102 protein-coding genes and 2 pseudogenes (2 of these 104 cut by a window edge) are annotated in these 115343 nt (G+C 38.1%); 80 read left to right on the top strand and 24 right to left on the bottom strand.

All coding sequences use genetic code 11. From position 1 onward, the window contains the following. The 3 genes from purU (J7E81_RS09805) to argH all read left to right on the top strand — a co-directional run. On the top strand, nucleotides 1-129 hold the 3' portion of the coding sequence (gene purU, locus J7E81_RS09805) for a formyltetrahydrofolate deformylase (protein WP_215041997.1). The gene continues 741 nt to the left of window position 1, outside the view; the window shows 129 of its 870 coding nt (coding positions 742-870); the start codon falls outside the window, past its left edge; its stop codon occupies nucleotides 127-129. Nucleotides 130-160: 31 nt separating this feature from the next. Then, on the top strand, nucleotides 161-337 hold the full coding sequence (locus J7E81_RS09810) for a hypothetical protein (protein ID WP_215041999.1): 177 nt from the start codon (nucleotides 161-163) through the stop codon (nucleotides 335-337). A gap of 355 nt (nucleotides 338-692) precedes the next feature. Further along, nucleotides 693-2216: an argininosuccinate lyase gene (gene argH, locus J7E81_RS09815; RefSeq protein WP_215042001.1), complete on the top strand. Its 1524-nt coding sequence runs from the start codon at nucleotides 693-695 to the stop codon at nucleotides 2214-2216. A 122-nt stretch (nucleotides 2217-2338) separates the two neighbouring features. On the opposite strand, the gene J7E81_RS09820 is transcribed toward argH, so the two are convergent. Beyond that, the gene (locus J7E81_RS09820) at nucleotides 2339-3739 is read right to left on the bottom strand and encodes an amino acid permease (protein WP_215042003.1); all 1401 of its coding nucleotides are present in this window, start codon (nucleotides 3737-3739) and stop codon (nucleotides 2339-2341) included. 531 nt (nucleotides 3740-4270) lie between these two features. Here J7E81_RS09820 and J7E81_RS09825 point away from each other — a divergent pair. Beyond that, nucleotides 4271-4600, top strand: a complete 330-nt coding sequence (locus J7E81_RS09825) for a four-helix bundle copper-binding protein (RefSeq protein WP_215042005.1) — start codon at nucleotides 4271-4273, stop codon at nucleotides 4598-4600. A 225-nt stretch (nucleotides 4601-4825) separates the two neighbouring features. Here J7E81_RS09825 and J7E81_RS09830 read toward each other — a convergent pair whose 3' ends face one another. Then, nucleotides 4826-5866: an endo-1,4-beta-xylanase gene (locus J7E81_RS09830; RefSeq protein WP_251028565.1), complete on the bottom strand. Its 1041-nt coding sequence runs from the start codon at nucleotides 5864-5866 to the stop codon at nucleotides 4826-4828. Nucleotides 5867-5901: 35 nt separating this feature from the next. Then, complete coding sequence (locus tag J7E81_RS30510) at nucleotides 5902-6060, bottom strand: hypothetical protein (RefSeq protein WP_251028566.1); 159 nt, start codon at nucleotides 6058-6060, stop codon at nucleotides 5902-5904. Between the two features lie 352 nt (nucleotides 6061-6412). Between J7E81_RS30510 and J7E81_RS09835 the strand changes: the two genes are divergently transcribed. The 8 genes from J7E81_RS09835 to J7E81_RS09870 all read left to right on the top strand — a co-directional run bounded on the left by J7E81_RS09835 (nucleotide 6413) and on the right by J7E81_RS09870 (nucleotide 19042). Beyond that, the gene (locus J7E81_RS09835) at nucleotides 6413-7447 is read left to right on the top strand and encodes an autoinducer 2 ABC transporter substrate-binding protein (protein ID WP_215042006.1); all 1035 of its coding nucleotides are present in this window, start codon (nucleotides 6413-6415) and stop codon (nucleotides 7445-7447) included. Nucleotides 7448-7475: 28 nt separating this feature from the next. Next, on the top strand, nucleotides 7476-9263 hold the full coding sequence (locus tag J7E81_RS09840) for a sensor histidine kinase (protein WP_215042008.1): 1788 nt from the start codon (nucleotides 7476-7478) through the stop codon (nucleotides 9261-9263). After that, nucleotides 9253-10866 (top strand): response regulator transcription factor, encoded by a 1614-nt coding sequence (locus J7E81_RS09845; RefSeq protein WP_215042010.1) that lies wholly within the window; start codon nucleotides 9253-9255, stop codon nucleotides 10864-10866. The genes J7E81_RS09840 and J7E81_RS09845 overlap by 11 nt, the downstream gene beginning before the upstream one ends. Before the next feature lie 198 nt (nucleotides 10867-11064). Beyond that, nucleotides 11065-12576, top strand: coding sequence for a sugar ABC transporter ATP-binding protein (locus tag J7E81_RS09850; RefSeq protein ID WP_215042012.1), 1512 nt, complete (start codon nucleotides 11065-11067; stop codon nucleotides 12574-12576). A gap of 29 nt (nucleotides 12577-12605) precedes the next feature. Further along, nucleotides 12606-13643 (top strand): ABC transporter permease, encoded by a 1038-nt coding sequence (locus J7E81_RS09855; protein ID WP_215042014.1) that lies wholly within the window; start codon nucleotides 12606-12608, stop codon nucleotides 13641-13643. A gap of 4 nt (nucleotides 13644-13647) precedes the next feature. Next, entirely contained in the window at nucleotides 13648-14682 is a 1035-nt protein-coding gene (locus J7E81_RS09860) for an ABC transporter permease (RefSeq protein WP_215042016.1), read from the top strand. A 63-nt stretch (nucleotides 14683-14745) separates the two neighbouring features. Next, nucleotides 14746-15804, top strand: coding sequence for a rhamnose ABC transporter substrate-binding protein (gene rhaS / locus J7E81_RS09865; protein ID WP_215042018.1), 1059 nt, complete (start codon nucleotides 14746-14748; stop codon nucleotides 15802-15804). 112 nt (nucleotides 15805-15916) lie between these two features. Then, nucleotides 15917-19042, top strand: coding sequence for a family 78 glycoside hydrolase catalytic domain (locus tag J7E81_RS09870; RefSeq protein ID WP_251028568.1), 3126 nt, complete (start codon nucleotides 15917-15919; stop codon nucleotides 19040-19042). 210 nt (nucleotides 19043-19252) lie between these two features. Here the strand turns inward: J7E81_RS09870 and J7E81_RS09875 are convergent, their stop codons facing one another. Together J7E81_RS09875 and J7E81_RS09880 are read right to left on the bottom strand one after the other, a co-directional pair. After that, a complete protein-coding gene (locus tag J7E81_RS09875) occupies nucleotides 19253-19909 on the bottom strand; it encodes an NAD(P)H-binding protein (RefSeq protein ID WP_215042020.1) in 657 nt (218 codons plus the stop codon). A gap of 20 nt (nucleotides 19910-19929) precedes the next feature. Beyond that, nucleotides 19930-20346, bottom strand: a complete 417-nt coding sequence (locus J7E81_RS09880; protein ID WP_215042021.1) for a MerR family transcriptional regulator — start codon at nucleotides 20344-20346, stop codon at nucleotides 19930-19932. Nucleotides 20347-20654: 308 nt separating this feature from the next. On the opposite strand from J7E81_RS09880, the gene J7E81_RS09885 reads away from it, so the two are divergent. Together J7E81_RS09885 and J7E81_RS09890 are read left to right on the top strand one after the other, a co-directional pair. Next, nucleotides 20655-21695: an NAD(P)-dependent alcohol dehydrogenase gene (locus J7E81_RS09885; RefSeq protein WP_215042022.1), complete on the top strand. Its 1041-nt coding sequence runs from the start codon at nucleotides 20655-20657 to the stop codon at nucleotides 21693-21695. Between the two features lie 371 nt (nucleotides 21696-22066). Beyond that, nucleotides 22067-23090 (top strand): annotated as a pseudogene (locus tag J7E81_RS09890) (DUF3231 family protein). 242 nt (nucleotides 23091-23332) lie between these two features. Here the strand turns inward: J7E81_RS09890 and J7E81_RS09895 are convergent. Further along, the gene (locus J7E81_RS09895; RefSeq protein WP_215042023.1) at nucleotides 23333-24133 is read right to left on the bottom strand and encodes an FAD synthetase family protein; all 801 of its coding nucleotides are present in this window, start codon (nucleotides 24131-24133) and stop codon (nucleotides 23333-23335) included. A gap of 190 nt (nucleotides 24134-24323) precedes the next feature. Continuing rightward, nucleotides 24324-24797 (bottom strand): flavin reductase family protein, encoded by a 474-nt coding sequence (locus J7E81_RS09900; protein WP_215042024.1) that lies wholly within the window; start codon nucleotides 24795-24797, stop codon nucleotides 24324-24326. A gap of 541 nt (nucleotides 24798-25338) precedes the next feature. On the opposite strand from J7E81_RS09900, the gene J7E81_RS09905 reads away from it, so the two are divergent. Continuing rightward, entirely contained in the window at nucleotides 25339-26634 is a 1296-nt protein-coding gene (locus J7E81_RS09905) for an MFS transporter (RefSeq protein ID WP_215042025.1), read from the top strand. Between the two features lie 159 nt (nucleotides 26635-26793). Here J7E81_RS09905 and J7E81_RS09910 read toward each other — a convergent pair whose 3' ends face one another. Then, nucleotides 26794-28599 (bottom strand): V4R domain-containing protein, encoded by a 1806-nt coding sequence (locus J7E81_RS09910; protein ID WP_215042026.1) that lies wholly within the window; start codon nucleotides 28597-28599, stop codon nucleotides 26794-26796. 173 nt (nucleotides 28600-28772) lie between these two features. On the opposite strand from J7E81_RS09910, the gene J7E81_RS09915 reads away from it, so the two are divergent. From J7E81_RS09915 to J7E81_RS09930, 4 genes are all read left to right on the top strand, one after another. Further along, entirely contained in the window at nucleotides 28773-29669 is an 897-nt protein-coding gene (locus J7E81_RS09915; RefSeq protein ID WP_215042027.1) for an alpha/beta fold hydrolase, read from the top strand. Nucleotides 29670-29693: 24 nt separating this feature from the next. After that, complete coding sequence (locus J7E81_RS09920; protein WP_215042028.1) at nucleotides 29694-30863, top strand: acyl-CoA dehydrogenase family protein; 1170 nt, start codon at nucleotides 29694-29696, stop codon at nucleotides 30861-30863. 88 nt (nucleotides 30864-30951) lie between these two features. Then, the gene (locus J7E81_RS09925) at nucleotides 30952-31932 is read left to right on the top strand and encodes a VOC family protein (RefSeq protein WP_215042029.1); all 981 of its coding nucleotides are present in this window, start codon (nucleotides 30952-30954) and stop codon (nucleotides 31930-31932) included. Between the two features lie 100 nt (nucleotides 31933-32032). Then, entirely contained in the window at nucleotides 32033-33073 is a 1041-nt protein-coding gene (locus tag J7E81_RS09930; protein WP_251028588.1) for an AbrB family transcriptional regulator, read from the top strand. A 216-nt stretch (nucleotides 33074-33289) separates the two neighbouring features. Here J7E81_RS09930 and J7E81_RS09935 read toward each other — a convergent pair whose 3' ends face one another. Beyond that, nucleotides 33290-34252, bottom strand: a complete 963-nt coding sequence (locus J7E81_RS09935) for a helix-turn-helix transcriptional regulator (RefSeq protein ID WP_215042031.1) — start codon at nucleotides 34250-34252, stop codon at nucleotides 33290-33292. A gap of 110 nt (nucleotides 34253-34362) precedes the next feature. On the opposite strand from J7E81_RS09935, the gene J7E81_RS09940 reads away from it, so the two are divergent. Both J7E81_RS09940 and J7E81_RS09945 read left to right on the top strand, forming a co-directional pair. Continuing rightward, on the top strand, nucleotides 34363-34842 hold the full coding sequence (locus tag J7E81_RS09940) for a GyrI-like domain-containing protein (RefSeq protein WP_215042032.1): 480 nt from the start codon (nucleotides 34363-34365) through the stop codon (nucleotides 34840-34842). A gap of 19 nt (nucleotides 34843-34861) precedes the next feature. After that, nucleotides 34862-35326 carry a phage tail protein gene (locus J7E81_RS09945; RefSeq protein WP_215042033.1) on the top strand — a complete coding sequence of 155 codons (465 nt, stop codon included), beginning with the start codon at nucleotides 34862-34864 and terminating at the stop codon, nucleotides 35324-35326. A gap of 247 nt (nucleotides 35327-35573) precedes the next feature. Here J7E81_RS09945 and J7E81_RS09950 read toward each other — a convergent pair whose 3' ends face one another. Both J7E81_RS09950 and J7E81_RS09955 read right to left on the bottom strand, forming a co-directional pair. Then, nucleotides 35574-36296: a YwaF family protein gene (locus J7E81_RS09950; protein ID WP_215042034.1), complete on the bottom strand. Its 723-nt coding sequence runs from the start codon at nucleotides 36294-36296 to the stop codon at nucleotides 35574-35576. Nucleotides 36297-36602: 306 nt separating this feature from the next. Further along, nucleotides 36603-38045: a L,D-transpeptidase family protein gene (locus tag J7E81_RS09955; RefSeq protein WP_215042035.1), complete on the bottom strand. Its 1443-nt coding sequence runs from the start codon at nucleotides 38043-38045 to the stop codon at nucleotides 36603-36605. Nucleotides 38046-38410: 365 nt separating this feature from the next. Here J7E81_RS09955 and J7E81_RS09960 point away from each other — a divergent pair, with 365 nt between their 5' ends. From J7E81_RS09960 to J7E81_RS10000, 9 genes are all read left to right on the top strand, one after another. Continuing rightward, nucleotides 38411-40291, top strand: coding sequence for a XylR N-terminal domain-containing protein (locus J7E81_RS09960; RefSeq protein ID WP_215042036.1), 1881 nt, complete (start codon nucleotides 38411-38413; stop codon nucleotides 40289-40291). Between the two features lie 266 nt (nucleotides 40292-40557). Then, entirely contained in the window at nucleotides 40558-42072 is a 1515-nt protein-coding gene (locus tag J7E81_RS09965; RefSeq protein ID WP_215042037.1) for a 4-hydroxyphenylacetate 3-hydroxylase family protein, read from the top strand. A 39-nt stretch (nucleotides 42073-42111) separates the two neighbouring features. Then, nucleotides 42112-43107 carry a catechol 2,3-dioxygenase gene (locus J7E81_RS09970; RefSeq protein ID WP_215042038.1) on the top strand — a complete coding sequence of 332 codons (996 nt, stop codon included), beginning with the start codon at nucleotides 42112-42114 and terminating at the stop codon, nucleotides 43105-43107. Between the two features lie 34 nt (nucleotides 43108-43141). Further along, nucleotides 43142-44053, top strand: coding sequence for an acetaldehyde dehydrogenase (acetylating) (locus J7E81_RS09975; RefSeq protein WP_215042039.1), 912 nt, complete (start codon nucleotides 43142-43144; stop codon nucleotides 44051-44053). Then, complete coding sequence (gene dmpG, locus J7E81_RS09980) at nucleotides 44050-45063, top strand: 4-hydroxy-2-oxovalerate aldolase (RefSeq protein ID WP_215042040.1); 1014 nt, start codon at nucleotides 44050-44052, stop codon at nucleotides 45061-45063. Before J7E81_RS09975 ends, dmpG begins: the two co-directional genes overlap by 4 nt. 24 nt (nucleotides 45064-45087) lie before the next feature. After that, nucleotides 45088-45867, top strand: a complete 780-nt coding sequence (locus J7E81_RS09985) for a 2-keto-4-pentenoate hydratase (RefSeq protein ID WP_308162191.1) — start codon at nucleotides 45088-45090, stop codon at nucleotides 45865-45867. A gap of 73 nt (nucleotides 45868-45940) precedes the next feature. After that, nucleotides 45941-46732 carry a 2-keto-4-pentenoate hydratase gene (locus tag J7E81_RS09990; protein WP_215042041.1) on the top strand — a complete coding sequence of 264 codons (792 nt, stop codon included), beginning with the start codon at nucleotides 45941-45943 and terminating at the stop codon, nucleotides 46730-46732. Nucleotides 46733-46758: 26 nt separating this feature from the next. Then, entirely contained in the window at nucleotides 46759-46959 is a 201-nt protein-coding gene (locus J7E81_RS09995) for a 2-hydroxymuconate tautomerase (protein WP_215042042.1), read from the top strand. Then, the gene (locus J7E81_RS10000) at nucleotides 46956-48428 is read left to right on the top strand and encodes an aldehyde dehydrogenase (protein WP_215042043.1); all 1473 of its coding nucleotides are present in this window, start codon (nucleotides 46956-46958) and stop codon (nucleotides 48426-48428) included. Before J7E81_RS09995 ends, J7E81_RS10000 begins: the two co-directional genes overlap by 4 nt. Before the next feature lie 173 nt (nucleotides 48429-48601). On the opposite strand, the gene J7E81_RS10005 is transcribed toward J7E81_RS10000, so the two are convergent. After that, complete coding sequence (locus tag J7E81_RS10005) at nucleotides 48602-49489, bottom strand: AraC family transcriptional regulator (RefSeq protein ID WP_251028570.1); 888 nt, start codon at nucleotides 49487-49489, stop codon at nucleotides 48602-48604. A gap of 125 nt (nucleotides 49490-49614) precedes the next feature. Here J7E81_RS10005 and J7E81_RS10010 point away from each other — a divergent pair, with 125 nt between their 5' ends. Then, complete coding sequence (locus tag J7E81_RS10010; RefSeq protein ID WP_215042045.1) at nucleotides 49615-50544, top strand: EamA family transporter; 930 nt, start codon at nucleotides 49615-49617, stop codon at nucleotides 50542-50544. Nucleotides 50545-50596: 52 nt separating this feature from the next. Here the strand turns inward: J7E81_RS10010 and J7E81_RS10015 are convergent, their stop codons facing one another. After that, a complete protein-coding gene (locus tag J7E81_RS10015; protein WP_215042046.1) occupies nucleotides 50597-51040 on the bottom strand; it encodes an Rrf2 family transcriptional regulator in 444 nt (147 codons plus the stop codon). Between the two features lie 196 nt (nucleotides 51041-51236). On the opposite strand from J7E81_RS10015, the gene J7E81_RS10020 reads away from it, so the two are divergent. Beyond that, on the top strand, nucleotides 51237-52109 hold the full coding sequence (locus J7E81_RS10020) for an SDR family oxidoreductase (protein ID WP_215042047.1): 873 nt from the start codon (nucleotides 51237-51239) through the stop codon (nucleotides 52107-52109). 42 nt (nucleotides 52110-52151) lie between these two features. Here J7E81_RS10020 and trmL read toward each other — a convergent pair whose 3' ends face one another. Continuing rightward, the gene (gene trmL, locus J7E81_RS10025; RefSeq protein ID WP_215042048.1) at nucleotides 52152-52622 is read right to left on the bottom strand and encodes a tRNA (uridine(34)/cytosine(34)/5-carboxymethylaminomethyluridine(34)-2'-O)-methyltransferase TrmL; all 471 of its coding nucleotides are present in this window, start codon (nucleotides 52620-52622) and stop codon (nucleotides 52152-52154) included. A 105-nt stretch (nucleotides 52623-52727) separates the two neighbouring features. Next, on the bottom strand, nucleotides 52728-53642 hold the full coding sequence (locus J7E81_RS10030; RefSeq protein WP_215042049.1) for a LysR family transcriptional regulator: 915 nt from the start codon (nucleotides 53640-53642) through the stop codon (nucleotides 52728-52730). A gap of 124 nt (nucleotides 53643-53766) precedes the next feature. Between J7E81_RS10030 and garD the strand changes: the two genes are divergently transcribed. Then, complete coding sequence (gene garD, locus J7E81_RS10035; RefSeq protein ID WP_215042050.1) at nucleotides 53767-55281, top strand: galactarate dehydratase; 1515 nt, start codon at nucleotides 53767-53769, stop codon at nucleotides 55279-55281. 628 nt (nucleotides 55282-55909) lie between these two features. On the opposite strand, the gene J7E81_RS10040 is transcribed toward garD, so the two are convergent. Then, entirely contained in the window at nucleotides 55910-57142 is a 1233-nt protein-coding gene (locus J7E81_RS10040; RefSeq protein ID WP_215042051.1) for a cytochrome P450, read from the bottom strand. A 240-nt stretch (nucleotides 57143-57382) separates the two neighbouring features. Here J7E81_RS10040 and J7E81_RS10045 point away from each other — a divergent pair, with 240 nt between their 5' ends. Further along, complete coding sequence (locus J7E81_RS10045; protein ID WP_215042052.1) at nucleotides 57383-57931, top strand: PadR family transcriptional regulator; 549 nt, start codon at nucleotides 57383-57385, stop codon at nucleotides 57929-57931. A gap of 283 nt (nucleotides 57932-58214) precedes the next feature. Next, on the top strand, nucleotides 58215-59096 hold the full coding sequence (locus tag J7E81_RS10050; protein ID WP_215042053.1) for an IS3 family transposase: 882 nt from the start codon (nucleotides 58215-58217) through the stop codon (nucleotides 59094-59096). Between the two features lie 220 nt (nucleotides 59097-59316). On the opposite strand, the gene J7E81_RS10055 is transcribed toward J7E81_RS10050, so the two are convergent. Continuing rightward, entirely contained in the window at nucleotides 59317-60264 is a 948-nt protein-coding gene (locus tag J7E81_RS10055; RefSeq protein ID WP_215042054.1) for a DNA-directed RNA polymerase subunit alpha, read from the bottom strand. Nucleotides 60265-61778: 1514 nt separating this feature from the next. On the opposite strand from J7E81_RS10055, the gene J7E81_RS10060 reads away from it, so the two are divergent. From J7E81_RS10060 to J7E81_RS10085, 6 genes are read left to right on the top strand one after another with little or no spacing between them, the layout of a single operon-like run. Beyond that, nucleotides 61779-62882: an amidohydrolase/deacetylase family metallohydrolase gene (locus tag J7E81_RS10060; RefSeq protein ID WP_215042055.1), complete on the top strand. Its 1104-nt coding sequence runs from the start codon at nucleotides 61779-61781 to the stop codon at nucleotides 62880-62882. Beyond that, nucleotides 62860-63969 (top strand): DgaE family pyridoxal phosphate-dependent ammonia lyase, encoded by a 1110-nt coding sequence (locus J7E81_RS10065; protein ID WP_215042056.1) that lies wholly within the window; start codon nucleotides 62860-62862, stop codon nucleotides 63967-63969. Before J7E81_RS10060 ends, J7E81_RS10065 begins: the two co-directional genes overlap by 23 nt. Beyond that, nucleotides 63966-64721, top strand: coding sequence for a 2-dehydro-3-deoxy-phosphogluconate aldolase (gene dagF / locus J7E81_RS10070; RefSeq protein ID WP_215042057.1), 756 nt, complete (start codon nucleotides 63966-63968; stop codon nucleotides 64719-64721). Before J7E81_RS10065 ends, dagF begins: the two co-directional genes overlap by 4 nt. After that, the gene (locus J7E81_RS10075; protein WP_215042058.1) at nucleotides 64714-65727 is read left to right on the top strand and encodes a sugar kinase; all 1014 of its coding nucleotides are present in this window, start codon (nucleotides 64714-64716) and stop codon (nucleotides 65725-65727) included. The genes dagF and J7E81_RS10075 overlap by 8 nt, the downstream gene beginning before the upstream one ends. Nucleotides 65728-65749: 22 nt before the next feature. Next, on the top strand, nucleotides 65750-66472 hold the full coding sequence (locus tag J7E81_RS10080; protein ID WP_215042059.1) for a GntR family transcriptional regulator: 723 nt from the start codon (nucleotides 65750-65752) through the stop codon (nucleotides 66470-66472). A gap of 52 nt (nucleotides 66473-66524) precedes the next feature. Next, nucleotides 66525-67850: a GntT/GntP/DsdX family permease gene (locus J7E81_RS10085; RefSeq protein ID WP_215042060.1), complete on the top strand. Its 1326-nt coding sequence runs from the start codon at nucleotides 66525-66527 to the stop codon at nucleotides 67848-67850. A 718-nt stretch (nucleotides 67851-68568) separates the two neighbouring features. On the opposite strand, the gene pdxR (J7E81_RS10090) is transcribed toward J7E81_RS10085, so the two are convergent. Then, nucleotides 68569-69975 carry a MocR-like pyridoxine biosynthesis transcription factor PdxR gene (gene pdxR / locus J7E81_RS10090; RefSeq protein WP_215042061.1) on the bottom strand — a complete coding sequence of 469 codons (1407 nt, stop codon included), beginning with the start codon at nucleotides 69973-69975 and terminating at the stop codon, nucleotides 68569-68571. A gap of 105 nt (nucleotides 69976-70080) precedes the next feature. On the opposite strand from pdxR (J7E81_RS10090), the gene pdxS reads away from it, so the two are divergent. The 20 genes and pseudogenes from pdxS (at nucleotide 70081) to J7E81_RS10190 (ending at nucleotide 91736) form a co-directional block, all read left to right on the top strand. Continuing rightward, entirely contained in the window at nucleotides 70081-70965 is an 885-nt protein-coding gene (pdxS, locus tag J7E81_RS10095) for a pyridoxal 5'-phosphate synthase lyase subunit PdxS (RefSeq protein WP_215042062.1), read from the top strand. Nucleotide 70966: 1 nt separating this feature from the next. After that, complete coding sequence (gene pdxT / locus J7E81_RS10100) at nucleotides 70967-71542, top strand: pyridoxal 5'-phosphate synthase glutaminase subunit PdxT (RefSeq protein ID WP_215042063.1); 576 nt, start codon at nucleotides 70967-70969, stop codon at nucleotides 71540-71542. Between the two features lie 282 nt (nucleotides 71543-71824). Then, nucleotides 71825-72373 (top strand): DUF4240 domain-containing protein, encoded by a 549-nt coding sequence (locus J7E81_RS10105; protein ID WP_215042064.1) that lies wholly within the window; start codon nucleotides 71825-71827, stop codon nucleotides 72371-72373. Nucleotides 72374-72454: 81 nt separating this feature from the next. Then, entirely contained in the window at nucleotides 72455-72721 is a 267-nt protein-coding gene (locus J7E81_RS10110; RefSeq protein WP_215042065.1) for a XylR N-terminal domain-containing protein, read from the top strand. Nucleotides 72722-72741: 20 nt separating this feature from the next. After that, entirely contained in the window at nucleotides 72742-72942 is a 201-nt protein-coding gene (locus tag J7E81_RS10115) for a hypothetical protein (RefSeq protein WP_215042066.1), read from the top strand. Nucleotides 72943-73444: 502 nt separating this feature from the next. Next, a complete protein-coding gene (locus J7E81_RS10120; RefSeq protein ID WP_215042067.1) occupies nucleotides 73445-75076 on the top strand; it encodes an amidohydrolase in 1632 nt (543 codons plus the stop codon). A 27-nt stretch (nucleotides 75077-75103) separates the two neighbouring features. Beyond that, on the top strand, nucleotides 75104-76384 hold the full coding sequence (locus J7E81_RS10125; protein ID WP_215042068.1) for an MFS transporter: 1281 nt from the start codon (nucleotides 75104-75106) through the stop codon (nucleotides 76382-76384). Then, nucleotides 76381-77574, top strand: coding sequence for a M20 metallopeptidase family protein (locus J7E81_RS10130; protein WP_215042069.1), 1194 nt, complete (start codon nucleotides 76381-76383; stop codon nucleotides 77572-77574). Before J7E81_RS10125 ends, J7E81_RS10130 begins: the two co-directional genes overlap by 4 nt. A 209-nt stretch (nucleotides 77575-77783) precedes the next feature. Beyond that, nucleotides 77784-79154 (top strand): sigma-54 interaction domain-containing protein, encoded by a 1371-nt coding sequence (locus J7E81_RS10135; RefSeq protein WP_215042070.1) that lies wholly within the window; start codon nucleotides 77784-77786, stop codon nucleotides 79152-79154. A gap of 277 nt (nucleotides 79155-79431) precedes the next feature. Beyond that, nucleotides 79432-80223 (top strand): LuxR C-terminal-related transcriptional regulator, encoded by a 792-nt coding sequence (locus tag J7E81_RS10140; protein WP_251028571.1) that lies wholly within the window; start codon nucleotides 79432-79434, stop codon nucleotides 80221-80223. Between the two features lie 178 nt (nucleotides 80224-80401). After that, entirely contained in the window at nucleotides 80402-81754 is a 1353-nt protein-coding gene (locus tag J7E81_RS10145) for an APC family permease (RefSeq protein ID WP_215042071.1), read from the top strand. Between the two features lie 30 nt (nucleotides 81755-81784). Next, complete coding sequence (locus tag J7E81_RS10150; RefSeq protein WP_215042072.1) at nucleotides 81785-83422, top strand: amidohydrolase; 1638 nt, start codon at nucleotides 81785-81787, stop codon at nucleotides 83420-83422. A 54-nt stretch (nucleotides 83423-83476) separates the two neighbouring features. After that, complete coding sequence (locus J7E81_RS10155) at nucleotides 83477-83602, top strand: ATP-binding protein (RefSeq protein ID WP_308162199.1); 126 nt, start codon at nucleotides 83477-83479, stop codon at nucleotides 83600-83602. 352 nt (nucleotides 83603-83954) lie between these two features. Continuing rightward, on the top strand, nucleotides 83955-84725 hold the full coding sequence (locus J7E81_RS10160) for a transporter substrate-binding domain-containing protein (protein ID WP_215042073.1): 771 nt from the start codon (nucleotides 83955-83957) through the stop codon (nucleotides 84723-84725). A gap of 54 nt (nucleotides 84726-84779) precedes the next feature. Beyond that, nucleotides 84780-85424: an amino acid ABC transporter permease gene (locus J7E81_RS10165; RefSeq protein ID WP_215042074.1), complete on the top strand. Its 645-nt coding sequence runs from the start codon at nucleotides 84780-84782 to the stop codon at nucleotides 85422-85424. Next, nucleotides 85421-86149 carry an amino acid ABC transporter ATP-binding protein gene (locus tag J7E81_RS10170; protein WP_251028573.1) on the top strand — a complete coding sequence of 243 codons (729 nt, stop codon included), beginning with the start codon at nucleotides 85421-85423 and terminating at the stop codon, nucleotides 86147-86149. Before J7E81_RS10165 ends, J7E81_RS10170 begins: the two co-directional genes overlap by 4 nt. Before the next feature lie 415 nt (nucleotides 86150-86564). Beyond that, nucleotides 86565-87785, top strand: coding sequence for an SEC-C metal-binding domain-containing protein (locus J7E81_RS10175; protein ID WP_215042075.1), 1221 nt, complete (start codon nucleotides 86565-86567; stop codon nucleotides 87783-87785). A gap of 128 nt (nucleotides 87786-87913) precedes the next feature. Beyond that, a pseudogene (locus J7E81_RS10180) lies at nucleotides 87914-89575 on the top strand (LytS/YhcK type 5TM receptor domain-containing protein). Next, on the top strand, nucleotides 89572-90339 hold the full coding sequence (locus J7E81_RS10185; RefSeq protein WP_215042076.1) for a LytR/AlgR family response regulator transcription factor: 768 nt from the start codon (nucleotides 89572-89574) through the stop codon (nucleotides 90337-90339). The pseudogene J7E81_RS10180 and the gene J7E81_RS10185 overlap by 4 nt, the downstream one beginning before the upstream one ends. Nucleotides 90340-90488: 149 nt before the next feature. Continuing rightward, nucleotides 90489-91736: an L-lactate MFS transporter gene (locus J7E81_RS10190; protein WP_215042077.1), complete on the top strand. Its 1248-nt coding sequence runs from the start codon at nucleotides 90489-90491 to the stop codon at nucleotides 91734-91736. Between the two features lie 124 nt (nucleotides 91737-91860). On the opposite strand, the gene J7E81_RS10195 is transcribed toward J7E81_RS10190, so the two are convergent. Next, a complete protein-coding gene (locus tag J7E81_RS10195; RefSeq protein WP_215042078.1) occupies nucleotides 91861-92094 on the bottom strand; it encodes a DUF3892 domain-containing protein in 234 nt (77 codons plus the stop codon). 110 nt (nucleotides 92095-92204) lie between these two features. Beyond that, nucleotides 92205-92837 (bottom strand): MOSC domain-containing protein, encoded by a 633-nt coding sequence (locus J7E81_RS10200; RefSeq protein ID WP_215042079.1) that lies wholly within the window; start codon nucleotides 92835-92837, stop codon nucleotides 92205-92207. A 216-nt stretch (nucleotides 92838-93053) separates the two neighbouring features. Here J7E81_RS10200 and J7E81_RS10205 point away from each other — a divergent pair, with 216 nt between their 5' ends. Further along, entirely contained in the window at nucleotides 93054-94349 is a 1296-nt protein-coding gene (locus tag J7E81_RS10205; protein ID WP_215042080.1) for an MFS transporter, read from the top strand. 100 nt (nucleotides 94350-94449) lie between these two features. Here J7E81_RS10205 and J7E81_RS10210 read toward each other — a convergent pair whose 3' ends face one another. Beyond that, nucleotides 94450-94998 carry a TetR/AcrR family transcriptional regulator gene (locus tag J7E81_RS10210; protein WP_215042081.1) on the bottom strand — a complete coding sequence of 183 codons (549 nt, stop codon included), beginning with the start codon at nucleotides 94996-94998 and terminating at the stop codon, nucleotides 94450-94452. 296 nt (nucleotides 94999-95294) lie between these two features. Between J7E81_RS10210 and nagZ the strand changes: the two genes are divergently transcribed. From nagZ to fsa, 10 genes are all read left to right on the top strand, one after another. Next, the gene (gene nagZ, locus J7E81_RS10215; protein ID WP_215042082.1) at nucleotides 95295-97043 is read left to right on the top strand and encodes a beta-N-acetylhexosaminidase; all 1749 of its coding nucleotides are present in this window, start codon (nucleotides 95295-95297) and stop codon (nucleotides 97041-97043) included. A 257-nt stretch (nucleotides 97044-97300) separates the two neighbouring features. After that, nucleotides 97301-97696: a VOC family protein gene (locus J7E81_RS10220; protein ID WP_215042083.1), complete on the top strand. Its 396-nt coding sequence runs from the start codon at nucleotides 97301-97303 to the stop codon at nucleotides 97694-97696. A gap of 324 nt (nucleotides 97697-98020) precedes the next feature. Beyond that, complete coding sequence (locus tag J7E81_RS10225; RefSeq protein WP_215042084.1) at nucleotides 98021-98824, top strand: hypothetical protein; 804 nt, start codon at nucleotides 98021-98023, stop codon at nucleotides 98822-98824. Next, complete coding sequence (locus tag J7E81_RS10230; RefSeq protein ID WP_215042085.1) at nucleotides 98814-99371, top strand: class I SAM-dependent methyltransferase; 558 nt, start codon at nucleotides 98814-98816, stop codon at nucleotides 99369-99371. The genes J7E81_RS10225 and J7E81_RS10230 overlap by 11 nt, the downstream gene beginning before the upstream one ends. Before the next feature lie 237 nt (nucleotides 99372-99608). Beyond that, the gene (locus J7E81_RS10235) at nucleotides 99609-99743 is read left to right on the top strand and encodes a BA3454 family stress response protein (protein WP_215042086.1); all 135 of its coding nucleotides are present in this window, start codon (nucleotides 99609-99611) and stop codon (nucleotides 99741-99743) included. 48 nt (nucleotides 99744-99791) lie between these two features. Continuing rightward, on the top strand, nucleotides 99792-100463 hold the full coding sequence (rpiA, locus tag J7E81_RS10240) for a ribose-5-phosphate isomerase RpiA (protein WP_215042087.1): 672 nt from the start codon (nucleotides 99792-99794) through the stop codon (nucleotides 100461-100463). Nucleotides 100464-100540: 77 nt separating this feature from the next. Beyond that, complete coding sequence (gene zwf, locus J7E81_RS10245; RefSeq protein WP_215042088.1) at nucleotides 100541-102058, top strand: glucose-6-phosphate dehydrogenase; 1518 nt, start codon at nucleotides 100541-100543, stop codon at nucleotides 102056-102058. A gap of 22 nt (nucleotides 102059-102080) precedes the next feature. After that, complete coding sequence (gene tkt / locus J7E81_RS10250; RefSeq protein ID WP_215042089.1) at nucleotides 102081-104075, top strand: transketolase; 1995 nt, start codon at nucleotides 102081-102083, stop codon at nucleotides 104073-104075. An 18-nt stretch (nucleotides 104076-104093) separates the two neighbouring features. Beyond that, a complete protein-coding gene (gene gnd, locus J7E81_RS10255) occupies nucleotides 104094-104993 on the top strand; it encodes a phosphogluconate dehydrogenase (NAD(+)-dependent, decarboxylating) (protein ID WP_215042090.1) in 900 nt (299 codons plus the stop codon). A gap of 31 nt (nucleotides 104994-105024) precedes the next feature. Beyond that, a complete protein-coding gene (gene fsa / locus J7E81_RS10260) occupies nucleotides 105025-105687 on the top strand; it encodes a fructose-6-phosphate aldolase (RefSeq protein ID WP_215042091.1) in 663 nt (220 codons plus the stop codon). Nucleotides 105688-105840: 153 nt separating this feature from the next. Here the strand turns inward: fsa and J7E81_RS10265 are convergent, their stop codons facing one another. Together J7E81_RS10265 and J7E81_RS10270 are read right to left on the bottom strand one after the other, a co-directional pair. Further along, nucleotides 105841-106161 (bottom strand): winged helix-turn-helix transcriptional regulator, encoded by a 321-nt coding sequence (locus tag J7E81_RS10265; protein WP_215042283.1) that lies wholly within the window; start codon nucleotides 106159-106161, stop codon nucleotides 105841-105843. A 281-nt stretch (nucleotides 106162-106442) separates the two neighbouring features. After that, nucleotides 106443-106937: a hypothetical protein gene (locus J7E81_RS10270; RefSeq protein ID WP_215042092.1), complete on the bottom strand. Its 495-nt coding sequence runs from the start codon at nucleotides 106935-106937 to the stop codon at nucleotides 106443-106445. Nucleotides 106938-107100: 163 nt separating this feature from the next. On the opposite strand from J7E81_RS10270, the gene J7E81_RS10275 reads away from it, so the two are divergent. From J7E81_RS10275 to pdxR (J7E81_RS10310), 8 genes are all read left to right on the top strand, one after another. After that, nucleotides 107101-108174, top strand: coding sequence for an NAD(P)H-dependent flavin oxidoreductase (locus J7E81_RS10275; RefSeq protein WP_215042093.1), 1074 nt, complete (start codon nucleotides 107101-107103; stop codon nucleotides 108172-108174). A 203-nt stretch (nucleotides 108175-108377) separates the two neighbouring features. Then, complete coding sequence (locus tag J7E81_RS10280) at nucleotides 108378-109019, top strand: VC0807 family protein (protein ID WP_215042094.1); 642 nt, start codon at nucleotides 108378-108380, stop codon at nucleotides 109017-109019. A gap of 36 nt (nucleotides 109020-109055) precedes the next feature. Then, nucleotides 109056-109658 (top strand): TetR/AcrR family transcriptional regulator, encoded by a 603-nt coding sequence (locus J7E81_RS10285; protein ID WP_215042095.1) that lies wholly within the window; start codon nucleotides 109056-109058, stop codon nucleotides 109656-109658. A 72-nt stretch (nucleotides 109659-109730) separates the two neighbouring features. Then, nucleotides 109731-110243, top strand: a complete 513-nt coding sequence (locus tag J7E81_RS10290) for a GNAT family N-acetyltransferase (RefSeq protein ID WP_215042096.1) — start codon at nucleotides 109731-109733, stop codon at nucleotides 110241-110243. 1 nt (nucleotide 110244) lies between these two features. Next, a complete protein-coding gene (locus J7E81_RS10295) occupies nucleotides 110245-110898 on the top strand; it encodes a DUF2306 domain-containing protein (protein WP_215042097.1) in 654 nt (217 codons plus the stop codon). Between the two features lie 119 nt (nucleotides 110899-111017). After that, entirely contained in the window at nucleotides 111018-111917 is a 900-nt protein-coding gene (gene purU / locus J7E81_RS10300; protein ID WP_215042098.1) for a formyltetrahydrofolate deformylase, read from the top strand. Nucleotides 111918-112121: 204 nt separating this feature from the next. After that, a complete protein-coding gene (locus J7E81_RS10305) occupies nucleotides 112122-112640 on the top strand; it encodes a hypothetical protein (RefSeq protein WP_215042099.1) in 519 nt (172 codons plus the stop codon). A gap of 393 nt (nucleotides 112641-113033) precedes the next feature. Further along, complete coding sequence (gene pdxR / locus J7E81_RS10310; protein WP_215042100.1) at nucleotides 113034-114485, top strand: MocR-like pyridoxine biosynthesis transcription factor PdxR; 1452 nt, start codon at nucleotides 113034-113036, stop codon at nucleotides 114483-114485. 15 nt (nucleotides 114486-114500) lie between these two features. Here pdxR (J7E81_RS10310) and hemG read toward each other — a convergent pair whose 3' ends face one another. Next, nucleotides 114501-115343: the 3' portion of a protoporphyrinogen oxidase gene (hemG, locus tag J7E81_RS10315; RefSeq protein ID WP_215042101.1), read on the bottom strand. It continues 540 nt past the right edge of the window; the window shows 843 of its 1383 coding nt (coding positions 541-1383); its start codon lies off the right edge, out of view; it ends in the stop codon at nucleotides 114501-114503.

Consider the following 115343-nt stretch of genomic DNA (forward strand, 5'->3'; position numbering starts at 1 on the left):
CGTTATACAGTTGAGGATTTAAAGACCGCCGGACGTCATGTCGAGAAAAAGGTCCTTGCTGAAGCAGTTTCCTGGCATGTTGAAGATAAAGTACTTGTCCATGGCAATAAAACGATTGTTTTTACATAAGTTTAGCGGCAGATGATAGGAGATGGTTTTTTTGGCAGAAAATGAACATGTACTAGGCGTTATTCATTTCGTATTAGCTATTCTGTGGATCTGTTTTTTTATCAAAAGTAAACGAAATCATACCGTAAACTACATACATATCATGTTGCTGCTATTTGCCGTTGGTATTTTAATTAATACACTATTTAATGTGATGAATCGTTTGTAGTATTAGGATAGTAGAAAAAAAGTTTGCGGAAGATTTGTTATCTGCAAGCTTTTTTTTATCTCAGAAATTGGTATGAAATATCCTAGTTGCCGATTGAGGTACAGGACTCCAGTAGTTAGATTAATGAAAGAATTATAGTTTTAAGAAAATACCGAAGGATAAGTAAATAATGGTTATAATTGATTTCCAATAAGAATAATTGAATAGTAGAAGTCTTTCGGACAACCATTGTCATGAACATACATGTTCATGCTTTTTTTATAAAAGTAAAAGGCTGTAAAACAAAATAAACAAAAGAATGCGAACCACTTTCTCTTGTTTCATTTATGTTAGGGATTTTTTAGGGGGGATTGTATTGGATAGCAAAGAGAGCATTTTGAAAAAGGAAGGACGGAAGTTTCCTGGAGCGACATACTCAGAGGTAGTATTGGCACCTGCTTATGAGCACGCCAAACAAACTTTACTAGAGCCGATGCTGGAAATCCATAAAGCCCATCTAATTATGCTGGTGGAACAAGGATTGTTGGAGGTGAGTGGAGCATCCCAAATCCTGAATGGTATTAACGCACTGGATAAGAAGGCACTTCTTCAGTCCACCTATGATGGACAATATGAGGATCTCTTTTTCCTGGTAGAAAGCCAAATCATGAACGTTGCCGGCGAAATGGGTGGAAGTTTGCACCTTGCCAGGAGTCGCAACGATATGGGGGTTGCCATGTACAGGATGGTTCTTAGGGACAAGATTCTTCTCGCCATTGAGGCGCTGCTTTCCTTTCAAGAAACCCTTTTGAGTGTGATCGATATCTATAAGGAAACCATTGTCCTGGGGCATACTCATACGCAGCAGGCCCAGCCGATGACGTTTTCCCATTATTTACTGGGAATGTACGATGTCCTAGACCGTGACTTAAAAAGATTAAAGGCAGCCTATGATACATGCAATGCCAGTCCTCTCGGTGCAGCGGCCTTCACTACGACTGGATTTCCGATTGACCGAAAAAGGATTGCAGAGTTATTAGGATTCCCGAAAATCATCAAGAGTGCCTATGATTCAATTGGAGGAGCCGATTATTTAGGAGAAATTGCCACAGCGATCCAATTAACCTTTATCAATCTAGGCCGATTTTCGCAAGATCTTCTCTTATGGTCCAGTCAGGAATTTTCAGCGATCCGTGTGGCAGACCCCTATGTGCAAACGAGTTCGATTATGCCGCAAAAAAGAAATCCCGTTTCACTTGAGCATATTCGGGCATTAAGCTCAAGCGGAATTGGAAATGCCCAAACTGTACTTCAAATGTTACATAACACACCATACGGAGATATAAACGATACGGAAGATGACCTTCAGCAGTATTTATGGAAGGGCCTGCAGCTTATTGATCAAGTTTTTCGGCTAACAAAAGTGGTGGTTGGAACGATTGAAGTAAATGAAGCACTGTTAAAAAGAAGGGCCCAAGAGAGTTTTGCGACGATTACCGAATTAGCCGATACGCTGTTTAGGGAAGCAAACATCCCGTTCCGCACCGCTCATTCCATTGCCAGCGGGGTGTTGAAAATTGCCTTGGCCAGAGGCTTGAATGCAACTCATGTCACATCTCTACTCGTTGATGAGGCGGCAAAAGCAGTTGTCGGAGTTTCGTTGAATTTACCGGAGGAGGTCATTCGAACCGCAATGGACCCAGAACACTTTATTAAAATTCGGTCGCTGCCTGGCGGACCAGCACCGGAGGAAATGAAGCGGGCCATTGTGGAAAGGGAAGCTAGTCTACAACACCATCTTTCTTTACACCATATGGAGGTTAATCGAATGAAGGTTTGTATGGAAAAACTTGATCAACTGACAAGCAGGTGGGGTAAAAAGGGTGACATGGAACCTTAAAGGTTGACGAGTAATAAAACATAAAAAAGCTGATCTTATTACCGAAGGCTTCAGTAAGATGGAGCCCGTATAAGTCACCACCCACCAGAAACCAGCCCTGGTGGAGAGGTGAATATCTTAGATTAATTTCCTTTCCTTTTCCCTCCGAAGAAGCTGTATGCCAGAAATATAATGAGGATTATCCCTAGGCTGATAAATAAGCCGTAACGCTCATTCGGTCTAAAAAGCCCACCGCATAAAACAAAGACGATCAGAACAATTCCCGAATAGGAAGTAAATGGTGACCCCGACATTTTAAAAGACACCTTTGACTGATCCAAATAGGTTTTCCGATACTTAATTTGGGAGGCAAGAATGATACACCAGTTTAATATTAGTGTTACACCTGCTGCCGTTGTTAAATATTCGTATACGGTACTCGGAAGAAATAAGGAGACAATAATCGCTGCTGCTAGTCCTAAAAATCCTAGCAGCAAGGCATGTAAAGGAACACCTTTTTTCGTGGTTTTGGAAAAGGTCTTGGGTGCTTCTCCATCATTTGATAAGGATACCATGACCTTCGTGATCGAAAACAAGGACCCCACCATCGTAGAAAATGCCGCACTAATGATTATGATGTTAAAAATGGTGCCAAGATATGGGATGGGAAAGTTTGACAAGGCTGTAACAAACGGGCTTTCTCCTTCATCGATTTTTGTCCAGCTAACCATTGAAACCACCATAAACAAAGATAGTACATACAGGCACAAAAGGGTGATGATTAGGACGATACCCGATTTACTAACATCCTTTTTATGTTTTAGCTCGTTTGAAGTGACTCCGATTACCGCAATCCCCCCGAATGAAAATAGGGCAAAAATTAGGGAAGACCACCAGCCAGTAAAACCGTGCGGGAACAAGCTGGTCATATGGAACACCGTTCCCGGATGAATTCTGGTGGTTCCAGCTGAAATGACCCCAAACAGCAGCAATAACCCAAAAAGGATAAATATCACCAATGTGGATATTTTCACTACGGCAAATAATGTCTCGATTTTGCCGAAATTTCTCATCCCTAAAAGATTAATCCCAAGTCCAAGTACCGAATAAATAATCGCAAATATCCATAATGGCACATGATGAAACCAGTATTGGGTAAAAATGGATAATGCAGTCACTTCGCTTGACATGATAAGAACGCCTGATATCCAATACATCCATCCACTTACAAACCCAATCCGTTCCCCGAAGGCTAAGCGTGCATAAGTTCGGAACGACCCTGGCTGAGGGTCATGTACTGACATCTCTGCCAGTGCACTGAAGGCTAAAAACGCAATGATTCCACCCAGCAGGTAGGCAAATATCATTGAGGTCCCTGCAGTTTTAATGGATAGTCCGGTCCCCAATAAAAAGCCGGCCCCGATAATCGAACCAATACCAATCAGGGACAACTGCCACCATTGAATCCCCTTTGTATTCCCTTTTTCTCGTTCATGCTTCTTGCTATTATTTACCATCTGTTTGACAGTATGCTCATTTCGCATTTAATGTGTCCTCCTTAAATACTGACTTCTAACCTCTATTTAGACTAAATAAACAGCTTTAAACATTAAAAAATGATGAGAATGATAGGAAGTCGGAATTACTAGAAAACGATTAATATTTACCCACATTACTTCCCAAATACTTTTTGGGAAAAGGGAACTAGGGAGCGAATCTAGGCCAATATGGATTCATTTGGCCGTTTGGATGAACACCTGCTCTCTTGTGTTTTGAGGGTAAGTTTCATTGACCGATTCTTACAAAAAATGGTTCACTTGGGCAATGAGAGACGGTTCCATTTACCGTCTAAGGATAAAAAGCTGGCTTGCGGGCAATGAAACCAGGTTTGATTTACCGTTTTAGGTAATAAAACTGGCTCGCGGGCAATGAGAGATGGTTTCATTTATCGTCTTAGGCAAAAAAACTCCCTCGCGGGCAATGAAATCTGAAATTAGCCTTAAAAAATAAACCTTTTGTTTAACACAATGAAGAAAAGGTTATATGAATATAGAAAACTTGAAGGAGGTATAGAGATGTCACACGAACAATATCAATCTGTTATTGAATCTCTCCATGAATGTATGGTATCTTGTAACCACTGTTTCGATGCTTGTTTGGAAGAGGAGAATGTTGGAATGATGTCGAAATGTATCCGCTTAGACCGGGAGTGTGCGGATATTTGCTCCTATTTAGAACAGGCGATTGTCAGAGGAACACCATTCATTTCCGAATTAGCACAAGTGTGTGCAACAATTTGTGAAGAATGTGGAAAAGAGTGTCAAAACCACCAACATCAACATTGTCAAAATTGCGCAGAGGCATGCTTAAGGTGTGCAGAAGCTTGTAGAAAGTTAACTGCTTAAAACGATTGTTAAAACCATTAAACCGTTATAGAGAAAGAAGGTGTTTTCCTTTTGGAAAGCACCTTCTTCTCTACTATTGTTTAATCCTATCTATTGTTTAAAAAAGTTTTAAGGAAAAAGTAATTAAGCTAAATGAGGGCTAGATTTTAAAGGAAATAAGATTTTACCCATGTACAAACTTCCGGCCAAAATTTAGCCGGAAGCTTTACAACTATATAGACCTGATTAGATTACCAGTTGTAATGTATCAGAATCTTTATCTAATTTAAAGGCAACTTTCTTATCTCCACAAACAAGATCATAATCACCAAGATATCCTTCAAATGAAACCGTACCGTTTTCATCAGTCTGGCATGACATATTTGTATGCCAGTCATTTTTAATCAGTTTTTTTACTACTTCATAGGAAGGTTTTGGGCTATTATCTGTTCTGATAAATCCAGCAGGAGCACCTAACCATGCCCCATCATCACTGAAGGACCAGGCTGTAATAGCTTCAACCAGAGGATGTTTAAACAGAATAGAATACATTTCTTCTACTTCTTTTGCCTGGCGTTCTTCAAATTCAGGTGTGGATGGCCATTCGGGAATCTGATAATCATTAAGGTCTTCAATTTGAGATGGCATAGGATGACCAGATGTCAATGTGTTCTCTGTAAAGTGAAGGGGAAGTCCAAAGTGTGAGAAACGATCTAAGACTTCTTCTAATTTCTCACGTCCCCAATAACCCTGATGCTGATGTGATTGAATACCAATCGCATCAATTGAGACACCTGCATTTAAACATCCATCAATTAGAATCTCATAGTTAATAGATGTATTAAAGTCATTTAATAATAGAGTCGCACCAGGATTGAATTCACGTGTTTTGGCAAACATTTCTTTAATAATCCCAACTCGGCCAAGTTCTTTGCTAATTCTTGTAATACCATTGTCATACTTATCGAAGATAGGCATGATCACTACTTCATTGATCACATCCCACATATCGATTAATCCTTTAAAATCTGATACTTCCCGTTCAATTCTAGCAAACTGTGCTTTGAGGATTTCTTCATTGCTCATATCAAGAAGCCATGGAGCTGTTACGGTGTGCCAGCAAAGAGGATGTCCTTTCACGGTTACGTTTCTTTCTTTAAACCACTGAGCGGCGGCCTTTAATTCTTTCGTAAGTGGTTTTCCTTTTTCTGGCTCGAATGTTCCCCAATAGAAAGGTAATGTTGCAGAGTTAAATATGTCTAAGAACTTATCCAGTTTTTCTTCCAAAAAAGTAAGTCTGTCTGTTGGTACATTTTGATTGGCTACTTGGACTGCATCAAAAATGCCGCAGCCAAATAAGAACTTATATGGTTGGTCTGTTTAAGTGCTACTTCCTTTCCTGCAACAGGATTTCCTGATGTATCCACAAGTTTGATTGTCTTCCTTGACATACGGTGTGCAAATTCATTTGTTTGTCCCATTATATTGCCTCCGTTTCATAACCGTTTCGAATTGGTTCAACACAGAAAACGTTTTCACGTATCTTATCTAAATTCTACCAAACTTTGTTTGGTCAGACAACTAACTTTATAGCCTATAGTAAATTTTTTATAATTTTTTTCCTCTTAGTGCGAGGTCCTTTTTTAATAACTAGGGCAGCGAAAAGAAATATTATAATCAATACCCAATCTATTTTTATATTAATCTAGTGAAAAAATTGTGTTATGATAAAAATTGCATACAATAATATTCGGAATTTTCTTTTTACATATTTTCATGGGTTGGATTGTGTAATAAAAATAATCAAAAAAACTTTGGGGGAAACGGAATATCATGAAAAGAGACTATTGTTTTTTCATATTGGTATTTCTTATTTTTGCAAGCGGTTGCAGTAGAGGAGAAGAGTTTAAGATTGTATACTCCAATGGAAAAGTAAAGAATCCTCCATTGGAAAGTAATGAAAGTAAGCCAGTTATCATTGCAGTAGTTCCAAAACTGGTTAATATACCTTATTTCAATGCAGTGGAAGAAGGAGCTGCTGAAGCAGGAAAAGATCTTGGAATAAAGGTTATCTATAAAGGTCCTTCCGTTGCTGACGCTGACCAGCAAATAAGAGTAATCAACGAACTAATTGATCAAAAGGTGGATGTCATTGCCGTTTCCGCTAATGACCCAGATAAGTTAGTTCCAGTCTTAGAGAAGGCAAAAGGTCAGCATATTAAAGTCATTACATGGGATTCAGATACCCTCCCTAACTCAAGAGAGTTCTTTATCAACATGGTAAATCCGGAGACATTGGGAAGACATTTGATGGATACACTGGCTTGGAAACTAAATGAAGAAGGTGATTTTGCCATCATCACAGGAGCAAAATCGGCAGCAAATTTAAACAAATGGTTAAATTGGATACAAGTACAGCAAAGGGAGAATTATCCCAATATGCATCTAATCAAAATCGTCGCTTCAGATGATGACCCTCATAAAGCATATATACTCGCAAAGCAATTACTATCACAGTATCCACATTTAAAAGGCATTATTGGAAATTCTTCTGTTGGTCCGCCGGCCGCTGCTCAAGCTGTCAAAGAAGCAGGACAAGCCGGAAAAGTCGTTGTAGCAGGGTTATCCCCGCCAAATCCAATGAACCAATATTTAAAAGAAAATGATGCACAAATTGTGACTTTATGGAGTCCAAAAAAATTGGGTTATTTGACAGTGGCCCTAGCTTCCAACCTGATCAAGGGGCAACGGCCTTATGACGGTGAAAAAATTCCACAAGTCGGGAAAATTAACATGATAGATGATATGGTTATCATGGGGGAACCGATAGATTTTACAAAGGAAAATGTAGATCAGTATGATTTTTAACAGGATAAGATTAAGAAACTACCGTTTAATGAATAAACTGATTATTACGTATCTATTGATTACGGTAATCCCAGTTTCATTGATTGGCTATATTGGATATAACCAATATACAAAGTCAATCGAAGAGCAGGTCGGAGAGTATATTCCAAGAGTGTTGGATCAGGCGAATGAGCGAATCAATGACCATATCAGTGAATTAAGGGAGCTGCCAGACCTTCTCTATAATTCAGACCAAGTGATTGAAATCCTTAGAAAAGATGCATATCAAAACAATTCTTCCTTATTACGAGATAAGTTTCAGGTTAACAGCTACTTGACAAACACTTATATTAACGGTGGAAATTCGGATATCCTTGGGGTTTTCATTTTATCAAAAAACAGGCTGTTTGCCGCTTCGAGACTCCCATACACAGGTTTTGAAAGTATTGCTTTGCCATTTGGACAAGATCTGGATTTAAAAGGCAAACAACAAATCATCTTTCCCAATCAGATCACATTGAAATTTAAAAATAATCCCCCCTATATTCTGCTTCTGCAGCAAATAACGGACACAGAGAATCGAATGAAATTAGGAACTATTTTTATAGCAGTCGATTTAACCTTTGTTAAAAATATAGTAAATAATTTGGAAACCGTTAACAAAGCAGATATCACGCTTATGGATACTAATGGACAAATTGTTTACGATACAAATCCCAACGATATTGGAAAGACTAATGTGGATTTAAACCATTATCCAAAAATTAATGGAAGTTTTAAAACCACAAGGGAAAAGGAAAATAAATTGATAAGTATCAGCAGGATAGGTCCGAATCAATGGATTTTGACTCATAGTGTTTTATTGAAGAATTTGACTGAAAGGACGGATCTCGTCCGAAAAGCTACCATCATTGCATTTTTGGGAGTCATTCTAATAAGTACAGTCATCTCTATTATTCTTGCCTGGAGTGTATCGAGACCCATTAACCGATTAACAAAATTAATGAAACAAGTGGAAAAGGGAAACTTTAATGTCGATCTCCCAATCAATGGCAACGATGAAGTAGGAGTTCTTGCGAAAAGCTTTAATTCAATGGTTCATGAGATTAATAGTTTAATAAAACAGAATTTTCAAATTAAATTACAACAGAAGGAAGCCGAATTATATGCTCTGCAATCGCAAATAAATCCACACTTTATGTACAATACCCTTGAAACAGTTGGTATGGCGGTAGAAGAAGGGGAAGATGATGTGGTGGTAGAAATGGTTTCCCGTCTTGGCCGCATGCTTCGTTTTTCCATAAGTAATAAAGAAAAAATGGTTCCAATTGACCAGGAAGTCCAACATATCAAGGATTATTTAACGATTCAAAAATTTAGATTTGAAGATCGCATTGAATTTTCGATTCATGAAGAAATGGATCCTAAAAAATATTACACGCCAAAGTTTATATTGCAGCCGATTGTTGAGAATGCCATTAAACATGGACTGGATGAAGAACAGGATTTTAAAATCGACATTTTTATCTCAAGAGTTGGTAACGTTTCAACGAAAAATGAGGAAGTGATTTTTCGCGTGATCGATAACGGTCCTGGAATTCCTGAAAAAGTTGTTTCTGATCTCAAAAGCTACCTTGAATCGGACCCAATGGCAAGGCGCGACTCCCAATTTGGATTAATTAACGTTCATGGCCGGCTAATAATGATGTTTGGAAAGGGCTATGGGTTGCAAATAAATAGTCAAATGAAAAAAGGCACTGAAGTAATTATTTCTATTCCATTAATGATGCAGGACAATCTGGGAAAGGTTGAAGGAGGCGGGGAGAGTGAACACTAGAAAAATCAAAGCCATTGTGGTAGACGATGAAAATCGAATCAGACGGGGAATTGAAAGGTTAATCCTCTCTTGCGGGGAAGAATTTGAGATTGTTGGGAGCTATAACAGTGGAACTAAATTGATAAATGAATATGAAAAAGAAAACATTTGTTTCGATTTATTGATTACAGATATTAAAATGCCGGGGATGAATGGGCTGGAACTCATAAAAGAAATGAGAAACAGAGCATCTTTTGAAGCGGTAGTAATTAGCGGCTTTAACGACTTTCATTATGTGCAAACAGCCATTCGCGAACGAGCGCTCGATTATATGGTGAAACCGTTAATTCGAGATGAATTCCGAGAACAGCTTGGGAAAATAAAAGATAGGATTTTAGAAAATTGGGCAAATGAAAAAAAGGTTGAAATAATCGACACTCAACTCCGTCATGTTAAGCAGACCCAAATGCTAAGCGAACTAATAAGAGGAAATGAAATTGATCTTGCTGAATTGGAGTGGACAAAAGACTTTCCTATGGGGATATTCTACCTATTACATATTTCCATTGACTTTAATCAAAAGAGAGATTTATACGCACTCCAAAGTGGTGAGCTTGAAAAGAGGCTTCAGGATGTATTAAAAGGTCTTAATGAAGCAACTAAAAACTTATCTTGGATTTGGAAAGGCGATGAGTCTTCGTTTTGGATTTTAATCCACAACAAAGAAGCGGACCAATTCCAAGAAATGCTGGCAGCTGAAAGGCTGCAATCTGCCATAAAAGCAGGAACCAATCTGACTTCGACCATCGCACTTAGCAGAAGTTTTTATGATGTGGCTGTTATTCCCGCCTTAAGAGATCGCCTTTCAGCGCTGCTACAATTCCGCCTGATTTATGGCGGAAATCAAATTTATACCCTTTCATTGGTAGAAAATATTCTTAAGGAAAGGGGGAAGATAAAAGAGTCTAAGGAGTTAGAGATTACCATTACGAGAATGGTAGAATCACTTGATCCTTTAAAGAGGGAAGAACTTTTTCATCATTTAAATCATTACCTTACCGAACTGAAAAAGCTTCCTTCCCCGCGAGATATCGAAAAGAGTATCCAAGTGTTGGCCATCCAAACAATCAACCGGCTACTTACAAAGTCAGTAGCAAAAGACGAGCTTCATTTAATTCAGGAAGCACTTAAACTGACTAGGAAATCTCTGAACTTTCTCGAATTAAAGATAAATCTTACGACCTGGATGCATAAAGTACTTAAAATTTTTGAAGAAAAGAATATACATGAATCCATTAATCCTATTGATACGGCAAAAACATGGATTACTGAGAACTTAGGAAATAATATCACCATTGATAAGATTGCCAAAATTATTCATATGAACCCCACTTATTTCTGTGAATATTTTAAAAATCAAACCGGTGAGACGGTATTAGACTTTGTGACGAAAGCTAGAATTGAAAAATCAAAGGATCTGCTTTTATCCACCGATTTAAAGATATATGATATCTCACAACTAGTTGGTTACACGGATACGAAGTACTTCAGTAAATTGTTTAGAAAGCATTTTGGGGAAGTTCCGTCAAAATATAAGGAAAAAGCAAATATGAATTTGAAATAACCTCCGTTCAGGAGGTTATTTTAATTTTTGGAATATTGCCGAAAATCATCCCCCTAAACCGAAAGATGTCTCCTTTTCTAAGGATGACATATAAAGTACCCTATATGTAAGCGGATTCAATAGACGTTTTTCTTCAGCGTATTAATTAGAGGTTCATTGAACCATAAGGTACAAATAGACACACAAGGAGTTGAAAAAATGTCCGAATATGTACTCGAATTGAGAGGGATTACCAAAATATTTCCGGGTGTGAAAGCCTTGGAACATGTTCATTTTAAGTTAAAACCGGGGCAAATTCATGCATTAATGGGGGAAAATGGTGCAGGTAAATCCACCTTCATTAAAGTGATAACGGGAGTTCACAAACCGGAGGAAGGAGAAATTTTTTTAAATGGTGAAAAAGTCGTATTTAATAACCCAAAAGAGGCTCAGGACAAGGGGATTGCCGCTATTTATCAGCATGTGACTAATTATCCGGATTTAAGTGTGACGGAAAATATATTCATGGGACATGAAAAAATTGCAAAAAGGACAAAGCGATTGCTTTGGAAACAAATGCATGAGGAAGCGAAAGGATTATTAAGAAGTTTGGGTTCAACCATCGATCCAAAGATGGAAATGGGGGCTTTAAGTGTTGCTCAGCAGCAAATTGTGGAAATTGCCAAAGCCATCTCAACCGATGCAAAAATTATTATTATGGATGAACCAACAGCGGCCCTTACTGCGAGGGAAAGTGAGGAGTTATATAAGATTACGGAAGGATTAAGAGACCAAGGGGCTTCAATTATCTTTATATCTCATCGGTTTGAAGATATGTATCGACTAGCAAGCCAGGTCACGGTCTTTCGAGATTCCAGATATATCGGTTCATGGGGAGTAAATGAGATTACAAATGAAGACCTGATTGTGGCAATGGTGGGGCGAAAGATTACCCAGGTGTTTCCAGAAAAGAAATCGACCATTGGAAGTGAAGTACTTCGAGTTGAGGGACTGGGGAAAACTGGATATTTTGCTGATGTTTCATTCACTTTGCATAAAGGAGAGATACTTGGCTTAACAGGGCTGGTTGGAGCAGGAAGAAGTGAGGTTTGCCAGGCGATTTTTGGCATTAGCCCATTCGATAAAGGAAAAGTCTATTTTAACGGGAAACAGGTAAAACTTCAAAATCCTTTAAAAGCGATGGAAATGGGGATCGGCTATTTGCCTGAAGATCGTCAACTACAGGGATTAATACTTGATTGGGATATAGGCAGAAATATCTCATTACCGTCACTTAAAAGATTATCTAAAAAAGGGTGGCTAAACGTAAAAAGAGAGGCAGAGATAGCTAAGAACCTGGCCGAAAAAGTAAATGTAAAAGCAAATAGTATTTTTGATTTAGCTAGCTCTCTTTCAGGCGGCAATCAGCAAAAAGTGGCGGTTGCCAAATTATTACCGGCAGATTTGGATGTCATTATTCTCGATGAGCCGACGAAAGGGGTAGATGTGGGAGCAAAATCAGCGATTTATGAGATTATTAATGACCTAGCCGCACAAGGATATGGGATCATTATGATTTCTTCGGAAATGCCTGAAATTTTAGGGCTAAGTGACAATATTGTTGTGATGCGCGAAGGAAGGGTGACAAGAGTCCTAACTAAAATCCAGGCGACACAGGAGTCGATTCTTGAAGCAGCCATGATGGATTTGTCAAAGCAGATAATCATATAAAGGAAGATTAGAAGAAAGAGGTGAGCATCATGCCAGAAGGAGTTCTGGAAAAAGCAAGAAACCCGCGGCAGCAAGTAGAGAAAGTATCCTTTTCAGCTAAAATCTCTAAATTTAGGGAGCTCGGACTACTCCTATTTATACTCTTGCTTTCGGTTCTTATTCAATTCCGAAGTCCCAGATTTTTAACAATAGAAAATATTAATGATTTGGTTACCAATACGGCCATTCTAAGCATCCTTGCACTCGGTATGATGGTGGTACTAATTACAAGAGGAATTGATTTATCCATCGGAGCTGTTATCGCTATTTCAGGAATGATTACCGCTCAAACGATTAGTTCACACCCAAATTTAAGCCCTTTATTGGCGATCTTACTTGGAACTGTTATTGGAATCATTTGCGGAATTATTACTGGATTTTTGGTCGCAAAGATTGGCCTAATGCCCATTATCGCTTCCCTTGCCATGATGAATATCTTCAGGGGGTTAACGTATACGATTAGCGGTGGTAAATGGGTAAGTTCCTATCAAATGCCTAAAAGCTTTGTTGGAATTGCAACTGGGAAAATTTTAGGGATCAACACGCTTATCTTTATTGCCATTATCATCTACCTTGTTTTCTATTACTTTATTAATCACACCAGAACAGGAAGACAAATTTATGCCGTTGGAAGCAACCCTGATTCGGCAAAGGTCAGCGGAATTAACCAAAGGAAGATCTTAATGTTGGTATACACCATTATGGGAGGGCTTTCAGGCTTATCCGGTGTTTTGTGGGTTTCTAAATATGCTTCAGCACAAGGGGACACCGCGTCTGGATATGAGCTAACCGTGATTGCTGCCTGTATTCTTGGGGGAGTAAGCATTGCCGGGGGAGCAGGCAAAATTTCCGGTGTCATCCTTGGGTCGGTCCTGCTTGGAGTATTAAATAATGCCTTGCCTCTTTTGAATGTATCTCCGTTTTGGCAATCCAGCATCCAGGGTGCAATCATCCTCGTAGCTGTTGTCGTTAACACCTTAGTGAAGAGAGGCGTGGATCGAAATAATCTCTTAAGGAGGAAAATCTAAAACAATGGAGCAGAAAACGGTTATTCAAGAGGAACATTCCAACCGAAAAATAGTTTCGAAAAAAACATTCTCATTAAAAACTTTTTTTCTTCAGTGGGAATGGATGCTTGTTCTCATTTTATTAATCGTAATGTTTATCAATACAAGCTTATCACCATATTTCTTAGATTATTCTAATTTAAGGGACGGAACTATGACTTTTTTAGATAAGGCCTTCATGGTTTTCCCAATGGCCTTGGTTATGATCCTGGGTGACATCGATATATCGGTGGGGTCCACAGTGGCACTATCTTCCGTCATAATGGCTGTTTCTTATAATCATTTGGGCCTGCCGATGGGCCTTTCTATTGTGGTCTGTCTGGCTGTTGGATCGCTTTGCGGATTTATCAATGGGCTTTTAATCGTCAAGTTTAAAGAACTATCCGCTGTTATTGTTACTTTGGGTACGATGATTCTCTACCGGGGAATTGCTTATATTATCCTCCAGGATCAGGCCGCGGGGAATTTCCCGGATTGGTATAAACTGCTTGGATGGGGATATGTAAATGGCATACCAATTATTCTTATCGCTTTTATTACTTTCGCTGTTTTCTTTGTTGTATTACTTCATAAAACCACTTTTGGCAGACAAATCTATGCTATCGGAAACAACTCAACGGCCAGCAGATTTTCTGGGGTTCAAAACGATAAAATTAAACTGATTGTGTTTACGTTAATGGGGTTTACAGCCGCCGTTACGGCTTTATTTTTGGCTTCCAGGATGGGAAGTACGAGACCAAATATTGCAACAGGCTATGAATTAGATGTGATTGCCATGGCTGCATTAGGCGGGATCAGTACGGCTGGAGGAAAAGGAAAAATGATCGGTACGATGATCGCCATTTTTATTATTGGATATCTTCAATATGGTTTAGGATTGGTCAATCTATCGTCGCAAACTTTACTAATTATAGTGGGTCTGTTACTCATTTTTGCTGTTGCTGTTCCAAAAATAAAGATAAAACAATTTTTAAATGTTAAAAAGCAATCCGGTCATTAGGTTACATTACAGTATTAAAACTGTGTGTATATAAAACAAATAAAAATCAAGGGGAGAAAAGGAATGAAAAAATTTTGGGGATTATGTGTTTCTGTTGTCATGATTTTCTCGATTTTGGCTGCATGCAGCGCGACCACTTCAAAACCAGAATCAAAATCAGATTCAAAAGGTACTACTTCTGAGAAAAGCGGACCGAAGAAATATGCCTTTGTGTTTAAAAATACTGGTAACCCTTATGGTGAAAAGATGCAGGAGGGGTTTCAAAATGCGATCAAAGAAACAGGCGGTGAAGTCATTCTACGATCACCAGATCAACCGACGGCAGAGGGACAAATTCAAATCATTGAGCAATTAATTAATCAAAAGATAGATTCCATTACGATTGCAGGTAATGATAACGACGCCCTTCAGCCTGTGCTTGAGAAAGCAATGAATGCAGGAATTAAAGTTTCATCAGTGGATTCAGCCGTAAATGCAAAAAGCCGAATGGTCCATGTGAACCAGGCCAACCCTGACAGAATTGGCGGAGCGCTAATCGAGGGCGTTTCGCAAATGATTGGCGGCAAAGGGGAAATTGCCATCCTTAGTGCAACATCTCAAGCGACAAACCAAAATACATGGATTGAAGTGATGAAAAAAGAACTTCAAAAACCAGAATATAAAGATATTAAACTAGTAAAAGTAGCATACGGTGACGATTTAAGGGATAAAAGTGTATCTGAAACAGAGGGATTATTACAGTCTTATCCAAATCTGAAAGCGATTATTGCTCCAACAACCGTAGGTATAGCTGCTGCTGGAAAAGTTCTGACTGACAAGGGTCTTGTAGGAAAAGTAAAATTAACTGGTTTAGGGCTTCCTAGTGAAATGGCTACTTATATTGAAAACGGTGTATGTCCGTGGATGTATTTATGGAATCCAATTGATGTAGGATATGTGGCAGGGTTTACGGCAAATGCTTTAGTAGAGGGAAAAATTACTGGAAAAGTGGGCGATAAGTTTACAGCAGGAAACCAGGGTGACCAGACCATTGTAGAAGATGGTGATGGAACACAGGTGATGCTGGGTGATCCATTTAAGTTTGATAAGGATAATATCGCTCAATGGAAGAGTGTTTACTAATCAATAGAAACAGTTCGTCACGAAAGGAAAAGCTTATAGGGTCAGATTTCGTTTCACCTATAAGCTTTTCTAATGTATCAAACAGATAAAAGATTTTTAAGAGGAGGTACATATGGGCAAAAGTCAAATAAGATCAACAAAGCGGTTGGCTATTCATGTTTCCATGGCGATGACTCTGTTCATTCCAACTATCATAAGTACTAGTCTACCTATTCAAAAGGCTGAAGCAGCTGGCTCAAGTGTAGCCGCACAGGCCATAAATGAGACCAAAGTAGCTGATTTAAGAGTGGAGTATCGAAATAATCCAATCGGAATTGATTTACAAAAACCACGATTTAGTTGGGAAATGCTCTCAAACCTTCGGGGTCAAAAACAAACAGCCTATCAATTACTTGTTGCCACCAGCCCGAATAAGCTGACACCGGATTCTGTAGATATTTGGAATAGCGGCAAAGTAAATTCCAGTGAATCTAATGCGGTTGAATATGGAGGTAAAGCTTTTAAAGCTTCCACCCGTTATTATTGGACGGTTAATGTATGGGATAAGGAAGGAAAAAAATTTGAAACAGCTCCAGCCTATTTTGAAACCGGTCTATTAAGTACAGATGGAGTAGCAGGCTGGGACGGAGCCAAATGGATATCCTTAGACGACTCGGTGAAGAATGGAGCACCAATGTTACGGAAAGAAACTCCTCTTAAGGGTGAAGTAAAGAGCGCTCGTCTGTACATCTCGTCACTGGGCGTTTTTGATGCATTTATTAACGGGAAAAAATTAGGCATCGTGAATGGGGATGGAGGTACAGCTTACGAGCTGCTCGCACCCGGCTGGACCAGTTATGATAAAAACATTAATTATATGACCTATGATGTAACAGATTATCTCCAAGGCAAAAACAGTGTCACTTTAGCAGCAGTGCTTGGAAATGGCTGGTACAACAGTAGGATCTCTGATGGGGCTAACTATTACAATTCAAAGGGAAATGATCTTGGATTGCTGGCTAAAATGCAAGTAACCTACAAAGATGGATCCACCCAAACGATTGTTACCGATACGAACGGCTGGAAAGCTACCAATAATGGTCCATATTTGGCAGACGATATATATGACGGTCAGACTTATGATGCAACCAAGGAAATGACCGGATGGAATAACAATGGATTTGATGACGCAGAGTGGAAAGGCGTGAAGGAACACCAATACAAACAAGCATTCCCGGCTGCAACAATCACATCTTATAATGGCACACCTGCACAAATCGTAGACAGCTTTGACCAAACACCGATTTCAGTAACTACCGCTATCGGTGTCATAAATCAAGAATCAAGTAAAAACGGTAAAGGTGAAATCAAAATAGATACTTCTAGATCCGTAAATACTCGTTCCGAAGCGAAGGATTATAAGGTGAATTCAGCAACTGGCGATACAGTAATTTATGACCTTGGACAAAACATGGTGGGCATCCCACGCATCACAGTAAAGGGGAAAGCCGGAACTCAAATTAAATTGCGGTTCGGCGAAATCCTTAACGACAACAGTGCAGGAGCAGATGGTCCAAAAGGGTCCATCTATACAGCAAATCTTCGGTCTGCAAAAGCTTCCCTTTTCTACACACTAAAGGGCAGTGAAGAAGGAGAAACTTATCAGCCTTCCTTAACTTTCTTTGGATTTAGATATGTGGAAATTTCTGTTTTAACACCAGGAGCCACGGTCGAATTAGATAATGTGACTGGTAAGGTTGCGACATCGGCAGTGGATGTGACAGGTACACTCGAGACTTCCAATCAAGATGTCAACCAATTAATTAGCAACATCAAGTGGGGGCAACGCGGTAACTATTTATGGGTTCCAACGGATTGCCCACAAAGGGATGAACGTCTTGGCTGGATGGGGGATGCCCAATTATTTGCTAAGACTGGCATGTATAATATGGATTCCTCCAACTTCTTTGAGAATTTTACGGATAATATGGTTAACGCCCAATCTGCCAACGGTTCGTATCCAGTAACAGTACCGGCTAGTTCATTCGGTTTAAGGGCTCCCGCTACCTCGGGGTGGTCAGATGCTGGGATTATTATTCCGTGGACCCATTGGCAAATGACGGGAGATACGACGTTAATTAATAAGGCATACAACAGCATGGAGAAATACATGGATATGATGTATAACCAAACCGGAGAAACCTACCGGGGACCTGGCAGTATTTTCGGTGACTGGTTAGCGTTCCAGGGAACAAATAACATGTTAATGAGCGACGCCTACTACGCCTATGATGCCAAGTTAATGGCACAAATGGCTGCCGCCCTTGGCAAGGACAATGATGTAAAGAAATATGAGACACTGTTTAACAATATTAAGAAAGCCTTTATTAGAAACCATATTAATGTAGATGAAAATGGGAACTTAACAATTCAATCATCGCGTGAAGAAGGTTTTGGAATTGCCTTTTATCCAAGAGAAGATAATAGTCAAACTTCATTATTATGGGCTTTGAAGCTCGGATTCTATGACAATGAAAATCAAAAACAACAGATGATTAAGCTGCTAGTCGATAATATTCGTAATAATGATCAATATAAGGCTGCACATCCTGATAGTTCCCGAGTAAAGTATGCGGAGAATACATTATCTGTAGGATTTCTCGGAGTGAATGTACTTGCCCCTGTGCTGACGAACATCGGACAATCTGATTTGGCCTATACGCTGCTATTGCAGGATCAAATGCCATCTTGGCTTTATTCCGTAAAGAATGGTGCAACAACCATTTGGGAACGCTGGAATTCTTACTCGGTTAAAGATGGATTTGGCGATGTAAGCATGAACTCGTTCAATCACTATTCATACGGTGCTATTGGTGAATGGATGTATGATGAGATGGCAGGTATCTCCAATGATCCGGACCATCCTGGTTTCAAGCACACGATTCTTCAGCCTACCATTGATAATGATAAGCGAATCACCTGGGCGAAAGGCTCGTTCGATTCTGTTTATGGGAAGATTAAAAGTGAATGGGAAGTTAAAAATGGGACGTTGACCTATTATGCGACCGTACCGGCTAATACGACTGCGACCCTTTATATTCCTACAAATAATGTGAGTACTGTTAAGGAAAGCGGACAGCTAATTGCTAAGGCAAAGGGAGTTAAGTTTATCGAGTTTAAAGATGGTAAAGCGGTCTATGAACTTGAATCCGGAAGTTATGAATTCCGATCCATTATCGCTGGCTCTAAACCAGAATAGAAGAATCGATAAAAGTAGATAAAGCTTGCAGACGATTTGTTAACTGCAAGCTTTTTTCTTTATGATTTTTTATATGGTATAATGGCAAACTGTATATTGCTCAGTTACAAAGCTTAAACAAAAATAAACTAAAGCTTTATCCCTGCTTCTCTTGCAAAAGCCAGCCTTTATTTGGGGGCTGTTTGACATAAGATTTGTTCAATTGAATATTCATTTATTATTTGCTTGGGCACATTTCCAAATAGCTTTGCCCTTTATCCTGAAAATGCCGTTTTCCTTTGATTGGGAGGAATTGATCATAGCTTGAGCCAATATTTCTGTCGGCAAAGGTTTTTGCGACCGAAGAATTCCTATTTTATTAAAAAACTGTATGGCTTTCAATCCGGCAACTTCCATTGTTCTATCGCTATTTTTTCGGATCAACACAGGCGGGTTAAAGATAGACAACTTTGGAAACCCTAAATCCTTTGCGGCTTCTTCTAACTGACCTTTCATCCTTGTATAAAAGAAGAGAGAATTAGAAGAAGAAAAACCGGAAGATACCAATACAAAATGATTCACATGGTTTTCTTTGGCAAATTTAGCAAACTGGTATTGATAATCGTAGTCAACTTCCCATTGAGCTTCTTTACTTCCTGCCGCTTTAAGGGTAGTTCCCATACACGAAAACAAAACATCGCCTTTGACTAAATGCTTCCATTGATCTGGTTTAGTAAAGTCAATCACATGTATCCTTAATTTTTCATGCTGGACATCCAGATCACGCCTAACAAAAATATCTACCTGATGAAAAGAATCGTCTTTTAAGAGTAAATCCAGCAAGTCTTTACCTGTGGCTCCCGTTGCTCCTATTAATAATGCCTGCATTTTCTTCTCCTATCTTTCAGTTAATTAGAAATAGAGATTCCTATTTTAGTATTTTTATGAATATCTTCCGTTTTAGCATCTAATGCAGTCTTGTAATAGAAGCATTTATGATCGATGACTTCCATAGCTTTTTTTAGTTCTTCCATTTGTGCTTCAACATGGGCTTTGCGGTCTAAAAACATGTCATATCGTTGTTGCAGTGTGGAATCCCCATCAGAACACCAATCGATGAACGTTTTAATTTCCTTTATAGGCATCCCCGTAGCTTTCAGACATTCAATTACTTTTAAAGCGTCGATATCGGATTCTTTAAACACTCGTGTTCCGCTGGTTGTCCGTTCTACAAAAGGAATTAGACCTTCTTTGTCATAGTAACGCAAGGTATAAACGGTTAGATTTAATTCTTTTGCAACTTCGCTAATAGAATATGTCTTCATTATTTTTCCCCTATTCTCAATGATAGACTTAGAGTTAACTCTATGTTTCTGGAGATTTTATCATGGTATTCGCCTAATGTCAAAGTCACCTTACAGGGAGAGTATAACTTGGCTTTGTTTTATGGTCAGAGATCTTAAAAGAAATCTAAACAAATCTCTTGACCTAGAGTTAACTATAAGGATTAACATGGTTTTGCAAGAGAAAAAGTAAGAATAGTAGGGAATCAATCGGAATTTTAACCTGATTCTTCATTCATACACTGACAAGCCATTCTCTTGAAACTATAAATTATCGGAGGTTTTTTATTATGATAACTGCTAAAGCACGGGCTGTAGACGGCCCAGACAAACCGTTTCGAGCTGCTGAAATTAAAAGACGAGACCTTGATTTGCATGATGTTCTGATTGAAATTAAATATGCAGGTATATGCCATTCTGACATCCATACTGCTCATGGCGAATGGGGTCCCGTGAACTATCCACTCGTGCCTGGACATGAGATTGCGGGTATTGTCACAGCTGTAGGCGCAGAGGTCACAAAGTACAAGGTCGGTGACCGGGCAGGGGTCGGATGTATGGTTGACTCCTGTGGTGAATGTGAGAATTGCCGTAAGGGAGAAGAACAATACTGTCTAAATGGAAATATTCCTACCTACGCTGGAGTTGACAAATACGGCGAACCAACCCAAGGTGGCTATTCAACCCACATTGTGGTAACGGAAGACTTCGCAGTCCGGATTCCTGATAGTATTGAGCTTGATGCTGCAGCACCGTTACTTTGCGCAGGGATTACGACCTATTCTCCATTAAACCATTGGGGAGCTGGTCCAGGTAAGAAAGTAGCGGTTGTTGGTTTAGGCGGTCTTGGTCATATGGCTGTCCAAATTGCACATGCCATGGGTGCCGAGGTTACCGTTCTGTCACAATCATTGAAGAAAAAAGACGATGGCTTACAATTAGGAGCCGACCATTACTATGCAACAAGCGATCCAGAGACGTTTAAGAAACTGGCGGGTACGTTTGATCTTATCATTAATACAGTAAGCGCTAAGATTGATATTAGTGCCTACCTTTCGTTACTGGCACTGGATGGTGCATTGGTCAACGTCGGAGCGCCAGCAGAACCGCTGTCACTAAATGTGTTCTCTCTCATCGGTCATCGCCGCTCATTTGCAGGTTCAATGATTGGAGGCATCCGAGAGACTCAGGAAATGTTAAATTTCTGTGCAGAACATAACATAGTTCCTAAGATTGAAGTCATTTCAGCTGACCAAATTGACGAAGCCTATGAACGTGTATTAGCTTCGGATGTGAAGTACCGATTTGTGATTGACATCAGTACAATGTAAGTATGATTCATTTTAATGTTAAATGGAGTGTGTAAAATCCAAGTAAAGTCACAAGTGCTTGGTATCAAAAATATCTCCCCATATTGTTAACGATTCTATCATTTTGCAGTTTTGAGGCATGAGCCAGGTATCTAATGGACTCATGCCTTTTAATTTTGTTCCTTCTCAAGTTTGTTTTGTTAAAAATTTTTTATTGTCATATATTTGGTGAAGTTGGAGAGATTAACTCGTAAGATTGCATTAATTTTACATAAATAAAATGGGTTTAAAAGGTGAATTAGATTAATTAATTTTAAGGAGGAATCTAAATTGTTTCTTCCTGAAGATACAAAGGGAGATAAATGATGACCACCGAAAAAGATCTAAATCCAATGAACGTTATAAAGCCACTAAATATAAGCCCCAAAGATTTAGATGAGTCCCAACCTTTAACTACTTTTGAAATGGGTAAACTTTGGGCTACCTATATGGGAAACAGTATGTCCATTCAAATCTTAAGTTATTTTCTTCAACACTGCGAGGATGAAGCGATTAAGGCGCTGTTGGAAAATGGTTTAGCATTATCAAAGGATTTCATTGAGAGGATAGAAGAATTTTTTAATAAAGATCATTTCCCTATACCGAATGGATTTACGAAAGATGATGTGAACCTGGGGGCTCCCCGCTTATACGCAGATGAATTTTACGCTCACTATTTAAAATATGCTGCAAAAGCTGGTATTAGCCTTTATGCAGTCGCAGTCCCATTAATGATGAGAGAAGACATAAGGGAGTTTTTTGTTTATTGTAATCAATGTACAACCGTTCTTTTAGGGCAAATTAATAATGTTTTAATGGATAAAAAATTAATTGCAAAACCTCCAATAATTCCTACACCAGAAGGAATTATCAAGATACAAAAACAAAGTTTCTTAAATGGATTTATGGGAGATGTCCGGCATTTACAGGCATTAGAAATCATACATCTTTATGATAACATTGAAAATAACACAACTAGTAAGGCATTATTATTGGGATTTTATCAAATTGTTCAAGATGAGAAGATTAAGACCTTGTTTAAGAGAGGTTTGGACATGACTGATAAAGCTGTGAAACAGTATATGGAGAAACTTCACCATGAACATATGCAAGCACCATCGTACCTAGACCATTTGGTTACAAACAATACCTACCCTCCTTTTTCGGATCGAATCATGCTATTTTCATAAAGTAGACATGTTCGCAATGAAGATTAGGGCATTTGGAAACTCTTTAGCGGTAACGGCAAGAAGGGATATAGACATGCTTTATGCAAGAACTCTTATGAACATCGGCTTATTTGTTGACGACGGTACGAATCTCTTAATTGAAAAAGGTTGGTTGGAATCACCGCCAATTGCGTGCGACAGAGTATAAATATACAAGGACTTTTTTAGTAATTAACGTGATGCTACGAGTATAGAGGTAAACACCTTTAAAAAAGCTAAAAAACGTCTTCAAAATATTCTATTTGAAGGCGTTTTTGACGTCCAGCGTTAAAATGCCCTCTAGGCAGGATTACTGATGAATACCGTGGTTCAACCTGAAAGCTAGGAAAAGTACACATCATAAAGAATTAATGCGAAGAAGGGTGGAGTTAAACCGAGCGTTTTGATTAATTACTTAACGCTGATCGCTGGTATTGTTTCAAATTGATCAACCCATTGTATTGTTAATAAATTGGGCAGGGTGGACATTTCATGATGAATCTGAATATATTTTTTACACTTTACAGTCGCAACACACTCAATATAAGAATGTTGATCTTCAATCAACACTTTATAACTACCTATATTCGGTAACGAATAATTCGGTAGAATACCATTCTTTTGACAATATTTAATTTTATAAAAGCCCCCCAATAAATGGGGGAATTCACTAAGCTTTCGTTCTGATAAGTGTTTCCGAATCAAAGTCGAACTAATTTTTTGATTATTCCACTTTAGCTCATCGACAACCGTTAAGCCTACTTGCTGTGTATCCGCATAAACTGCCAGTGTTTTAACAGTACCTCTTGCTTTTGCTCCATAGGTGTAGTCGAAACCGCAAATAATTTCCTTAGCATTCAACCCAATAATATAATCATCTAAAAAATCGTTCGCTTCTACTTTAGCTAATTCCTTTGTAAATTCTACGATATAAAAAATATCCACATCAAGCCTTTCTAACTTTTCAATTTTTTGTTCTAATGGCTCTAGATATAAGATTTCTATTTCTGGAAATAACACACTTTTTGGATGCGGAAAAAAAGAGAGAACCGCTAGTGATAAATTTTGTGCCCTTGCTTTTTCTTTAGCTGTTTGAATAACTTTTTGATGTCCTAAATGCACACCATCAAAATAACCGAGCGCCATTGCTGCTTTAGGAGATAATTGTCTAATCTCTTGTAAGTTATTAGCATTCACATAGATTACCTTCATTGCGATTTTCTCCTTTTTCCTTTATCTTGCTAAATTTTGTGCTACTTCACTACTTCCTTCAACGGTAGCGTTTATCTTTTTTGTAATAGTGATGTTCAAATTCCTGTTTCAAAGGTAACAGCTTTTGAAAGTGCTTCTGATAAAACAAACATGCCTGGCTTGATAGAAATACCATAGGCAATTTCTCTTTTTATAACTTAACTGCTTCCACCTCAGTCAATTGACGATATTTACCACTGAAGAACAATAACGGATCCTTATCCGCAAGACGTAAATCTACTACTTTACCAATGAATAAGGTATGGTCTCCTTCTACATGTTCTGATACGACTTCACAAGCGATTTGAGTAATAGCGCCTTTTAATACCGGCAGATCAGCTAACGTTTCAAATTCTACTAATTCACCAGGCCTCCCAGCGAAATGACGTGAATAATGCTCTTGATCTTCCGCTAGAATATTTACTGTATATTTTTTTGATTGTGAAACTTTCTCTAAAAATTTTGCTTTATGTCCTATAGAAATTAAAACAAGCTTCGGATCCAATGATACTGACATGAAACCGTTTGCTGTCATTCCATGTGTTTCTCCTTCGTTTTCCGTTAAAAGAACTGTCACGCCTGTAGTAAACTTCCCCATTGCATCTCTAAATAAACGATCATCCATCCCAATTCCTCCAATTCTTAATCGAATGATTTAATCATAATTGAGTCTTTGTAAAATTATCATGTTATTTTTTATTGAAAATTCAGATAAAAACAATAAATTATACTTGAAATTACAATTAAATTTATTTTCCAGAATTTTAACGAAAATTCAGATTTATCAATATATCAAAATGTAAAACTTTCACTTTTTGGAATTTGAATTTTCTTTTGTCCTTGTTCAATCACAAATTTCTTTCAATCTTTTTTTTCTTGTCAATCTCTTTTTTTTCAAATAGAATTCTTTTCATGGAAGATTCGTAGTCCGAATTTTCCCATCAAAAGCTATTATTTTTTTTATGAAAGGAAAAGTAATAGTGAGATTCATGCGTTTCTTACAAAGAAAATGGAGGTGAGAAATTACCCTAACAATTTATTGAAAACGCTAACAACACATTAGAGAAAAACGAGACGTGAAATTACCTGGAAATATTTGGGGGAAATTAACAGTAAAATCGTCAAATGATCGGATGGGAAAATACGGGAATACAAGGGGGATTTGCATGCGTTGGGTTGTATTAGGATTTCTATTCTTGATATCTGTTTTAAACTATACGGATAAATCGGTTTTAGGATTAGCCGCAGAACCTATCATGACTGAACTAAATTTATCTTACGATCAGTTTGGTTTAGTGGGAAGCAGCTTCTTCGCCGCATACGCTGTCGGAAGTATTATTTTAGGTACATTGACGTATCGCTTCAACTCAAAATATTTATTAATGATGATTGCGATTGGATGGACACTCTCATTAGCAAGCGCTTATTTTGTAGAAACGTTTACACACTTAATTTTACTACGTGTTGTCTTAGGTTTCTTTGAGGGTGGGACGCTCGGTTTTTGCCTAGTACACCTTGCACGATGGTTCACTAGTGCCCAACGTGGTACAGCTACAGCTATTATGACTTCTGGTACAACCGTGGGTACGTATTTAGCGGCACCACTTATCGTTATGGGAATTACAAACTTAGGTTGGCAGCATGCATTCGCTATGTTAGGGGTAGCAAGCTTTGCATGGGCACTCTTCTTTTTCTTTATGAGAGACGAGCCAAAGCAGCCACTGGTCGAAGATGTAAAATCATTAGATTCTAACAAGGAAGTACCGTTTAAGAATATTGTAAAAATATTAATCAACCCGTATGTATTATCCATTTATGTGGTAGGTTTCGTATCAATGTGGATTACCACTTGGGTTCTTACATGGGCACCAACTTACTTAACAAAAATCGTGGGTCTTCAACCACAAAGTATGAGCTTAATATTCGCTGGAATGGGAATCACAGGTACTCTATTTGCAATTTGTGCAGGTAAATTTACAGACGTCTTATTCAAGAAAAATAAAAGCCTTATTAAATCTTATGACCGTGTATTAGTTACAGTATTACTTGTTGGTACCGCCTCATACGCAATGACCACCATTGTATCTTCACCAGTTTTAGCATGTATTTTCTTAGGGTTAGGCTTGGTCATGAACACAAGCTTATTACCGCTAAATGCCGCGATGACAACGATCGTCATTCCGAAAAAATTTGTAGGCAGTGTAACAGGTATTTCATTATCTGTTTCAAGTATGGCTGGTATAATTGGTCCATGGATTACTGGTTACTTAATTACACTTGCGGGTGATGACGTTCGCTCTGGCTTTAACTCAGGGGTGTTAATTATCGTTAGTTTATATGTTGTCACCGCAATCGTGATATTAGCTACACGTAAATTAAAAATTACTAGAACTGAAAAAGAAGATGCGATTCGTACTGCTGAAGAAGAGCAAATGAACTTAGAGGTTGCTATTGAGCAATAAAATTCAACGTGGGTTTAGTCCATAACAAAATAGATCCGACTGTAGACAAACTCAGGAATAGGGAGTTTGTCCACAGTCTTTTTTGTTTCATAAAAATATCTTCTAAGAAATCGCTTCCGTTTGGATGAAAGAACCAAACATTTAATTATATTTTGTTTTTTATCGCGCAAAATCTTCAAAGTTTAAGCTATCTGACAATATTAGCGCCTGTATAACTAATAGAGTGTACGCTGCAGTTGATGCGTTTTTTAGTGAAATTTGCAGCTGCTCCTCAATTTGCTTTATCCGATATTGGATACCGCCGATTGATAACGTCAACTCATCCATCGTTTCTTTTAAACGCTGGCTATTTAATAAATAGACGTAAAGAGTGTGCAACAATTCCTTTTTACGCGGATCATTGAAATTGTATAAGTCTTTTAACGTCTTTTTCGCCATTTCATGCAGCTGTTCATTACTCATGTTCTTTACGATATCCCCAAGCATTCCTAAATCTTCGTAATCTGTTAGCAGCTTTTGGTTAGGGAAGCGCTGTGCGACACGCGCCTCTTGAAGAGATTGTTCGAAATCTTTAAAGTTGCTAAACGTCCCGCTAAGTCCTACTGAATATTTATAATGGCTATTTTGCTTCTCCATTTTTTGGAAAATTTTCGTAATTTTCTTTTGCCAACCTTGTTTATCACTATTTAGTGAGTTGAGGAGAGCAATTTCTTCCCCGAGTACGGCAAAAATACAAGGTAAATCCCACTCTCTGGCTAACTTAGACAGCTCTGTTAGCTGGTCATGAATGTCAATAATTTCGTGATTTTTCTTTTTCTTTTTCACACTAATAATACCTGTAGAAAACGGCGGCTGAAACTTAAAAGGTAAAAATTTATAGTAAGATTCGATATCTTTAATATTTCGACTATGAATTAAGCGCTCTAATAGCGAGCTGCGCATACGTTGTTGCTCCTCAAACTGTGCCTCCTCGTATAAAATACATAACGCCACGACTGTCGAAATACGCTCTAAAAATAAGTGGTCGTTTTCATCCATATGCTTTTCATCAAAGTAAAAAAACGAACAAGTGGCGTAACTTTTTTTATTAATAAGAGCAGGTGCCGTCAGCTTCCAATAATTATCGCCTTTATAATGCGAAACGTTGTGTTTATCAACAAAATGAGATAATTTTGCCTTATCTTTTGTTATGACTAGCTGCTGTTCATCTGATAAACCAATTTGACTTAACGAATTGCCGTGAATATCCTCAATCAAAATCGGGATATTCAACAGCTCATACGCAGCCTGCACAATTTCATCCAGCGAATGCTTATCTGTTACTTTTTTCGTAAGTTGACCTTGAAATATTGAAATTTTTTCGAGCATTTGCTTATGACGCAAAAGGGAATCATATGTCATTTCAAGCTCGGATAGAATGTTATCATTTTGATAGAGGTTAATAAGATCCTCCTTTTCTTCGAGCCAATCGCGCTCCAAACGCACTCTAAACTCGCAGCATGGATCACCTTTCGCAACACACTTATACTCAACGGCAATAATAGACTCGCCAAACTCATATGTCAATGCACCACTCGCAAAGCCGCATAACATATGACAAACACATTCATTTGCTAAACCGTAATTTTTAAGGTGTAATGCTGCTTCAAATGATTCTACCCATTGTCCCCACGTATCGATACATTCAATTGTACCGTCCGGATGGCGTACAATTTCCCCCATGAAAATTACATCTTTTACGTGACCTAAACGCGAATGTCTTTTACCGACAGGATTGATTGAGTTTTTATTTTGGAGCAAATTTTTTGCTGATTCCATCCCAAACTCTTTACCAAATCGGAATAAAAAGCCTTTCGTTTTATGAGAGCCAATGTTGTTAAATAAATTGTTTTTTAATGTGTGGAAGGCATTTGCCGACATTAAAATATTGTTCGTTTCACTAGAATCAAATGCAATTTCACTCATTAAAGTCACATCCCCTTTGAGTTTCTATTTCCCATATTACAAAAACAAAACTAACTTTTCAATAAATTTTAAAGAATATTACTATTCTTTCAATAAAAATTGCTATGATGTTTAACATTTTAAACAGTTATACTCAAAACAGAAAATAACAACCAATACAAGGGGGCATATCGATGACAATTTTTGAAGGGTTTTATAATAGTTACGTATTAGCAAACGGAGTACGTACACATTATTCCTGGGCCGGAACAGAGGGACCAGCTGTGATTTTACTACATGGTGCAGGACCTGGAGCATGCGGCGCAGCGGGTTGGCGTTTTATGTTACCTGCACTAGCAAAAGCTGGTTTCCGCGCTTACGCAGTAGACCAATTATCAATGGGCTTCACAGATGCACGCCCTCACGCATGGCCAGTAAATGGTCATCAAAGCTTAGTGGATCATGTACATGATTTTATTGAAGCATTATGCCTTGATGAAGTATCACTTGTCGGCAACTCACAAGGTGCATACATTGCAGCTAAATATGCAATTGACCATCCTGAAAAAGTGAATAAGGTGGTTTATATCGGCAGTAATACCATATATCAAGCAATGCAAGAAGTACCCGAAAGAAAGATGCGTTCTTTCTTAGAAGTGATTGGTTACGACTATACTGAAGAATCATTACGTAAATTTATGTATCGCAATTCAAGTGAAGACACAGTCATTCCTGAAGAACTAATTCAACTACGTCATCAAGCAGCAACTCGCCCAGGTATAAAAGAATCCAATCAAGCTTTCGATGCTTACTTAGCAAGAATGAATGAAGAACCAAAGCTTTGGGATCGTTACTGCATTAAAAATGCTTTCCCAAAATTAAAAATACCAGGCTTATTTATTTGGGGTAACCAAGATACTGTTGCACCAGTTGAGACAGGTTATAAGCTTGAGAAGTTATTACCGAATATTCATTTTAAATATATCGAAAACTGCGGTCACCAAGCACAAACTGACCAACCAGAAATTGTGAACAAACTTGTCGCCGATTTTTTAGCAGTGGAAAAAGATCAAGCCGTTACAGCACAATAAACTATTTTTGAAAGGAATGATCAAATGGTAACAGTACTTGAAAATAAAGCGACTTATGAAGAAATTATCCAAAAAGCAAAGCGTATCGGTGAAGCTGCAGAATCAGAAGCAATCCAAGCGGATCTAAACTCGACCATTTCCCCACGCATCGCGGATATTATCCGCGAGGAGGGAATTCATCGTTTAATTTTACCGAAAGAGTTTGGCTATCCACAACTTGATTGGCGCACGTTCGTTGATATGGTAAGTACAGTTGGTTACCACAATTTATCGGCTTCATGGTTAACATACTTCTTCTCCGTGCACAATTCTTGGGTATGCTACTATCCAAGGCACATTCGCGATGAAGTCATTAATCAAGGCGGCTTCGTAGCTGACGTATTTGCACCAATCGGCAAAGTAGAAGCAGTTGAAGACGGCTATATCGTATCAGGTAAGTACAACTTTGTAAGCGGTATCAATTACTGCGATTGGGTTGGCGTTGGCGCAATGATGAAATTCGAAGACAGCGACCGACCTGAGCGTGTAGGTATTTTATTAAAAGTATCTGACTTAGAAGTTATGAAAACTTGGAATTCGCTTGGTCTTCGTGGATCAGGCAGTAATACCTTAATCGTCGATAAAGTTTTCGTTAAACCTGATGCCATATTACGCTTTAACAAAATTATTGAAAAGAGCCAACCACCGTATGAAGAGTTTGACCAAGACTACTTATACTACAACACACCATATTACCCTGGCTTCTATGTAGGATTCGCAGCAATGGCTGTTGGTGGTGCAGAACGTGTACTTGACGAATTTGAAAAGCATACAGCAGGTCGCGTACGCTTCTCAGGTATAAACGAAAAAGATTCTCCTACGAGCCAGCGCGTGCTTTCGGAGTTAAAGCTTGAAATGCTTTCTGCTAAAAGCTTATTAAATGAATATATCGCAATGATGGAAGCAGATAAAGGCGGTCCATACGAAGGGGCAAAATATAAAGCAATCCGTGCAATGATTATCGATAAGTGTACACAAATCGGCGTAAAATCACTTCTTACTTTGGGTGGACACGCATTATTAAAAGGTCACCCAGTAGAGTTATTCACTCGTGACTTAATGGCAATTGCAACACACATTACTTCTTTATATGAAGATGGCATTTTAGGTTACGGTAGACATTTATTCGGCGTTAATACAAACATTCAAGGGTAATAGTGGTATTTGAAAATGCTACCAATAAAAGAGTGGATTTCATATGTCCTCTTATATAAAAAAGTAACTAAATATGGGGTGAATATAAATGGAAAAATTTCTTTACGCACCGGAAATTGCAAAATTAGGACACGTAGCTTTAGTGTCAGCAGATCTTGAAAAATCTTTATGGTTCTTCCACGATACAATCGGCTTAGAAGAAACAGAAGTTGTAGAGGGTGTACACTACTTACGAGCTTGGGGTGACTTCGAACACCATACTTTATCCATTACAGCTGGTGAAACTTCTTACATCGATCACATCGGCTGGCGCACAAAACGGCCGGAGGATATCGTAACTTTCGCAAAATTATTAGAAGATGCAGGTACAGAAGTTCGTTGGATAGAAGCAGGGGAAGAATTAGCGCAAGGAGAAGCGATTCGCTTCGAATTACCAAGTGGTCACCGCTTCGAACTTTACTACGATATGGAAAAAACACCCGCTGAAGAATCTCGTAAATCAGTCCTTAAAAACCAAACTTATAAATCTTGGGCGAAAGGTGTATCTCCACGCCGTATCGATCATGTAAACTTACAAACTTCTCACGACAACGCTGAGATTGTAAAGTTTTTAAAAGAAGCATTAGGCTTCAAGCTACGCGAATATTTCGTAAATCCAGACGATGTACAAGTAGCAAGCTGGTTATCTGTAACAAACCTAGTACATGACGTAGCAATCATGTCTACATCACGTTCAAAAGAGCCAAACGAAATGCACCATATCGCTTACTGGTTAGACAACTCACAAGACTTACTGCGTGCTGCGGATATTTTATGCGAAGCAGATGTACAATTCGTTGGTCCTGGTAAACATGGTATTTCTCAAGCAATGTACATTTACGTAAAAGATCCAGGAAGCGGATTACGTCTTGAAATCTTTACAAACGGCTACTTAATTTTCGAGCCAGACTGGGAACCAGTGAAATGGACGTATGAAGAATATTTAAAAAATGGTTCCGCTTATTGGGGTGATCGTCGACGCGATGACGTAGACCGTGAAGCACAAGTAAAAGAATTAGCGAAGTCATAATAACTAGACCACCAGTATTCATGACAATGAACGCTGGTGGTTTCTTAAGTAATAAATGTTGTTAAAATTATGATAGGAAGGGGTGTTCCTGTTGAAGGCAATGTTAAAGGTGTTCGTTTTATCTTTAATTGGCGGTTATATTTTTAGCCTGCTGCACATCCCTATTCCTTGGATGCTCGGCCCAATTGTTGTCATCATGTTAGCCCAATTTGTTTATAAAGGACCGCTCAAATGGTCCGGCCAAATGCGTGATTTAGGTGTCGTCATGGTCGGTACCGTGATAGGTGTACAATTTAACATCGATTTATTCGGCATGATGGGCTCAATTTTATTTTATATGATAACACTAAACGTGATATTAATTGGTGGCTCAATCGTTATCGCTTACTTAACTAGTAAATGGGCAAAAATCCCAATGAAAGCGGCGGTACTAGGTGCTATCCCAGGCGGCTTAGGTCAAATTGTCGTATTTGCTGAAGAAGAAAAAGTTGAAGAAATTGGCGTTATTTCTTATTTTCAAGTTATTCGGCTGTTACTAGTCGTTGTATTCGTACCGTTTATCGTCGCTGGACAAGTAATAAGTAAGCAGCCAACGGACGCGAAGTTAACGATTAATTTAGTATTATTAATTGCACTTGCATGGGGATGCTCACATTTAATGCAGCGCATCCATTTGCCTGTCGCATTTTTCATCACACCCATTATTTTGTTAATTACGTTGCATCTCACAACACCAATTACAATGCCACAAGTACCTGGCTTTTTCATGGCTATCGCTCAACTGCTAATCGGCGCCCATATTGGCTTAATGCTCAAGCCACATATGATTAAGCTTCCAATACGTGTACTTCTAGGCGGCATTTTCAGCGCATTTGCACTGATCGCGCTAACATTCGGCTCAAGCATCCTAATGTCGTTTGCAATGGACACAACATTCGCTACAAGTTTTCTTAGCACAGCCCCAGGTGGCTTAGATCAAATGGTATTATTAGCTGATGCAGTTAAAGCAGAAGTCTCGCTTGTTTCAATGTTCCAAACGTTTAGGCTATTGTTCATCTTTATAATAATTATGCCTTTGATGAAAATGTTTTACCGTTGGCGAGAAAAAAAGAGATTGTCTACAATCAAGCAAGCAGTATAGTAAGTATTATATATAAAAGCGTATGTTAGAAATCTTTATTGATGATCTATAAGTATGAGAAACGCCCTGATGATTGAATTTATATCAGTGGCGTTTTTTTGATTGATATTAATGGGTGAAAGTAGTCCATATATAATAGAAGGAATGCAGTATTTTTAATCAAATGAAGAGACTTAGAATATACATTGATAGGTTTGGACTTAAACTGGCCACAGCTTATGGGCAGTATAGGGATAATCGCTCTTGTACTACTTCTAAGACTTCTTCTGGTACTTCCCTAATCTTGATATCCCCACCCAGGAAAAGCAGCCAATTGGTTAATTCGGTCAATTCATCGGAGTTATTTACATTGATAAAAGTCTTTAATACGGCGGTGGTTTGGTAAGGATTCGTAAAGGAAATCGATACTTTCAAAGGATGGTATTTTTTGAATTGGGCTATCGCTTTTGGACCAAGTTCAAGGACTAGATTAATTTCTTCTTCCTGCTTACTTAGTTTTTCTAAAATCTTTTTCTTACCTACTCTTTTTTCCGTCGGGCAGGGTTCGATATTGGTGAGAAGGTCGACAGGAAAAATCCGCTTCTTTTCTTCTTTTAGGTCAAAGCCTTCAATCAGCCAAAGACCTTTTTCATGGTAAAGGTGCAAGAGATAGATAGAATAAGTAGTTATTCCCTTCGCATCATTTATGGTTAACCATAAATAGCGATCCAAAAGAAGGTTTTGGATAAGTTTCTCTAACATTGGATCAGGGAGGTCTGTAAGATCAAGCAGGTCGGGATTATGAGGGTTGGTCCCTTCAAAAAGCAAGATTTGATTTAAAAGAACAAGTTCTTCTTGCTGGCTTTCGGAGATGAGGCCTAGTAATTTTTCAGCTAAAGACTGACGGCTCCTTAGATAAGGAAGTTGTTGATTTCTTGTTGCCATAAAGGCAATAAAAAGAGCTTTGACCTCATTATCGGTAAAGCGAACAACGGGCAGGACAGAATTGCGCATGACAAAATAACCACCATCCCTTCCAACTTCAGCGACAAGTGGCATCCCCATGGCCTCAATTTCTCGGATATCTCTAATAGCTGTCGAACGAGAGATGTTGAATTCTCGCATGATTTCAGATATGGTGAAGTGAGTGCGATTGTTGATATACCGCATGATGATATTAATCCGTTCAACTTTTTTCATCGGGGCTCCTAAACAGTATCATTTTTTGACATGATTTAAGGTTATCATATACACATCAGGTGAAGAAAACAAATCATTTGATTAATTTTAAATAGAGGAAGGTATTGAATATGGCAGATTATACCCTAGAAGAAAAAGACAGCTTTACCGTTATCGGGATTGGAACAGAGCTTAAGAGCCATTATACAGACTTTGCTGGCTTAAACAAGGAAAAGTCAGACTTTTGGCAGGCCATCAGCCAGGATGGAACGCTTGACACTTTAAAAGCAACAGCCACAAATGACTACGTTTTTGCTGTGAACGAAGCGGTGAATAATAAGTTGATGCATTATGCTGGCGTCATGACAGAGGCATCGGCACCAGAAGAAGCCAGAGTGATCCAGTTTCCAAAGGGTGAATACCTCGTTGTAAAAGGGGAAGAGAAGACGGCCGTAGAATTGAATAATAAGCTAGCTGGTATTGCCTTTGGTCAAGTCTTGCCAGAGGCAAAGGATTTTGCCTATGTTGGCGGGCCCAATACAATGGTTGAGATGGGGCAGCGAAACGGCTTAGTTTTTGGTGAGTTCTGGATTCCTATTGTTAGAAAATAAAGATAAAAGGAGAATGGAAATGTCTTATAACGTTGATTTTAAAGATGTGTCTACGCTGGGCTTAGAGTCTTCGCCGGTAGCAGAAGCGCTAGCTGGTTTACGTGCTCATGAAGCTCGTTACTTTATGAACAAATACAAGCATGAATTTACGGTTGTACCAGCTATCGAAAGCAAGGAGACCCTTGATTATGTGAACACGATTTTGAAAGAAGAACGTGGTATTGAGTTTGCGGCCAAACCATTAGAAACGTCGCGTTTTCAAGTGGAAAATATCAATTGGGCCTACGTCTTTTATGAGGATGGACTTGAGGTCAATGTTTTGTATACAGTTGATGACCCTAAGAAGCGTGCCGTTGGTTTTAAGCTTTCTGAGGGGATGGAGGTACCAGAGGAGTTAGAAGGAAAGTTTAAGTTTGCTAGGCAAAAGTCTAAACTAGCTGGAACAATCCGGGGCTCGTATTTTGTAATCAAAGGTGAATATTAAAGTAAGCAAAAGTGCAAGTGGAGGAATCGAGTCATATTTGGATTTGGTCATTCTTTTTCTTATTGAAAATTAGTGAAATCTGGTTGCTCTCTATGTAAAAATATAGCTTATCTTAAAATTAAGGGGTTTCCTTACCTATCTAAACATTAATAATGCAACTTGAAATGAGTGCCAATTGTCTTTGAATTTGGCACTCATTTTTTTATGTAAAGTGATTTGTTTTTTTGTTGGTTCTTTGAATCAACGGTTAGTGGTTGTATTTTCTTTTTATCCAAAACGGACTATACAAAATATAAAAACTTAAAATCATCGCCATCTCCATGGAGAGAAGATACCAGGGCCACTGTCCGAGGTAATCTAATAGAGAACTCGATTTAGGTTTCTTCATGATATATAGATAATTCGCTCCCAGCCATTTATTGAGAAAAAAGACAATGACGGAATAAAGGTTTACAATCAAAATGGTTACCCACATTCCTTGGTGAGTCGGATAGTAATTGTAGACCAAAACCATGAATAGACAAGCAAGCACCACCACTCCATGTGACACAAAGAACTCAAAATATTCAAAGTGCGGGAACGAATATCTTCCAAGGTCAGGAGTCAAAATAGCTTGAATCGAACTGCCTAACCCTGCAAAGTAGAGGAATTGAAAAAGTTTTTTACTCCAGGTAAATAACATCACAACAGCGAGAATAACAGAAAGATCACTTAGCTGAAGCGGTAAAGATTCTTTCAATGACCATGCATGTTCATAGAGAAGCCAAATTTGCTCCAAAGCGGTAGATAAAAGAAGGAGAAAGGCTAACAAGAAACTTAAATATCTTCTTTTCCTCTTTTCTTTTAGCTTGCTTCTGTAAATAAACAGGAAAGTGCATAGAACTAAAATGATACAAAAAGGTAAAACGTGTTCCACTGAAAAAAGACGAAACGAAGGAAGGCTAGAATGAAATTGAAAAGGTGCATGCATTTTTTTACCCCACTATTTTGATGATTTCTCATTTCTATTTTAATTATCAACGTAGCTGTTCTAAACAGGAGGGTGGGTATATTTTTCCATGAAATTAAATCATGGTTTTTGATAGTTTGGGGATTTTGTCCATTTTTCAACCAAAAAATAATATTTAAATAATTAAATATCATCAAAAAACCTTAATATTAAAATAAAAATGGCATGCGTCAATTTGCATGCCATTTCATGTGCTCATTAGTTCATGTGATTTATTAAATATTAACGGATACATATCTTAAATAAATTAATTCGAATAGCTTCTATTTAATAAATAACAACCGGCTCATAGGTGCTGAGATTACTATATACAGTTTTCATAACGCTTGGCGGAGTGTTGACACAGCCGTGTGACCCTGCCGAAAGATAGGCTTTACTGCCCCAATTGCCTCGCCAGCTGGCATCGTGGAAACCTTGGCCATCATTTGTAAAAGGAGCCCAATAATTAACATCTACCTGATAAGTGATTTTCCCGTTTTCTCTGCCGGTTAGTACGGCAGGTGTCTGCTTATAAAGGATATACCAAACTCCTGGTGATGTATCATGATTGGTACTATGTGTGCCAGTAACGACATTCGTTGTGACCACTAATTTCCCGTTTTTATAGATCCAAATTCGCTGCTCAGCAATGGAAACTTCAGCATACGAATTGCCAATCCCATTGTTTGTAATAGCATCATATCCGTAGCCTTCACCCTTCCAGCCATTTCCATAAATATTAGAGGCGGAAACCGATTTTTCTCCATTTTCAAGTGCTTGCTTAATACGCGGTACTTCTTTATCAACATTTATGGCCCAGCCATAGCCTTTCCCTTTAACCGATATCATCGAACCCGAATGGGTCTTGAAGGTAAAATCTTTATTTAATGTAGATTGGGAATGGTTAATCTCAGTAAGCTTATTTTTAATATCACCATCATCATTTAGCGTAATCTTTAAATCTTTATTAATAGAGGCATTTTTAATTAAGTCCCGTGCGGTTAATGAGAAAATTTTATCCTGCACCTTATAATCAACGGTCTGAGCAAGGAATTCCTCCAGCTTTTTTTTCTCATTTATTACAAACTCGCTGTCTTCTTTAATGGGCTGTATATATATTGGACTTAAATGAATCTCACTAATATATTTGTGCTTATCGTAGTCATTCAAAAGACTGCTGACATCATACTGCTCTCCGCTGATGCTTTTAGATACAACAATTTTGCCTTGTTCCAAACGAACCACCGCATCTTGCGGAGCTTTTAAATTTTGATTCATGGCAAGCAGCTTTTCTTCCACCTGTTTTTTCAATGTCTGGTATCGAAACTGATCCTTACTGACCGGCAGCAATGAATAATTTTTTGCTTTTGAGGAAGGAAAGAATGTCCACTGGCTTTTTAACAATTTTTTGAAGCTGGGCAGATCTTTAGCTGTAAACCTCATCTTTGAATCTTTCCCATCTAATATCTGTTGATCACCAATATATACTATATTTGTTAAGGTGGTTGTTTTTAATTTATTTAGTGCCTGCTCAGTCGTCATGCCACCAACATCGATGCTATTTATCTTGATTTCTGAATTGAAGTGGTTTGCCTGGTAGTAGCTTCCTGCTGCGATGATGAGGGCGATAATAAAGATAATACTAAATGCAATAAGTTTCCATCCTCCAAACCACTTAGTTAAGTTTACGCGTTGGTTCTCTAGTTCTTGAATATTTGCTGTGCTTCCCATTATGAATTCCTCCACTCCAGTACCTAATCATCCTGCTAAAAATATCAATGGCTTTAACAATTGATTACGAGTCTTATGTAAACGATCTTTTATAAAAAGTGGTAAATATATACTATTAGTCTACAGAATATCAGAATCGAACATTGTCGTTTTTTGTGTTCTAAAATATTAAATTTTTTTTGCTGGTAAAGGCTATCTAAAATAAGTCTATATTCAATTATGAAAGCCTTTTCATCTTTTAAAACCTTCAGTATAATGGAAACTACTAATCATCTAAAATTATAAGTCAATAATCATTCTTTCATTCACTCATACGTAAGATTTACCTAGTTCTTAAGTAAATTAGAAATTTAGGGAGCAATGGAATGAAAACTTTAAAACTGAATGAATTATTACATATTCGTCAAGAGAATGAATTATGGTTTGCCAACAATGAAAGATCTATTTTTGTTTCGAGCCAGGCTTTTGGGACAATGCAGCGTGATTTAATTGAGAATATTGGGATTAATCGGATGAAAACCTTTTTCTTTAAGTATGGCTATCAATTGGGGGTAGAAGATGCAAAAGAGGTGGCAAAAAAAGACTCATTGAGTTTGCTTGAAATGATTGAATATGGTCCGATTATTCATGCTTTAAAAGGACATGCGAAATCTCGCATCACCGAGAAAGATTTTGAATTGGAAGGAAATGAAATTAAATCGTTTCGCTTTAAAGGAGTGTGGGAAAATTCATATGAAGCGGAACAACATCTTCAAAATTTTGGCATTAGCCAGAGCCCTGTTTGTTATACGTTAACTGGGTATGCCACAGGATATATTACAGGTGTGTTGGGAATGGACGTTTTTTTCAAAGAATTGCAATGCCAGGGACAAGGGGCACCGTGTTGCATCTGGGAAGGGCGTCTTGTTTCAGAATGGAAGGAAGAGGCGGAGGAATTCTTTTCTTATAGTAAAGAACTGCCGATATTAAAGGAATTGGAACAAACAAACGTAAAACTTATGCTGGAAAGAAATAATCTCGCACTTGTGTCAAAAACGTATAATGAGATGACCAATGAGCTAATTAAGGGAAATAGCATCGATTCCATCCTCGATATTTTACATAAACAACATTATGTTCCCATTATCGTGGAGGATGGTCGTCAAAATGTCATTGCCTGTAAAGGCATCACTCTTGAAGACTATGATTTCATTAGAGAAAAGTTTTCTGAGATGGCAGACAAAAAGCAATGCCATTCCAAAGTACGTGTTTTCTCGATGGAAAATGGGACTCGACTGATGTCTCCAATTTTTCTATTAGGTAAGGTTGTCGGTTATTGTTCTTTTCTGTATGAACGAGAAAGAACCCCTAATTATGAGATCGACTCGATGATTCTTGATCGCTTAGCGTCGATTTGCTCGCTGCTGTTTTTAAAGGAAAAAACGGAAGTGGAATCGTTGGAACAAGTGAAAGGTCATTTTCTTGAAGAAATTATTAGCGGAAAATATACACAACAAGAAATTATGAGGAAAGCGGATTTTATTCAGTTAGATCTATCCGATCACTATCATATTGTAGTGTTGACCTACAAGTATTTGAATTCATGTGACGAAAAGGAATTGACGCTTCATAAAAAAACGTTTGAAAGGGTCTCTGCTTACTTTCGAGAAGAAAAAAACCTCAATGTGTTAATCGGTCAGCAACCTGACAGCTTAATTCTCCTGATGACAGAGAAACAAGTGCGTCAGCAAAACATGGAGAAAACAATTCGGACTTTAGTCTCCTATTTAAAAAAGAAAATAAAAAATGCTTTGTTCTTAGCGGGAATAAGCTCCCACTACAGTAACATTCTAGAAGCAGGAGTTGCAATGGAAGAAGCACGTTCAGCAGTGCGACTTTCTTCAAGGAGTGAACCGATCACGCTTTTTAGTGAGTTAGGCATACTTGGTATCTTAATCAATGACCAAAACGAACAAGTGATCAAGAAAATGATCCGAGATCAACTTGGGGTTCTCTACGAGAATCTAGATAAGCATAAATTAGAATTGATAGAAACGCTCTACCATTTTCTAGAGCAAGGGGGGAACTTGGATCAAACAGCAGAATCCCTCGTTCTATCTAAAAGCGGACTTCGTTATCGTCTCAATAAAATTACCGACCTCCTTGATTGTGACTTGCGTGATCCCCAAAGACAATTTCAGTTGATGATGGCGTTAAAAGCATTGAAAATTATTGAGCATGAAAGAATTAAAAAAATTCAAGAATAGTGATGAATTTAATCTACTACAAGAAATCCAGGATATCATGAATTATGAAACCTATTCATCGATCAATTTGCCAGACAGCCCACAGACACTCTGTTAGTGGGCTGTCTGGCTTTTTTTCGAACAACTGACACAAAGTAGTTGTATTTATAGAGTTTTCTATCATCTTGTGTTATTGTTTATAATTTTCAGATAATTTAAGATGAAACTAGTGATGGACTAATAGATTTACACTTCAATTAAAAGAGATTAGGAATGGAGTTGAAGGAATGTACACAGGTAAAGAATATTTGGAAAGTCTCAATGACGGCAGGGCAGTGTATTTAAACGGAGAAAAAATTAAAGATGTTACAACCCATCCAGCTTATCGGAATGCTGCTCGTTCGTATGCGAGAATGTATGATGCTCTTCATGATCCAGCTACACGTGATATTTTAACGACAACAAGTGAATTCGGCGACAGAACACATAAATTTTTCAAAACTCCTACTAGTTCTAAGGATTTGTTAGAGGCAAGAGATGCAATTGCTCAGTGGGCAAAGCTAAGCTATGGTTTTATGGGAAGAACCCCTGATTATAAAGCATCCTTCACTGGGCACCTAAATGCGTTTGGTCATTTTTATGAGGGGTTTGAAGACAACGCAAAGGCATGGTACAAAAAAGCAACAAAGGAAGTACCATTTATTAATCATACAATTATTAATCCGCAAGTGGATCGTTCAAAACCGTTACATGAGAATAAAGATTCTTTTGTTCGTGCGGTTGCAGAACGCGATGACGGCATAATTGTAAGCGGTGCCAAAATGGTTGGGACAGCTTCTGCGTTAACACATTATAATTTTGTTGCTAACTATGGGCCGAAAGATTTAGGTGGGGGTGATGATAGTCACGCATTGATCTTCTTCGTGCCAATGAATGCTGAAGGAGTTCGTATGATAAGCCGCCAATCCTACGAATTAAACGCATTTAAAACTGGAACGCCATTTGATTATCCATTATCGAGCCGCTTTGATGAAAATGATGCAGTGATTGTCCTTGATAATGTGTTCATACCTTGGGAAGATGTGCTGGCTTACCGAAATATTGAAGTATCAAATAATTTCGCAAAAGTAAGCGGTTTCATCCCGCGCTTTACGTTTCATGGCTGTACACGTCTCGCCGTAAAATTGGATTTTATGACTGGGCTGTTATTGAAAGCAACGGAAGGAGCTGGAACAAAAGATTTCCGTGGAGTTCAGGCGAAGATTGGAGAGGTCATTGCATTACGAAATATGTTCTGGGGTCTATCAACCGCAATGGCAACGGATCCTGAAAAAGGGCCCAATGGGTTAGCGATTCCAAACTCTTACTCAAGTGCCGCTTATCGTGCGTTAGCTCCATTGGCTTGGGTGAAAGTGAAAAATATTTTCGAGCAAGTCGTGGCTGGTGGGTTAATTCAATTACCTTCAAGTTCAAAAGATTTTCTCAATGAAGATTTAAAACCTTACCTGGACACATATTATCGCGGAACAGGAATTGGTGCCGAAGAACGTGTGAAATTATTGAAAATGGTTTGGGATACGATTGGCACAGAGTTCGGAGGCCGTCATGAATTATATGAAGTAAACTATGCAGGAAACCATGAAAATATCAATATGGAAGCGTTATTCCATTTTGAGGCAACAGGTGCAGCGGATCAGCAAAAAGCATTCGTCGAATCTGCATTAAACGATTATGACCTTAAGGGTTGGACAAACAAAACATGGGCAGAGGCTGCGGAAATAGAAGCGGTTATCAAATCATAAAGCCTTTATTGGAAATCCAAAAATATTAGGAGGATTCATATGACTTCATACCAAGAACCCATTTTTGATGTAGCACAATTAGCACACGTGGAGCTTTTTTCTCCAAAACTAGAACAATCGGTTGAATTTTTTACAAGATTCCTAGGAATGGAAGTGACAGCTCGTTCCGGAGGTTCCGTGTATCTTCGTGCTTATGAGGACTTTTACCATAATACATTAAAAATCACGGAGGCAAACCATGCAGGAGTAGGGCATGTTGCGTGGAGGGCAACGTCCCCGCAGGCATTAGAGCGACGCGCAGCAGAGATCGAAAAAACAGGATTAGGGAAAGGCTGGATTGAAGGAGATATCGGCCATGGGAAAGCTTATCAATTTACGACACCGGAAGGTCATTTAATGGAAATCCTGTGGGACGTCGAATATTACAAAGTTCAAGAAAAGCAGCGCTCCAAATTACTAAACCGTCCCTCCAAACGCCCAGACCGCGGTGTGCCGGTTCGCCGATTGGATCATATCAATTTAATGACCTCCAATCCAGGGGCAGATTCGGACTTTTTAATAGATAAACTTGGTTTCCGATTAAGAGAGCAAATTCAAGATAATGGTCATGTACTTGGAAGCTGGATGAGCGTGTCCAATCTTGTTCATGAGATTGCCTATATGCAAGAGCCAAATGGCGTCAAGGGCAAGCTGCATCATCTTTGCTACTGGTATGGCATTCCGCAAAACCTTTATGATGTGGCCGATTTACTTAAAGATCATGATATCAAGATTGAAGTTCCGCCTAATAAACATGGAGTTTCTCAAGCTTTCTGTATGTATGTAATAGAACCAGGCGGCAACCGGATTGAATTGTTCGGAGATGCAGGCTATATCATTACAGATCCAGCTTGGAAACCAGTGGTTTGGGAAATGAAGGACGTTCCAGGCAATGGTGATACTTGGATAGGAACCGAATTCCCTGTATCTTGGTGGACGCAAGGGACCCCACTTACAGTTATTGAGGCTGCTGAAGTAGAAGTTGTAAAACCTTAATTCGTTAAATACTAGAATAGCGGGGTGGAAAGTCTTGACGAAAATAAAAACAGCGATACTAGGATCGGGAAATATTGGAACAGATCTGATGTATAAAATAGAAAAAAATGATGGAAATATGGACTTAGCCATCGTGACGGGAATTGATCCAAATTCCGAAGGACTAGCGCGAGCAAGGGAGATAGGAATCGCCACAAGCCATCATGGAATCGATGCAATTTTGGAGGATCCAGAGATTAAGATTGTATTTGATGCAACAAGTGCAAAAGCCCATAAGCAGAACGCCCCAGCACTAAGAGAACGAGGGAAATTAGCCGTTGATATGACTCCAGCTGCGATTGGACCGTTTGTCGTCCCAACTGTAAATTTGCATGACCAACTGGAAGCGATGAATGTCAACTTGATTTCTTGCGGCGGACAAGCGACAACCCCACTTGTTCACGCCGTTAATCGAATAGTTCCTGTTCATTATGCAGAAGTCATTGCGACAGCGGCCAGTCTATCGATTGGACCAGGAACAAGACAAAATGTCGATGAGTTTGTTCGCACAACAGCAAATGCAGTCCAGCAAATTGGCGGAGCGAAAATAGCAAGAGCAATTCCTATTTTTAATCCAGCAGTGCCGCCGATTAATATGACGAATTCCGTTTATGCCGTGATAAAGGAAGAATTTGATGAAGCAGCTGTTATTGAATCGGTTCAATCAATTGCAGCTGAAATTACTAGTTATGTGCCAGGCTATCGATTAAAAGGTACGCCATTTGTCGATTATCGTGAAACTCCTTGGGGCCGTTTGCCAACGGTAGTCATAATGAACGAAGTAATCGGAGCAGGAGATTTCTTCCCTACTTATGCCGGGAATTTAGATATCATGACTGCTTCTGCTTACCGAGTTGGAGATGTATACGCCGCCCATTTTCTAAGTGGAAAGGAGGTAACACGATGAAGATTCCTAGACTGACAGATACAACACTACGAGATGGTGATCATGCCGTTAGCCACAGTTATACGCCTGAACAGGTCCGAGCTATTGTTCAAGATTTAGATGAAGCCGGTGTTCCTGTTATTGAAGTGAGTCATGGTTCTGGTTTAAATGGCTCGACGATTCAGCAAGGGTTCTCCATTCACTCAGAATTTAATTTGATTAAAGTAGCGGTGGAAACCGCAAAAAACGCTAAAATTGCTTCGTTATTCGTGCCGGGGATTGGGACGGGTAAAGAGCTAAGAGATGCAGCGGAACTGGGCATTTCTGTAATCCGGATTGCCGTTCATTGTACGGAAGCGGATGTTACTGAGCAATACTTCCGTTTAGCAAAAGAATTAGGCCTTGAGGCTGTTGGTTTCTTGATGATGTCTCATACTCAGCCTGCCAGCGTTCTTGCGGAGCAGGCGAAGCTGATGGAATCATATGGTGCTGATTGTGTATATGTAGTAGATTCTGCAGGGGCTCTTGTTCAAAGTGGTGTTCGCGAAAGAGTGATGGCCATAAAAAAAGCATTGTCTATTCAAGTCGGTTTCCACGCTCATAATAACCTTGGCTTGGCAATTGGAAATACGATCACGGCGCTTGAAGCTGGTGCGGATCAAATTGACGGAACGCTAAGAGGGCTGGGAGCGGGAGCTGGAAATGCGCAAACGGAAGTTCTGGTTGCGGTTCTTAATAAAATGAACATTAAAACCGGAATCAATCTAGCCATCCTAATGGATGCTGCCGAAGAAAAAGTAGCTCCGCTTATGCAATCTCCGATCGTGATTGATCGTGGTAACTTATCAAGCGGTTATGCCGGAGTCTATAACAGCTTTTTATTACATGTTAAACACGCAGCGGAAAAGTTTGGTGTCGGGGTATCTGAAATTATGGAAGAGCTTGGCAAAAGACAAACAGTTGCTGGCCAGGAGGACTGGATTTTAGATGTCGCGCTTGAACTAGCGGAGAAAAAAGGGTTAAAAGTATAGTACTTGTGTAAGGAGGGAACAGTTGTGTCAATTATTCAAGAAGCGGCCACTTATCTTTTGGAAGCAGAGGAAACCAAGACTGTAATCAAGCCGTTAACGGTTGCCTATCCGGGAATAACCGTTGATGAGGCTTATTACACGCAGTTAGAAATTATCCGCAGAAAAGTCGCAAATGGCGGAGTCATCGTTGGAAAGAAAATTGGCGCGACAAGCAAAGCGATTCAAAACATGTTCGGTGTCGACCAGCCGGATTATGGTCATTTATTGGCTGATATGATGTATTTTGAAGGTGAAGATATTTCACTAGCAGACTATATCCAACCGAAAGTAGAATTTGAGATTGCCTTTATTTTAAATAAGGATTTAAAAGGCCCGAATGTTTCCATCCTAGATGTTATTGATGCGACAGATTACATTGTTCCGGCCATTGAAGTGATTGATAGTCGGATTGAAGACTGGAAGATTAAGTTTGAAGACACAGTTGCAGACAATGGATCCTCAGCTTGTGCGATTATTGGCGGAAAACCGACAAAGTTAGCTGGCTTGGATCTTACTCAAATAGGTATGGTTGCATATCAAAATGGAGAAATGATTGATTCTGGAGCAGGGGCAGCTGTCCTTGGCAATCCACTGCGGTCCGTGGCTTGGCTGGCTAATTCATTAGGAAAGTACGATGTCTCCCTGAAATCAGGAGAAATCATTCTGTCAGGTGCCTTAACGAGAGCTGTAGAAGTGAAAGAAAATGATACATTTACGGCGGAGTTTGCCCATATTGGTACGGTTACCGCCAAGTTTAAAAGATAATGTAAAATCTCGAATAGCTTGGGGCATTCCCCAATAGTGATTGATGGAAGATTAAAGGAAACTAGGTGATAACATGATTAAAACGGATGTAATCGATCAAATTTCTGTTGAACTTTTTGAGGCGGAAAAGAAGAAAAAAGCGGTTGGTAAGTTTGTTGACACCTATCCCGAACTGGACGAAGCATTAGCCTATCAAGTACAGGAACGCTTAATCGCAATGAAATGCAAAGAAGAGAATACGAAAAGAATTGGCCGAAAACTAGGTTTAACGAGCAAAGCAAAACAAGAGATGATGGGCGTTCATGAGCCATCTTATGGGGTTTTGCTTGAAAGCATGCAGCTGTTTGAAGGGGAAAAAATTTCGATTGCCCCTTTCATCCATGCAAAGTTGGAACCAGAGATTGCCTTTATTTTTAATCGAGAATTGAAGGGTCCCCATGTTTCGGTTGCGGACGTGCTCGATGCAACAGAATATATTGCTCCTGCAGTAGAAATTATAGATAGCCGCTTCCATGGGTTCAGCTTTACCTTACCTGATGCGGTAGCGGATAACTCATCCTCCTCTCGTTTTATCATTGGTGAAAAATTCTCTTCTCCGAAGGATTTCGATCTGAAATTGATGGGAATGGTCTTTAAACAAAACGGAGAAGTCGTGGCGACTGGTGCGGGTGCAGCTGTAATGGGGCATCCAGCGAGAGCGATTGCTTGGTTAGCCAATCGGTTGTATAAGGCAGGTCAAAGTATTCAACCTGAAGAAGTCGTGTTAAGCGGCTCCTTATCCGCGGCGATAAAAATTGAAGCAGGTGACCATTTCTCAGCGGGTTTTGATGGTCTTGGTGTGGTGGAGGCTGTATTCACAGAATAAACTTCAAGACGAGGGGTGACCTGTTTATGCCATTTATTCAGATTAATATTCTTAAAGGAAGATCACCGGAAAAGAAAGAACGATTGATTCGTGAAGTTACAGATGTCGTTTCGGCGGTACTAGAAGCACCTGTTCAAAATGTTCGCATTATGATTAATGAACTAGAGCCAGAACATTGGGGGATTGCAGGCGAATCAGTGAAAAAGCGAAAGGAGGTCTCAAAATGACAAATGTCCAAACGGTAGTCAGAGAAGTGGGCCTTTATATAAACGGAGAATATGTAAAAGCAAGCGATGGGGCTAGTTTTGAGGTGAAAAACCCTGCTACACAGGAGGTGATTGCGAGAGTCAGTGAAGCTACACAAGAGGATGTGGATCGTGCCTGCCATGTCGCACGTAATGCATTTGAAAATGGTCCGTGGAGAACAATGACAGTAGCCGAGCGTTGTGCAAAGCTTCGCCGTATGGCTGAGATTATCCTTGAGCGAAAAGAGGAAATAGCGCGTTTAGATGCGACCGATGTAGGGAAGCCGTTTCAATCGGCCGTACAGCATGAAGTTCCACGCGCTGCCAATAACATCAAATTTTTTGCGGATTTTATGGAGCAGCTAGGCGGTGAAGTGTATCCAATGGAAGAAGCGTATTTAAACTACACGCGTTACGAACCAGTTGGAGTAGCTTTACTCATTACCCCTTGGAATGTTCCTTTTATGTTGACCACTTGGAAGCTTGGTCCTTGTCTTGCTGCAGGCAATACAGCTGTTATTAAACCAGCTGAAATGACTCCGCTTTCTGTTTCGCTCCTTGGAGAAATTGCCAAAGAAGCAGGAATACCAGATGGCGTTGTGAATGTTGTTCATGGTCAAGGTGGAGTCGTTGGGACGGCTTTGACCACCCATCCTGAAGTAGATCTTGTTTCCTTCACGGGTTCCACGGCTACCGGAAAGCGAATTTTGAAAAACGGCGCTGATACGTTAAAAAAGGTTTCTTTTGAATTAGGTGGAAAAGCTGCCAATATCGTGTTCGAAGATGCCAATCTTGATAAAGCGATACCTGTTTCGATTCAGGCGGCGTTCATGAATTCCGGGCAAATTTGTCTTGCAGGATCAAGAATCTTGGTGCATCGGCCGATATTGGATGAATTTCTTGACCGATTTAAGAAAGCGGCAATGGAACTAAAAGTCGGCGATCCACAAGATGTGGAAACAAAAATGGGACCGGTTGTGAGTGAAGAGCATTATAAAAAGGTAACAAGCTATCTTGAAATTGCCAAAGAAGAAAATGCTACGTTAATTTGTGGTGGAAAACGACCGGATTTACCGGGATATTTACAAACTGGCTTCTACTTAGAGCCTACGGTTTATATTCAAGAAAATCCTAAGTCAAGAATATGCCAAGAAGAGATCTTTGGTCCAATTGTGACAATTATCCCATTTGATACCGAAGAGGAAGCCCTTTGTATTGCCAATGATACGGAATATGGATTAAATAGTGTTGTTTGGACAGAAAACCTCCAACGCGCTCACCGAATTTCTCATTCAGTTAGAGCCGGTACGATTTGGGTGAACTGCTGGTTTGTACGTGATCTCCGTGCGCCATTCGGCGGCTTTAAAAAGAGTGGCATCGGACGTGAAGGTGGCCATCACAGTATGGAATTTTTCACAGAAGCAAAAAATATATGTATTGCCCTAAAATAGTAATGAAAAGATCGAAATACCTATGTAAAATTAAGGTCCTTTACACAGACAAGCTTCGTATTTAAATAAAAACATGACACTAACTGCAGACTCTTCAATGAGAGGATCTGCAGTTAATGTCAATGCTCTAGCTGTGGATCTAAATAAGCTTTATCAGAAGTGGAAGTGCACTGCTAAACAAGTGAACTGGAATTCTGTTTTTTGTAAGCCAATGGGGTCATGTTCATTGACTTTCGGAATTTATCTATGAAATAGCTTGTACTGTTAAATCCTACTTGATAAGCAACATCTGTGACATTTGATTCCGGTTGTTGTAGTAAAGTTAAACTTCTTTGAATTCGATAATCTGTTACATAATTCAGGGGTGTTTTCTTTAAAACTCGTTTGAAATATCGGCAGCACTCGGAACGACTTAATTGACCAGCTCGTGCTAGATCGTCTAAAAGGATTTTCTCCGCATAATGTAGGTGGATCCAATTTAACATCTGTTTCATTCGATGACTTTTGACCACTTCCATCTGTTCGTACTCCAATTCAATCCCATTCATAATTAGGTTCTTCCAAATTAAGGTTAAATGCAGGCTGATGTCGATTTCAAAGTATGGTGGATTTTGTTTGATTAGCTGATTGATTCTCTCCATTGAACTTAAAATGTTATGTGCCCAAGGCTCCTCTGGAACCAAGCGCAAATAAGGAATATTAGTCGCCTGAATATAAGGGCTTACATGGGTTGTATAAAGTTCTTGGGATAAAACGAAATGAGGGGATACATTTAAACAAATATAGGCACAGCCTGAATTATTTTTATCTTTTGCCATGTGGAGGCAGCCACTATTTATAAATAACCCCTCACCAGTTTTTATCATGATTGTTTCTTCATTTATTTGAAAAAAGGCTTCTCCTTTTATAACGAGAACAAACTGAAATTCATCATGCCAGTGAAGTGGTATATATCCATTTATATTTTGATTAATGGTGGTTTCGTAACATGCAAGCGGTAATACAACTGTTCGATGTACTGTTAGTTCTTTTAAACTTTGATCCACTTTAAAATCTTTCATTTGCATTTTACCACCTCAATATACTTATATTTTTTTATTCAATTTGGGTATTATTTCAACGGTTTTCCCCTTATTATTTAACATATTATATCACTATTTTTATATTTAAAGGTGGAGAATCAAACATGAATAGACAGAAGGGAATTGTTCTTGTTATTACTGGAGCTGTATTTTGGGGGATTGGTGGAACTGTTGCAAAAAGGCTTTTTCAACAGTATCAAATCGATGTTGATTGGCTGGTTACCACCCGATTGCTCATAGCTGGTTTTTTACTCTTAACCGTTCAATTTTTCAGAAAAGACCGTTCCCAAATACTTGGTGTTTGGAAAACTAGAAAGACCGCTATTCCATTACTAATTTTCGGATTACTCGGTATGCTTGCGGTTCAATACACGTATATGGCTTCCATTAAACATGGGAATGCAGCGGTTGCCACTCTATTACAATATTTAGCACCTGTGATCATTATCGTTTACTTAATTATCCGCAAACAAACGGTTGTATCACGAAATGATTTGTTGACGGTTTCACTAGCTTTAGTGGGATGTTTTTTCTTATTAACAAACGGCTCCATTTCTCAATTATCTGTACCTACACCTGCCATCGTTTGGGGTGTTCTATCTGGATTCGCTTTAGCCTTTTATACGTTATATGCCATTCCATTACTGAAACAATACGATTCGCTTGTTATTGTTGGTTGGGCTATGTTGATCGGTGGTCTTGCCTTAAGTTTTATTCATCCACCTTGGCAATTAGACACTAGTAACTTAACACTAGAAGCTTATTTATATCTGTTCTTCGTTATCATTTTTGGTACGATGATTGCCTTCTGGTTTTATATAGAAAGTTTGCAAAGTCTAGCACCTAAAGAATCAAGCCTGCTCGGAAGCATAGAGCCACTAGCGGCAGTTTTAACAACAGTCTTTTGGTTAAAAGAATCGTTTGGAATTTTCCAATGGATTGGGACAGCTTGTATCATAGGAATGATTGTATTGTTGGCTTTGAATAAAGAGTCCGCTTCAAAGTCTAGGAGTAAAGTGAGTATTTCTTATTAAAATAGTACAGATAGTTAAAAACGACACTCACGGAGGAATGTCGTTTTTTTAATTACTTTATAGTTTTGATTTCCTCTTTTTCAATAATATCTTTCACTACATCCTCAATGGTTACATTCCCAAGCGCCTTTTCCAAAGCGGTTTGGGCTAATGTAAACAAAGGTTCAATGGTGCATTGAATATTTCTTCCAACAGGACAATCAGGATTTGGATTTTCATGAATGCTAAACAACTCTTTCTCTTGTACAACATTAACTGCTTTATATACGTCCAGTAATGTAATTTCAGATAAATCCTTAGCTAAATCTGCCCCTGCAATACCTGGCCGCACGGTTATCAACCCTGCTTTTTTAAGCATTCCCATTATTTTTCTGATCACTGCTGGATTTGTATTTACACTTCCTGCTAAAAATTCAGATGAGCTGACCCCATCTTTATTAATTTCAATAAGAGATAATATATGAATTCCGACAGCGAATCGGCTGCTGATAGACATGTTTCGTCACCATCCTATTAACGATTCTATTATTTAATTTATCTTTTTATCATGTAATTAAATTGATTACAAGTTTATTATACCAAATTAACAACAAAATATAAATAACCTTACCTGTTGACAAAACGAATACAGGTAATTAAAATGAAAACATGTAATCAATATTGTTACAACTAAAAATCTGGAGGGAATATAAATGAAACTATTAGTTACAGGAGCAACAGGGAAATTAGGTACAAAAGTAGTCGATTCATTGTTGAAAGCTATACCTGCAAGTGAGCTGGCAGTGAGTGTTCGAAATCCAGAGAAAGCGGAAGGACTTCGTGCTCGGGGAGTAGAGGTTCGGCAAGGAGACTTTGACCGACCAGAGACATTAGATCAGGCTTTTACAGGGATTGACCGTTTATTAATTATTTCTGCGGATGGTGACAATGAAACAAGAATCCGTCAACATACTGACGCTGTTCAAGCAGCGGAGCGTGCAGGGGTAAAATTTATCGCTTACACAAGCTTGGCAAATGCAACAGATAGTAAAAATTTAATGGCTCCGCCTCATGTTGCAACAGAAGCAGCCATCATTAAGACGGGGATCCCATATTCTTTCTTACGGAACAATTGGTATTTGGAGAACGAAATTGGAAGCATTCAAGGTGCGCTCGCAGGAGCTCCGTGGGTAACTTCCGCTGGGGAAGGTAAAGTAGGCTGGGCACTGCAACAAGATTATGCTGATGCAGCAGCAGCGGTTCTTCTTGGAAACGGTCATGAGAATACAGTGTATGAACTTTCTGGCCCCCTTTTGACTCAAGAAGAGTTGGCATCTGCTCTTGGTGCGGTATTGGGTAAAGAAATACCTGTACAACATGTTAGTGACGAAAAATATGCAGAGATTATGAAAGGTTTAGGTTTACCTGATTTTGTAATTCCTATTGTAGTAGGAATTCAAGAAAGCATTCGGAATGGTTCACTTGATGTTGAAAGTAATGATTTTGAGAAAGTTCTTGGTCGTCCAGTTACTCCAATCAAAGAAGCACTGATTCAACTTGTTAATGCAGTTTCACAAGAAAAATAAAATATTTATGCAAAATAAAAAATCTTCCAGAGGGAAGATTTTTTATTTTATATTAGGGAATCCTTGCTGACGCAAAGCCTCATACACCAATATAGCTGCAGTATTCGATAGGTTCAGTGATCGAATATGATCATTCATTGGTATTCTTAAAAAATGATCTTTATTATTTCTAAGTAAATCCTTTGGTAAACCAGTTGTTTCTTTTCCGAACATAAAATAATGTTCTTTTGATCCATCACTGAAATCAAAAGATGAATGTGGTTTTTCACCAAACGTTTCAATATAGTAAAACTCACCTTGATTTTTTGAAAAAAAGTCATCTAATGAGTCATAGTACGTTATGTTTACAAGCTCCCAGAAATCTAAACCAGCTTGTTTTATCATTTTTTCATCTGTTGAAAAGCCAAGTGGCCGGATTAAATGCAGTGCTGTTTCGGTTGCGGCACAAGTACGTGCAATATTTTCAGTGTTAGCGGGAATTTCTGGTTGATATAGTACAACATGTATTGCCAAAACTGGTCACCTCTATCTTAATTTTACCCTCCAAATTATAGCATACAGTTTGTAAAGAGTTGTACGTTAACTCCCACAGGTTAATAGGAAAACCTGTTTTTTTCTTTATGGCTTTAATTTTTTGGACCAATAAGACCTGGCGATCTCTATAAGATCTTTAGCAGGATTACTTAGATAAGCACCTTTCTTATATGATGCACATACTTCCCAAACAGGTTTTTGCTTGATGAAGAAATATGAGACGTTCGAGTTTGGTTTAGCATACGCCATTGGGATGATGGAACAGCATATTCCTTCCGCCACCATTTGATACAACGTATGACAGCTCCTAGTTTCTAACAAGATATAGGGGTTAAAATCTTCGTCGGCAGTAAGATGATCATAAATTTCTCGAAGAGTGGATCCTTTTTGCATAAGAGCAAAAGTATCGTTTTTAAAAAGCTCTAAGCTTATTTCAGGTAATTTATCACCGAGTTTTCCTCCTAAATGGGCAAGGGGATGCGCATTGGGAACAGCTAAAATAATATCTTCCGAACAGATATAGATATATTTATCATTTGTCTTTTGAGAATTTTGCAATGTTAAAAATCCAATATCGAGATTCCCCATTGATAGTTCATGTTGTTGTTGTTTCACCGGCAGTTCAATTGGTTCCACTTTTAGATTGGGATACTTTTTGTAAAAAGCAGGGTAGATTGTTGCAAACATTTCAGGACCGCGTTCAGGAGTTAGGCCAATACTAAGCTTTCCTTTTTTTATATCGATTAAATCATTAATTTGGTTGTAGGTATCTCTTTTAATACGTAGCATTTTTTGGGCATTCTCAATATAAATTTCCCCTGCTTGTGTGGGATGCCAATTGGTTCTTGAACGAACAAAAAGTTGCGTTCCCAGTTCTTTTTCTAATTTTAAGAGTTGCTGATTTAAGGCTGATTGAGTGATAAATAGTTTTTCAGCTGCTTTTGTAATATTGTTTTCCTCAGCGATTTTAATCATATATTCCAACTGTTTTAGATCCATTTGAAATTCTCCCCAGTACTCTTAGTTTTTCTAATAGAATTCTAAAAATAATCACTTTTACTTTAAATATAACCTAAGCGTACAATGGCTTTAAGAATAGAACAAGAGTTTAGGAGGAAGCAAAGTGGAAAATCGTTATATTAAAATCAATGAGAATGATAACGTTGCCATTACAGTAAATGCCATTCCAGCAGGTACCATTATCATGGATGCAATTCTAGTAAACCAGGATATTCCACAAGGGCATAAAATTGCCTTATGCCATATCGAAGAAGGCGAACCAATCGTCCGATATGGCGTTATTTTAGGATATGCCTTACATTCTATTAAAAAGGGCGACTGGATCAATGAACATATGATGAAACTTCCAATACCTCCAGCATTGGATGAGATGGAGTTTGCAACCAATTTGATTACAAATCTGCCAGAACCACCAGTTAGAACGTTTATGGGTTATCCTAACAAAAACGGAGGATATGCTGGAACAAGAAATATATTAGGAATTGTTACAACTGTTCAATGCGTAACAGGTGTTTTAAATAACGCAGTAAAGAGAATAAAACAAGAACTTCTTCCCAAGTATCCAAATATAGATGATGTGGTCGTGATCAATCATGCTTATGGATGCGGTGTCGCCATCAATGCCCCAGAAGCAAAAATCCCGATTCGAATGTTGAAAAACATGGTCAAACACCCGAATTTCGGTGGAGAGACAATGATTATCTCACTGGGATGCGAAAAACTAACATTAGAAATGCTATTGGATGCGGAATATAACACTTCAGACAATGTAGTAACGTTTCAAAACGAAAAGGGTCATAAGGCAATTATGGCAGAAATAATGAAAATGGCTGAAAACAAATTAAAAATTTTGAATGAAAGAGTTCGTGTTGAGCTGCCACTTTCTCAATTATCGATTGGTTTACAATGCGGAGGAAGTGATGCTTTCTCTGGGGTAACAGCCAATCCTTCCGCCGGTTATGCTGCCGATCTGTTAGTCAATGCCGGTGCAACAGTTATGTTTTCTGAAGTAACCGAGGTTCGTGATGGTGTTCATATCATTGCCGAGCGTTGTGTGAACGAAGAGGTTGGAAAAAAATTAGCTGACGAGATGAGATGGTATGATCAATACTTGAATAATGGTCAAGTCGACCGTTCAGCAAATCCTACTCCTGGAAATAAAAAGGGGGGGTTATCGAATATTGTTGAAAAAGCAATGGGTTCGATCGCTAAATCGGGTACTTCTCCGATTGTAGAGGTTCTTTCACCAGGCGAAAGACCAACGAAAAAGGGGCTGATTTTTGCAGCCACTCCAGCCAGTGACTTTGTATGTGGCTCGTGTCAGTTATCTAGTGGAATCACGCTCCAAGTGTTTATGACAGGACGAGGAACCCCATATGGATTAGCAACTGCACCAGTCATTAAAGTATGTTCAAGAAATGATATGAAGGATATGTGGCAAGATTTAATTGATGTAAATGCAGGGCCAATTGCCACAGGTGATGCAACCATTCAAGATATTGGAACCCAGCTATTCCATGAAATTATCGATGTTGCCAGCGGACGTAAACAGAGTCTTGCAGAAGAATTTGAAATCTATAATGATTTTACTCTATTTAATCCAGCCCCAATCACCTGATTTAAGGATGTATACATTTTGTAATGCGGAGAATCAATGCTTTTTCCTTTGAAAAGAGGTATTGAAATGGAGAAATTGTTAAGAGGTATAAATATCCCAAGAATGATTAAAGTCAGACAGCGGTTCCCAAGAAGTTGTTCAGATTGGGGTCTCTAAAAATGGACTCTCGGTCAATATCGAAAACTTGCCTATACGAAAGCAGATGTGATAATTTACTTCGGAAATAATTAAGAGATTTCTAGCTTGAGCTGTCCGAACTTGGCTTAATTTCGGGCAGCCCCGCATGATTTCCCGTTTGCGGTTGTCAATAAGAGCCTTTGTTTAACTGTCCGATAGAACCTTCCCATAGGACAAAATCATCGGTTCTCCTAGTTAAACTGTCTAATAGAACCTTTCTAATAGACAAAATCATCGAATTTCATAGTTAAACTGTCTAATAGAACCTTTCTATTGTACAAAATCATCGGATCTCTTGGCTAAACTGTCCTTTAGAGCTTCTCTATATGACAATTCTAAAAGATCCAAGAGAATTTTGTCCGTTAGGCTTCCTTTAAGAACAACCCAGAGCAAGAAAGCAAACAAAAAAGGGAACAACCCGGAGTGATCAGATGTTCCCGAACTCAAATCTTTACTTATAAACCTTCATTGGTAGGTTAGTTAAAGACTGCCCCGTAGCAGAAGCAGTTAAATTCTCTTCTAATTGAAACCCTTCTACAGGTTCAATACGAGAAAACTTCTGTAAGAATGCCTCTAGTACAATCTTCATTTCTAATCGTGCAAGAGGGGCACCCAAACAGATATGTGGACCATTTCCGAAGGTCAAATGCCTTTTATTATTGGAACGATGAATGTTTAAAGAAAATGGGTCATCAAACATATCTTCATCCATATTACAAGCACTCATCCACGCAATGACTACATCACCTTTTTTTAATTCAGTGCCTAATAAATTATTGTCTTGTTTAACAGTGCGATCTCTCCTTGACATTTGAAAACGATATCGGAGCATTTCTTCGACCGCGTTTGGTACTAATTCTATATGATCTCTTAGTTCCCCATATAAAGACTGGTTATCATAAAGTAAGGAATAGAAAGAATTGGCAATCGCATGACTTGTTGTTTCAACCCCGGCCCCTAAAAGCAGCATGGTGGTTTGTACAATCTGCTCATCCGTAAATCTTTCGCCATCTACCTCGGCACGGATTAAATCGGAGATAATATCTTCAGAAAGGTTCGAACGTTTTTGAACGACAATCGGATAAAGGTATTGAAAATATTCTTTTGCAGCCTTTTGTTTTGCCAGTTCAATATCTTCCAGCCTTTCTTTGTCGTAAGGTTGGAAAAGAATATCAACCCATTTTTTGAATTGATGCTGGTCTTGTACCGGTACGCCAAATAAATCGGTTATGACCATACTAGGCAGCGGCGCAGCCAAGGCTTCAACAATGTTAACCGTCGAGTTTTCTTGTATGGCCTCCACAAGTTCAGTTGCAATCTGTTGAATACGCGGCTCCCAGTTCTTTAAACTGCGCGGAGTAAAAGCAGCTGCTAACAAGGAACGTGCTTTGCGGTGTTGAGGAGGGTCTTGAAGGGTAATATTCATTATAGGTGAAGATTTTTCTTGTTTGTCTTTCGCTCCAACAAAGATGGTGGTTCTAGGTCCTTCACTTGAAAAATATTCATAGTTACTTAGCACCTGTTTAACATGTTCATATTTAAACACATTCCATGTATTTGTTTTTTCATGATAATAAACAGGGTGATTGTAAAGCATTTTTTTGTACCAATTAATAGGAAAAAATTCTTCTGAACGTGACTGGAAATTTGTGATTTCATTCATTGGAATGACTTCTTGACTCATAATTTCTTCCTCCTTAATAAATGAATCTTACTTAATTTAAATTACTCTAATCAGAGTAGTTTTTGTAGAGTAAATGGTACTAAATTGTTTATTTTAAATCTTCTGAGAAAACTAGATAAATGGGCTTTATTGCACTTGTATGATAAAAAAGGATTCAGAGGATGGGGGGATGGTGGATAATGGCTATTATGATAAAATTAAAATTAGGTTAAGAACTAATTAAGAAAGGGGGATTTCTTTATGTCTCTTTCGTTATTTATACTCGGGAGTTTGGCTAATGAAAATAGCAACCCCTATCAACTAAAGAAAGCATTGCTAGATGTCATTCCCATAACAATAAGCGAAGGGAAATTTTACTATAATTTTGAATCATTACAAAAAAGGGGACTCATCGAAACAGTTGAAACCATTCAGATAGTCAATCGTCCCAACAAAACCCTGTACGGGATTACTCCGGATGGAAGACGCTTTCTTGAGCAAGAGATTTATAACAGCTTTAAAAAAGTCTCAAAGATAGAAGATTTATATATATCCATCTACCTATTAAAATTCATTGATCCAGTCAAGGCCGCTTTGTTCCTTGAGGAAACGATAAAAAAAGAAAAGATTCAATGGGATGAATTTAAACGGGCTAAAGATAAAGAAGAATTCAAAGAACGAATGGAATTACTTGATGAAAAACAAATGAGGGCGGTTCAATTTATTAGTGAACATGCATTTAGCCAATCAGAACATAATATTTATTGGATGGAAAAACTCTTAGCCTTTTTAAAGCGAATTGAAAAATGAAATAAGAAAAGCAAGCGATAAAAAAATAACTTTTTTAGGAAGATGGCTCTGATTAAATGATATGCTCCCGATAAAGTAGACAGATGAAATAATAAAAATCTGTTTTACTTTATTGGGGGTTTTTTTATGGCCAAAAGTGCTTATTCTGCACAAGAAAAACATGAGTTAATTAAATACAGAGAGAAATGAAGCGATTGGAGCGCGACAATGAACGTCTTCGTGCAGAAAATGCATTCTTAAAAAAGTTGCAGGAACTAGAAAGGAGGCGTTTAAAGAGGCATCAATGAGCCACATTCGGTTAACAGACAAATATTTAGCTATCCAAGAGCTTCATGAAACAGAGAATTTATCCATTGTACTCTTATGTGAGATTGCGAGAATCTCACGTTCAGCTTATTATAAGTGGATTAACCGTTCCCCTTCAGAAAATGAGCGTTTTAATGAAGAAATCCTTAAGGAGATAAAGCTTCTATATAAAAAGGTAGACGGCATATATGGTTATCGTCGAATAACATTGAACCTCAGACGTACCTTATCAAAGGATATTAACCATAAGCGGGTGTATAGACTAATGAGGGCTGCAGGCATTCAATCGGTTATCCGACGTAAAAGGAAAAAATATAAGCCGAGCACGCCACAACATGTAGCCGAGAATATATTGAATAGAGAATTCACCGCTGAGAAGCCAAATGAGAAATGGTTAACTGATGTGACTGAAATGAAATATGGGGTCTCGCAGAAGGCTTATTTGAGTGCAATATTAGATTTGTACGACGGATCGATTGTTAGTTATGTATTAGGCACTTCTAATAATAATCCGTTGGTATTTAAAACCTTCGATTTAGCGTTGGAGGCTAACCCAGGAGCTAAACCCCTTCTTCACAGTGATCGAGGGTTTCAATACACTTCTCCTACTTTTAAAAAGAAAATTGATAAAGCAGAGATGGTTCAAAGTATGTCAAGGATCGGAAGATGTATCGATAATGGACCAATGGAGGCTTTTTGGGGAACATTGAAAAGTGAAAAGTATTATCTGAACAGGTACAACACCTTTGAAGAGTTGAAGAAAGACATTGAGGAGTACATAAAATTTTATAATTATGAACGATTACAAAAAAGACTAAACGGCCTTAGTCCCTTAGAATACAGGGCTAACGCCGCTTAGTGTCTTTTATTTATTTCCGCTGTCTACTTGACGGGTGGCACTTCACTTTTCGGGAGTCCATTGTATTTTAGTAATTTTTCCTTGGGTTACTGCCTAAAATGTTGAATTAATTGTCTTCGTTTTTTTACAATATTCATACAGGTGTTTCAGAAAGGGCTGAAATCAGTCTACTTCAACATCAATTAAATAAAATTTCTATATATTATTGTAATAATGGATTTTAATCATCTTTGCGTACGATTATACCCAAACTTTCTAATTTATCTATGATCTCTTTTAAAGATTTTTGTCCTAAGTTGCGTAATTTTCTTATATCTTCTTCCGACTTATTAGCTAAGTCATCAATAGTATTAATCCCATTGCGTTTTAAACTGTTAAAAGAACGAACAGAAAGATCTAAATCCTCAATAGTCAGGTTAAGAATGTCTTTTTCTTTTGAAACTTCTTCTCTTTCCAACATAATTTGGCTATCTTGTAATTCAGGATTAAGTCCTACTAAAATAGAAAGATGTTCATTAAACATTTTTGCACTTTCAGAAATGGCTTCGCTGGGCCCTAAACTCCGATCTGTCCAAAGTTCAAAATATAACCTTTCAAAACTATCCAATTGACCTACACGAGTGTTCTCAACTAAATAACTGGCGCGTGAAACCGGTGTATAGATTGAATCTATTGGTATGACTCCTTCTTGAAGGTCACCACGTTTGTTTTGCTCTGCAGGAACATAACCATGTCCACGTTTTGCAGTTAGACGCATTCTAAAATGTACATCTTCTTTAAGGGTAGCAAGATGCAAATCGGGGTTTAAGATCTCTACATCACTATCATGAGAAATATCATCAGCGGTTATTGTACCGGTTCTATGTACATCGATCATCAATTCTTTCTCATCTTCAGAGAGAATATTCATAGATAATTTTTTTATGTTCAATATGATAGTTGTTACATCTTCTTCTATCCCATCAATAGTTGAAAATTCATTCTGCACCCCATCTATTTGTATGGAAGTGACAGCGGCACCGGGGAGTGAAGTTAAAAGGATGCGACGTAATGAGTTGCCCAGTGTCGTTCCAAATCCTCGCATGAGTGGTTCAACGACAAACTTTCCATACTTGCCATTCTCACTAATCATAACCTTTTCAATTCTTGGTACTTCAATTTTTAACATCGGAATTATACACCCCTTTTACTCATTAACACAAAAACAACCTATTATCTTTAGTTAATATACTCCAAGTACTATGAAGAATGCTAGTTTAACGGATAAAAAATGTATTCAACGATAATTTTCTTGGGCAGCAGCAGGAAAGTGGAATTTGTAATTTACGAATTCAGGAGAATCTTTTAAGAATTTCTAAAGGGTTTGGTTAAAGCATAATGTCCGTACAAACATATCATCATTAGGTAAACCTAATTTTACATATAATAAGCTTCTTTTAAAAAACGTCTAACAATATCCCTTGCTTCAAGCTAGCGGTCACTCCGTTTCACCCTATGGGATGAGGAAAACTAGAATTTCATGGGCTTTAAAGACTTCAAATCTTTAACTAGAAATAGTAATTCCGTTCAAGTTACACTGAACTATAACTTCACCATCTATGGTTGACACCCCTTAATAATCCATAATAAATATAAGGTGAATCTTTGTTTAATAGTAGCCGCCCGATAAACGAGCTTGAACCTTAAAAGATTCGAATTGTAATTGCAGAGGATTTGGAAAAGTTGTTCGAGGAATTAGTTCCCTACTGAATTTGGAAAATGATAAGGATGTCGTGGAGCAGATGAGGGATGGAGAAGAGGAACTTACTCTTGTTCACTAATTACAACCGGAAGTTTGTTTCATGGATATAGATATGTCTAAAAGACGGGGATGCAGAGTAATCATTATATCCCACCTTAGCAAGCACTGGTTATTTTCAACGTGCATTAAAAGATGATGAAAGATATTTATTATTGAAGGATAGCCCGGGTGAGGAGTTAGCCTGCTCCATTCGCAGCATTATGCATAGAAGATCATTGAATACAAACCTGCCGTATTACTTGCTACCAATGCTATTTGGTAAGTCGTGAATTAACCAAATAAAAATTAATTAAAAATTTCATCTATGTTTTAAAATATGAATTAAAATATATTTCAATTCATATGTCATTATTAAATTATATAGTAACATATAAGTTGTTTTTCTGTAATGTTGAAAAGGCTTTTTATTTCCTCTACTTCCGTTAGCGCTCCAGGTTTGTTAGACCCAATTAACTTTGACACACTTCATTTCCTTCTAGCCGTAATTGCATTAGTATTATACAGCCCCTTAAAACTATTCAGAAACATACTTTTATCAGTAGCCAGAATGATAAAGGGAAATGATATTGGAGAGGCAAAAAGAAGGCATAGCTATTCATAGCTCCAGGGACAAACCAAGGTAAGACTAAGAAATACATAGATGTTAAATAGTGAAACTAATGTTGTTAAAGACGAATGAAAAATTTAGAGAGTATTAGGGGGAGTAATCATTTATAAATTTAAATTTTGATAGAAGGATAAAAAAAGAATTAAACATTATAACGTTATATTGACTGACCTTAAAATAAGTGGTAACCTTATTCTTGTAGAAAAAACAAAGAAGTAGATGTAAACGCATACTAGTACCCATTTTATAAGGTCTACTGAAAAGGATGAGGGAAATGAAAGATCGTTTCGTACTACAGAATGTAAAGATGGTGGATGGAAATTCTGTAGATATTATTGTAGAAAATAGAAAAATTGTAGACATTGTTTCGGCTGGAACTGGATGCGGTGACAAAATAGTCAACTATAAGCATAAGGTATTTGTTTCCAGTGGCTGGATTGATATGCATGTCCATGCCTTTCCAGAATTTGATCCATATGGGGATGATGTGGATGAGATTGGCTATAAGACCGGGGTAACAACGATTATTGATGCTGGCAGTACGGGCGCCGATCGTTTGCCTGACTTGGTAAGCAGCTGTAAAAAGTCAAAAACAAATGTGTTCGCTTTTGTAAATATCGCACGAATTGGCCTAAGCCGAATTGATGAGTTATCCGATCTTTCTTGGCTTGATGAAGATGCACTGAAAAGGGCCATTGCGGAACACAAGGATTTTATCGTTGGACTGAAAGCAAGGATTAGCAAAAGCGTGGTCGGTTCAAATGGAGTAGAACCATTAAAAATAGCTCGCAAATTTTCTAAGGACACCGATTTACCGCTAATGGTTCATATCGGTTCGGGGCCACCGGATATTAGCGATGTCCTTGATTTGCTTGAGAAAAAGGACATCATAACTCATTACTTAAATGGGAAAGCCAATAATTTATTTAATGAGAATGGAAAACCTCTTCCTAAATTTCTGAATGCAATTAAACGGGGAGTCCATTTGGATGTTGGCCACGGGAATGCAAGCTTTTCTTTCCAAACGGCAATACAAGCGAAAAAGTATGGTATTCACTTTGATACGATTAGTACGGATATCTATCGTAAAAATCGTTTAAACGGTCCTGTTTATAGTATGGCCAATGTCTTATCAAAATTTTTGTATTTAGGTTATTCCCTAGAAGAGGTCATTGATGCCGTTACAGTTAATGCAGCAAAGTGGTTGAATAAACCAGCTTTAGGAAGGATCGCGACAGGGGATACAGCGAACCTCACATTGTTCACTGTTGAGGATGAAGCGATTTCTTTACTGGATTCTGAGGGAGAAGAGCGAAAAACAGATCAAAAGATTGTTGTAAAAGGAGTGGTGATTAATGGAGAATACATTGAATGCTAAATATGGTTTGAAGAGGGTCATCAATGCAAGTGGCAGGATGAGTATACTAGGTGTTTCCGCTCCAACGGACACTGTTATGGAAGCCATGAAAATTGGCGGGCAAAATTACGTTGAAATCTCTGATTTAGTCGATAAAGCAGGACAACATATTGCTGGATTGCTTCAATCTGAATCGGCAGTGGTTGTCAACTCGGCATCAAGTGGAATTGCCCTTTCTGTAGCGGCGATTGTTACCGAAGGAAACCGACGAAAAAGCGAACGACTTCACCAAGAACTGATTCAAAAAAATGAAATCATTATGCTAAAGGGCCATAACGTACAATACGGAGCACCGGTCGAAACGATGATTTTCCTTGGCGGAGGGAAATTAGTGGAGGTTGGTTATGCAAATGAGGGGAAAGCGGAACATATTGCTGATGCTATAACCGAGAATACAGCGGCTTTCCTTTACGTCAAATCCCATCATGCTGTTCAAAAAAATATGATTTCGGTTGAAGAAGCCTGGGAAGTGGCTAAAGCGAATCATGTTCCATTGATAGTCGATGCGGCTGCAGAAGAGGATTTAAAAAAATATGTACAAGTTTCGGATTTAGCGATTTACAGCGGTTCGAAAGCAATTGAAGGTCCTACTTCTGGTATTGTAGCCGGGAAAGAAAAATATATCGAATGGGTAAAGGTTCAACTGCACTGTATCGGCAGAAGCATGAAAGTCGGTAAAGAAACAACCTTTGGACTATTGCAGGCGTTAGATGAGTATTTTGTCAAAACTGACAATAGTGAAAAGGAAAAAGCAAGTCTGCAAGTTCTCAAATCTCTTGAGTCGATTCACGGTGTAAAAGTACAGATTGTACAAGATGAAGCTGGACGCGCTATTTTCAGAGCACGTATTCAGATTGATCCTGCTGTTACGAAGACAACAGCGAAGGAAGTAAACGACAAACTAAAAAATGGTGAAATTGCAATTTATACCCGTGATTACGGAATTCGACAGGGCTTTTTCGATATTGATCCACGTCCATTGCAAGGCGATGACATCTACGTGATTGAAGCTACATTAAAAGCGATTTTAGGAGGAAGAGAAATATGACAATCATAGAAAAACGTTTTTATCAAAATCGTGTCGCATTGAATGTTCTAGCTAATAGCATTGAAAATGCAGTTGAGGTTTTTGAAGCTGCTGAAGGACATGTATTAGTTGGGATACTTTCAAAGGATTATCCAACTGTAGATGATGCTGTTACAGCCATGAAGGAATATGGGGCAGCGATCGATGAAGCGGTTTCTATTGGTCTCGGTGCTGGTGATAATAAACAAGCTGCAGTGGTAGCAGAAATCGCAAAATACTACCCAGGAAGCCATATAAATCAGGTGTTTCCTGCAGTAGGCGCAACACGTGCCAATTTAGGAGAGAAAGATAGCTGGATCAATTCCCTTGTATCACCCACAGGAAAAGAGGGTTACGTAAATATTTCTACTGGTCCTGTAAGTGCTGCAGCTAGTGAAACAGCTATTGTTCCAATCAAAGCTGCAATTGCGTTAGTACGAGATATGGGAGGAAATGCATTGAAATACTTCCCAATGAAAGGCTTAAAGCATGAAGAAGAGTTCCGTGCCGTTGCCAAAGCCTGTGGTGAAGAAGGGTTTGCATTAGAGCCAACTGGAGGCATTGATTTAGATAATTTTGAGACTATTTTAGAAATCGCATTGGAAGCAAAAGTGCCTAAAATTATTCCTCACGTTTATTCTTCTATTATTAATAAAGAGACTGGAAAAACAAATCCGGATGATGTGAGGACATTATTAGCAATTACCAAAAAATTGGTTGAAAAACATGCCTAAACAGATTGTTGCTTTCGGGGAAGTAATGATGCGTATGCAGGTGCCGGGTTACGAATTACTTACTCAGGCTAACACATTACAATACTCTTTTTCAGGCACGGGAGTAAATGTTGTTTCTGCGATGAACAAGCTTGGCTACGATGGATACCTTGTTACTAAATTACCAGAGAATCCTTTAGGTGATGCAGCAGTTGCTTTCTTACAACGATTGGGAATCAATCGGAGTTTCATTACTAGAGGTGGCAAATATCTAGGATTATATTTTTTAGAAAATGGTTTTGGACAACGGGCAAGTCGCGTGACCTATACTAATCGTCTGGAAAGCTCTTTTAACACGTCTTCATTTACGGATTATAATCTGGATTTGATTGCTGAACAAGCAGATATCATTCATTTTTGTGGAATTACTCTTGCAATGACCGATGAGGTCCGCTATAGTATGAAGGCACTTGCCAAAAAGGTAAAAGAAAAAGGCGGATTGGTTTGTTTCGATTGTAATTACCGTCCTTCCTTATGGGAGGGAGGTTACGTGCAAGCAAAACCTCACTATGAAGACATGCTGGCGCTGGCTAACATAGTCATGATGAATGAAAAAGATGCGATGTATATTTTAGAAATGGAGACAGCGGAAGTTACACGAGAGGAACAGCTTAAAGACCTCATTCCTAAGGTTGCAAAACATTTTGATATTCAAACGGTCGCGGGAACGCACCGAGGGATAAACAGAGATAATACCCATTCCTTACGCGGCTACATGTATAAAGATGGGGAGTTTCACTTCTCAGAAAATATTTCTTTTTCCGTTTATGATAGAATTGGAGCGGGTGATGCCTATACTAGCGGGCTCTTGCATGGCGAATTGGCTGGATTTTCACCTGAGAAAACAGTTGGTTTTGCCGCCGCAGCGGGAATGCTTGCTTGTACTATTGTAGGGGATACCCCAATGTCGACGGAAGCTGAGATATTATTAGCCATGGCGGGAAGCATTGATGATATAAAGCGATAAAGATAAAGGTAGGAGATACGGAATGAATATGATTCAAAAAAAAGGCCCCTTGTATTTACAAATAAAAGAAATATTAAAGGATCGTATTTTACATGGGGTTTATGCGATTCATACAAACATTCCCTCTGAGCCTCAGTTAGAAGAAGAATTTAATGTGAGTAAAATTACAATTAGAAATGCCATTAAAGAACTTGTCCAAGAAGGATATCTTGAAAAGAAAAGTGGTAAAGGAACAAAGGTTATTGCTAATGTTTCGATTACCAAGCTTTCAAAGGGAAAGCGGTTTACGGAAATATTAGTAGAGGAAGGTAACCACATAACTAAAAAGGTGTTAAGTATTAGGAAGGCGGAATTGTCTCCGGAATCTGAACTCTATTCCTTGTTTGGGGACAATTGTATTCAAATTGAACGAATCTACTTATTAAACAATGAGCCGTATATTCATTTCACTCATTATATTTTATTGAACATGAGTGATGGAGAGGTAAAAGATGTTCATATTGGATCTTTGTACCGTTTTTTAGAAGAAAATAACATTAGGCTTGAATCATTTCGAGATGAGTTCTCTGTTTCGCTTGCACCGAGTTATGTTAGTGAAAGATTAAATTTAGAGAAAGAAACAACAGTGTTAAAAAGAATTCGTCGATCCAGTGATGAAGAGGGAAATGTTCTGGAGTATAGCGAAGGTTACTATAATACAGCTAAACAAAACTATATTGTGACCTATAATGACTCCAAACAATAATACCATTTCTTTGTAAAAAATGTAAGCGGATTCTAAGGAGAGGGTGGGAAAAATGAGTTTATATTTAATAGGAATTACCGTTTTAGCAATTGTTATCGTTATTTTAGGAGTATCGTGGTGGAAATGGCACGCCTTTATCAGTTTAACTGTAGCCGGCCTATTTCTAGCTGTTTTTTCGGGAGTACCAATGGACAAGATTGTCGGTGCCTATGAAACCGGCGTTGGTGCTGTCCTCGGACATCTTGTAGGGATTTTAGCTTTGGGTACGATATTAGGTAAGATGATGTCTGACTCAGGTGCAGGGATGCAAGTGGCTGATTTCTTTATCAAAAAATTCGGTGTAAATAAACTGCCATGGGCAATGCTCCTTTCCGGATTTATAATTGGAATTCCTGTATTTTTTGAAGTGGGTCTAGTAATCTTACTGCCTCTGGTTATTTCTATTCGTAAGTCTACTAAACAAAATATCTTATTAATTGGTATTCCAGTGCTAGCTGGATTATCCATTGTACATGGATTAGTTCCACCTCATCCTGGAGCAATGACGGCGATCGGCATTTATAATGCAAACCTAGGACATGTCCTTCTTTACTCATTAATTATTGCTTTTCCAACAGCCATTATTGCTGGACCTATATTTTCAAAATGGGTTCAAAAAAGGGTGATACCTGTTGGTGAACCAGAATTAATCCGCGTGGTTACAAAGTCAAGCGGATTACCAAGCACTGGGGTTTCATTTTTCATTATTTTACTACCTGTTTTATTAATGTTGTTAACGGTAATCGCTCCATATCTATCTCTACCTAATGTTATTGGAAAATTCTTAGTACTCATTGGGAGTCCGGTTATTGCCCTATTAATCTCTTGTTTTGCAGCCTATTTTTTCTTAGGCTACCGCCAGGGAATGGACAAAACTTTAATCAAAAAATTAACAGAAGAATGTTTATTGCCACTAGCTTCGATCATTCTTATTATTGGTGCAGGCGGAGGGTTTAAGCAGATTCTAATTGAAAGCGGTGTAGGTAACGCTATTGCAACAATGTCAGAGCAAATGTCATTATCCCCAATAGTCCTTGCCTTCCTTGTAGCAGGCTTAATCCGAATCGCTACTGGTTCAGCAACCGTTGCGTTAACCACCGCAGCTGGTATTGTTTCTCCAGTAGTGGCTCATATGTCTGGTGTTAATTTAGAATTATTAGTTATTGCAACTGGAGCAGGTTCATTAATGTTTTCCCATGTGAATGATGCTGGTTTCTGGTTAGTAAAAGAATATCTAGGTTTGACTGTAAAAGAAACATTCAAAACATGGACAGTTATGGAGACAATTCTTTCCTTTGTAGCATTTGCTTTAACTCTACTATTAGATGTATTTGTTTAAGGATAGTACCATTGACCAAGAGTTGAGCAATAGCTTTGTGAATCACCATTTAAGAGGGTGCCCTAAAGTTGGAGAGTCTATCTTATTATCCACGTGACTTACATTCTTTAATTTGTGGTTAATAAACAAACCTGTAAAAATAATATGAAAATGGATTAAAGCTTTAATCGTCTTCTAAAATCGGTTTAAATCCTGTGAAATGCTATATCTAGAAATATTTTCTGTTGTTGTTCATATTTCAGTTTGTGAAGGTTGTGCCTAAACTAATTGTGAGCATGAGTAAAAAAATGAGATCGCTGAAGAGATCTTTTTGCTTGTGTTACCATTAAAATCTTTTGTAATTTAGTGAAAAAATAGAATTCTAATTAGTCGTTAGCTCATCGTTTTTAAACCAACTATTACACTAAAAAACCCATACTGGTCATGAAGGATGGCGACATCATCGAAACAGGTACCCATGAAGAACTGTTGAAACAAAATGATTTCTATGTAGAGTTGTACAACAGTCAGTTTGAAGAAGCATCCTAATCACAAAAGATGTATATATTCTTTTCAATCATAACGCCGAATCTCACTCCAAAGATCTGGATAGAGATTCGGCTTATTCATTTTACACTATTTTTCTTTCTAAAGTTACTTCTTCCTTTTAGCAATAAACCTAGAAGAATGGTACAAAGGACGAAATCCCTTCGAGTCCCTGCAAATTAAGAAATATTAATCACCTTAATGATGTTGAAATTCCCCAACATTTCATTAATTGGTGAACCCCTTCTTCAATCTGATCCAATGGAATCCCGCCAAAGCCCAATAGAAATGTTGGAAATTTCCATTCAATTGGATTTAATAGATAATCGCTTGCCGGATAAATAGCAATCTTGTTTTTTTCCGCTATCTCTTTTAACTCACCTTCACTCTTTGCCAGGGGAACAGAAATTAAAATGTGCATTCCGGCTTTGTCACCAGTGATGGAGACAAGCGGATAATACGTTTCAAATACCTCGGTTAATTTTTCGTGTTTTTTTCGATAAATTTTCCGCATCCGGTTTAAGTGTTTGGAAAAATAACCATCCCTCATAAAGTCAGCTAAAAGATGTTGATCAAATCTCGGTACGGTTGCGGAGTAAAAATTGAACGACTGTTTGTACTTTGCTAGCAAGGGCAGTGGCAATACAAAATAAGCAACACGCAGTGAAGGCATTAACGATTTGGTAAACGTGCTGAGATAAATCACTTTATTATTTTGGTCCATCCCTTGTAGGGCGGGAATGGGTTTCCCTTTATAGCGAAACTCACTATCGTAATCGTCTTCAATAATATAACGATCTTCACCTTTTGCCGCCCAGTTTAATAGCTGCGTTCTTCTTGTAGCGGATAGAACCGCACCCGTAGGGAATTGGTGGGAGGGTGTAATGTAAACAATATTGGCATTTGTCCTTTCAAGCTCATCCACCATTAAACCATCATCATCCACCGGAATGGGCAGGGCTCTATTTTCCAATTGGATTCTTGGGATGGCTGAATAGCCGGGGTTTTCAAGGGCAAATTTTGAATCATCTCCCAGTAATCGGAGGATCATAGGCAGCAGTTGTTCCGTTCCTGAGCCGATGACAATCTGTTCTGGCTTGCAGGCAATCCCTCTAGATTGATAGAGATAATTAGAAATTTCCGCTCTTAATGCGAATTCTCCTTGCGCGTCCCCAATTTGCAACAACTCTTTTGAACTTTGATCATATAAGTTTTTGGCATATTTTCGCCAGATTGAAAACGGGAATGAATCGGTATCGATTTTTCCTGGATGAAAGTCAAATTGATAGGTTTTATTCTTTGCCGTTTCAACAGGTATGGTTAGCGACTCTTTTTCAAGATAAGGTAATTCATCAATCTCTTCAACAAAAAATCCAATCCGGGGTTTGGAACCAACATAGCCTTCCGCCATCAGCTGTGCATAGGCAATCTCAATGGTGGTTTGGCTGATATTTAAAAAGTCGGCTAATTTTTTTTTTGAAGGCAATTTAGTCCCGACTTCAATTTGTTTATCGATAATGGCGTCTTTGATTCCGATATAAAGCTGTTCATACAATGGTTTGGCTGTATTTTTATCCAATGTAAACATCAGCATGTCCATCTGTAATTCCTCCAACTGACCACATAAATTTTTAAAAAATTGAACCTTTTCACAAAGTCAATTTCTATTATACTAGTAATCATTAAAGGAATGGAGGTTTTTTTGATGAAACAGGTAGGAACGGAAAGAGTAAAACGAGGCATGGCGGAAATGCAAAAAGGCGGCGTGATTATGGACGTCATTAATGCCGAGCAGGCAAAAATAGCAGAGGCTGCAGGTGCAGTTGCTGTTATGGCGTTAGAGCGGGTACCATCCGATATTCGAAAAGCTGGTGGTGTAGCTCGTATGGCAGATCCTCGGATTGTAGAGGAAGTATTGAATGCTGTAACCATTCCAGTAATGGCAAAAGCACGTATTGGTCATATTGTCGAAGCACGTGTTTTAGAATCAATGGGCGTTGATTATATAGATGAAAGTGAAGTATTAACACCTGCTGATGAGGAATTCCATTTATTAAAAAGCGACTACACCGTACCTTTTGTCTGTGGATGCCGCGATTTAGGGGAAGCTGCTCGTCGTATTGGAGAAGGAGCTTCCATGTTACGTACGAAAGGTGAACCGGGAACAGGAAATATTGTCGAAGCTGTTCGTCATATTCGTAAAGTTAATTCACAGGTAAGACGCGTTGTTGGTATGAGCGCAGATGAATTAATGACAGAAGCAAAAATTTTAGGTGCACCATTTGAATTATTATTAGAAATCAAAAAATTAGGGCGTTTACCAGTTGTCAATTTTGCTGCTGGTGGGGTGGCAACACCTGCAGATGCCGCTTTAATGATGGAACTTGGAGCAGATGGTGTATTTGTTGGATCAGGTATTTTCAAATCTGAGAACCCAGAAAAGTTCGCACGTGCCATTGTAGAAGCAACGACGCACTATCAGGACTATAAACTAATTGCTGAAATTTCAAAAGAGCTGGGGACACCGATGAAAGGTATTGATATTTCAACGCTAAATGCAAGTGAACGTATGCAGGAACGTGGTTGGTAATATGCTGAAAATTGGGATACTTGCATTACAAGGTGCAGTCAGAGAGCACATCAGACAAATTGAAGAACTTGGTTGTGTGGCCATTCCGGTTAAATCAGTTGAAAATTTAAATGAACTTAATGGACTTGTATTACCTGGCGGGGAAAGTACAACAATGCGTAAACTGCTGGACCGTTATGAAATGCTTGAGCCCATTCGTGCTTTAGCCCTTAAAGGAATTCCGATGTTTGGAACATGTGCGGGTCTGATTTTATTGGCAAAAGAAATCGCCGGATCTGACACGCCTCATCTGGGATTAATGGATGTCGTGGTTGAACGGAATTCTTTTGGACGCCAAGTTGATAGTTTTGAAGTAGAACTGTCCACCCGAGAAATAGGGGAAGACATTCCCGCTGTTTTTATTCGGGCCCCGCATATCGTAGCAACAGGTGAAACTGTTGAAATTCTCGCCAAACATGAAGATCGCATCGTTCTAGCACGCGATGGTCAATTTTTAGGTTGTTCCTTTCATCCAGAACTAACAGAAGATAACCGGATCATGAAATATTTTATTGAAATGGTACGGGAGCACAATTAAAAGCCTTGAATGAAATGTAAATAATATTTATTTGATGTTTTTAATTTCTCTTAATATTAATAAAAGAGATATAGGCAGTCTTGGTCAGTGGTACCAAGACTGCCTTTTTATTTCTAGAAAAGAATAGCAGGATTAAATGCTTTTTTATGTATAAGAAATAATTGCTTCGGCAATCTTTTTTGTATTTGAACTAACTAGAAGACAACTTAAAGAAGGAAGCTCTTATTTTTGGTCGAATTTTATATATAATGGTAAAAATTCTTTAAGAAAAGGGTGGATATAGTGGAACAGAAAGAATTTTGGAGCTTAATAGAAGAGTCCAGGGAATGTGAAGATCAGGCGGAATGGTTAACCGATGTACTAGCACAAAAAGGATTAGAAGAAGTTTTAGATTTTGAATTTTTATTACAACAATTAATGAACGCCAGTTATAAATCTCGTTTATGGGGAGCGGCATTTGTTTTGATGGGAGGCTGTTCTGACGATGCCTTTGATTATTTTCGGGGATGGCTGATTGGACAGGGAGAAGAGATATTTAATAAGGTTATGGAAGATCCTGAATTCTTAGCAGCGTACATAAGTGAGGATAACCTTGATGATGAAGGATATCCGCAAAATGAAGAATTGCTTTCGGTTGGATTAGATGCATATACCCTGATAAAGACGGGTGAAATGGAATGGGATGACAATATATATGATGAGCTATTAGAAGCTCTTGAGAAAAAAGGGTTGCAGCCTAGCCCTGATATAGAATTTGATTGGGAGGAAGATGATCTAGAAGATTTATTTCCTATTCTATGGGAAAGATTTGGAGAAGAACCACTAGGTTAATAGATCGTGGTATGTGAAATGGTTCATTTGTCCTGTTTGAGTAAAGATTAAGGGGTTGAGTAAAACAATGATTTGAAACAAATGCACATAAAAAATACTTTTGAATTGCCCAAAGAAACAGTTCTAAATGAATTTTATGAACGAATGATTACCATCCCTATTAAAGCAAGAACAAATTTGAAAAATGAACTCATTCACATCATTGGCATTGAACGGACAAGGGGTGTCTTTATCCGCTATGGCTGGCATTGTGGGGTGAGCGATGCCGAAAAGGCCATGTCGCTGCAATGGGACGATGGATTTTGGTGTTTTCTGGCCCTAAATTACATATGTTTCATGGTTATTTAGATCGAGTGGAAATTCTGGAAATGAGATTTGATGAGCAAAAGAAATGCAATTTTATTGAAGTTCTTTGGATTAATACCTTTGAGGCGTCGCAATATTTAAAAGCCAAAGGTCTCAGTGAAAGGCCTGTTTGTTTTGTTACAAATACTTCATATTATCAAGAAATAAAAGTTTTATCAGCAGGCAAAGTTGATAAAAATGAAAAGCTGCTAGTGCTTGTGTAAACTCAATTTCAATCTATAACGAATATGATTTCGGTCTTAAGTACGGAACCATATTCAACCAATCAAAATGATAAAAAGGACCCACGGTGTACAACACGTTTGAGAACGTGGTTGTAAAATAACGTTTATGATAGCCTGCAAATTACTAGATTTGCAGGCTTTTAGTAATGCGTAAAAAAAATGAATTACTCGTATGATGACTTCCTGAAAGTAAATCTGTTTGTAAAAATATTTTTACAAAAAAATCAAAAATATTTTACAATTTCTTAAAATTTTTGGTATATTAATTGTTTTAATTTACAAAATTTTCCGTCATTAAGGGGTTAATTTTATCGAGAATAAAGGATTTTAAGGTTGTAGAAGAACATTCACAAAATCTACAAATAAAGTTTAAAAAGTTGGCACAATTATTGCAATATTTAAAAGCATGGAAGCAAATGATGAATTCATCCTTCCATGTAAGCGATAGCGGAAATAACAAAATGAGAGGGGAAAAGATAACATGAGCCAAAACAGCGATGAATTAACATTTATTAATGGGAAAATTTTTACATCCAATCCAGAACAGCCTTATGCCAGTGCCATGGTCGTCCGTAATGGCATGATTGCCTGGATCGGTGAAGAGGAAGATTTGAAAAATATTGAAGGAAAGTGTGTCGACCTTAATGGTAAAAGAGTTCTGCCCGGATTGATTGATGCACATTTACATCCGTTATATTTGGCTGGAGCTGCCAAGCAAATAGCCTGTACTCAGCCACTAATTCATTCCATAACAGATTTAAAAGAACAAATTCGTTTGGTGCGTGCATCGCAAAGTCAAGATTCCTGGATTCAAGGCTGGGGTTATGATGAAGGTAAGTTATTAGAAGGAAGAGCCCCAACGCGCTGGGATTTGGATCAGGCAGCACCCGAAGTTCCGGTTGTCATTACTCGAACTTGCGCTCATATCATATCAGTCAACAGTAAAGCATTGGAATTGGCAGGAATAACGAAGGATACTCCCGACCCGCAGGGCGGTAAAATTGACCGTGATGAAAACGGTGAGCCAACAGGTATTTTACGTGAGAATGCCAAAGATCTTGTTAATCAAGTCATGCCTGAAACGACATTGGAAGATGATGCCACATTACTTGCAGAACTCAGCCCTTTTTTACTTTCACACGGGATTACAGCCATTACGGAATTAATGGGGCGGACAAAGCCAAATGATTACTTAGAAATGTATCAATTGGCTACTCAAAAAGGACTGAAGCAGCGTTCTGTTCTTTATTATATTTGGGAAGATTTAAAAGAACAGCCTATCATTGAACAGCAAAAAATGGTAAGAGAAAATCAAGTACACATTGGCGGAATTAAATTGTTTTCCGATGGTAGTGTCTCCGGCCAAACAGCCTGGGTCAACCCGCCATTTTTAGGGGAAGGAGAAAATTATGGCATCCAAATGACTACCAAGGAAGAATTATTGGCTGCCGCAGAAGCAGCAAAAAAACATAACATCCAGCTTGTGATCCATGCCATGGGTGAACAGGCAATCGATTTGATCGTTGATACCTTCTATGGGCAAAAAGGCTGGCTGACAGACGCACCATCGATCAGAATGGAACATGCGGCCATGCCGACACCTAGTACACTGAAGCGGGCAGCAGAAGCGGGAATTGCATTTGTTTCGCAGCCCATCTTCCTGTTCGCAGAAATTGAAACCTATCTTCACAATTTAGGTGCGGAACGAACTAAGCAAACCTATCCATTTAAAGCGATGTTAGAGGCAGGAATAAAAGTAGCATTTTCATCCGATGCCCCCGCCACCGCATGGGCTGACCCCGTAAATCCTTTCGTCGGAATCAAATCGGCCGTCACCCGTCTTGCACATGACGGAACAGATACCGGTAAAACACAAAGGGTAGATGTTGAAACAGCGATAACGCTGTATACCCGAGCGGCGCAAGAAATCACCCGAATTCCAAATGTTGGCCAGCTGAAACAAGGCTTCCATGCCGACTTCATTGTCTTGGATTTAGATATAGTGGACGTATATCCGGAGCAAATTGATCAGATACAAGTAGTGGAAACCTATATGGCTGGTAATTTGGTTTATAACTTAGATTCGATCGAAAAATCAGTAGTAGAATTATAAAATTTCAACTAAAAGAGGATGGGATGTATGAAAGAAAAGGGAAAGGTTTTTTATGGTTGGTGGATTGTTGCAGCGACCTTTTTGATTATGACGTTAATTTATGCTCCGATTGCCAACTTGGTTTCATTATTTATTCTGCCTGTTACGAAAGAACTAGGATTTGGTCCATCTCAGTTTATGCTATATTTTACCATCATGGCTTTAGCTGCCATGGCTGTAGGACCAATAGCAGGTAGATTAATGAGAAAGATGGATGTGAGAGTATATCTAACATTATTTATTTTAATTGCTTCTACTGCATTTGTTGGTTTTTCATTTTCAACTAAACTGATTCATTTTTATCTATTTGCCATCCTAATGGGGGCAGGTATGGCAGGAGGTGCAATGATTCCTGCATCCGTACTCATCACCAATTGGTTTAATAAAAAACGTGGTTTATGTTTAGGGATTGCTTTGTCAGGAAGCGGATTTGGGGGCGTAATCCTTAGCCCTTTAGTTAATTGGCTTATTACAGCCTACGGATGGAGATCAGCCTATCTAGTCTTAGGGGTTTTAATAGCTGCTGTATTAGTTCCGTTAGCTATATTTGTAATAAGATTAAATCCAGCGGAAAAAGGTCTATCACCACTTAGTGAAGAAACAACTTTAATAAGTGCACAAAAGAAAGAATTAACGGGTACAACCCAGGGCGAAGCATTAAAGTCCCTATCATTTTGGACTCTTTGTTTAGCTATCTTAGTTGGCGGTCTCGTTGTTAACGCAATGCTAATCAATCTTGCCCCCTATCTGGCTAGTATTGGTACAACTGCCAAAACAGCTGCATTGCTTTTATCATTAGGCTCAGGGATGGTGATTGTTGGAAAGTTGGTAGTAGGTCGGTTATTTGATAAGCTGGGATCAGTCACAACATTACTGATTATATCTGCAGGAAGTCTGGTAAGTTTTCTATTTTTAATGAAAGCAAACATAATTTTACCAGCTATTCTTTATACTGTTTTTTCAGGAATAGGCTCAACAGCGGTTACCGTTACACCTGCCTACATGACAGGAGCTCTTTTTGGTGAGAAGGAATTTGGTGCAAAATATGGAGTTGTAGCCATTTTTATTTCATTAGGTGCAGCGATAACGCCAATCGTGTCAGGTGCTATTTACCATATAAGCCATTCATATGATTCACTTCTAACTGTTTTAATGGTTCTTTCCATTGTCCAATTTGGGTTATTTTTCATTGCAGCTAAAATAAAACCAAAGTTTGAGTTAAATACTTTTAATGATAATGAAGCAAAAAGTGAAGGAGCATCACTATGAATAGAATACTAGAAAAAGATGATATTTTAGCACGTGCAGAGGAAATAAAAGAGGAACTAATTAATTACCGTAGATATCTTCATCAAAATCCCGAAATCGGCTTTGATTTACCAAAAACGGTCGCCTACGTGGAAGAAATTTTAAAAACTATGGATCTTGAACCTAAAAAGGTAGGGACCTCCGGGTTAGTTGTAACGATTGGTAAGGGAAAGGGTAAAACTCTTTTGTTAAGAGGAGACATGGATGCTTTACCCCTAAAGGAGAATACTGATCTGCAGTTTAAATCTACTAATGATTATATGCATGCTTGCGGTCATGATATCCATACGACATTCATGCTCGGTGCGGCAAAGTTATTAAAGGAAAAAGAAAATGAGATTAACGGAACGGTCAAGATCATGTTCCAACCAGCAGAGGAAATTGGCGCTGGTGCTAAGGATATGGTGGCGAATGGGCTTTTGGAAAACCCAAAAGTAGATGCGGCACTGGCCCTGCATGTTGATCCAAGCTTAGGGGTCGGAAAATTCGGATATAAGCCAGGGATTGCAGCATCGTCATTGGATGGCTTTTTCCTAAAAGTACAGGGAAAAGGCGGTCACAGTTCTGAACCGCAAAAAGCCATCGATCCATTGATGATTATTAATGCGGTCTACTCGCAATTAAATAGTTTAGTTGGGAAAGAAATAGACCCAAGAGAATTGGCCGTCCTTGTTATCGGGAAGATGGGTGGAGGAACTGTCGCAAATATTATTCCTGATTCTGCCCACCTTGATGCGACTTTACGTACATATAATCCGAAAGTAAGGGATTATTTATTCAAAAGAGTTCCAGAAATTATTGATGCAACCGTTAAAATGTTACGTGGTACCTACAGCCTCGAAACAGTCTCAACCCCTTCTTTATTTAATAACGAAGAATTGTGTGAGCAAATGGCACCTTATGTAAAAGAAGTCATTGGAGAGAACAATTTGGAGGTCAACAAGGAGCCGTTGGCGGGGACAGAAGATTTTTCCTATATCAGTAATATGGTACCAACGATGTTTATGTGGGCTGGTGCCAACGGTTTAGGAGAGGACAATTATCCGCTTCATAATCCGAACGTTGTATTGGACGAAGGAGTGATTCCATTGGGAGTAGCAGTCGTTGTTCAGACAGCGATAAATTGGTTAAACCATTATTCCAATAAGTAATAACTAAAACTATATTTTTTCTAAATGAATGATACCTTATTACTAAAGAAATTAAAGTGATAAGGTATCTTTTTCTATTCTTTAAAAAAGGCTATTCTTTGAATTTTAATTTACCCTATAATAATGATAAAGTGTTTTGGTATAACTTTTCTTTAATTGAAATAAGGATGTGTTCTTCCTTTAATTATAGAGGAATGGGGGTCAATTTTTTGGAAGTAGATATCACAAATATCGAAAAATTAGTGGATTATGATAATATTTTAGTTGCTGATAAAGAAGGAATAATCATTTTTTTTGATTTAGCGGATTTAAATGTTTTAAGAGAAATTGGACTTAGACCTGAGGATTTTATGGGAAAACATATAACCTCATTTTATAAAAATCTAACAAATGAAAACAGCACCATAATGAGAGTTATCCAAAGTGGAAAAGCCGAAAGTAATGTTAGACAACTATTAGTTACAAAAAAGGGGAATCAATTCGAATCCATAAACTCCACCTTTCCGATTATTGACAACAATAAGGTGATTGGAGCAATTGAGTTCTCAAAACACATTTATTCCAAGGAAAATATCCAGTCTTTGGATAAAATGGCGAGCCATAAAGTTTATCGGAAAAATAATACCATTTATACTATTGAAAATATTATTACTGCCAATCCAAATATGACTGCCATTAAGAATAAGATAAAAAAAGTGGCGAAAACCAATTCTACTGTTTTAATAAATGGTAAAACAGGTACAGGAAAAGAGGTTGTTGCCCAGTCGATCCACAATTTAAGTGATCGATATGGGTCTCCTTTTCTTTCACTAAACTGCGGTGCGGTTCCACCGAACCTGCTGGAGAGTACTTTGTTTGGTACAGTGAGAGGAAGTTTTACAGGCTCCATAGATATGTCAGGATTGCTGGAACAAGCTGAAGGCGGAACATTATTCTTGGATGAAATTAATTCTTTAGATTTTTATCTACAGGTAAAACTGCTCAAAGCAATTGAAGAAAAAATGATAAGGAGAATTGGCGGGAACAAAAATATTTATTTGGACATTAGGATCATTTCGGCAACAAATGAAGATCCGGAAATCTTAGTATCTGAAAAAAGATTGCGAGAGGATCTTTTTTACAGATTGGGAGTTGTTCAAATTGATTTACCTACTTTAGCTGAAAGAGAAGAAGATATTGAAACATTACTTGAGTATTATATTCATTTTTATAATAATCACATGAATATGTCTATTGACGGTGTAAAACCTGAAGTGTTGGATTGTTTTAAAAAGTACTCATGGCCAGGGAATATTAGAGAATTAAAGAATGCAATCGAAACAGCTTATATTAATGCTACTTCTAATCAGATTTCTATTGAGGATATACCCAAGAGAATTAGAAAGAACAATGAGGTAGCAATAAGTAATCCAAAGAATACTAAGGATTGGAATCTAAAAAATGCGATTGAGGAGTTTGAGATATCGATCATTATTAGTGAATTAAAAAATACCAATGGGAAATTAACTGACCTAGCAGCACGATTAGGAATTTCCAGACAATTATTAAATTATAAATTAGAAAAATACAATTTGAGGTAAAAGTTTTTTACTACTACGTAAAAATTTTTACCGTTTTTTTTATTAGTCAACTCATTCAAACATATGTTTACATAATTATATTATGGATTATATTAGGAGGAGCTGCTCGACAAACGAAAGGATAAATATATTAGATACAAAAGAATTAATTTTATGATTCTTCTGAATTATTAGTTTATAATATCTAATAGATACCTTTCATTTGGGGAGACAAGGAATCATAGTTAGCTAAGAAAGGGTGTCCAAAATATATTGCATCATAAAAGGAGGATAATTAATGAACTTCCTATCTGATCAAAACGTCAATAATATGTTAGCCTTTATGGATGATATAAATTATCAAAAGGGGAAAACGAATTACGCACACCTCTTGTATTTATTTGAAAAATTTTTCGGGTATTCTCGGTCAGAAATGTATTTATTTGATCAAAATTATAACTTGAAACTTCTTCACTTTATAAACATTGAGCAGAAAGCGATTGATGAATATTTTCATCATGATCAAACTGATTTCAATTGGCACCCGAGGCGTATACTTCCAACGAATGGGAATAATGTAATAAAAATTTTTGATGTTATTTCGAAAGAAGATTACGAGAAATCTAAATTTTATAAAGATTATTTAGAGAAATACGGATATTACGATTTGATATCAATGTGCTTTTTTAATGAAAATGGAAGATTTGGTTGTATTACTTTTTCAAGACAAAGAAAAGAAGCCCCTTTTAATCAAATGGATGTTATGCAACTTGAAATTATTTCAAGATTCCTTTCACCAAAAATATGGAAGTCCCTTGATAATCCGTTTACTGACCAGTCTTCTGAGTATCAATGCCATTCTGAAAAACAAATCATAAATTTTTTATCAAAAAGAGAAAAGGAGGTACTAGAACTTGTTCAAAAAGGACTCTCAAATGAAGAAGTTTCCCGCCAATTATTTATCAGCGTTAATACGGTAAAAACACATTTATTAAATATTTTTAAAAAATTAAAAGTATCGAATCGGACAGAGTTATGTTATAAGATCAATCAAAAATATTCGAAAAGTAATGAACAAAGGATTATTTAAAAAGTTCATTACATACGGGGGTGCACGATTATTTTTCGGGCATCCTTTTTATTTTCCTTCTATATTTCTTTTTTATGAGATTTAATTCACCCATTTGGTTGATTGTACATGCTGCTAATAAATGAAATAATATGACAGAAAAGACAGAAAATTTAGATTCAAAGGGGGAAATTAATTTATGGAAAAGACAAACCTTAATCAAAGACTTACCCTATTTTCTGTTGTAATGATTGGCTTATCCATAATGGCACCGGGTACCGTGTTTTCTACTTTTGGGATTACCACTCAAATTACGGAAGGCAAAGTACCTGCAGCGTATGCTGTCGCAGCAATTGCTTTAGGCTTTACAGCATATAGTTATGGACAAATGGTAAAGGTCTATCCTACTTCAGGATCAGCCTATACGTATGTACAACATTCCTTTAATTCACACATAGGATTTCTTGTTGGCTGGGCTCTTTTTACAGATTACCTGCTTCTTCCCATGGTCAACTATCTTATTGCAGGAATCTTTATGTCATCTGTGTTACCCTCGATACCAACGTATGTATGGATTCTTTTACTAATAGGAATGACTACTATCATTAATATAAGGGGAATTAAGCTCGTTGGGGTTATAAACACATTATTAATGGTCTATTCTATTCTTGTTATTGTCTTATTTTGCTTCCTGTCTATTAAATCAGTACTTGAAGGAACGGGAACCGGCTCACTTTTTTCAACTTCACCCATTTTTGAATCAAAACAATCCTTCTCTTTAATTCTTGCTGGTGCTTCACTTCTATGTTTTTCATTTCTCGGATTCGACTCCATCACAACTTTAGCCGAAGAAACAATTGATGCTACTAAAACAATTCCAAAAGCAATTTTTATTATCTTAATTACGGGGGCACTTATTTTTATCGTTGTCTCTTATATTGCTAGTTTAGTCCAACCTGATTTTAGAGCCTTTACCAATCCGGATGCTGCGGCAGTTGAGATGGCCACAATGGTTGGCGGTAACGTATTTACTTCATTTTTCCTTGGAGCCACACTTGTTGGGACATTTGCTTCAGGTCTTGCAGCTCAGGCGAGCGTATCTCGTGTTTTATTAGCTATGGGACGTGACTCAATGCTGCCAAAGAGGTTCTTTGGCTATGTGCACCCACGGTTAAAAACACCAATTTTAAATATTGTTTTAGTGGGGGCCGTTTCTTTACTAGCCCTCGTGCTTTCACTTACCGTTGCGACCTCTTTTATTAATTTCGGAGCACTCGTTGCCTTTTTATTCGTTAATCTATCAGTAATTGCTCATTACTTTATTAGAAAGAAGGATTCTTCAGTTAGGGGGATTGTTACATACCTCATCTTCCCTCTCATTGGTGCCGGCTTTATTGTTTGGTTACTTTCGGGACTCAATGTACATTCAATAATCCTTGGGATTTCTTGGACAATACTTGGGGTGATTTACCTAATGTATTTAGTTAAATTTAAAAGGATGAAGTCTGTAAGTTTAAAATTTGATGAAGATAATACTAGTTTTATGGATTAATATTTTTTATTAGATAGGAGAAATAAACTAATGAACAGTTTAAGAAAAGCAGATATCGTTATATCAGGAAATGCGATCTTCACTGGGTTAGATCATCAACCTGAGGCTGGCTCAATGGCTATTATCGGGAATAAAATTGAAGCTGTAGGTTCATACGATGATATTGCTCCTTATATCGGAACCAATACCCAAGTGTACGATTACGGGAATCAATTGATTATGCCAGGGTTTCATGATTTTCATCTTCATATCCTACCTGGAAGTATTGAATTAGATAGTATAAATTTATTGGATGCAAAGTCAGAAAGAGAGGCTGCAGACATGGTTCGCCAATTTGCTGAAACAAGGCCAGAAGATCCATGGATTATTGGGTTTTCATGGGACAATTCAAATTGGGACAACAAACGATTGCCAACCCGTGCTTCACTAGACCGTGTACTGCCTGATAAACCGGTAGTTTTAATGTTTATAGAATTACATTATGCCTGGGTGAACAGTAAGGCTTTGGAAATAATGGGGATCACTCGTGAAACTCCGAATCCTCTTTTTGGAGAAATAGAAAAAGACAAAAATGGCGAATTGACAGGTATTCTTTATGAAAAAGCAATGGACTTGGTTCACAAAGGAGCTTATGATTTTTCGAGAGAAAAGAAATCACAGATTCTAAAGAAATTCTTTCATTTAACTGCTGAATACGGAATAACTTCTGTTAATGATATGTATGCTCCTACAAGTGATTTTCTTGATGATTTTGAGTTATTTAGAATACTGGAGGACAAAGGGGATTTACCTACTCGGATTCACTTATTACCGGCTTTAACTAACGATCTTGAACGTGCAAATGAATTAAGAGAATCATATACATCTAAAAAACTTCAATTTTCTGGATTAAAATTTTTTATCGATGGCGTCATAACTGGATACACTGCATACATGTTAGACCCATACAGTGATAAGCCAGGAAAAAAAGGAAGTACTTCAATATCTCCAGAATTATTCAAAAACATGGTCATCAATGCTGACAGGGAAGGTTTTAGAATCCGTATACATGCGATTGGTGACGGTGGGGTTCGGTTAGCATTGGACGCATTGGAAGAAGCTCAGAAAATAAATGGTGTTCGGGATTCTAGGCATACCATTGAGCATATTGAGTCGATTCATCCAGATGATATTAATCGCTTTGCTAAATTAGGAGTAATTGCTTCCATGCAGCCTCAGCATTTAGCGCTTACGCATAAGGAAGTTTATCTCTCCAGATTGGGAGAAGAACGAGATAAATTAACCTTTGCAGTAAATACTCTTAAAAAGGCTGGTACAAGGATAGCGTTTGGAAGTGATTTTCCGGTTACTTCATTAAATCCATTGTTAGAAATCTATCGTGCAGTTACGAGGGTCGATTATTCCGGATCTCCTAAAAATGTTTGGAATCCGCAAGAAAGTATTACACTAACGGAAGCTTTGAAGGCCTATACTTTTGAGCCAGCATATGGAACATTTAGAGAGAATGAATTAGGAACACTAGAAGCTGGAAAGCTTGCTGATATCATTGTTTTAGATCGAAATCTTTTTGATGTTCCCACTGAAGAGATATTAGAAACAAAGGTTCAATTAACGATTGTAGATGGAAAAGTAGTGTTTGAACAAGGAAAAGTTACAAGCATTCATTAGAAATTAAAAAGTGATTAATCAAATTGTAAGATATCGCTACCACGTTCAAGAACAATTGAGGGAACAGGTTTGGGCCTGTCGATTGTTGACACTATTGTCAAGCTTCATTCCGGGAATATTACTGTTAAGAGTAAAGAAAAAGTCGGTTCTATTTTTATTGTAGAATTGCTAGTTAAATAAAATTATTGTGCCATATCCTATTTATTAGATTTATGTAAATAGTGTATGGCATTTTTTGTTAATGGCCACAAGACAAATAGGGTGGGGGGATTTGCTCTTTTTTAATAATATAATTGGAATATTACGATAATGATCTCAATTACTCTCAAAAAAATGGGGATGTTTAAAAATTGTTTTAATCGTATATCTGGTTACTATAAAAATACTCCAAGGTTACAATATTTTTTTGTAATTTATTAAATAGATAGAATAATAAACAAAAAATACTTTTTCGTGTTTGATATATGTGGTATATTAAAAAAGTATTGTTTTTATTATATTAAAAATAATCTAAAAAGTAGGGGTGTATTTGATGAAGAAATTGGGTTTATTTAGTTTATTTTTAATTCTGACTGTCTTTATCGCAGCGTGCGGAAGTAAGGAAACATCAGGAGAGAAAACCAGTAGTGAAAAGGTATATAAAGTCGGCGTGGACACGACTTACCCTCCATTTGAATATAAGGATGGAAATGAGTATAAAGGTATTGATATTGATTTGATTAATGCCATCGCGAAAAACCAGGGCTTTAAAATTGAACTTAATCCAATGGACTTCGGTGGTATTATTCCAGCAATGCAAGCTAATCAGCTTGATGTAGCGATTGCAGGGATGAGTATTACAGATGAAAGAAAAAAGGTAGTCGATTTCTCAACTCCGTATTTTGATGCAGGATTAACAGTTGTTGTTAAAAAAGATAATTCAACTATTAAATCAGTTAATGATCTTAAAGGAAAAACGGTTGCCGTTAAAAAAGGAACAACAGGTGCTAAATACGCACAAGATAATGCATCAAAACTAGGAATTAATGTCGTTCAGTTTAACGATAGTCCAGCCATGTTCCAAGAAGTTTCTAATGGAAATGCAGATGCACTTATTGAAGACTATCCTGTTATTTCCTACGCTATTGCTCAAAAGGATCTTGGTTTGAAAATTGTTGGTGACCGCTTAAATGGAGACCAATATGGAATTGCTGTTTTGAAAGGGCAAAACAAGGACTTAATTGAAAAAATTAATAAAGGTCTTGCTGAACTCAAAAAAGATGGAACATATGATAAAATTGTAAAAACTTATCTTGGTGAATAAATACGGATTGGGGCGCGCATAAAGCGCGCTTTCTTTTTGAAAGGGGATGAAACAGTGGATATAATTGTTGCAGCTTTACCAATATTACTAAAAGGATTACAAGTCACACTTTATATATTTGTTATTGCTATTATTCTCGGTTTTTTAATTGGTTTACTGATGGCCTTGTTACGGCTTGCACCTCTTAAAATCTTGAATTGGATTGCCAAGGTGTATGTGGATGCGATTCGAGGAACTCCATTTATTGTACAATTGTTTTTTATCTATTTTGGAGTAAATTCACTGCATTTGATTTCTTTAAATAGCACAACAGCTGGTATTATCACTGTTGCGATTAATGCGGGGGCCTATTTTGCAGAAATTATCAGAGCGGGTATTCAATCCATTGATAAGGGACAAACAGAAGCTGCTAGATCGATTGGTTTTACTGGAGCACAAACCATGCGTTACGTAGTCCTGCCTCAGGCTTTTAGAAGAATGCTTCCTACGATTACGAACCAATCTATTATCAGTTTAAAAGACACTTCACTGTTATCTGTTATCGGGATTGCAGACTTAACACAGCAGGGTCAAATTCAGGCTTCAGCAACCTTTGAAGCATTTAAGATTTGGCTGGCTGTAGGTGTCATTTATTTTATCATTATTTATTTGTTAACCCTTCTAGCTAATTTTGTTGAAAGGAGGATTCAGGTTCGATGAGCATTATAACCGTGAAAAACTTAAGCAAATCGTTTGGAAAACTAGAGGTTTTAAAAGATATTAACGCTGAAGTGCAAGAAAAAGAAGTAATCTGTGTTATAGGCCCTTCTGGATCGGGAAAGAGTACGTTCCTTCGGTGCCTTAATCGCCTGGAAGACATTTCAGGTGGCGAGGTAGTGATTAACGGACATAACATAACAGACCCAAAAATTAATATCAACAAAGTTAGACAAGAAGTTGGAATGGTATTTCAACAATTTAATCTGTTTCCTCATAAAACAGTTTTAGAAAATATTACACTAGGTCCTATTAAAATTCTTTCTACCAGTAAAGAGGCGGCTGAAAAATTGGCCCTAGAGTTACTTGAAAAGGTTGGATTGAAAGAAAAAGCTGGCAGCTATCCAGGAGAACTATCTGGTGGACAGAAACAGCGGGTTGCCATTGCAAGGGCATTGGCTATGAATCCAAAAATCATGCTCTTTGACGAACCGACTTCTGCACTGGACCCGGAAATGGTCGGTGATGTATTAGAGGTCATGAAGCAGCTTGCTAAAGAAGGGATGACCATGATCGTTGTTACCCATGAAATGGGATTTGCTCGGGAAGTTGGCGATCGTGTTATTTTCATGGATGGTGGCTATATTATCGAAGAAAATGAACCCAATTTGCTATTCGGAAACCCTCAACATGAGAGAACAAAAGCTTTCTTAAGTAAGGTTTTATAAACAAATTTCTACCTTTTAAAAAAGTAACCTCTCAAATACAATTTGGTCACGATATGTGGTGAAACACAAGAGTGTGTCCTAAGTCATATTGAGATAAAGTCAACCGGATTCCTTGATTTTCTGGGGTTGGGTGTTAGGAGTGCAAAGTAGTAACCTTAAATGGTTATTACTTTGCGCTCTTTTTTTCGCTTATGGTATTTTCCTTAAAAGAGGATTGAGTATCTATGACTTCTTTGTTGATAAAACCTTCAACTAACAAAAAGAATGAACAATAATAGACTGCAATAATATTATGTAAACAATCCCATATGAGGCACTATTTCTGATATAATAAAAACCTAAAAAGGCTAGCTCATTTTTTACATACAGCAATTTCAATAATACATTAAACTACTATTTTCAGAAGGTGAACAATATGATTACTAGCAGCATGGATAAAAAAACTTACAGGAAATTACAAGGTGCTTTAGAGACTTTAAGAGAAATGACGCAGAAGAATCAGCAGAAACAAGAATTAAAAATGTGGAGTGATCTTTCAGTTTCGTTAACACTAAACGATGCACTTTCAAGATATTCTAAAGACGACTTAAGTGCCATTAGACGACGTTTAGAGATAAAAGGCGCCAGTCAGCTGAAAAAAGGAGAACTAATAGAGTTATTAGCTATACAGATACCACTCTCGCTTGAACAGATTTGTCTGTATCTGGACCAAGAGCGTTACAACTTAATAAAAAAGTTAATCCACCATGGTGGGTATATGGAAGCACCAAAAATAACTGCAAATCAACTAAACTTTTTTCGAGACATAGGGATCATCTTCACAGGAACTTTTGAAGGCAAAAGGATCCTCGCGATGCCAGAAGAAATAGTTAATACTCAGTTTATTCAAGACAACAATAAGCAATTAATCACCATTACCCGTCGAAATACCGAATGGATTAGGCTTACACAAGGATTGCTCTACTATTATGGGACATTGTCTCTCACGAAACTCCATGAATTGCTAGAAAAATACATGAATCAACCTGTTAACATTTCTGATTATTTATCTGTAATTGAGCATTCGATTTCCTACTACGAGCAGATAAAAATGGACCAGTTTGGCTTTTCCCATTTCCGAGTGTTTGATCCAGAAAAAGTAAAAGGAGAACACAAAGCGAGAAGAGACTTGGCATTTTTCCCATTCACTAAACAGCAATTACTAAGGGCAGGTGAACCAGGGTATATTGAACGAAATGATAGTTATCTTCAATTTGTTCACTTTTTAACGCAAAACTTTGAAATGAGCAGGCAAGAAGCGGATGAAATTGTGGAAGAATGCCTCTATGCGGCAAACCTTGATGAAAGTCTGAATCATATTTTTCAATTTTTAGAAAGCAGAATAGAAATTGAAAATATAGAGATGGTAAAGGCTTGCATGGACAAGATTGTAAATCTAGTGAATAACACGAAACAATGGTTTCTCAAAGGTTATTCACCAAGAGAGTTATCGAGCGCAAATGAGCAAGAATCATTGCAGACATTTTCAAATCCTAAACAGAATATGATCGATTTCACAACAAGACCGAAAGTTGGCCGTAATGATCCGTGTCCATGCGGAAGTAATAAAAAATTTAAAAAGTGTTGTGGGAAATAATCTCTCTGTAAAAGTCTGCCTGCAATGACTGGGCAGACTTTTACAATTGAACGTACATGTACAAAATAGTGGTACAGAAAAACAATCATCAACCAAAATATCGATGCTTAGCTTGAGAGGATTTTTCGATGAATTCATCATTAGAAATGCTGATCCATTTATTTGAACGAGCAGCCTTGCTGCTGATTTGTCTGTTTTTTATGATTCGAATCCCAAGGTTTAAGGAATCCCTGCAAAAAGACCGGCATTCTCAAATAGAGCGGCTTGTCATTACCATCTTATTTTGCTTATTTGCTATTTTTGGGACCTATTCAGGGATCAATGTCGAAGGTTCACTGGTCAATACTAGGATCATTGCCGTTGTATCTGGAGGTATTTTGTTTGGACCTTGGGTAGGAATAATTTCTGGCGTTGTTTCGGGTGTGCACCGCTATTTGATTGACATTGGCGGCGTCACATCGGTCCCATGCCTTATTACAAGTATTATGGCGGGGATTGTTTCGGGTTATATAAACCGTAAAGTTAAGAGGTCGTTACGATGGATCTACGGAATCGCAGCTGGGATGGTTTGTGAAGTATTGACCATGCTGTTGATCCTTGCCATGGCAGAACCATTTTCACTAGGTTTAGATATCGTTTCGAAGATTGCCTTTCCGATGATCGTGGGAGAGGTTAACATTGGTCTCATTGTCTTACTGGTCATGAGTGTGGAAGGTGAAAAGGAAACAATTGCTGCTAGGCACGCCAAACTAGCATTAGATATTGCCAATAAAACCTTGCCTTATTTTCGCTCTATCAATACTGAATCCTTAAGGCAAATCTGCAGTATTATCAAAAATGATATCCAGGCTGATGCGGTTGCCATTACAGATAATGAAAATGTGCTTGCCTATGTAGGTTTCGGGGAAGAGCGATATGTGACTGGTCAGGAAATTATCAGTGATTTGACGAAAGAAGCGATCCGAACGGGCAAGTTCATCATTCGGAATCATATCGCGGATCACCACACGCCCCAAATTCACTCGCTGCTGATAGTTCCTTTTGAGGAACATGGAGAGGTGACGGGAACATAAAAAATCTACTATCGCAAAGCCTATAAGATGACGTACTCTCTTCAGACAATGGCGATCGGACTATCCCAGATTATTTCTACCCTTATGGAAGTTTCTCGGATTGAAAAGATGAAGGAAGCAGCCAACAAGGCGGAGCTGAAGGCACTTCAAACAAAGATTAATCCGCACTTTTTGTTTAATGCCTTGAATGCCATTGCCTCCACGACACGCAAGAATCCAGACAAGGCTCGAGAGTTAATCATCAATCTTTCCGGCTATATGCGCTACAATTTAGAGGTAAGTGATGAATTGATTGATATACATAAAGAACTAGAACAAGTCCGCGATTACGTGGAAATTGAAAAGGCCCGTTTCGGCAGCCGTTTGACGGTTGAATATGATATAGACGAAGTGAATGTAAACATCCCAAGCCTTCTAATCCAGCCTTTAGTGGAGAATGCTATCATCCATGGCATTTTAAAGAAAAAGGGACCCGGGGTGGTGACCATTGCAGTCAAGAATTTGGAGAGTAGAATAAGAGTGAGCGTTAAGGATACAGGTGCGGGAATAAGTGAAGAGGTCATCCGCCATTTGCAGCATGATACGGTACCAGCAAACAAAATCGGTTTGTATAACGTGCATCAGCGAGTCAAACTGATCTATGGAAATGGTTTGGTGATTCACCGCTTGTCACCAGGTACAGAGGTTTTTTTTGATATGGTAAAGGAGAAAATATGAAAGCGATTATTGTAGAAGATGAAATTCCAGCTCGTGAAGAATTGGAGTATTTAATTGAAGCTTATAGTGAAATTGAGGTCACTCATTTTTTTGATGATGGCTTAGATGTCTTAAAATTTCTGCAGGAGCAGGAAACAGATGTAATCTTTTTGGATATCAATATTCCCTCACTTGATGGGATGCTGCTGGCAAGTACGATAAGCAAATTTACGAAAAGACCGTATATTGTTTTTACGACGGCCTATAAAGAACATGCCGCACAAGCATTTGAACTAGAAGCCTTTGATTATGTCCTCAAGCCATATGATGAAAAGCGGATGGGAACGATATTAAGCAGGCTTGAAGCGGCTTATAAACGAGATCAGGCAGAAGCAATCGTCAAAGAAAGTCGACTGAATGCTAAAGTACAGGAAGTGGAGGTCCATGCAAAACCTGTAAACAGAGTCAATTTAAAAAAGAACGATAAGATTATTGTGACAGATGTAAGTGACATTTACTATGCGGAGGCAAGTGAAAAGGTGACATTGGTCTATACGCAAAATGAAGAGTATACCATGCAGATGAGTATAACGGAGTTTCAAGCGCTTCTGCCAGAGGACATGTTTTTTCGCTGTCACCGATCGTACACGGTTAACTTAACGAAAGTCCGCGAAATTGTCCCATGGTTTAACCAAACCTACCAATTGCGTTTAAAAGATCTATCAACAGAAATTCCGGTTAGTAGAAGCAAGGTGAAAGAGTTTCGACAAATTATGAAGCTATAACCTCCATTCATTCCGGATAATAGGCATTTCATTCTAAAAACGGTTTCTCTCTTTTTTTTCAGTGATATTATGATCATGTAAACGATAACAAATAAAAAACACGAATGTTAACCATGATTATTTTTAAAGAAAGAAAAGAGGAGATTGTAATGAATACTAGCACAGATCGCCGTTGGTTGATTGTCGTAGGAACCATTATCGTGCAAATGGGATTAGGAACTATCTATACATGGAGTCTTTTCAACCAGCCCTTGGTCGACCATTTTGGCTGGAAGCTAAATTCAGTTGCTTTTACTTTTTCAATTACCAGCTTAGCCCTGGCCTTATCCACATTGTTTGCCGGGAAGCTGCAAGATAAATGGGGAATCCGCCGCTTAATTGCTTGCGCGGGAATAATCCTCGGTGCAGGATTGATCTTTAGCTCCCAAGTATCATCATTATGGATGCTTTATATTTTAGCAGGTGTCATTGTTGGAGCAGCCGATGGTACGGCCTATATCACATCATTATCCAATCTAATAAAATGGTTTCCGGAAAGAAAAGGCCTTATTTCTGGTATTTCGGTTGGAGCCTACGGTACAGGTAGTTTGATATTCAAATTCATTAACGGGTCATTCATCCAATCAGCAGGAGTTACCCACGCCTTCTTTTATTGGGGATTAATTGTCATGATTATGATCGTCGGTGGTTCATTTCTAGTGCGGGAAGCCAAAATAAGTAACGAATTGAGAGTTCAAAATGGCATCGTTCAAAAAGATTATACCGTGAAAGAAATGTTGAAAACAAAGGAAGCTTATCTCTTATTTGTGATCTTCTTTACATCATGCATGAGCGGATTATTCTTAATCGGAATTGTGAAGGACATCGGTGTTAAAATGGCGGGGCTTGATATAGCTACTGCAAGTAATGCAGTGGCATTAGTGGCCATTTTTAATACTAGCGGCCGTATCATTCTTGGCGCTTTATCAGATAAAGTAGGCCGATTACGAGTGGTCTCAGGTGCATTGCTTGTTACAGCAGCAGCAGTTACCGTATTAAGTTTTGTCCACCTGAATTATGGATTGTTCTTTGCTTGTGTCGCAGCGATTGCGTTTTGTTTTGGCGGGAATATTACGGTATTCCCAGCCATTGTAGCTGATTTCTTTGGTTTGAAAAATCAAAGTAAAAACTACGGAATCATTTATCAAGGCTTTGGTATTGGTGCGATTTCAGGATCCTTTATTGCTTCCTCTTTAGGCGGATTTATCCCTACCTTTAAGTTGATTGCTGTTTTAAGCATTGTATCTGTTATCATCGCCATGTTGATCAAAGCTCCAGGCAATAAAACACCTAAAGCGAAGGATAAAAGAAATCCTGGAAAAATTCGCAGTCTATCACCGGATACACGAGCAAGTTAATAACAGTTTCAATTAATAAAGTGGAGGGCAATAAAAGGCAGAAGCATTCTGCCTTTTTTGTTGGTTAACAATCCTTTCAACCATTTGCCGATAGATAATGAAATGCTCATATTTTATATTCCGGTTAGAATTGAGGAAGATTATCAAGGTTGTTGGTTGGATCACCGTCTGGATTGCTCCGAAGATGCTCCTCACCGTCGGGACCTTTGAAAACATTGACGTTTACAATCATCCCGCTTTTTGCCATTTGTTGTGCTTCTTTGTAATCAACAACTTGACCATTGGACAACTTTAGTTCCATAATATCGTCATCTCCGTTCTTACGGACGGCAATGACTGATTCTCGACGTTGTTCCATATTATCGCCTCCTATGTCATTAGGATGACTTAAAATTCATATTTTATGAACCTCGATGCTGAGGATTAGCAGGCTAGGTTAGAGCAATAGTCAAAGTTTAACAAAAGGAATCATAGCAATTTCAAAAATCGATTCTTCCAGTCCTCTGCAAGGGCATCAACTGTCAATATTTTTTCAATTGATGTTTTATCTTGTTGTTGATGAAAAAGAATTTGTGTAGCGAAAGAAACGGATATTTCTTTTGAGTGTTTTTGAACAAGCGTTATTTCCGAATCGAACATAATCGTCCCTTCTTCCAATACCCGAAAAAAGTAACCAGTTAAAGTCGTTTCAACCACTTTCTTTAAGAATTGATTTTCCTGATTATAATTGGAGATAGTAGCACAAGGTACCCTTCCTTGTGCTACTTGAACAATTGTATCGCCTATTTTATATATATCACCAATACAAACCTGTTCTTCCATCATTCCGGATGCAGTAATATTTTCACCAAAAGCAGGCAGAATAAGCCTCTTTTGAAATATCTCTTCCCAATAAGAGTAATGCTCAAATGGATACAAACATACTGCACGGTCTGGTCCTCCGTGGAACTGGTGGTTTGCAACATCATCACCGGCAAAGCCAGACTTTTTCAACTCAACCGCTTGTACACATGATTTTCCTATTGCGGAGAGCTCTTTTTTATTGTTCCAATTAAATTCCTTCGGTTTTCCGACAGCTAAATTAATAATTTTCCGATTCAATTAGAATTTACCTCATTTCTACTAATCTCTTTAATCAAAATGGAATATAAATTGAATTATAATAGTGTGATTTGAAAAGGTACAGTATTATAAAAAACAATGAAATTGTTTGCCATACGATTATAATATTGTATGGTTTTTTTTGGCGTGTTATGATGATTCAAATCTAATTTGGAGGATGTTAAGATATAGTTTTCTAGAGAGGTAGGTTAGAAGATGGTACCCAATGATCGTGTAAAAACGTTAGACGTGCAATCAGCTTCGTTACAAAGTTACATTCACTCTTCAGAAAAACAAAAAGCCTTATACAAGCGTACGTTATTCGTTGTAAGTATTTCACAAATTTTTGGTGGTGCAGGGTTAGCTGCAGGAGTGACGGTGGGAGCACTACTTGCTCAGCAAATACTTGGGACGGATGCGTATGCTGGACTTCCTTCTGCTTTACTTACTTTAGGGTCAGCAGGTGCAGCTTTATTTGTTGGGCGACTATCTCAACGATACGGACGCCGTGCAGGTCTGACAGCTGGTTTTATGACCGGTGGACTTGGAGCAATCGGAGTTATACTGGCAGCAATGATGAATGATGTTTTCCTGTTATTTACTTCCCTGCTTGTATATGGTGCAGGGTCTGCAACAAATTTACAGGCTCGCTATGCAGGTACGGACTTAGCGAATGGTAAACAGCGGGCGACTGCGATTAGTATGACGATGGTTTTTACAACCTTTGGTGCAGTTGCAAGTCCAAATTTGGTGAATGTGATGGGGAATTTCGCTCTTTCGATTGATGTTCCATCACTTGCCGGTCCTTTCATTTTAGGAGCGGCAGCCTATATCTTGGCAGGTCTTGTCCTTTTCATCTTGCTTCGTCCGGATCCGTTAGTTATAGCTAAAACGATAGAAGCGACCAACCAAGAACGTAGTGATAAAGGACTATTGTCCACAAATGAACATACAGAAAACAAAAGAGGCATAATTGTGGGTGCAACGATTATGGTTCTTACTCAAATTGTCATGGTAGCTATTATGACGATGACGCCAGTTCATATGATGCATCATGGACATGGCTTGGGTGCAGTGGGTCTAGTGATTGGGTTTCATATAGGTGCCATGTATCTCCCTTCATTGGTTACAGGTGTTCTTGTTGATAAGTTGGGGCGTACTGTGATGGCTATTGCTTCTGGAACTACGTTGCTTCTGGCAGGTTTAATCGCTGCATTTGCGCCAGGAGATTCGATGGTCCTTATCGTAATTGCTCTTTCTTTACTCGGAATAGGATGGAATTTTGGTTTGATAAGCGGGACAGCACTTATTGTTGATTCAACTATAACCTCCACACGGGCTAAAACACAAGGTAAAGTGGATGTATTGATTGCGTTGTCAGGAGCTGCTGGCGGAGCCTTGTCTGGATTGATTGTGGCTGGTTCAAGTTATTCTACATTATCACTTGTTGGAGGGATTTTGTCCTTAATACTTATTCCAGTGGTGAAATGGTCTCAAGGTGATAAAAAATAATACTTATTTAGTTTAATAGATTATAAATAATGTCAATCATACAGAATAACCTGAGGCCCTGTAGAGCGAGCAACTCAGGTTATTTACTTTTGTTGTTTAATTATTCAAGGTTTCTATCTAATAATGCCCCCGTTTGTTCAGCCATAACACGAGCTGGCAATGGCTTTCCATTCTTGAACCACCATTCCACTGCGCCAACGACTGCTGAACCAAAAAATTGAAGAATAACATCTCCATTTAATCCTTGATTTTTTCCTTCGGTTGTTTCCACTTCAGCTTTAAACTCTTCGATGACTAAATCGAGAAAACGACTACGGAAATATGGAGAACCTTTACTCGCTAACATGGTTGAAAAGAATAAATAATGATGCTCAAAGTATTCATACCATACATAATTTCCTTCTTGAAAAGTCATCTCAGTTGCCGATTGGCATAGTTCTCGGAGATTTTCTATATGTTCTTCAATCATCGTATCTAAGAGATCGTATTTATCCGTGTAATGAAGATAGATCGTTCCTCGATTCACATCTGCTCTGTCAGCAATATCCTGAATGGTTATGTCATCAAAACTTTTTTCAGACATCAGTTCAATGACAGCATTTTTTATAGCTACTTGGCTTTTTGCTATTCTTCTATCTACTTTAGTCATTCTATTTCACCAATCTTTCTAAAGATAATCAACAATATTAATAGATTTGTTGAGTAATCAACGAAACCCATTCAATTAACCATTGAAAGTAGGAAGGGCTTTTTTATAATTATAAACAGATGTTCATAAATCAATCAATATTGATTTTTTTATAGGGATTTAATTCCACCATCGGAACAATAAGCTGAATTATTGTCCGGTAATACTGATTGCGTATAGATAGTGTATAAGATACTATGAATATACCAGACTGATACAGCACATGTCTTTTTAAAGCTGTAGAAAGGAAGTATATTATGCGTAAACGCAGTAACTCTATTTTGAAACCGCTTATTTTTTTGGCGCTCTCACTTGTTCTTATTTTAGTTGTTGGCATTTATTATTTTGGTGGGGATAAAGGCGAGAAGGCTCCAGACAAGACAGTTCCCATTCAATCGCCTCCAGCTAGTAGTAAACCATCAAATTCAAATGAAGATAAACTTTCGAGTCTAAAAACATTGGTACATAACACCTTTTCACTGTCTAAGGAGGGGAAGGTAGGGAACTCTCCGTTCATTTCCGGCAAGACTCAGAAAATAGAAGTAACGAATCAATGGGGAAAACCGAACCAATCCACAAAAACTTCAAGTGGAATTTACGATGAATATGCAACGCACCATGTCGTTTTTGGATATAGCGGGGAAGTAGTAAATGATATTAGGTCCTATGATCGGGACATACAAAGCATTCCATTAAATGAAATTAAGAAAGCTGGCGGAGAACCTGATCAGGTTCGGTATTATCAAGATCGACTCAATAACCAAATCATTCTACTATATCATGTTAATTCTACAACTGACTTAAAGTGGATATTGCCGAAGCCAACCGAAAAGGAGCCGAATCCCAAAGTGGATCATATTTCTGTCTATACCCAAGTTCAAAATCAAGCAGATCAACAAAAGAGCATAGAGGAAATCGTTTCGGAAATGAGTTTAGATGAGAAAATAGGGCAGATGATGATCGCTGGTTTTTCGGGTACAAAAATGGATCCACAAACAATAAGTTTAATCACGAAATATAAAGTTGGCGGGATGATTTTTTACCAGGACAATTTAGTCAATCCGGAGCAAACCGTTCAGCTGCTAAATGAAATAAAGACTGAAAATGTTCACAACCGTCTGCCGTTATTTTTAAGTGTTGACCAAGAAGGCGGACGCGTTATCAGGCTGCCCGGGGGACTTATCAATTTACCTGCCAATAAAGAGATTGGAGCAACCAATAATTCTCAGTTTTCTTACAAAGTGGGAACCATTTTAGGCAAAGAGTTAAATGGGTTTGGGTTCAATCTCGACTTCGCCCCGGTCCTTGATGTCAACAGCAATCCGAACAACCCAATTATAGGGGACCGGTCATTTGGAAACAATCCGGACGTTGTCAGTAAGCTTGGGATCCAAACCATGAAAGGCATTCAATCGCAAAATATAATCGCTACAATTAAGCATTTCCCTGGACACGGTGATACATCGGTTGATTCCCATCTCGAACTGCCAATCGTCTATAAAAATCTGACAGAACTAAAAAAACTCGAATTAATCCCGTTTGAACATGCCATTGATAATGGGGCCGATGTGGTCATGGTAGCACATATTTTACTGCCTAAATTGGATGCTCATTATCCAGCTTCTATGTCCAAGGTAATCATCACCGATATTCTTAGAAAACAACTTAATTTTAACGGTGTTGTGATAACAGATGACATGACAATGAAGGCGATCGCTGACCATTTTAACATGGGCGCGGCGGCAGTGGATTCCATCAATGCCGGCAGTGACATTATCTTAGTGGCCCATGATTATAACAAAATAGTCGAAACGATTACATCTATAAAAAACGCTGTTCACAATGGGGTAATTTCTGAACAAAGAATTAATGATAGTGTCAGAAGAATTATCATGTTAAAAAGGAAATATGGAATTAACAATACGAACAAGGGAAATGTGGATATAGGAGAGCTGAACATTTCGATAAAAAATCTTCTTGATGAGTATAAAATAGAACGGAAATAAGAAAAGGGAGATTTTAACTTAAGAAGAGATTGGTTTATTTAAATTAGGATAATAATGGAATGGCAGACTGTTCGTATCCAAAAAGGATATCAATTTATAGGATTGATAGGGTAGGAAAAGATCAAAAATTTTTATCTTATTTGTAATAATTGGAGGTATTGCCATACCTTGATGTATACTAGCGTAGATATAGACAATAGCTTAGCTGGCAAAAATCAAACGATTGACTAAAGTAAAGTTAATCTTAGGAGGAAATAATGGGAAGATTAGTTCATTTTGAAATTCATGTAAGTAATATGGATCGTGCTAAGAAGTTTTATGGAGAGGTATTCGGATGGTCATTTCAAGATTGGAGTGAATATGCAGGGATGCCTTATTTTGGAGCAGTAACTGGAAATGAAGATGAACCTGGAATTAATGGTGCTTTAATGCAGCGCCAAAGTGCTCCTCCAGAAACAAATCAGGGATTAAATGCATTTGCATGTACAATGGGTGTGGAAGATTACGATTCTACGGAAACGAATATTTTAAACAATGGAGGGAAGGTTGCAATGGCGAAGTACGCCCTTCCTGGTATGGCGTGGCAAGGCTATTATATTGATCCGGAAGGAAATCTATTAGGGATTCATCAGCCTGATGCAAACGCTAAATAGTAACTTTGATTTAAATTTAGTGTAAAAATGATGGCTTGCATGTTAAAGTGCAAGCCATTTTTTTGGGAAAAATTAATTCCTTTTATTGGTATGTAAACCAGCTTATTAACTCCATGTTAGTTACCATAATTTAATTATGTAAACTGATTCCTTATTCAACCTCGAATTACTTTACAGGTCATGGGTATCTACTCTTAGTCTATTTGAGCCATTCACTTTAATCATTAACTCCGATAAGATAAATAGTGTGAAAATGATTAGAATCAACTATAAATTTAAACCCGATTGAGTAACTTTTAAACTCGTGAGAGAAAGGAGAGCAATGTGAACACTGACCAAGCTTTTGACTTTTTAAAAGCAGCCGGAGTTTCAGACGAAGAGTGTGTCGATACGGTAAGAAGATGGCTGCGAGAGCGGAAAATTAAATACCAGGCAAAGGGTGCATTTCATCAAACGGACTATATTCTTGATGATACCAATCAGGCTATCAACTTGTTAAATGATGCCGGTGTAGCGGCTAGCATGGGAATTCAAGTCGTTCAACGCTGGCTGTATGAGGGGAAGATTCAAAAAGTAGGAGACGGGAATCAGCTGACTGAATACATAGCAAGCGTCAAAAATCCAAAGCCTTTACTAAACCCTCCTACAGATCAGGATAAACTGATTCGAGAATTAAAGGCCAAAGTTAAAGTACAGGATGATCATTTAAAAGAGTTAGAGGAACTCCATAAAACGTCTGTCAAGACTTTCATCCAGCAAAGGAACAAATTACAAAAAGAGATCCTCAACTTAGAGCTTGAAAAAAATGAATTACAAAAGGAAACTAGAAAAGTACTAAAAGAAAATATTGAATTACGTAGTGAATTGTTATACTTAAAAGATAAACTTTCGAAACAAGGAAAAAGAGTTCCTGAAAAGGCACAGGTGTTTACACCTAATCAATCACTTGATTATCGCCAAAAGTTAGGGTTGTCAAAAACGGCAAGTGAAAAGGAAATTTTAACAAGATATAAAAAATTATTAAAAATGACCCACCCTGATCATGGGGGAAATGCAGTAGTTTTTCATTATGTCAAAACAGACTATGATCATTATAAAAATAATAAAGGTGTAAGCAATGAACAGTAAATTAAAATGGAACACAAAACATAAGGAACGGATTAATCAACTCGAGGAACCTGCACCCAATTCAAGATTAATAACGCTAGGAGATTATTTAAGTGGGGGAAACGTGCTTGATCTTGCCTGCGGGCTTGGAGGAAATAGTTTGTTTTTTGCCCAAAGGGGCTATCAAGTACAAGCCATCGATATTTCGGATGTTGCTATCAATTATATACAGGAACTAGCAGCAAAAAAGAACCTCTCAATTGATGCCAAGTTGGCCGATCTCACGGCACTCGACCATTTCAGCTGGGACAATGAATCCTTTGATATGATTGTTATCACCAATTATTTAGATCGGATGCTTTTTCCTACTATAAAAAGAATCCTTAAAGAGAATGGTTACTTTTTTATGGAGACTTATTATCAGTCACCAAAAGCAGGCAATAATGAAATCTCTACATATTATAAACTGAGGCCTAAAGAGTTATTAAAAGAGTTTGGTGATTGGCAGATCCTTTATTATGAAGAAAACGAACACGTTGGACGACAAACTATTTTTTGCAGGAAATAAGTAATTGAAACCGAGTGGGAAAAGGCGCTATCCAAAGTAAAAGGATAGTGCCTTTTTTTACGAACAATAGGGTGTTGTAAAAAGTTTGATTTATTTTTATTATCGAATATCTTTAATTCGAGTTATATTTCTTGACCTCAAAAATGTCTGGGAGTATGATGGTTACGTTAATTAGTGTAGGTTACTAATTGTTACCAATGATATAAAATAATACTGGACATAAAAGGAGTGATCGAGATGGTGGAAGTTACTTTGATGATTCATTACAGAGGTAAAAATTATTTAACGAATGTAATGGTGGAGAAGGGCACACCAGAAAAACAAATACTGCAGATCGCTAGGAAACAAATTAAGAAACAATGGGTAAAGTAAAAAGGTATATGGTATCCCAGATCCTTTCCGAAGGGAGCAAAAACTTGTTTGAATGAGAAACAAAAAGTCGGAGAAAAAGCTGCTGAATATGTTAGAGATGGAATGGTTATTGGACTAGGGACAGGTTCTACTGTTTTTTATACTCTCGCAAAACTGGGTCAATTAGTACAACAAGGACTCTCGATAAAAGGAATCCCAACTTCTTTACAAACAGAGCAATTGGCCAGGGAATTAGGAATACCACTGGTAACTTTTAATGAAATAGACCAAATTGATCTGGCCATTGATGGTGCTGATGAAGTTAACCCAGATTTACACCTTATTAAAGGAGGCGGGGGTGCCCTATTAAGAGAAAAAATCATTGCAAAAGCGGCTGATACGTTTATTGTCGTCGCAGACTCACACAAAATGGTCGATACATTAGGGTCCTTTCCACTCCCAGTAGAGGTGATTCCATTTGGGATGGAAATGACACGAAAATATTTAGAAGAGCTTGGCGGATCACCTAAACTACGGCAAAAAAATGGATCAGCTTATCAAACAGATAATGGTCATTATATTTTTGACTGTAGGTTCCAAACGATTACCCATCCGCGGGATTTAGAAATAGATCTGAATCTCATTCCTGGTGTTGTCGAAAATGGATTATTTGTTGGAATGGCTGACATCGTCATTACCTTGGATTTACATAAGGAAATTGACATTAATTCGCGAAAATAAATCGGGTATGGATGTGGGAAAATAATTAAGTAATACGATTAATAGATATAATTTTTCAATTATGAGGAGAAACAAACATGGAATCAATGACGTTTGTATTATTTGGAGCAACAGGGGATTTAGCAAAAAGAAAAATATACCCCGCTCTCTATAATTTATATATAGATGGTAAGCTGCCACGTCCCATTTCAATTATTGGACTTGGCAGAGGGAATGTAACTCAGTTTGATTTTCAAGAAAAGGTAAAGGAATCAGTGATCGAGTTTTCACGCCGCTTAGACCATGATGCCAGTCAATTGGGAGAATTTCTTGAGGCGTTTCGATTCAGTACGTTGGATGTAGGTAAATCAGCGGATTATCAAAAATTACTTAAGCTGGTTAAGGAACGAGAAGAAGAACTGCAATTAGCAGAAAATCGCATGTTTTATCTATCGGTAGCACCAGAGTTTTTTGATACCATTGCCCTAAATATTAATAGCAGCGGCCTAGGCGCAACGAAGGGCTGGAAACGATTAATCATCGAAAAACCATTTGGACATGACCTTCAATCGGCACGGGAACTTAATGAAAAATTGAGCAGTGCCTTTGATGAAGAAGAGATTTATCGAATCGATCATTATCTAGGAAAACCAATGGTTCAAAACCTCGAAGCGCTTGAGTTTGCAAACCCAGTTCTCCAATCTGTTTGGAATAAAGATCATATTGCGAATGTACAAATTACTGCGGGTGAGATGGTTGGTGTCGAACAAAGAGCAGGTTATTACGATCAAGCAGGAGCCATTCGTGACATGGTACAAAATCATATGCTGCAAATGCTAATGATGACCGCTATGAACTTGCCTTACAAGATTAACGCTGCCGAAATTCGAAATGAAAAACGAAAGGTAATGGAAGCTGTTCGTCCGGTAAGGAAAGAAGAGGCTCAATATGAAATTGTTCGAGGACAATACGCTGCTGGAGTGATGGATGGTAAATCTGTTGCGGGTTATCGTGAGGAACCAGGAGTAAATCCTTCTTCACAGACCGATACATTTGTTGCCGCACGTTTATGGATTGATAATCCATATTGGAGTGGAGTGCCGTTCTATATACGGACAGGAAAGCGAATGAAGGAAAAATCTACTCGTATTGTGATTGAATTTAAAAATACGTTAAAACTTCTCTATAGCCAAAATGATCAAAAAGTAGAGCCTAATTTATTAATTATTGAAATCAGCCCAAATGAAAATGTTACCTTGCAGTTGAACAGTAAAAACCATTTGAATAACGGGAAAATGGAACCAGTAAGAATTAATTTTTCTTGTGAGGATTCAGAACGTAATGGATCAGGTGTGCCGGAGGCGTATGAAAGATTGATCTATGATGCCTTTATTGGTGATTCTACCTTTTTTGCTCATTGGAAAGAGGTTGAATTATCTTGGGAATGGGTACAGCCAATCTTGAATGCATTTGCGGAAAATCAATTGCCCCTTCATGAATATCCGTCCGGTTCGTATGGCCCTGATGCCGCTGACTCCTTGTTAGCTGAAGATGGCTTTAAATGGTGGCTGGATGAAATGATTCAAGAAGACAAAGAGGTCGTACTTCAGAAATAAAATAGTCTAGGAGGAAATTGACGTGGCACAAAACATTGAGAACTTAGCTGTAACAACGATTCGAACTTTATCGATCGACGCGGTCAACGCGGCAAACTCTGGTCATCCCGGTCTCCCGATGGGGGCAGCACCGATGGCTTATGCATTATGGGCAAACCATTTGAATCACAATCCGGAAAATCCTAACTGGTTTAACCGTGATCGCTTCGTTTTATCTGCAGGACATGGTTCAAGCTTATTATACAGCTTGCTTCATGTATTCGGCTATCAAGTCTCGATGGATGATCTGAAAGGCTTCCGAAAATTAAATAGCAAAACCCCCGGGCATCCCGAATTCGGCCATACCCCTGGAGTAGAGGCGACAACTGGTCCATTAGGACAAGGAATTGCTAACTCAGTTGGGATGGCGATGGCAGAAGCACATTTAGCTGCTAAGTTTAATAAAGAAGGATTTCCTGTGATTGACCATTATACCTATGCTTTAGTTGGTGATGGCGATCTTATGGAAGGTGTTTCCTACGAAGCGATGTCAATGGCAGGTCATATGAAACTAGGGAAGCTGGTTGTATTATATGATTCGAACGATATCTCCCTTGATGGTGAATTAAATGTTTCCTTCTCTGAAGATATCAAGAAAAGAGCAGAATCTGCCCACTGGCACTATCTAAGAGTGGAAGATGGCAACGATATTGAGGCCATTACAAAAGCAATCCAATCGGCCAAAGAAAATACGGAACAGCCAAGTTTGATTGAAATCAGAACGATCATTGGTTACGGAAGTCCGAAGGTAGCAGGTACCAATAAGGCCCATGGTGCACCGCTTGGAGTTGATGAAGGGAAAGTAACCAAACAAGCCTATAACTGGCTTTATGAAGAAGATTTCTATGTTCCAGATGAAGTAAGAGTTCATTTTGAACAGTTAAAGCGTAAAGGAATCGAAACAGAACAAGGCTGGAACCAATTATTTGAATCTTATCAAAAAGAAAATCCAGAATTGGCAGAACAGTTAGCGAATGCGATTTCCGGAAAAGTTCTCATCGAGGCCAACGATATCTTAACGTTCGATAGCAGCAAAGCGGTATCAACTCGTGTTGCCAGCGGGGATGCCATTAACCATTTTGTGAAATCAGTGCCAGCCATTTTTGGAGGCAGCGCAGACCTTTCTCACTCCACTATGACTGAGATAAAAGGGGAGCAAATATTTGCTGTCGAATCGTACGCGGCCCGCAATGTTTATTTTGGTGTTCGTGAGCATGCGATGGGTGCAGCGGCGAACGGGATGGCTTATCACGGCGGGTTAAAGCCGTTCGTTAGCACATTCTTTGTTTTCAATGATTATTTACGTCCTTCTATCCGCTTGGCTGCTTTATCCAAGCTTCCCGTTACGTATGTGTTTACTCATGATTCCATCGCAGTTGGTGAAGATGGTCCAACACACGAGCCAGTAGAACAGTTGGCTGCTCTTCGTGCTATCCCAGGTCTAACGGTTATCAGACCAACAGACGCTAATGAAACAGCTAGTGCTTGGGCATTTGCACTTCAACAAACAGAAGGACCAGTCGCTTTAATCCTAAGCCGCCAAAACTTACCGGTATTTAGTGAAACGAAAGCGAATTTAGATAAGGTTTCTAAGGGTGCCTATGTATTAACAGAAACCAATTCGAACCCAAATGTAATCTTAATGGCAACAGGTTCTGAAGTCTCATTGGCTGTCAATGCAAAAAAAGAACTGGAAAAGGAAGATCTTTCTGTCCGGGTTGTCGCAATGCCAAGCTGGGAATTGTTTAATAAGCAATCGTCTGAATATAAGGAGACAGTGCTTCCTTCTTCTGTCACCAAACGGGTGGCGATCGAAATGGGTATCCGATTAGGATGGGAACGCTATGTTGGTTTTGCAGGTGAAGTGCTATCGATTGAGTCATTCGGTGCTTCCGGAGAGGGTACATCTGTAATGAAACATTTTGGATTTACGACCGAAAATGTCGTTCACATCGCAAAAAATGTTTTAAATAAGTAAAAAATGGGGTAATTGATCATGAAATTAGGATTAGTCGGTTTAGGAAAAATGGGTTTTAACTTAGGACAAAATTTATTGGAACACAATCATGAAGTGGTTGCATTCGATGTCAATTCGAGTGCTGTCGAAGAAATGAAAAAATTCGGTGCATCAGGCGTTTCAAGCTTAAAAGAACTAGTTCAATCCCTTGAGCAGCCGAGAATTGTTTGGATTATGGTTCCACATAGCGTTGTGGATTCCGTGATTGGAGAAATTCATCCGTTTTTAAACGAAGGGGATATCGTCATTGAAGCGGGTAATTCTCATTATAAAGAATCCATCCAACGTTATAACGAATTGAAAGAACTCGGGATTCATTTTATGGATGCTGGTACATCTGGCGGTATGGAAGGTGCACGCCAGGGTGCATGCTATATGGTTGGCGGTGACCCTGAGGCTTGGGAAATAGTTGAACCTATTTTTAAAGATACGTCTGTGGAAAATGGTTATTTATATGCAGGCAAAGCCGGCAGCGGCCACTTCTTAAAGATGGTCCATAATGGTATTGAGTATGCCATGATGGCGGCGATTGGTGAAGGTTTTGAAGTCCTAGAGAAAAGTGATTTCAATTATGACTATGAAAAAGTAGCTAGAGTATGGAATAACGGTTCTGTGATCCGTTCTTGGCTAATGGAATTAACTGAAAATGCCTTTTCAAAATATCCGAATTTGGAAGAAATTAAAGGGATTATGCATTCATCAGGTGAAGGAAAATGGACAGTTGAAACAGCCCTTGACCTGCAAACCGCTACACCGGTTATCGCCTTGTCGTTGATGATGCGTTATCGTTCTTTAGAGAATGACACCTTTACAGGAAAAGTGGTTGCCGCATTAAGGAATGAATTTGGTGGACATGCAGTCGAAAAAGCGAGACAATAGAATTGATTAAAAAATAGGAGGAAGAAACATCATGAAATTTTTTATTGATACTGCTAATTTAGACGAAATTAAAAAGGCTTATAAAATCGGGGTTTTATCCGGTGTTACTACCAACCCATCCTTAGTTGCAAAAGAAGGAGTAAAATTTGAAGACCGTATTGCAGAAATTTTAAATGCGGTTCCTGAAGTTGAGTCTGTTTCTGCAGAAGTAACTCCTAATGCTTTAACAGCGGATCAAATGATCGCCGAAGCCAACGAGTTAATCAAAATTAATAACGGGGATAAAAATATCACCATTAAACTTCCGATGACTTTAGATGGGTTAGAGGCATGCCGTTACCTAACAAAGAAAGGTGTAAAAACTAACGTTACCCTTATTTTTACAGTTAACCAAGCTTTATTAGCAGCTCGTGCTGGAGCAACTTATGTTTCTCCATTCTTGGGCCGCTTAGACGATATTAGTGAAGATGGTGTACAACTTGTTGCCAAGATTGCTGAGTTATTCCGCGTACAAAAATTAGATTCACAAATCATTGCGGCATCTGTTCGTCATCCAGACCATGTCACTCGTGTAGCGCTTGCTGGTGCACATATTGCTACGATTCCTTTTAAAGTAATTGAGCAATTATCTAAACACCCATTAACGGATCAAGGAATTGAAAAGTTTGCTGCCGATTGGAAAAGTGCCCTTTAATAGGTACAATCAGCCGACGTGATTTCATTGTTTTAAACGCATATCTAAATAAACACGAAACGACCATCCTTAGGTCATAATAAGGATGGTCATTTGTTCTAAAAAATTAAATGATTGGGGGCTATTTTTTTAACTCTTAAAAATCAAGTTGTGTTATTTATCCTTCATCCAGCTATTTGCCCACTGACTAATGGGTCCTAGTATTTTTCCTAGTTCGGTTCCTTTTTTTGTTAATAAGTATTCCGTCCTTACCGGTCGGTCAGGCAAAACATGGCGCAGGACGATTCCATGCTCTTCTAACTCTTTCATTCTCTCGGTCAGAACACGTTTACTTAAGTCTGGAATTAGGGCATTTATTTCGCTAAAACGCTTAGGTCCGCTAAGCAATACAAATATAATTAATCCTGTCCATCTTTTTCCTATTAGCCCAAAAGATCTTTCAACCTCTGGACAAAGTTTTGCCTCCTCTTCCATCAAATCACATACTTTCTTTTTATAATTTGGATATTATTTGTCTCTGATATACTTATTGTAACCATATATTAATTTCTTAAAAAGCTAAATTAGTAAATTTTAGAAAGAAAAAGCCTCTAATTTATGAATTTGTAATCATTTCGTCAAAATTGTAAGAAAACGTAGAGAAAAAGAAAGAGGAAATATCTGAAGTAATTCGAACATGAATAGAAAAATAGGGAAAAGCAGTTCTCTCACTTAAAGCTTTTCCCCATAGCATTTCTAAAAGTAGTAATAGGAACTCAAGCTGTAATTCTTTTTTGTCTAGGAAATGTAATATCTTCAGATTGAATCGTTAATAATCGCTCTAATAGTTCCAGCGTTCCTTTTGTCTCCTTTATTTCGATTGTAGAAATCACGTTTGCCTGTTTCAAATGATTGATCCTGGTCGTTACTAATTGATTAAATTGTGTTGATTTTGTTAATATATATTCAATTAATTCGATAGCAGCTAGTCTTTCCCTTTCGTTCTTTAAAGCGAAAATATTTTGTTTGTCAGTCTCAAAGATAAAGATAGATTGTTGATCCTCTGACATTCTAATACCAAATACCTCATTTTTAGTTCCATAATATTCATTATTTCTTATCCGCAGCATATCGATGCTAATCATCACTTCATAGAAGGGGAAATTTTTATCAGGATAACGAAAATTGGTAAGTTCAATGTTTGAACTTTGATCGATAAATATTTCTTTTTCTAATTCGGTTTGAATAACTTTAGAATCTATTAAGTTCACAATAATTACCTCTTTTCTAATATTTTTTATAACAAAAAGGAACAAGGGAACAAAAAGTAACCTTTCAATGCTAGTATTATATAGCTGCAGGACAAATAAATCAAATAGACTGTTTTCAAGAGATTTATTATAACAATTTAGATAAAGGGGAAGGAAGAAGGAAATGCGTCTTAACACGAAACTATGCGAAATACTTGGAACTGATTATCCTATTATTCAAGCAGGCATGGCTGGAGGTCCTACGACAGTTGAGCTTGTTGCTAGTGTCTCAAACGCTGGCGGATTAGGGACCTTGGGTGCAGCCTATATGAAACCAGAAGAAATAAGAGCTGCTATCCGGAGGATTAGGGTGCTAACCTCTAAGCCGTTTGCTGTTAACTTGTTTTGTACAGACTGGCAAGACCAATATGCTGGAGTAGAAGAGTCTCAAAAAGTACTAAATGCCATTCGTGTAAAATTAGGTTTAAAGGAATTGGAAAAAAGGGTCATAACGAATAATTTCTTTGAAGACCAATTTGATGTTCTAGTGACAGAAAAAGTACCCGTCATTTCTACGGCTTTCGGGGTCCTTCCTCGTGAGAAAATGGCTGCAGTCAAGGATATCGGAATGCTGGTAACGACCATGGTAACGACTGTTCGGGAGGCGCTCTTGTCAGAAAAAGAGGGAGCTGATATTCTAATTGCCCAAGGTAGTGATGCGGGTGGCCATCGGGGAACATTTGAGATTGAACAAAACACGAATGGTGCCGCCATCGGAACCTTCTCGCTTGTTCCACAGGTAGTGGATGCCGTAACTTTGCCAGTGGTGGCTGCAGGGGGAATTATGGATAGCCGCGGCCTAGTTGCTGCATTAGCGTTAGGGGCACAAGGGATTCAAATGGGAACGGCCTTCTTAACGACGCTCGAGTCGGGAGCACATCCGGTTTATAAACAGGCGCTGATCAATAGTACGGAAGAAAGCACGGTGATTACGAAAGTTTTTTCAGGCCGTCCGGCAAGAGGAATTAAGAATGCTTTTATTCAGGATTATCAGAATGCGAATATTGCCCCAGCTGACTTTCCAACTCAAAATACACTGACGAATGACATTCGAAGGGAAGCCGCTTTCCAAAATAATTCGCAATATATGTCCTTATGGGCAGGGCAGGGGACAAGATTAATACAAAATGAGATTTCAGCCGAGCAGCTGATCAGAGATTTGGTTGCTGGTGCGGAACGAATGCTCGTAGTAAAGTAAACCTTGTAAAATTATTTTTTACTACTACATCAAACAGACGATTAGAAGGTGACTTTTATCTTAAGTCACCTTTTTACGGAAGCACGTTTTATCCTTAAACAAGAAATCTTTAAAAATTAAGTTAAAAATCCATTGACAAACCGACCGGCGGTTTGTAATATTTAAATTGTAAAATATGGAAGTTTAAAAGGGGAGTTTGGATCATGAATATTTCGTCCAAAAGGAAATTAATCCAATTGATAGCGGTTAGCCTGATCATCAATGGAGCCATACCAGTCATTGTTTATCAAATGCTTTCAGACCACTATTCAAGCTTTGTCTCTTTACTGATTGCGACATTGATTCCACTGGGGGATAATCTATATCATATCGTGAAATATAAAAAAGCGGATGCTTTTGGCCTATTTATGCTAACCGGCTTTATTTTAAGTTTACTTGCCTTTATATTAGGCGGAAACGAGCGACTTATTTTATTAAGAGAATCATTGGTCACTGGTTTATTAGGACTCATTTTTATTGCATCCTTGTTCTTTTCCAAACCATTAATTTATCACTTTGCCCTTAAATTTACTTCAGAAGAAGCTTCTCATCAAAAAGGGAAATTTGAGAAGAACTGGGAAGTCCCCTATTTTCGCACAGTACTGCGAATCATGACGGCCATTTGGGGAATTGCTTTATTAGGCGAGGCCATTGTTAAGACAATTCTTGTCTATGAACTTTCAATTCCCGCCTTTTTAGCCATCTCACAACTTATTTTTTATAGTGTCATTGGTACAGCTATTTTATTTACAGTTGTATATCGCCGTTATGCAAAAGTGCGGTTAGATAAGTTGACACAGATCTAGCCAAAATACTCCTAGAATAGTAAAGAAGGTAGTTATATGTCGAATTCAACGTTTTACAACAATCAAAGCTTCCAACACATCCTGGCGATTACCGAAGAAATCATTCTTGAAAAGGGCTGCCGAAGTACGACCTTAAAGGATATTATTGAAAGATCAGGATTATCTAAAGGGGCCATTTATCACTATGTCGAGAGTAAGGATGAATTATTTGGTCTTATTTTAAAATCCAAGATTGAAGAAATGAATGAAACTTTTCATCAGGGTATTGCTCAATCCATCAAACAACAACTATCCTCAGACTTTGGAAGCTTTAATATAGTCAGTCAGTTTTTTCAATCGCGCAAAAATGCCCATGATACGGGCAACTTAATATTTATTTATTTATTAAGTCAAGATAATGAGAAGGTCAAAAAAATACTTCAGGATATTTTTAACTATACGAAAGAAACGGGAACCAGATGGATCAAAATGGGGCAGGAGAATGGAGTGATACCTGCGAGTATTGATGCAGAAAAAATGTCTACCTTGATGATGACATTTTCTTATGGAATTCGGGTCACACAAATCTTATCTTCGGATGAAGAGGATCTTGTGGACATGAGTGATATCTTTCAAGTAATCAGTAAAAGCCTTACGTAATCCCCTAAGAGGGGAATTTATAACCCATTACAAACCGACGGTCGGTTTGTAAAATCGCTGGAGTGAACTTTCATGGAAATTCAAAAAATTGGGTGCAAGGAGTTAAAGACTGTCCTTCAATTTTACAGGGAGATTTCCTCTGATTTAAATAAAAAGGGAATCAATCAGTGGGACCGATATTACCCCAATCGCTTTATTGTTAAATCGGATTTAAAAGAAGGTAATCTCTATGGCATTTTGCCAGATCATAATAAATTAGTCGGTGCGATTGTAGTGGATACGAACCAAAGCAAAAAATATCGTAAACTTTACTGGGAGGATGGAGAGGGGAGCCCTTTGGTTATCCACCGTTTAGCCGTTCATCCGTTATATCAAGGCAAGGGATATGGAAAGAGGCTTCTTCAATTTGCTGAAGAATTTGCCCGTTTAAATGAATATTCCAGTATCCGTCTTGACGTCTTTAGTGTAAATGATGGGGCAGTGAAAATGTACGAACGGGCAGGATATCAAGAGCGAGGAACGATCCACTTTCCATTCCGTCCTGCACCGTATAAATGTTATGAAAAAATAATGGGAGGAAATTAACATGAAAAATGGAAGGGTTACAATAGGAGCAATGTATGGTGTGATTGGTTTGTTTATGATTTATATTTTTTGGATGTTTCTCCTTAATGGGGTTGAGCATGCTCCAATGGTCAAAGGGAAGATGGAAGACCAAAATTTCTCCGTGTCGACATGGAAATGGTTTTTCTATCCTCATATCTTATTAGGGACCATCTCGCTGGCAATTGGCCCGTTTCAATTAACGAAGTTAAGTCAGAAAAAAAGACATCTTCATAAACTGCTTGGTAAAGTATATGCAGTGGCTATTTTTATCAATATTCTAATGGTTCCTTACCTCACGCTATCTGCAACTGGGGGTAAGGGGTCAACGATTGCCTTTCTAATTCTTGACCTCTTTTGGCTGTGGACGACATCAATGGGTGTGCTAAAAGCTGCCCAACGAAAAATACTGGCCCATAAGGAATGGATTCTCCGTAGTTATGCGATAACCTGGGTTTTTGTTACCTTTCGAGTTGTCATGGTTCCACTCTTGATTTTTCTAGATAAATCGCTGGCTTTTCCACTGGCAGTCTATTTAGGGATTGGGATAAATCTTTTATTTATTGAGTGGCGTAATCGAAAAAACAAACGAGTTAGAAAGGATGGGGACATTAAGTCCATCCATCCCATTGTTTAATCATCTTAAAAGTCGGAACCAGCTAAATTGTTATTTTAGTAAAGAATTTTCAATTAATTATTAACTATTAAGTTTTTTTTAGGTATAATGTATCAAACAATGATAGAGAGGTTTACGACATGAATGCATTTATTAAAAATCAAATTGAATTATTCCAAGAGCAGAATAAGAATCGTGGGAGGCTATTGGTAAGCTGCCCGGACCAACCAGGGATTGTTTCGGCGGTTTCAAAATTTTTATTTTCCCATAACGCCAATATTATCGAATCTAGTCAGTATTCTACCAATCCAGAAGGGGGCACCTTTTTTATCCGAATTGAGTTTGAGTGCCTAGGGCTTAAGGAAAAAGCTCAGGAAATGGAAGAACAATTCGTTGATATTGCGGAGCATTTCTCAATGGAATGGAAATTCACGCATGCTTACAATATTAAAAAGGCAGCCATTTTTGTATCGAAGGAACTTCATTGCTTGCTTGAATTATTATGGGAATGGCAAAGTGGGGATTTAATGGCTGATATTGCCCTCGTCATAAGTAACCATGAAAATGCAAGAGAGGTTGTCGAAGGATTTAATATCCCGTTTCATTATATTCCAGCGAATAAGGATATTCGTCAGCAAGCAGAGGCAGAACAGCTTAAGCTTTTAAAAGAATATGGGATTGATTTCGTTGTCCTCGCTCGCTATATGCAGATCTTAACACCAAATTTTATTAAAGAAAATCACCATAAAATTATTAATATTCACCATTCGTTTTTACCGGCATTTGTGGGTGCCAGACCGTATGAACGGGCATTTGACCGCGGGGTAAAATTAATCGGTGCGACTTCCCATTATGTTACGAATGACCTTGATGAAGGGCCGATTATCGAACAGGATATTAGCCGTGTCGGACATCATGATAATGTGGATAGTCTTAAGAAGATTGGCCGGAGAATTGAACGAAGCGTATTAGCTCGTGCCGTAAAATGGCATGTTGAGGACCGAATTATCGTTCATCAGAATAAGACGATTGTTTTCTAATAATCAAAATTAAAAGCCGTTTGATCCCAGCCATTTATACGATTAATCACTATTTCTCTTTTATAGGAAAAACAACTAAAAGGCTTCAAGTGATGTATCACATTTCGCCTATTAATTTAACAATTTGTTCATAATTTGGTAATAATTCATGGGCATCCTACCATCTGTAAAACTAAAAATCATTTTTTAGGAGGAAGTTACAAGATGAGAAAGATGCTGATGAATTATTTTTTTGCTATTCCTTTAATGATTGGACTTTTGGGGTCAATCCAGGTTTTTGCAGCTACCCAGCCAAGTAATCAAAATCAATCGGAACAGGTACAAGGTCATGGTCATGGCCACTTCCGACCTAATCCGGGGTTTATTAAAAAGCAGGCTGAATCGCTGGGGATTAAAACAGATGGAAAAGATACTGAGACCATCGCAAAAGAAATAAGGGAAGTTATGATTAAAAAGAGAGCTGAGGAACTTGGAATCAGTACAAAAGAGAAAGAGATTGATTCATTAGCGAAAGAGGTCTTTGAAACTACCATTAAAAACGAGGCTAAAAAGTTGGGGATTTCAACAGAAGGAAGAGACCTTCGTGAGGTAGCCCGAGAAATTCATGAAACCCAATTAAAAAAAGAAGCAAAAGAACTGGGAATCTCGACGGATGGAAAGGACCTTCGTGATGTAGCCCGAGAAGTTCGTGAAACTCAAATAAAAAAACAAGCAAAGAATTAGGCATTTCCACGGCCAATAAGGATTTTCATCAAATAGCTCATGAAGTTCGCGATAAAAAGATCTTTCAAGCAGCTGAGAAGTTAGGAATAGACAAAAAAAATAAATCAGCGGACGAACTTTTTACTGAAATTATGACAAAACATGCTGATAGGGCAAAGGAGTTAAATCTTTTTCCACAGAAAGAACGAATGATGCACTTCTTTAAAGGTCCAAAATCGGAATAAAACCAAAAGAGCAGGTTCAAACCTTTTTGAACCTGTTTTTTTATATTACGTATTCGACAACACAATGGTCAGGATCAATGCTTTTTTATTGTATAGGTAACTTAATCCATAATAAGATGGATACTAAAGGATAACAGAAAGACAATTAATTTTTTAAAGGATCTGACAAATGGATTGGACACCTGATCGAAAATCAAAAACACCCATTTATAAACAACTTGCTGTCTATATTGAGAATGGAATTGCGGATGGAACTTTTCCAGCTGATAAACCTTTGCCTTCGGAAAGAGGTTTGGCTAAAGAGCTTGGAATAAACAGGAGCACAGTTATTGCAGCCTATGACGAGTTGGAATCAAATGGGCTGATTAATCGAAGCAGGGGAAGCGGAACTACTATCAGTAAAGATATCTGGGGAATTACCAAGAAACGGATTCCAAGTTGGAACAGATATATTGAGGCCGGTTCGTTTTTGCCTAACCTGCCTGTAACACAAAGAATACATAAAGAAATGGCTGAGCACAAACTCATCAATTTAGCCAGCGGTGAATTGTCACAGGATTTATTTCCAATGAAGGCTCTTCGCGAAATTACATCTAATCGTTCTTTTATTGGTTCACTTGGATATGACCATCCACAGGGGAATGCCATTCTCCGGGAAACACTATCTAATCATGTTAAACAGTTTCGTGGAATCGAAACGGACCCTGCTTCGATTTTAGTTACATCAGGGGCACAGCAAGCCTTGCATCTCGTCATTCAATGCTTGTTAAAGCCCGGGGATGCTGTCGCAATTGAAGATCCTTCCTACCATTATAATCTGCCGGTATTTAAATCAGCAGGAATCAAAACATATTTTTTAAAAGTGGATAAGGATGGGATAGACCCTGAGGAAATTACCGCTTTATACAAAAAACATCGAATTAAAATGATTTTTTCAAGTCCCATCTTTCAAAATCCCACAGGTACTTTAATGGATTTTGACAAGCGAAAAAGGGTGCTTGAACTATCTTCTGAGTATGGGATTCCAATCGTAGAAGATGATCCGTACAGTTTAACCTCTTATAGCGGTGAACAGATGAAGACTCTTAAATCATTGGATCGTAATGGCAATGTATTATATATTAGTTCCCTAACAAAAATTGTGGCTTCGGGATTAAGGATTGGCTGGATTATCGGACCAAGAGCCGTCATCGAGAGATTATCTGATGCGAAGCAGCAAGTAGATTTTGGACACGCCAGTTACAGCCAATGGGTTGCGAATGACTTTTTAGACTCAAGGGATTTTACAGCTCATATCAAGAATCTAGTTAAAAAGTTAGAAAGCAGGAGAGATCAAATAGTGGTTAGTCTGCAATCCTTTTTAAAAGGAGAAGTTGATTATACTATTCCTAATGGCGGCATTCATATATGGTGCAAGATAAAAAAAGAACTGAATGAAACTCAATTGCTAGAAGATTCGATTAAGCAAGGAGTTATTTTTGTGCCGGGTTCGACAATGGGATCTGGAAAAGGATTTGTCCGTTTTACTTATTCTAGGGAAAATGAAGAGAATATTCATAAAGGAATCAAAAGGTTTGCTGACGCACTAAATGAAATTTCAAAATTTAAAAAGGATAGCTGAGCTATCCTTTTTAAATCAAAACATTTGAATAATCTTCTTAGCTGAATCGAATCCGTTTTGAATGCAATCGGGGATGCCCACTCCATAATAGGAACAACCGGCAAGGAAAATTCCTGGGTAGTCGGCTGCCAGTTTGCTTTCAAGCGCTGCTACACTTTTAGGATGACTAATCAAATAGTTTGGCATCTGATTAGACCACTTGGTGACAACACTTGCAACAGGCTCTGCGTTAAGCTTTAGACTTTGATGAATATCATCAAGCGCAATTTCAAGCAGCTCTTTCTTATCCATTTTTTCTAAAGAAGCAAATGAAGGATGGCTGCTTTTATAAAAGAGTCTGACAAGCAGGTTTCCGGGTGTTGAGGTATGCTCCCATTTCCGGCTTGTCCATGTACAGGCGTTGCATGACAATTCATCTGAATTTGCGGTGATAAACCCTGTTCCGTCGGCAGGAAGAGCGCTGTCAGGGACGTCAAAGCCAACATACACACTAATAAGTGAACTGTTTTTGAAATTTGAATACGCTGATTTTAGTTCCGGATCATCAATTAAGTCCTCAGCAGCTGTATTTGGAATACTTAATACCACGTAATCGGCTGCGATGATTTCCTGATTGTTAAGATGCACTTGATAATGGGAATGATCTTTTTCAATTTTATTGATTTTTGTCTGTTTTAAAACCTCCACGTCATCAAGCTGTTTTTCAAACGCATCAATTAGTGAACTTAAGCCGTTTTGAAAAGAAATAAATTTTCTTTCCCCGCCTTTAAATTTCTGTTTATTCGCTTCGAAACCTTTGATAATGCTTCCATATTGTTCCTTGTAATCAATCAAATACGGAAGGGTAGATGCGAGTGT

It is taken from the genome of Bacillus sp. ISL-18, from assembly GCF_018613415.1.
GTDB lineage: Bacteria > Bacillota > Bacilli > Bacillales > Cytobacillaceae > Neobacillus.

What these genes read in the sequence shown, in the direction of transcription:
- J7E81_RS09820 (WP_215042003.1), bottom strand. Translation starts at nt 3,739, where the DNA reads ATGCGAAATGAGCATACTGTCAAACAGATGGTAAATAATAGCAAGAAG.
- J7E81_RS09825 (WP_215042005.1), top strand. Translation starts at nt 4,271, where the DNA reads ATGTCACACGAACAATATCAATCTGTTATTGAATCTCTCCATGAATGT.
- J7E81_RS30510 (WP_251028566.1), bottom strand. Translation starts at nt 6,060, where the DNA reads ATGGGACAAACAAATGAATTTGCACACCGTATGTCAAGGAAGACAATC.
- J7E81_RS09835 (WP_215042006.1), top strand. Translation starts at nt 6,413, where the DNA reads ATGAAAAGAGACTATTGTTTTTTCATATTGGTATTTCTTATTTTTGCA.
- J7E81_RS09840 (WP_215042008.1), top strand. Translation starts at nt 7,476, where the DNA reads ATGAATAAACTGATTATTACGTATCTATTGATTACGGTAATCCCAGTT.
- J7E81_RS09850 (WP_215042012.1), top strand. Translation starts at nt 11,065, where the DNA reads ATGTCCGAATATGTACTCGAATTGAGAGGGATTACCAAAATATTTCCG.
- J7E81_RS09855 (WP_215042014.1), top strand. Translation starts at nt 12,606, where the DNA reads ATGCCAGAAGGAGTTCTGGAAAAAGCAAGAAACCCGCGGCAGCAAGTA.
- J7E81_RS09860 (WP_215042016.1), top strand. Translation starts at nt 13,648, where the DNA reads ATGGAGCAGAAAACGGTTATTCAAGAGGAACATTCCAACCGAAAAATA.
- rhaS (WP_215042018.1), top strand. Translation starts at nt 14,746, where the DNA reads ATGAAAAAATTTTGGGGATTATGTGTTTCTGTTGTCATGATTTTCTCG.
- J7E81_RS09870 (WP_251028568.1), top strand. Translation starts at nt 15,917, where the DNA reads ATGGGCAAAAGTCAAATAAGATCAACAAAGCGGTTGGCTATTCATGTT.
- J7E81_RS09875 (WP_215042020.1), bottom strand. Translation starts at nt 19,909, where the DNA reads ATGCAGGCATTATTAATAGGAGCAACGGGAGCCACAGGTAAAGACTTG.
- J7E81_RS09880 (WP_215042021.1), bottom strand. Translation starts at nt 20,346, where the DNA reads ATGAAGACATATTCTATTAGCGAAGTTGCAAAAGAATTAAATCTAACC.
- J7E81_RS09885 (WP_215042022.1), top strand. Translation starts at nt 20,655, where the DNA reads ATGATAACTGCTAAAGCACGGGCTGTAGACGGCCCAGACAAACCGTTT.
- J7E81_RS09895 (WP_215042023.1), bottom strand. Translation starts at nt 24,133, where the DNA reads ATGAAGGTAATCTATGTGAATGCTAATAACTTACAAGAGATTAGACAA.
- J7E81_RS09900 (WP_215042024.1), bottom strand. Translation starts at nt 24,797, where the DNA reads ATGGATGATCGTTTATTTAGAGATGCAATGGGGAAGTTTACTACAGGC.
- J7E81_RS09905 (WP_215042025.1), top strand. Translation starts at nt 25,339, where the DNA reads ATGCGTTGGGTTGTATTAGGATTTCTATTCTTGATATCTGTTTTAAAC.
- J7E81_RS09910 (WP_215042026.1), bottom strand. Translation starts at nt 28,599, where the DNA reads ATGAGTGAAATTGCATTTGATTCTAGTGAAACGAACAATATTTTAATG.
- J7E81_RS09915 (WP_215042027.1), top strand. Translation starts at nt 28,773, where the DNA reads ATGACAATTTTTGAAGGGTTTTATAATAGTTACGTATTAGCAAACGGA.
- J7E81_RS09920 (WP_215042028.1), top strand. Translation starts at nt 29,694, where the DNA reads ATGGTAACAGTACTTGAAAATAAAGCGACTTATGAAGAAATTATCCAA.
- J7E81_RS09925 (WP_215042029.1), top strand. Translation starts at nt 30,952, where the DNA reads ATGGAAAAATTTCTTTACGCACCGGAAATTGCAAAATTAGGACACGTA.
- J7E81_RS09930 (WP_251028588.1), top strand. Translation starts at nt 32,033, where the DNA reads ATGTTAAAGGTGTTCGTTTTATCTTTAATTGGCGGTTATATTTTTAGC.
- J7E81_RS09935 (WP_215042031.1), bottom strand. Translation starts at nt 34,252, where the DNA reads ATGAAAAAAGTTGAACGGATTAATATCATCATGCGGTATATCAACAAT.
- J7E81_RS09940 (WP_215042032.1), top strand. Translation starts at nt 34,363, where the DNA reads ATGGCAGATTATACCCTAGAAGAAAAAGACAGCTTTACCGTTATCGGG.
- J7E81_RS09945 (WP_215042033.1), top strand. Translation starts at nt 34,862, where the DNA reads ATGTCTTATAACGTTGATTTTAAAGATGTGTCTACGCTGGGCTTAGAG.
- J7E81_RS09950 (WP_215042034.1), bottom strand. Translation starts at nt 36,296, where the DNA reads ATGCATGCACCTTTTCAATTTCATTCTAGCCTTCCTTCGTTTCGTCTT.
- J7E81_RS09955 (WP_215042035.1), bottom strand. Translation starts at nt 38,045, where the DNA reads ATGGGAAGCACAGCAAATATTCAAGAACTAGAGAACCAACGCGTAAAC.
- J7E81_RS09960 (WP_215042036.1), top strand. Translation starts at nt 38,411, where the DNA reads ATGAAAACTTTAAAACTGAATGAATTATTACATATTCGTCAAGAGAAT.
- J7E81_RS09965 (WP_215042037.1), top strand. Translation starts at nt 40,558, where the DNA reads ATGTACACAGGTAAAGAATATTTGGAAAGTCTCAATGACGGCAGGGCA.
- J7E81_RS09970 (WP_215042038.1), top strand. Translation starts at nt 42,112, where the DNA reads ATGACTTCATACCAAGAACCCATTTTTGATGTAGCACAATTAGCACAC.
- dmpG (WP_215042040.1), top strand. Translation starts at nt 44,050, where the DNA reads ATGAAGATTCCTAGACTGACAGATACAACACTACGAGATGGTGATCAT.
- J7E81_RS09990 (WP_215042041.1), top strand. Translation starts at nt 45,941, where the DNA reads ATGATTAAAACGGATGTAATCGATCAAATTTCTGTTGAACTTTTTGAG.
- J7E81_RS09995 (WP_215042042.1), top strand. Translation starts at nt 46,759, where the DNA reads ATGCCATTTATTCAGATTAATATTCTTAAAGGAAGATCACCGGAAAAG.
- J7E81_RS10000 (WP_215042043.1), top strand. Translation starts at nt 46,956, where the DNA reads ATGACAAATGTCCAAACGGTAGTCAGAGAAGTGGGCCTTTATATAAAC.
- J7E81_RS10005 (WP_251028570.1), bottom strand. Translation starts at nt 49,489, where the DNA reads ATGAAAGATTTTAAAGTGGATCAAAGTTTAAAAGAACTAACAGTACAT.
- J7E81_RS10010 (WP_215042045.1), top strand. Translation starts at nt 49,615, where the DNA reads ATGAATAGACAGAAGGGAATTGTTCTTGTTATTACTGGAGCTGTATTT.
- J7E81_RS10015 (WP_215042046.1), bottom strand. Translation starts at nt 51,040, where the DNA reads ATGTCTATCAGCAGCCGATTCGCTGTCGGAATTCATATATTATCTCTT.
- J7E81_RS10020 (WP_215042047.1), top strand. Translation starts at nt 51,237, where the DNA reads ATGAAACTATTAGTTACAGGAGCAACAGGGAAATTAGGTACAAAAGTA.
- J7E81_RS10030 (WP_215042049.1), bottom strand. Translation starts at nt 53,642, where the DNA reads ATGGATCTAAAACAGTTGGAATATATGATTAAAATCGCTGAGGAAAAC.
- J7E81_RS10040 (WP_215042051.1), bottom strand. Translation starts at nt 57,142, where the DNA reads ATGAGTCAAGAAGTCATTCCAATGAATGAAATCACAAATTTCCAGTCA.
- J7E81_RS10045 (WP_215042052.1), top strand. Translation starts at nt 57,383, where the DNA reads ATGTCTCTTTCGTTATTTATACTCGGGAGTTTGGCTAATGAAAATAGC.
- J7E81_RS10050 (WP_215042053.1), top strand. Translation starts at nt 58,215, where the DNA reads ATGAGCCACATTCGGTTAACAGACAAATATTTAGCTATCCAAGAGCTT.
- J7E81_RS10055 (WP_215042054.1), bottom strand. Translation starts at nt 60,264, where the DNA reads ATGTTAAAAATTGAAGTACCAAGAATTGAAAAGGTTATGATTAGTGAG.
- J7E81_RS10060 (WP_215042055.1), top strand. Translation starts at nt 61,779, where the DNA reads ATGAAAGATCGTTTCGTACTACAGAATGTAAAGATGGTGGATGGAAAT.
- J7E81_RS10065 (WP_215042056.1), top strand. Translation starts at nt 62,860, where the DNA reads ATGGAGAATACATTGAATGCTAAATATGGTTTGAAGAGGGTCATCAAT.
- dagF (WP_215042057.1), top strand. Translation starts at nt 63,966, where the DNA reads ATGACAATCATAGAAAAACGTTTTTATCAAAATCGTGTCGCATTGAAT.
- J7E81_RS10075 (WP_215042058.1), top strand. Translation starts at nt 64,714, where the DNA reads ATGCCTAAACAGATTGTTGCTTTCGGGGAAGTAATGATGCGTATGCAG.
- J7E81_RS10080 (WP_215042059.1), top strand. Translation starts at nt 65,750, where the DNA reads ATGAATATGATTCAAAAAAAAGGCCCCTTGTATTTACAAATAAAAGAA.
- J7E81_RS10085 (WP_215042060.1), top strand. Translation starts at nt 66,525, where the DNA reads ATGAGTTTATATTTAATAGGAATTACCGTTTTAGCAATTGTTATCGTT.
- pdxR (WP_215042061.1), bottom strand. Translation starts at nt 69,975, where the DNA reads ATGGACATGCTGATGTTTACATTGGATAAAAATACAGCCAAACCATTG.
- pdxS (WP_215042062.1), top strand. Translation starts at nt 70,081, where the DNA reads ATGAAACAGGTAGGAACGGAAAGAGTAAAACGAGGCATGGCGGAAATG.
- pdxT (WP_215042063.1), top strand. Translation starts at nt 70,967, where the DNA reads ATGCTGAAAATTGGGATACTTGCATTACAAGGTGCAGTCAGAGAGCAC.
- J7E81_RS10110 (WP_215042065.1), top strand. Translation starts at nt 72,455, where the DNA reads ATGCACATAAAAAATACTTTTGAATTGCCCAAAGAAACAGTTCTAAAT.
- J7E81_RS10115 (WP_215042066.1), top strand. Translation starts at nt 72,742, where the DNA reads ATGAGATTTGATGAGCAAAAGAAATGCAATTTTATTGAAGTTCTTTGG.
- J7E81_RS10120 (WP_215042067.1), top strand. Translation starts at nt 73,445, where the DNA reads ATGAGCCAAAACAGCGATGAATTAACATTTATTAATGGGAAAATTTTT.
- J7E81_RS10125 (WP_215042068.1), top strand. Translation starts at nt 75,104, where the DNA reads ATGAAAGAAAAGGGAAAGGTTTTTTATGGTTGGTGGATTGTTGCAGCG.
- J7E81_RS10130 (WP_215042069.1), top strand. Translation starts at nt 76,381, where the DNA reads ATGAATAGAATACTAGAAAAAGATGATATTTTAGCACGTGCAGAGGAA.
- J7E81_RS10140 (WP_251028571.1), top strand. Translation starts at nt 79,432, where the DNA reads ATGAACTTCCTATCTGATCAAAACGTCAATAATATGTTAGCCTTTATG.
- J7E81_RS10145 (WP_215042071.1), top strand. Translation starts at nt 80,402, where the DNA reads ATGGAAAAGACAAACCTTAATCAAAGACTTACCCTATTTTCTGTTGTA.
- J7E81_RS10150 (WP_215042072.1), top strand. Translation starts at nt 81,785, where the DNA reads ATGAACAGTTTAAGAAAAGCAGATATCGTTATATCAGGAAATGCGATC.
- J7E81_RS10160 (WP_215042073.1), top strand. Translation starts at nt 83,955, where the DNA reads ATGAAGAAATTGGGTTTATTTAGTTTATTTTTAATTCTGACTGTCTTT.
- J7E81_RS10170 (WP_251028573.1), top strand. Translation starts at nt 85,421, where the DNA reads ATGAGCATTATAACCGTGAAAAACTTAAGCAAATCGTTTGGAAAACTA.
- J7E81_RS10175 (WP_215042075.1), top strand. Translation starts at nt 86,565, where the DNA reads ATGATTACTAGCAGCATGGATAAAAAAACTTACAGGAAATTACAAGGT.
- J7E81_RS10185 (WP_215042076.1), top strand. Translation starts at nt 89,572, where the DNA reads ATGAAAGCGATTATTGTAGAAGATGAAATTCCAGCTCGTGAAGAATTG.
- J7E81_RS10190 (WP_215042077.1), top strand. Translation starts at nt 90,489, where the DNA reads ATGAATACTAGCACAGATCGCCGTTGGTTGATTGTCGTAGGAACCATT.
- J7E81_RS10195 (WP_215042078.1), bottom strand. Translation starts at nt 92,094, where the DNA reads ATGGAACAACGTCGAGAATCAGTCATTGCCGTCCGTAAGAACGGAGAT.
- J7E81_RS10205 (WP_215042080.1), top strand. Translation starts at nt 93,054, where the DNA reads ATGGTACCCAATGATCGTGTAAAAACGTTAGACGTGCAATCAGCTTCG.
- J7E81_RS10210 (WP_215042081.1), bottom strand. Translation starts at nt 94,998, where the DNA reads ATGACTAAAGTAGATAGAAGAATAGCAAAAAGCCAAGTAGCTATAAAA.
- nagZ (WP_215042082.1), top strand. Translation starts at nt 95,295, where the DNA reads ATGCGTAAACGCAGTAACTCTATTTTGAAACCGCTTATTTTTTTGGCG.
- J7E81_RS10220 (WP_215042083.1), top strand. Translation starts at nt 97,301, where the DNA reads ATGGGAAGATTAGTTCATTTTGAAATTCATGTAAGTAATATGGATCGT.
- J7E81_RS10230 (WP_215042085.1), top strand. Translation starts at nt 98,814, where the DNA reads ATGAACAGTAAATTAAAATGGAACACAAAACATAAGGAACGGATTAAT.
- J7E81_RS10235 (WP_215042086.1), top strand. Translation starts at nt 99,609, where the DNA reads ATGGTGGAAGTTACTTTGATGATTCATTACAGAGGTAAAAATTATTTA.
- zwf (WP_215042088.1), top strand. Translation starts at nt 100,541, where the DNA reads ATGGAATCAATGACGTTTGTATTATTTGGAGCAACAGGGGATTTAGCA.
- gnd (WP_215042090.1), top strand. Translation starts at nt 104,094, where the DNA reads ATGAAATTAGGATTAGTCGGTTTAGGAAAAATGGGTTTTAACTTAGGA.
- fsa (WP_215042091.1), top strand. Translation starts at nt 105,025, where the DNA reads ATGAAATTTTTTATTGATACTGCTAATTTAGACGAAATTAAAAAGGCT.
- J7E81_RS10265 (WP_215042283.1), bottom strand. Translation starts at nt 106,161, where the DNA reads ATGGAAGAGGAGGCAAAACTTTGTCCAGAGGTTGAAAGATCTTTTGGG.
- J7E81_RS10275 (WP_215042093.1), top strand. Translation starts at nt 107,101, where the DNA reads ATGCGTCTTAACACGAAACTATGCGAAATACTTGGAACTGATTATCCT.
- J7E81_RS10280 (WP_215042094.1), top strand. Translation starts at nt 108,378, where the DNA reads ATGAATATTTCGTCCAAAAGGAAATTAATCCAATTGATAGCGGTTAGC.
- J7E81_RS10285 (WP_215042095.1), top strand. Translation starts at nt 109,056, where the DNA reads ATGTCGAATTCAACGTTTTACAACAATCAAAGCTTCCAACACATCCTG.
- J7E81_RS10290 (WP_215042096.1), top strand. Translation starts at nt 109,731, where the DNA reads ATGGAAATTCAAAAAATTGGGTGCAAGGAGTTAAAGACTGTCCTTCAA.
- J7E81_RS10295 (WP_215042097.1), top strand. Translation starts at nt 110,245, where the DNA reads ATGAAAAATGGAAGGGTTACAATAGGAGCAATGTATGGTGTGATTGGT.
- purU (WP_215042098.1), top strand. Translation starts at nt 111,018, where the DNA reads ATGAATGCATTTATTAAAAATCAAATTGAATTATTCCAAGAGCAGAAT.
- J7E81_RS10305 (WP_215042099.1), top strand. Translation starts at nt 112,122, where the DNA reads ATGAGAAAGATGCTGATGAATTATTTTTTTGCTATTCCTTTAATGATT.
- pdxR (WP_215042100.1), top strand. Translation starts at nt 113,034, where the DNA reads ATGGATTGGACACCTGATCGAAAATCAAAAACACCCATTTATAAACAA.